The sequence below is a fragment of the Effusibacillus dendaii genome, from assembly GCF_015097055.1.
GTDB lineage: Bacteria > Bacillota > Bacilli > Tumebacillales > Effusibacillaceae > Effusibacillus > Effusibacillus dendaii.
The window spans coordinates 1,833,460-1,948,550 of record NZ_AP023366.1 but is presented as its reverse complement, the minus strand read 5'-3'; the positions used below and the strand labels follow the sequence as shown (position 1 = coordinate 1,948,550).

General features: G+C 48.5%; 123 protein-coding genes, 1 tRNA gene, 4 pseudogenes and 3 riboswitches (1 of these 131 running past the window's edge). Of the genes and pseudogenes, 100 read left to right on the top strand and 28 right to left on the bottom strand.

Annotated elements, in window-relative coordinates:
* Window positions 1-1,147 carry the 5' portion of an MFS transporter gene (locus skT53_RS10565; RefSeq protein ID WP_200756717.1) on the bottom strand. The gene continues 86 nt to the left of window position 1, outside the view, so only the first 1,147 of its 1,233 coding nucleotides appear in the window; its start codon is at window positions 1,145-1,147; the stop codon falls past the left edge of the window.
* A gap of 139 nt (window positions 1,148-1,286) precedes the next feature.
* On the opposite strand from skT53_RS10565, the gene skT53_RS10560 reads away from it, so the two are divergent.
* The 9 genes from skT53_RS10560 (at window position 1,287) to skT53_RS10520 (ending at window position 9,912) form a co-directional block, all read left to right on the top strand.
* Complete coding sequence (locus skT53_RS10560; RefSeq protein ID WP_200756715.1) at window positions 1,287-1,871, top strand: CGNR zinc finger domain-containing protein; 585 nt, start codon at window positions 1,287-1,289, stop codon at window positions 1,869-1,871.
* A gap of 232 nt (window positions 1,872-2,103) precedes the next feature.
* A complete protein-coding gene (locus skT53_RS10555; RefSeq protein WP_200756713.1) occupies window positions 2,104-2,334 on the top strand; it encodes an N-acetyltransferase in 231 nt (76 codons plus the stop codon).
* Window positions 2,335-2,376: 42 nt separating this feature from the next.
* Entirely contained in the window at window positions 2,377-2,973 is a 597-nt protein-coding gene (locus tag skT53_RS10550) for an LOG family protein (protein ID WP_200756712.1), read from the top strand.
* A gap of 571 nt (window positions 2,974-3,544) precedes the next feature.
* Window positions 3,545-4,879 carry a purine/pyrimidine permease gene (locus tag skT53_RS10545; RefSeq protein WP_200756710.1) on the top strand — a complete coding sequence of 445 codons (1,335 nt, stop codon included), beginning with the start codon at window positions 3,545-3,547 and terminating at the stop codon, window positions 4,877-4,879.
* A gap of 196 nt (window positions 4,880-5,075) precedes the next feature.
* Window positions 5,076-5,546, top strand: coding sequence for a hypothetical protein (locus skT53_RS10540; protein WP_200756708.1), 471 nt, complete (start codon window positions 5,076-5,078; stop codon window positions 5,544-5,546).
* A 92-nt stretch (window positions 5,547-5,638) separates the two neighbouring features.
* Window positions 5,639-6,613 carry a DMT family transporter gene (locus tag skT53_RS10535; RefSeq protein WP_200756705.1) on the top strand — a complete coding sequence of 325 codons (975 nt, stop codon included), beginning with the start codon at window positions 5,639-5,641 and terminating at the stop codon, window positions 6,611-6,613.
* A 48-nt stretch (window positions 6,614-6,661) separates the two neighbouring features.
* Window positions 6,662-7,630 carry a COX15/CtaA family protein gene (locus skT53_RS10530; protein WP_200756703.1) on the top strand — a complete coding sequence of 323 codons (969 nt, stop codon included), beginning with the start codon at window positions 6,662-6,664 and terminating at the stop codon, window positions 7,628-7,630.
* Window positions 7,631-7,895: 265 nt separating this feature from the next.
* Window positions 7,896-8,915: a cation diffusion facilitator family transporter gene (locus tag skT53_RS10525; protein ID WP_200756701.1), complete on the top strand. Its 1,020-nt coding sequence runs from the start codon at window positions 7,896-7,898 to the stop codon at window positions 8,913-8,915.
* 19 nt (window positions 8,916-8,934) lie between these two features.
* Window positions 8,935-9,912, top strand: a complete 978-nt coding sequence (locus skT53_RS10520) for a quinone oxidoreductase family protein (protein ID WP_200756699.1) — start codon at window positions 8,935-8,937, stop codon at window positions 9,910-9,912.
* A 34-nt stretch (window positions 9,913-9,946) separates the two neighbouring features.
* On the opposite strand, the gene skT53_RS10515 is transcribed toward skT53_RS10520, so the two are convergent.
* Window positions 9,947-11,119, bottom strand: coding sequence for an acyltransferase (locus tag skT53_RS10515; RefSeq protein WP_200756697.1), 1,173 nt, complete (start codon window positions 11,117-11,119; stop codon window positions 9,947-9,949).
* A 170-nt stretch (window positions 11,120-11,289) separates the two neighbouring features.
* Between skT53_RS10515 and skT53_RS10510 the strand changes: the two genes are divergently transcribed.
* The 25 genes and pseudogenes from skT53_RS10510 to skT53_RS10395 all read left to right on the top strand — a co-directional run bounded on the left by skT53_RS10510 (window position 11,290) and on the right by skT53_RS10395 (window position 34,791).
* The gene (locus skT53_RS10510) at window positions 11,290-11,721 is read left to right on the top strand and encodes a hypothetical protein (RefSeq protein ID WP_200756695.1); all 432 of its coding nucleotides are present in this window, start codon (window positions 11,290-11,292) and stop codon (window positions 11,719-11,721) included.
* Between the two features lie 213 nt (window positions 11,722-11,934).
* The gene (locus skT53_RS10505; protein WP_200756693.1) at window positions 11,935-12,378 is read left to right on the top strand and encodes an RrF2 family transcriptional regulator; all 444 of its coding nucleotides are present in this window, start codon (window positions 11,935-11,937) and stop codon (window positions 12,376-12,378) included.
* 32 nt (window positions 12,379-12,410) lie between these two features.
* Entirely contained in the window at window positions 12,411-13,169 is a 759-nt protein-coding gene (gene sufC / locus skT53_RS10500; RefSeq protein ID WP_200756690.1) for a Fe-S cluster assembly ATPase SufC, read from the top strand.
* A 3-nt stretch (window positions 13,170-13,172) separates the two neighbouring features.
* Entirely contained in the window at window positions 13,173-14,468 is a 1,296-nt protein-coding gene (sufD, locus tag skT53_RS10495) for a Fe-S cluster assembly protein SufD (protein WP_200756688.1), read from the top strand.
* Between the two features lie 2 nt (window positions 14,469-14,470).
* Window positions 14,471-15,703 carry a SufS family cysteine desulfurase gene (locus tag skT53_RS10490; protein WP_200756686.1) on the top strand — a complete coding sequence of 411 codons (1,233 nt, stop codon included), beginning with the start codon at window positions 14,471-14,473 and terminating at the stop codon, window positions 15,701-15,703.
* On the top strand, window positions 15,690-16,139 hold the full coding sequence (sufU, locus tag skT53_RS10485; RefSeq protein ID WP_200756684.1) for a Fe-S cluster assembly sulfur transfer protein SufU: 450 nt from the start codon (window positions 15,690-15,692) through the stop codon (window positions 16,137-16,139). The genes skT53_RS10490 and sufU overlap by 14 nt, the downstream gene beginning before the upstream one ends.
* Window positions 16,123-17,550, top strand: coding sequence for a Fe-S cluster assembly protein SufB (gene sufB / locus skT53_RS10480; protein ID WP_200756682.1), 1,428 nt, complete (start codon window positions 16,123-16,125; stop codon window positions 17,548-17,550). The genes sufU and sufB overlap by 17 nt, the downstream gene beginning before the upstream one ends.
* A gap of 253 nt (window positions 17,551-17,803) precedes the next feature.
* Window positions 17,804-18,052, top strand: a complete 249-nt coding sequence (locus skT53_RS18550; RefSeq protein ID WP_226375182.1) for a type II toxin-antitoxin system HicB family antitoxin — start codon at window positions 17,804-17,806, stop codon at window positions 18,050-18,052.
* A complete protein-coding gene (locus tag skT53_RS18545) occupies window positions 18,053-18,217 on the top strand; it encodes a hypothetical protein (RefSeq protein ID WP_226375181.1) in 165 nt (54 codons plus the stop codon).
* A 498-nt stretch (window positions 18,218-18,715) separates the two neighbouring features.
* Window positions 18,716-18,799, top strand: a riboswitch (cyclic di-GMP riboswitch).
* Between the two features lie 12 nt (window positions 18,800-18,811).
* Window positions 18,812-19,816 carry an HD domain-containing protein gene (locus skT53_RS10470; RefSeq protein ID WP_200756680.1) on the top strand — a complete coding sequence of 335 codons (1,005 nt, stop codon included), beginning with the start codon at window positions 18,812-18,814 and terminating at the stop codon, window positions 19,814-19,816.
* Between the two features lie 45 nt (window positions 19,817-19,861).
* On the top strand, window positions 19,862-20,491 hold the full coding sequence (locus skT53_RS10465) for an IS607 family transposase (protein ID WP_200756678.1): 630 nt from the start codon (window positions 19,862-19,864) through the stop codon (window positions 20,489-20,491).
* Window positions 20,475-20,654, top strand: a complete 180-nt coding sequence (locus skT53_RS10460) for a helix-turn-helix domain-containing protein (protein WP_200756676.1) — start codon at window positions 20,475-20,477, stop codon at window positions 20,652-20,654. Before skT53_RS10465 ends, skT53_RS10460 begins: the two co-directional genes overlap by 17 nt.
* A gap of 200 nt (window positions 20,655-20,854) precedes the next feature.
* Entirely contained in the window at window positions 20,855-21,652 is a 798-nt protein-coding gene (gene lgt / locus skT53_RS10455) for a prolipoprotein diacylglyceryl transferase (protein WP_200760947.1), read from the top strand.
* A 30-nt stretch (window positions 21,653-21,682) separates the two neighbouring features.
* Window positions 21,683-22,282 (top strand): annotated as a pseudogene (locus skT53_RS19185) (radical SAM protein); the annotation flags it as partial.
* A gap of 522 nt (window positions 22,283-22,804) precedes the next feature.
* Entirely contained in the window at window positions 22,805-23,509 is a 705-nt protein-coding gene (locus skT53_RS10445; protein ID WP_200756672.1) for a TerC family protein, read from the top strand.
* A gap of 131 nt (window positions 23,510-23,640) precedes the next feature.
* Entirely contained in the window at window positions 23,641-24,972 is a 1,332-nt protein-coding gene (locus tag skT53_RS10440; RefSeq protein WP_200756670.1) for a cytochrome ubiquinol oxidase subunit I, read from the top strand.
* Window positions 24,973-24,988: 16 nt separating this feature from the next.
* Entirely contained in the window at window positions 24,989-25,999 is a 1,011-nt protein-coding gene (locus tag skT53_RS10435) for a cytochrome d ubiquinol oxidase subunit II (protein ID WP_200756668.1), read from the top strand.
* A 39-nt stretch (window positions 26,000-26,038) separates the two neighbouring features.
* Window positions 26,039-26,419 (top strand): VOC family protein, encoded by a 381-nt coding sequence (locus skT53_RS10430; RefSeq protein ID WP_200756666.1) that lies wholly within the window; start codon window positions 26,039-26,041, stop codon window positions 26,417-26,419.
* A gap of 1 nt (window position 26,420) precedes the next feature.
* Entirely contained in the window at window positions 26,421-26,873 is a 453-nt protein-coding gene (locus skT53_RS10425) for a VOC family protein (RefSeq protein WP_200756664.1), read from the top strand.
* Window position 26,874: 1 nt separating this feature from the next.
* Complete coding sequence (locus skT53_RS10420) at window positions 26,875-27,066, top strand: hypothetical protein (protein ID WP_200756662.1); 192 nt, start codon at window positions 26,875-26,877, stop codon at window positions 27,064-27,066.
* A gap of 31 nt (window positions 27,067-27,097) precedes the next feature.
* Window positions 27,098-27,814, top strand: a complete 717-nt coding sequence (locus skT53_RS10415) for an iron-containing redox enzyme family protein (protein ID WP_200756660.1) — start codon at window positions 27,098-27,100, stop codon at window positions 27,812-27,814.
* 164 nt (window positions 27,815-27,978) lie between these two features.
* Window positions 27,979-29,883 (top strand): diguanylate cyclase, encoded by a 1,905-nt coding sequence (locus skT53_RS10410; RefSeq protein ID WP_200756658.1) that lies wholly within the window; start codon window positions 27,979-27,981, stop codon window positions 29,881-29,883.
* A gap of 247 nt (window positions 29,884-30,130) precedes the next feature.
* Entirely contained in the window at window positions 30,131-33,940 is a 3,810-nt protein-coding gene (locus skT53_RS10405; RefSeq protein ID WP_200756656.1) for a dynamin family protein, read from the top strand.
* A gap of 106 nt (window positions 33,941-34,046) precedes the next feature.
* A complete protein-coding gene (locus tag skT53_RS10400; protein WP_200756654.1) occupies window positions 34,047-34,250 on the top strand; it encodes a nitrilase-related carbon-nitrogen hydrolase in 204 nt (67 codons plus the stop codon).
* Window positions 34,251-34,410: 160 nt separating this feature from the next.
* A complete protein-coding gene (locus skT53_RS10395; protein ID WP_200756652.1) occupies window positions 34,411-34,791 on the top strand; it encodes a hypothetical protein in 381 nt (126 codons plus the stop codon).
* Window positions 34,792-34,883: 92 nt separating this feature from the next.
* Here skT53_RS10395 and skT53_RS10390 read toward each other — a convergent pair whose 3' ends face one another.
* Complete coding sequence (locus tag skT53_RS10390; RefSeq protein WP_200756650.1) at window positions 34,884-35,723, bottom strand: polysaccharide deacetylase family protein; 840 nt, start codon at window positions 35,721-35,723, stop codon at window positions 34,884-34,886.
* A gap of 69 nt (window positions 35,724-35,792) precedes the next feature.
* Complete coding sequence (locus skT53_RS10385) at window positions 35,793-36,182, bottom strand: globin domain-containing protein (protein ID WP_200756648.1); 390 nt, start codon at window positions 36,180-36,182, stop codon at window positions 35,793-35,795.
* Window positions 36,183-36,435: 253 nt separating this feature from the next.
* Here skT53_RS10385 and pepF point away from each other — a divergent pair, with 253 nt between their 5' ends.
* From pepF to skT53_RS10320, 13 genes are all read left to right on the top strand, one after another.
* The gene (pepF, locus tag skT53_RS10380) at window positions 36,436-38,259 is read left to right on the top strand and encodes an oligoendopeptidase F (protein WP_200756646.1); all 1,824 of its coding nucleotides are present in this window, start codon (window positions 36,436-36,438) and stop codon (window positions 38,257-38,259) included.
* Window positions 38,260-38,560: 301 nt separating this feature from the next.
* Entirely contained in the window at window positions 38,561-38,662 is a 102-nt protein-coding gene (locus skT53_RS19180; RefSeq protein WP_404828853.1) for a DUF5317 family protein, read from the top strand.
* Window positions 38,643-38,873 (top strand): DUF5317 family protein, encoded by a 231-nt coding sequence (locus skT53_RS19175; RefSeq protein ID WP_404828852.1) that lies wholly within the window; start codon window positions 38,643-38,645, stop codon window positions 38,871-38,873. The genes skT53_RS19180 and skT53_RS19175 overlap by 20 nt, the downstream gene beginning before the upstream one ends.
* A gap of 294 nt (window positions 38,874-39,167) precedes the next feature.
* On the top strand, window positions 39,168-39,323 hold the full coding sequence (locus skT53_RS10365) for a hypothetical protein (RefSeq protein ID WP_200756640.1): 156 nt from the start codon (window positions 39,168-39,170) through the stop codon (window positions 39,321-39,323).
* A 14-nt stretch (window positions 39,324-39,337) separates the two neighbouring features.
* Window positions 39,338-40,036 carry a bifunctional diguanylate cyclase/phosphohydrolase gene (locus skT53_RS10360; protein WP_200756638.1) on the top strand — a complete coding sequence of 233 codons (699 nt, stop codon included), beginning with the start codon at window positions 39,338-39,340 and terminating at the stop codon, window positions 40,034-40,036.
* A 126-nt stretch (window positions 40,037-40,162) separates the two neighbouring features.
* Window positions 40,163-40,786, top strand: a complete 624-nt coding sequence (gene trmB, locus skT53_RS10355; RefSeq protein ID WP_200756630.1) for a tRNA (guanosine(46)-N7)-methyltransferase TrmB — start codon at window positions 40,163-40,165, stop codon at window positions 40,784-40,786.
* A gap of 36 nt (window positions 40,787-40,822) precedes the next feature.
* Complete coding sequence (locus skT53_RS10350) at window positions 40,823-41,080, top strand: DUF6154 family protein (protein WP_200756629.1); 258 nt, start codon at window positions 40,823-40,825, stop codon at window positions 41,078-41,080.
* A gap of 40 nt (window positions 41,081-41,120) precedes the next feature.
* Window positions 41,121-41,450 (top strand): chaperone CsaA, encoded by a 330-nt coding sequence (csaA, locus tag skT53_RS10345; protein WP_200756627.1) that lies wholly within the window; start codon window positions 41,121-41,123, stop codon window positions 41,448-41,450.
* A 62-nt stretch (window positions 41,451-41,512) separates the two neighbouring features.
* Window positions 41,513-42,382, top strand: coding sequence for a DMT family transporter (locus skT53_RS10340; RefSeq protein ID WP_200756625.1), 870 nt, complete (start codon window positions 41,513-41,515; stop codon window positions 42,380-42,382).
* A gap of 6 nt (window positions 42,383-42,388) precedes the next feature.
* A complete protein-coding gene (locus tag skT53_RS10335) occupies window positions 42,389-42,934 on the top strand; it encodes a hypothetical protein (protein ID WP_200756623.1) in 546 nt (181 codons plus the stop codon).
* A 98-nt stretch (window positions 42,935-43,032) separates the two neighbouring features.
* Window positions 43,033-44,094: an HD-GYP domain-containing protein gene (locus skT53_RS10330; RefSeq protein WP_200756622.1), complete on the top strand. Its 1,062-nt coding sequence runs from the start codon at window positions 43,033-43,035 to the stop codon at window positions 44,092-44,094.
* Window positions 44,095-44,181: 87 nt separating this feature from the next.
* Entirely contained in the window at window positions 44,182-44,790 is a 609-nt protein-coding gene (locus skT53_RS10325; RefSeq protein ID WP_200756620.1) for a GNAT family N-acetyltransferase, read from the top strand.
* A gap of 296 nt (window positions 44,791-45,086) precedes the next feature.
* Window positions 45,087-45,608 (top strand): hypothetical protein, encoded by a 522-nt coding sequence (locus skT53_RS10320; RefSeq protein WP_200756619.1) that lies wholly within the window; start codon window positions 45,087-45,089, stop codon window positions 45,606-45,608.
* A gap of 139 nt (window positions 45,609-45,747) precedes the next feature.
* Here skT53_RS10320 and skT53_RS10315 read toward each other — a convergent pair whose 3' ends face one another.
* The 3 genes from skT53_RS10315 to bacA form a co-directional block, all read right to left on the bottom strand.
* Window positions 45,748-46,158, bottom strand: a complete 411-nt coding sequence (locus tag skT53_RS10315; RefSeq protein WP_226375180.1) for a DNA-binding protein — start codon at window positions 46,156-46,158, stop codon at window positions 45,748-45,750.
* A 9-nt stretch (window positions 46,159-46,167) separates the two neighbouring features.
* Window positions 46,168-46,551, bottom strand: coding sequence for a helix-turn-helix domain-containing protein (locus skT53_RS10310; RefSeq protein WP_200756618.1), 384 nt, complete (start codon window positions 46,549-46,551; stop codon window positions 46,168-46,170).
* Between the two features lie 297 nt (window positions 46,552-46,848).
* Entirely contained in the window at window positions 46,849-47,643 is a 795-nt protein-coding gene (bacA, locus tag skT53_RS10305; protein WP_200756617.1) for an undecaprenyl-diphosphate phosphatase, read from the bottom strand.
* Window positions 47,644-47,831: 188 nt separating this feature from the next.
* Window positions 47,832-47,914, top strand: a riboswitch (cyclic di-GMP riboswitch).
* Window positions 47,915-47,963: 49 nt separating this feature from the next.
* On the opposite strand from bacA, the gene skT53_RS10300 reads away from it, so the two are divergent.
* The 3 genes from skT53_RS10300 (at window position 47,964) to skT53_RS10290 (ending at window position 51,714) form a co-directional block, all read left to right on the top strand.
* Window positions 47,964-48,725 (top strand): EAL domain-containing protein, encoded by a 762-nt coding sequence (locus skT53_RS10300; RefSeq protein WP_226375179.1) that lies wholly within the window; start codon window positions 47,964-47,966, stop codon window positions 48,723-48,725.
* A 93-nt stretch (window positions 48,726-48,818) separates the two neighbouring features.
* Window positions 48,819-50,354 (top strand): fumarate hydratase, encoded by a 1,536-nt coding sequence (locus tag skT53_RS10295; protein WP_200756614.1) that lies wholly within the window; start codon window positions 48,819-48,821, stop codon window positions 50,352-50,354.
* 91 nt (window positions 50,355-50,445) lie between these two features.
* The gene (locus skT53_RS10290) at window positions 50,446-51,714 is read left to right on the top strand and encodes a DUF4097 family beta strand repeat-containing protein (RefSeq protein WP_200756612.1); all 1,269 of its coding nucleotides are present in this window, start codon (window positions 50,446-50,448) and stop codon (window positions 51,712-51,714) included.
* A gap of 41 nt (window positions 51,715-51,755) precedes the next feature.
* On the opposite strand, the gene skT53_RS10285 is transcribed toward skT53_RS10290, so the two are convergent.
* From skT53_RS10285 to skT53_RS18865, 3 genes and pseudogenes are all read right to left on the bottom strand, one after another.
* Window positions 51,756-52,007: a hypothetical protein gene (locus skT53_RS10285; RefSeq protein WP_200756610.1), complete on the bottom strand. Its 252-nt coding sequence runs from the start codon at window positions 52,005-52,007 to the stop codon at window positions 51,756-51,758.
* 47 nt (window positions 52,008-52,054) lie between these two features.
* The gene (locus tag skT53_RS10280) at window positions 52,055-52,396 is read right to left on the bottom strand and encodes a Fic family protein (protein ID WP_404828963.1); all 342 of its coding nucleotides are present in this window, start codon (window positions 52,394-52,396) and stop codon (window positions 52,055-52,057) included.
* Window positions 52,397-52,405: 9 nt separating this feature from the next.
* Window positions 52,406-52,555, bottom strand: a pseudogene (locus tag skT53_RS18865) (Fic/DOC family N-terminal domain-containing protein); the annotation flags it as partial.
* A gap of 154 nt (window positions 52,556-52,709) precedes the next feature.
* On the opposite strand from skT53_RS18865, the gene skT53_RS10275 reads away from it, so the two are divergent.
* From skT53_RS10275 to skT53_RS10240, 8 genes and pseudogenes are all read left to right on the top strand, one after another.
* Window positions 52,710-52,922 (top strand): hypothetical protein, encoded by a 213-nt coding sequence (locus skT53_RS10275; RefSeq protein WP_200756606.1) that lies wholly within the window; start codon window positions 52,710-52,712, stop codon window positions 52,920-52,922.
* 198 nt (window positions 52,923-53,120) lie between these two features.
* The gene (locus skT53_RS10270) at window positions 53,121-54,236 is read left to right on the top strand and encodes an aminopeptidase (protein ID WP_200756604.1); all 1,116 of its coding nucleotides are present in this window, start codon (window positions 53,121-53,123) and stop codon (window positions 54,234-54,236) included.
* A 29-nt stretch (window positions 54,237-54,265) separates the two neighbouring features.
* Window positions 54,266-54,877: pseudogene (locus skT53_RS10265) on the top strand (aminotransferase class III-fold pyridoxal phosphate-dependent enzyme); the annotation flags it as partial.
* A gap of 111 nt (window positions 54,878-54,988) precedes the next feature.
* Window positions 54,989-55,492, top strand: a complete 504-nt coding sequence (locus skT53_RS10260) for a hypothetical protein (RefSeq protein WP_200756602.1) — start codon at window positions 54,989-54,991, stop codon at window positions 55,490-55,492.
* Window positions 55,493-55,561: 69 nt separating this feature from the next.
* Window positions 55,562-56,641 (top strand): A/G-specific adenine glycosylase, encoded by a 1,080-nt coding sequence (gene mutY, locus skT53_RS10255; protein WP_200756600.1) that lies wholly within the window; start codon window positions 55,562-55,564, stop codon window positions 56,639-56,641.
* Between the two features lie 137 nt (window positions 56,642-56,778).
* Entirely contained in the window at window positions 56,779-56,952 is a 174-nt protein-coding gene (locus skT53_RS10250; RefSeq protein WP_200756598.1) for a hypothetical protein, read from the top strand.
* A 15-nt stretch (window positions 56,953-56,967) separates the two neighbouring features.
* Window positions 56,968-57,606, top strand: coding sequence for a Bax inhibitor-1/YccA family protein (locus tag skT53_RS10245; RefSeq protein WP_200756595.1), 639 nt, complete (start codon window positions 56,968-56,970; stop codon window positions 57,604-57,606).
* A 14-nt stretch (window positions 57,607-57,620) separates the two neighbouring features.
* A complete protein-coding gene (locus tag skT53_RS10240; RefSeq protein ID WP_200756593.1) occupies window positions 57,621-58,313 on the top strand; it encodes a FadR/GntR family transcriptional regulator in 693 nt (230 codons plus the stop codon).
* On the opposite strand, the gene skT53_RS10235 is transcribed toward skT53_RS10240, so the two are convergent.
* Window positions 58,308-59,327 (bottom strand): glycosyltransferase, encoded by a 1,020-nt coding sequence (locus skT53_RS10235; RefSeq protein ID WP_200756591.1) that lies wholly within the window; start codon window positions 59,325-59,327, stop codon window positions 58,308-58,310. The two genes, skT53_RS10240 and skT53_RS10235, sit on opposite strands and share 6 nt — an antisense overlap.
* Before the next feature lie 85 nt (window positions 59,328-59,412).
* Between skT53_RS10235 and skT53_RS10230 the strand changes: the two genes are divergently transcribed.
* Window positions 59,413-59,592 carry a DUF5325 family protein gene (locus skT53_RS10230; RefSeq protein WP_200756589.1) on the top strand — a complete coding sequence of 60 codons (180 nt, stop codon included), beginning with the start codon at window positions 59,413-59,415 and terminating at the stop codon, window positions 59,590-59,592.
* Window positions 59,593-59,876: 284 nt separating this feature from the next.
* Here skT53_RS10230 and skT53_RS10225 read toward each other — a convergent pair whose 3' ends face one another.
* From skT53_RS10225 to skT53_RS10210, 4 genes are all read right to left on the bottom strand, one after another.
* Complete coding sequence (locus skT53_RS10225; RefSeq protein ID WP_200756587.1) at window positions 59,877-60,062, bottom strand: cytosolic protein; 186 nt, start codon at window positions 60,060-60,062, stop codon at window positions 59,877-59,879.
* Window positions 60,063-60,141: 79 nt separating this feature from the next.
* Window positions 60,142-60,912: an enoyl-ACP reductase FabI gene (gene fabI, locus skT53_RS10220; RefSeq protein WP_200756585.1), complete on the bottom strand. Its 771-nt coding sequence runs from the start codon at window positions 60,910-60,912 to the stop codon at window positions 60,142-60,144.
* Between the two features lie 599 nt (window positions 60,913-61,511).
* Window positions 61,512-61,832: a GNAT family N-acetyltransferase gene (locus skT53_RS10215; RefSeq protein ID WP_200756583.1), complete on the bottom strand. Its 321-nt coding sequence runs from the start codon at window positions 61,830-61,832 to the stop codon at window positions 61,512-61,514.
* Window positions 61,833-62,031: 199 nt separating this feature from the next.
* Window positions 62,032-62,916 (bottom strand): metallophosphoesterase, encoded by an 885-nt coding sequence (locus tag skT53_RS10210; RefSeq protein ID WP_200756581.1) that lies wholly within the window; start codon window positions 62,914-62,916, stop codon window positions 62,032-62,034.
* A gap of 107 nt (window positions 62,917-63,023) precedes the next feature.
* On the opposite strand from skT53_RS10210, the gene skT53_RS10205 reads away from it, so the two are divergent.
* Together skT53_RS10205 and fabL are read left to right on the top strand one after the other, a co-directional pair.
* Window positions 63,024-63,500 carry a DUF402 domain-containing protein gene (locus skT53_RS10205; RefSeq protein ID WP_226375178.1) on the top strand — a complete coding sequence of 159 codons (477 nt, stop codon included), beginning with the start codon at window positions 63,024-63,026 and terminating at the stop codon, window positions 63,498-63,500.
* 33 nt (window positions 63,501-63,533) lie between these two features.
* Window positions 63,534-64,295, top strand: coding sequence for an enoyl-[acyl-carrier-protein] reductase FabL (gene fabL / locus skT53_RS10200; protein WP_200756577.1), 762 nt, complete (start codon window positions 63,534-63,536; stop codon window positions 64,293-64,295).
* Window positions 64,296-64,364: 69 nt separating this feature from the next.
* Here fabL and skT53_RS10195 read toward each other — a convergent pair whose 3' ends face one another.
* The gene (locus tag skT53_RS10195) at window positions 64,365-64,916 is read right to left on the bottom strand and encodes an RsfA family transcriptional regulator (RefSeq protein WP_200756576.1); all 552 of its coding nucleotides are present in this window, start codon (window positions 64,914-64,916) and stop codon (window positions 64,365-64,367) included.
* Window positions 64,917-65,064: 148 nt separating this feature from the next.
* On the opposite strand from skT53_RS10195, the gene skT53_RS10190 reads away from it, so the two are divergent.
* Complete coding sequence (locus skT53_RS10190; protein WP_200756575.1) at window positions 65,065-65,322, top strand: alpha/beta-type small acid-soluble spore protein; 258 nt, start codon at window positions 65,065-65,067, stop codon at window positions 65,320-65,322.
* Between the two features lie 123 nt (window positions 65,323-65,445).
* On the opposite strand, the gene lepB is transcribed toward skT53_RS10190, so the two are convergent.
* On the bottom strand, window positions 65,446-65,997 hold the full coding sequence (gene lepB / locus skT53_RS10185; protein WP_200756573.1) for a signal peptidase I: 552 nt from the start codon (window positions 65,995-65,997) through the stop codon (window positions 65,446-65,448).
* 137 nt (window positions 65,998-66,134) lie between these two features.
* Here lepB and skT53_RS10180 point away from each other — a divergent pair, with 137 nt between their 5' ends.
* The 5 genes from skT53_RS10180 (at window position 66,135) to bioB (ending at window position 71,373) form a co-directional block, all read left to right on the top strand.
* On the top strand, window positions 66,135-66,941 hold the full coding sequence (locus tag skT53_RS10180; RefSeq protein ID WP_200756571.1) for a Cof-type HAD-IIB family hydrolase: 807 nt from the start codon (window positions 66,135-66,137) through the stop codon (window positions 66,939-66,941).
* A gap of 119 nt (window positions 66,942-67,060) precedes the next feature.
* Window positions 67,061-68,401, top strand: a complete 1,341-nt coding sequence (gene bioA / locus skT53_RS10175) for an adenosylmethionine--8-amino-7-oxononanoate transaminase (RefSeq protein WP_200756568.1) — start codon at window positions 67,061-67,063, stop codon at window positions 68,399-68,401.
* 1 nt (window position 68,402) lies between these two features.
* A complete protein-coding gene (gene bioF, locus skT53_RS10170; protein WP_200756566.1) occupies window positions 68,403-69,596 on the top strand; it encodes an 8-amino-7-oxononanoate synthase in 1,194 nt (397 codons plus the stop codon).
* 51 nt (window positions 69,597-69,647) lie between these two features.
* A complete protein-coding gene (bioD, locus tag skT53_RS10165; RefSeq protein ID WP_226375177.1) occupies window positions 69,648-70,352 on the top strand; it encodes a dethiobiotin synthase in 705 nt (234 codons plus the stop codon).
* 19 nt (window positions 70,353-70,371) lie between these two features.
* Window positions 70,372-71,373: a biotin synthase BioB gene (gene bioB / locus skT53_RS10160; RefSeq protein WP_200756562.1), complete on the top strand. Its 1,002-nt coding sequence runs from the start codon at window positions 70,372-70,374 to the stop codon at window positions 71,371-71,373.
* A 48-nt stretch (window positions 71,374-71,421) separates the two neighbouring features.
* Here the strand turns inward: bioB and skT53_RS10155 are convergent, their stop codons facing one another.
* The gene (locus skT53_RS10155) at window positions 71,422-71,754 is read right to left on the bottom strand and encodes a cupin domain-containing protein (RefSeq protein ID WP_200756560.1); all 333 of its coding nucleotides are present in this window, start codon (window positions 71,752-71,754) and stop codon (window positions 71,422-71,424) included.
* 73 nt (window positions 71,755-71,827) lie between these two features.
* Here skT53_RS10155 and skT53_RS10150 point away from each other — a divergent pair, with 73 nt between their 5' ends.
* The 9 genes from skT53_RS10150 to aroF all read left to right on the top strand — a co-directional run bounded on the left by skT53_RS10150 (window position 71,828) and on the right by aroF (window position 81,256).
* Window positions 71,828-72,385 carry a mismatch-specific DNA-glycosylase gene (locus tag skT53_RS10150; RefSeq protein WP_200756558.1) on the top strand — a complete coding sequence of 186 codons (558 nt, stop codon included), beginning with the start codon at window positions 71,828-71,830 and terminating at the stop codon, window positions 72,383-72,385.
* 95 nt (window positions 72,386-72,480) lie between these two features.
* The gene (locus tag skT53_RS10145) at window positions 72,481-73,719 is read left to right on the top strand and encodes a glycosyltransferase (RefSeq protein WP_200756556.1); all 1,239 of its coding nucleotides are present in this window, start codon (window positions 72,481-72,483) and stop codon (window positions 73,717-73,719) included.
* Between the two features lie 17 nt (window positions 73,720-73,736).
* Window positions 73,737-74,390 carry a YktB family protein gene (locus skT53_RS10140; protein ID WP_200756554.1) on the top strand — a complete coding sequence of 218 codons (654 nt, stop codon included), beginning with the start codon at window positions 73,737-73,739 and terminating at the stop codon, window positions 74,388-74,390.
* Window positions 74,387-74,968: an HD domain-containing protein gene (locus skT53_RS10135; RefSeq protein ID WP_200756552.1), complete on the top strand. Its 582-nt coding sequence runs from the start codon at window positions 74,387-74,389 to the stop codon at window positions 74,966-74,968. The genes skT53_RS10140 and skT53_RS10135 overlap by 4 nt, the downstream gene beginning before the upstream one ends.
* A gap of 144 nt (window positions 74,969-75,112) precedes the next feature.
* Window positions 75,113-75,213, top strand: a riboswitch (cyclic di-GMP riboswitch).
* Window positions 75,214-75,274: 61 nt separating this feature from the next.
* Window positions 75,275-76,156, top strand: a complete 882-nt coding sequence (locus tag skT53_RS10130) for a tetratricopeptide repeat protein (RefSeq protein ID WP_200756550.1) — start codon at window positions 75,275-75,277, stop codon at window positions 76,154-76,156.
* A 184-nt stretch (window positions 76,157-76,340) separates the two neighbouring features.
* Window positions 76,341-77,927, top strand: coding sequence for a long-chain-fatty-acid--CoA ligase (locus skT53_RS10125; protein WP_200756548.1), 1,587 nt, complete (start codon window positions 76,341-76,343; stop codon window positions 77,925-77,927).
* Window positions 77,928-78,009: 82 nt separating this feature from the next.
* Window positions 78,010-79,431 carry a bifunctional metallophosphatase/5'-nucleotidase gene (locus skT53_RS10120; protein ID WP_200756546.1) on the top strand — a complete coding sequence of 474 codons (1,422 nt, stop codon included), beginning with the start codon at window positions 78,010-78,012 and terminating at the stop codon, window positions 79,429-79,431.
* Window positions 79,432-79,570: 139 nt separating this feature from the next.
* On the top strand, window positions 79,571-79,873 hold the full coding sequence (locus skT53_RS10115) for a DUF2614 family zinc ribbon-containing protein (protein ID WP_200756544.1): 303 nt from the start codon (window positions 79,571-79,573) through the stop codon (window positions 79,871-79,873).
* 366 nt (window positions 79,874-80,239) lie between these two features.
* Complete coding sequence (aroF, locus tag skT53_RS10110) at window positions 80,240-81,256, top strand: 3-deoxy-7-phosphoheptulonate synthase (protein WP_200756542.1); 1,017 nt, start codon at window positions 80,240-80,242, stop codon at window positions 81,254-81,256.
* Window positions 81,257-81,704: 448 nt separating this feature from the next.
* Here the strand turns inward: aroF and skT53_RS10105 are convergent, their stop codons facing one another.
* Window positions 81,705-82,043 carry a DUF2935 domain-containing protein gene (locus tag skT53_RS10105; protein WP_200756540.1) on the bottom strand — a complete coding sequence of 113 codons (339 nt, stop codon included), beginning with the start codon at window positions 82,041-82,043 and terminating at the stop codon, window positions 81,705-81,707.
* 143 nt (window positions 82,044-82,186) lie between these two features.
* Between skT53_RS10105 and skT53_RS10100 the strand changes: the two genes are divergently transcribed.
* Genes skT53_RS10100 through skT53_RS10085 form a run of 4 tightly spaced genes read left to right on the top strand, consistent with a single transcriptional unit; the run spans window position 82,187 to window position 86,728 of the window.
* Complete coding sequence (locus skT53_RS10100) at window positions 82,187-84,148, top strand: spore germination protein (RefSeq protein WP_200756538.1); 1,962 nt, start codon at window positions 82,187-82,189, stop codon at window positions 84,146-84,148.
* A complete protein-coding gene (locus skT53_RS10095) occupies window positions 84,141-85,262 on the top strand; it encodes a GerAB/ArcD/ProY family transporter (RefSeq protein WP_200756536.1) in 1,122 nt (373 codons plus the stop codon). The genes skT53_RS10100 and skT53_RS10095 overlap by 8 nt, the downstream gene beginning before the upstream one ends.
* The gene (locus skT53_RS10090) at window positions 85,234-86,535 is read left to right on the top strand and encodes a Ger(x)C family spore germination protein (protein WP_200756534.1); all 1,302 of its coding nucleotides are present in this window, start codon (window positions 85,234-85,236) and stop codon (window positions 86,533-86,535) included. Before skT53_RS10095 ends, skT53_RS10090 begins: the two co-directional genes overlap by 29 nt.
* Window positions 86,536-86,548: 13 nt before the next feature.
* Entirely contained in the window at window positions 86,549-86,728 is a 180-nt protein-coding gene (locus skT53_RS10085; RefSeq protein ID WP_200756532.1) for a hypothetical protein, read from the top strand.
* Between the two features lie 84 nt (window positions 86,729-86,812).
* Here skT53_RS10085 and skT53_RS10080 read toward each other — a convergent pair whose 3' ends face one another.
* On the bottom strand, window positions 86,813-87,505 hold the full coding sequence (locus tag skT53_RS10080; RefSeq protein ID WP_200756530.1) for a YhcN/YlaJ family sporulation lipoprotein: 693 nt from the start codon (window positions 87,503-87,505) through the stop codon (window positions 86,813-86,815).
* A gap of 181 nt (window positions 87,506-87,686) precedes the next feature.
* Here skT53_RS10080 and rnhA point away from each other — a divergent pair, with 181 nt between their 5' ends.
* From rnhA to queG, 3 genes are read left to right on the top strand one after another with little or no spacing between them, the layout of a single operon-like run.
* Complete coding sequence (gene rnhA, locus skT53_RS10075) at window positions 87,687-88,118, top strand: ribonuclease HI (RefSeq protein WP_200756528.1); 432 nt, start codon at window positions 87,687-87,689, stop codon at window positions 88,116-88,118.
* 48 nt (window positions 88,119-88,166) lie between these two features.
* Complete coding sequence (locus tag skT53_RS10070) at window positions 88,167-89,294, top strand: glycosyltransferase (protein ID WP_200756525.1); 1,128 nt, start codon at window positions 88,167-88,169, stop codon at window positions 89,292-89,294.
* A gap of 39 nt (window positions 89,295-89,333) precedes the next feature.
* Window positions 89,334-90,482 carry a tRNA epoxyqueuosine(34) reductase QueG gene (gene queG, locus skT53_RS10065; protein WP_200756523.1) on the top strand — a complete coding sequence of 383 codons (1,149 nt, stop codon included), beginning with the start codon at window positions 89,334-89,336 and terminating at the stop codon, window positions 90,480-90,482.
* 13 nt (window positions 90,483-90,495) lie between these two features.
* Here queG and skT53_RS10060 read toward each other — a convergent pair whose 3' ends face one another.
* A complete protein-coding gene (locus skT53_RS10060; RefSeq protein ID WP_200756521.1) occupies window positions 90,496-91,782 on the bottom strand; it encodes a CotS family spore coat protein in 1,287 nt (428 codons plus the stop codon).
* A 124-nt stretch (window positions 91,783-91,906) separates the two neighbouring features.
* On the opposite strand from skT53_RS10060, the gene skT53_RS10055 reads away from it, so the two are divergent.
* A complete protein-coding gene (locus skT53_RS10055; protein ID WP_200756519.1) occupies window positions 91,907-93,121 on the top strand; it encodes a M14 family metallopeptidase in 1,215 nt (404 codons plus the stop codon).
* A gap of 360 nt (window positions 93,122-93,481) precedes the next feature.
* Here the strand turns inward: skT53_RS10055 and skT53_RS10050 are convergent, their stop codons facing one another.
* The 4 genes from skT53_RS10050 to skT53_RS10040 form a co-directional block, all read right to left on the bottom strand.
* Window positions 93,482-94,558: an isocitrate/isopropylmalate family dehydrogenase gene (locus tag skT53_RS10050; RefSeq protein WP_200756512.1), complete on the bottom strand. Its 1,077-nt coding sequence runs from the start codon at window positions 94,556-94,558 to the stop codon at window positions 93,482-93,484.
* A 41-nt stretch (window positions 94,559-94,599) separates the two neighbouring features.
* Window positions 94,600-95,214, bottom strand: a complete 615-nt coding sequence (locus tag skT53_RS10045) for an aconitase family protein (RefSeq protein WP_226375176.1) — start codon at window positions 95,212-95,214, stop codon at window positions 94,600-94,602.
* Window positions 95,130-95,519: a hypothetical protein gene (locus skT53_RS18540; RefSeq protein ID WP_226375175.1), complete on the bottom strand. Its 390-nt coding sequence runs from the start codon at window positions 95,517-95,519 to the stop codon at window positions 95,130-95,132. Before skT53_RS18540 ends, skT53_RS10045 begins: the two co-directional genes overlap by 85 nt.
* Before the next feature lie 84 nt (window positions 95,520-95,603).
* Window positions 95,604-96,353, bottom strand: a complete 750-nt coding sequence (locus tag skT53_RS10040) for an IclR family transcriptional regulator (RefSeq protein ID WP_200756510.1) — start codon at window positions 96,351-96,353, stop codon at window positions 95,604-95,606.
* A gap of 164 nt (window positions 96,354-96,517) precedes the next feature.
* Between skT53_RS10040 and skT53_RS10035 the strand changes: the two genes are divergently transcribed.
* The 3 genes and pseudogenes from skT53_RS10035 (at window position 96,518) to trmL (ending at window position 98,787) form a co-directional block, all read left to right on the top strand.
* Window positions 96,518-97,462, top strand: coding sequence for an amidase domain-containing protein (locus tag skT53_RS10035; protein ID WP_226375174.1), 945 nt, complete (start codon window positions 96,518-96,520; stop codon window positions 97,460-97,462).
* 99 nt (window positions 97,463-97,561) lie between these two features.
* On the top strand, window positions 97,562-98,011 hold the full coding sequence (locus skT53_RS10030; protein ID WP_200756505.1) for a cupin domain-containing protein: 450 nt from the start codon (window positions 97,562-97,564) through the stop codon (window positions 98,009-98,011).
* Between the two features lie 316 nt (window positions 98,012-98,327).
* Window positions 98,328-98,787: pseudogene (gene trmL / locus skT53_RS10025) on the top strand (tRNA (uridine(34)/cytosine(34)/5-carboxymethylaminomethyluridine(34)-2'-O)-methyltransferase TrmL).
* A gap of 63 nt (window positions 98,788-98,850) precedes the next feature.
* On the opposite strand, the gene skT53_RS10020 reads toward trmL, so the two are convergent.
* Window positions 98,851-99,420, bottom strand: coding sequence for a cytochrome P450 (locus skT53_RS10020; protein ID WP_200756503.1), 570 nt, complete (start codon window positions 99,418-99,420; stop codon window positions 98,851-98,853).
* Window positions 99,421-99,667: 247 nt separating this feature from the next.
* Between skT53_RS10020 and skT53_RS10015 the strand changes: the two genes are divergently transcribed.
* The 8 genes from skT53_RS10015 to skT53_RS09980 all read left to right on the top strand — a co-directional run bounded on the left by skT53_RS10015 (window position 99,668) and on the right by skT53_RS09980 (window position 108,125).
* Complete coding sequence (locus skT53_RS10015; RefSeq protein WP_200756495.1) at window positions 99,668-100,396, top strand: HAD family hydrolase; 729 nt, start codon at window positions 99,668-99,670, stop codon at window positions 100,394-100,396.
* 1 nt (window position 100,397) lies between these two features.
* Window positions 100,398-100,892, top strand: coding sequence for a metallophosphoesterase family protein (locus skT53_RS10010; RefSeq protein ID WP_200756493.1), 495 nt, complete (start codon window positions 100,398-100,400; stop codon window positions 100,890-100,892).
* Between the two features lie 66 nt (window positions 100,893-100,958).
* Window positions 100,959-102,248 (top strand): tetratricopeptide repeat protein, encoded by a 1,290-nt coding sequence (locus skT53_RS10005; protein ID WP_200756491.1) that lies wholly within the window; start codon window positions 100,959-100,961, stop codon window positions 102,246-102,248.
* A gap of 402 nt (window positions 102,249-102,650) precedes the next feature.
* A complete protein-coding gene (locus skT53_RS10000; RefSeq protein WP_200756489.1) occupies window positions 102,651-104,549 on the top strand; it encodes a PrkA family serine protein kinase in 1,899 nt (632 codons plus the stop codon).
* 97 nt (window positions 104,550-104,646) lie between these two features.
* Window positions 104,647-105,804, top strand: coding sequence for a sporulation protein YhbH (yhbH, locus tag skT53_RS09995; RefSeq protein WP_200756487.1), 1,158 nt, complete (start codon window positions 104,647-104,649; stop codon window positions 105,802-105,804).
* A 26-nt stretch (window positions 105,805-105,830) separates the two neighbouring features.
* A complete protein-coding gene (locus skT53_RS09990; protein ID WP_200756485.1) occupies window positions 105,831-107,249 on the top strand; it encodes a SpoVR family protein in 1,419 nt (472 codons plus the stop codon).
* 148 nt (window positions 107,250-107,397) lie between these two features.
* Window positions 107,398-107,742 (top strand): nucleotidyltransferase family protein, encoded by a 345-nt coding sequence (locus skT53_RS09985; protein WP_200756483.1) that lies wholly within the window; start codon window positions 107,398-107,400, stop codon window positions 107,740-107,742.
* Window positions 107,718-108,125: an HI0074 family nucleotidyltransferase substrate-binding subunit gene (locus skT53_RS09980; RefSeq protein ID WP_200756481.1), complete on the top strand. Its 408-nt coding sequence runs from the start codon at window positions 107,718-107,720 to the stop codon at window positions 108,123-108,125. The genes skT53_RS09985 and skT53_RS09980 overlap by 25 nt, the downstream gene beginning before the upstream one ends.
* Before the next feature lie 1,001 nt (window positions 108,126-109,126).
* Here skT53_RS09980 and skT53_RS09975 read toward each other — a convergent pair.
* Window positions 109,127-109,201 (bottom strand) — tRNA-Arg (locus skT53_RS09975).
* Between the two features lie 233 nt (window positions 109,202-109,434).
* On the opposite strand from skT53_RS09975, the gene thiD reads away from it, so the two are divergent.
* Window positions 109,435-110,235, top strand: coding sequence for a bifunctional hydroxymethylpyrimidine kinase/phosphomethylpyrimidine kinase (gene thiD / locus skT53_RS09970; protein WP_200756479.1), 801 nt, complete (start codon window positions 109,435-109,437; stop codon window positions 110,233-110,235).
* A gap of 79 nt (window positions 110,236-110,314) precedes the next feature.
* Here thiD and skT53_RS09965 read toward each other — a convergent pair whose 3' ends face one another.
* Window positions 110,315-111,115, bottom strand: coding sequence for a pyrroline-5-carboxylate reductase dimerization domain-containing protein (locus skT53_RS09965; protein ID WP_200756477.1), 801 nt, complete (start codon window positions 111,113-111,115; stop codon window positions 110,315-110,317).
* A gap of 99 nt (window positions 111,116-111,214) precedes the next feature.
* On the opposite strand from skT53_RS09965, the gene skT53_RS09960 reads away from it, so the two are divergent.
* The 4 genes from skT53_RS09960 (at window position 111,215) to gap (ending at window position 115,004) form a co-directional block, all read left to right on the top strand.
* Window positions 111,215-111,412 (top strand): YetF domain-containing protein, encoded by a 198-nt coding sequence (locus tag skT53_RS09960; protein WP_404828849.1) that lies wholly within the window; start codon window positions 111,215-111,217, stop codon window positions 111,410-111,412.
* Window positions 111,413-111,518: 106 nt separating this feature from the next.
* Entirely contained in the window at window positions 111,519-112,850 is a 1,332-nt protein-coding gene (gene rpoN, locus skT53_RS09955; protein ID WP_200756473.1) for an RNA polymerase factor sigma-54, read from the top strand.
* A gap of 88 nt (window positions 112,851-112,938) precedes the next feature.
* A complete protein-coding gene (locus skT53_RS09950) occupies window positions 112,939-113,979 on the top strand; it encodes a sugar-binding transcriptional regulator (RefSeq protein WP_200756471.1) in 1,041 nt (346 codons plus the stop codon).
* 14 nt (window positions 113,980-113,993) lie between these two features.
* Entirely contained in the window at window positions 113,994-115,004 is a 1,011-nt protein-coding gene (gene gap / locus skT53_RS09945) for a type I glyceraldehyde-3-phosphate dehydrogenase (RefSeq protein WP_200756469.1), read from the top strand.
* The last annotated feature ends 87 nt before the right edge of the window (window positions 115,005-115,091 follow it).

Sequence of the window (115,091 nt, the reverse complement as noted above, 5' to 3'; positions counted from 1 at the left end):
TTGCACCGGTCCAAAAGGGCAGAGTATAGCTCCCCGTAACTGCCCGGAGATATCCTCCCAGAAAAACGCCAACGGCTGCAAAAATCTGATGAAGCAACCACGTCGAACCTAGAATACTCCCCAGTGCGTTTGCACCAAATCGATCGCTGATAATTCCAGTGACAAGAGGAATGATAGGCATTGAAGAAATTCCATAGAGAATCGCAAATACATAGAGTTGCCAAATATTCGTGGACACAGCCAACCACGCAAGCGCTGCAGCACGGATCGTGTACAGCCATATTAGCAATGTTCTCTTTCCATAAGTTTTGGAAAATTGGCCTGTGATCCACATAGATACTGCGCTGGCGGCAGCAGAAATTCCAAGAAGCCGTCCGCCAAGTGCAAGCCCACCCCCCAGATCCGCGGCGAATTTAGGCAGATGGATGGTGACCATATACAGCGAGTATCCACAAGTAACAAACGCTAAACTGGCTAACCAGAATTCACGGCTGCGAATGGCCTCTGACAGCGGTGCGCTTCTGAGGGGCGTAACCGTTGAGGCGGGGTCCCCATCCGGTGTCTGACCAATCAATTGCGGTCTGTTTTTTGTTCCCAGGAGGACCGCCGGAACAATGATCAGCAACATGATTAACCCGAGTACAACAAATGCAATCCGAAAGTTGCTGTATGCGACCAGAATGCCGGTCAGGGGCAAGAGCAATAATTGTCCAATATTCATGCCCATTGAACTTCTGGCTAACATGATGGCACGCTTTTGCACATACCAACGGGAGACCAGGACCGAGTTGGCCATCGATCCGCACCCCGCAAATCCAACAGCTGTAAGAATGCCGTAATACACAAAAAACTGCCAGATTTGTGTGATCGTCGAACAGAGCAAGAATGCAACACCCATGAGTGCGGCACTCCCCGCAATGACCGGTTTCGGACCAAACCGGTCTATCATGCGGCCTATTATGGGCTGAAAAATTCCCCACGTCAGCATATTCAAGGAAACGGCGAGACTTAGAGTAGTCAAACTCCAGTCATACGTCTCATGGAGAGGAGAAAAAAATTGGCCAGCAGACAAATTTAGCCCGAATGCACCGACAAGGGTGAGGAAAGTTACAAAAACAATACGGGGGCCTAGAAAAGGTGTGTTCATAATATCTCTCCTTAACTAACCTCTTAATGTTGATTATTATGGTTAGTATAATAAGCGGTTTTAATTAACCTGTCAATCATATACTATGGAGTTAGTTTACTGTGCGAAATTATGTTTTGAACATACAGGAGGAAGCAAAATGTCTGATCGTGAGGAGTTTCCACTTATTTCCGGATACCTTTCAGTTGATCTGGTAAACACTGAGATTGTACGACGGGGTGTGCGCCATGATTTGCTGGAGTCTGAAGCGGATCTCATGTACTGGATTGAAACAATGCAAGAAAGAGGTGCTTTGTTCACCCAGCAGTTCGGTTGTGATGTAAACCGGTTGTCGTCGGTGGCTTTAGATTCGGTACGAGATTTACGCGTCTTTTTGAGAAAAGGATTTGAAAGAATCGCCGATGGGGGCCAAGTGGCGGAGGAATGGCAATTTCACTTGGAGCAGCGAATAGCGAAGGCGCCATTTTCGTACAAGATGATCTTGGAAAAACTGATTCCCATTCCAATCGGTCATCCGGCCGATGCACTAGTGTCCCTTATAGCGTTTGATGCATTGCGTTTACTGTCGACAGGAGATTTACTGACCCTTCACCACTGTGGAAACCCCGATTGTGTTTTATTATTTATGGACGCCAGCGGTCGGCGTAAATGGTGCTCAATGAAAATTTGCGGAAACCGAGTTAAAGTGGCCCGTCATCAAACAAGAAGAAGTGGAGGCAAGTGATAAAAGCACATACATTTCGCATTTTAACCGGCATATTCGTAACCGTTATCCGTATAGAAGGATAAAAGGATGGGAGATACGGACAAGGAGCATTTTCCCGGGCAGGGAGAAGTCTTCGGAAGCAGGGAATGACCCTTCCTGCTTCTTTCGTTTGTTGACGTATGCACATAACATCTGTTTACAATAAAACTTGGTGCCGTCTTCTCACCAATAAGATCAGGAGAGAATATGAATGAGCGATGTGAATACCTTACAGGTAAAAAAAGCTGCTATTTTAAACGATTTATTTGTTGCACCGGTTATGAGAGGGCAAAAAGTGGGAGAAAGACTGTTTCCAAACATGTTTGTCCTATATACGAAGCATGATTTTGCTTATATGACCTGGGAAACGGCTAAGGATAACCTGGTGCTCAATCGTTGTATGAGAAGATGGGGGACAACGCTCCAATTGGCTGCAGTATGAAATAAGTTAGGAATTATATCTTCAGAATGGGAGGGCTGGAAAATGAAACGGATTTGTGTGTTTGCAGGTTCGAACTTGGGTACCCACCCGGATTACAGACAGAGCGCTGTCCGACTAGGGGAGGAGATTGTCAAAAACGGCCTGGAATTGGTCTATGGAGGTTCAAAAGTTGGCCTCATGGGGGAAGTAGCAAACAAGGTGCTTGAACATGGGGGCAGGGTGATCGGAGTCATGCCCACCGGGTTGTTTCGTGGGGAACTGGTGCATACCGATTTGTCCGAACTGATTGAAGTGAAAGATATGCACGAAAGAAAGGCGGTTATGGGCAAGCTGGCCGATGCGTATATCGCATTGCCTGGAGGACTCGGTACTTTTGAGGAACTGTTCGAAGCAGCAAGCTGGTCCCAGCTTGGGATTCATCAAAAACCGATCGGTGTTTTGAATATTGCTGACTATTACACGCCTCTTATCGGGATGATCGAACACGCTGTAAATGCCGGTTTTGTCAAAGACGTACATAAACAGCTTTTGATTGCGGCTTCTGATGCAGGTACACTCATCCAGAAATTAAAACAGTACCGACCTCCCACTCTGGGAAACAAATGGAACCAGCTTTCGGAAAGTGATAGCAAAGTATGAACGAAAATAAAGAAAGGACTGTGAATGTCAGCAAAATCCGCAGTGCAATCTAACAGAGGCGGGCCACCTGCAAAGACAATTCATTCGAGACGATGGAGAATCACTATCTATGAGAACACATCCTCCTTCCTTTGAAGATATTGATAGGATGCAAAGACAACTCAGTATGTTGAGATTGGAGTATTGGATTCACATGTCGTCTTTTCGTTTTAGACTGTGGGATTCCCTATATGGTCCTGCCCTGGGGGTCGCGGCTGTTTTGCGTGGATGCCATTCTCCCTGTTTTTATATGTTGGTGTACCAATACGTTACTCGCTGGAAAACGTACATTTGGGTAAGTGCGGTAATGGGCGCCGTGTTTGCTTTTCTGGCGGAACCTCTACTGGTGGCCCTCGGAATTTATATCCATTTGTTTGGAAACACATTTATTCCTTTCCGATTTATGTTGCCATGTTTCTGCTATTTAAATGGTTCGTTGATAAATTGAATCAGCTATCCGGCAGAATCTCAGAGGAACATGTAGAATAGGGAGTGGAAGTCGGACATTTTTTGAAAGGACGGGGAAAATGGGATGTCTTCTCTGCTTTATCGGTTGGATCAAAAACCGCCGCTTTGGATGACGGTTGTAAGTGCCGTACAGTGGTTTATGATTACGTTGACCAGTTCGCTGGTTGTACCATTGGTGATCAGCCAAGCGTTTGGCCTTGATCAAGCACAAACGGCACAGTTTATGCAGCTGACTTTTTTTCTGGTAGGGATCGTTTCCCTTTTGCAAGTTTGGTTTGGGCACCGCTATCCGATTATGGAGGGGCCGGCCGGCATGTGGTGGGGCATTTTTCTGATCGTCGTGAATATTGGAATGGCCTCAGGGTTAAGCGCAGTTCAGGTCGGGCAAAGTTTGGAAGCAGGTTTAATGTGTATTGGAATGATTCTTTTCCTTTTAGGGCTGTTCGGTCTGGTGAATTATTTGCGAAACCTGTTTACCCCGCTTGTTTCAGGCTGTTTTATGCTGATTCTGCCGTTTTCCATGAGCGGTACATTCGTTCAGGGGATGCTGGGGGTTGGCCAATCGGGCAAAATTCAAGCGGGTACAGCTCTGGTCGCGTTACTGGTGTTGGCGCTGACGATTTGGCTGAGCCAGTCACGCTGGAAATGGTTTCGAACGTTTTCCATTTTGATTGCGCTTTTGACCGGATGGCTGATTTATATTCTGTTAGGTTGGGCTGCCCCTGTGCAAAAAGCGGACAGCTGGTTTACCGTTCCTCATCTGCTGTTTTGGGGAACCCCGCGTTTAGATTGGGGAATTGTGTTTATCTCCATCTTGACAGGCTTGATTTTGATTAGCAATTTGATCACCAGCATTTCGGTGACTGCCAAAGCGGCAGGCGAAGAGCCGACCAAACGGTCTTTGAACAGAGGTGGGCAAATGACCGGTGTGGCCCATTTTTTATCGGGGATGGGAGGGGTCGTGGGTCTTGTTCCCTTGTCGATTGCGGCAGGTGTGATTGAAATGACCGGGATGGCCGCCCGGCTGCCGTTTGTGATCGCCTCATTTTTGATGATTTCGCTGGGCTTTTTTCCGTTTATTGGGCTGCTGTTTGCGGCAATCCCGGTGCCTGTGGGATATGCCGTGTTGTTCGTGACGTTTACCCAGTTGGTCGGATTCGGTCTGCGCGATTTGCAAACGGTGCAAATGGAGCCTCGCAATGTAATGACCATCGGATTGAGTCTGATGTTTGGAATTGGCGTCATGTTTTTGCCAAAAACTGCATTGCAGGGCATCAATCCCGTTTTGGCAGATCTTCTGGGCAATGGGCTGATTGTAGGAGTGATCGCAGGTATAGTGCTGGAACAGATAGTGTTCCGCCGAAGACCGGAAGCAGGCGATTCGCAGCAGTCGGCGTAACCCTCGCAAGGGTCAGATTTTAGCGTGTACAAACGGGACTTCCGCTTACTTGGAGGAATCCCGTTTTCTGTATAGACGCCAACATGAATGGCCTGAAACAGGAAATACTACGTATTAATATTGGCTCAAACATAGAAAGGTGAATCGAGATGAGCGGGTGCTCGGATGTAAGACAGGTTTTTGGTGACGTAATGAGATGAGTACAGACAGGAAAATCGGCGTTTTGCTGTGGAGCATCGCTCTGCCAGGATTTGGCCAGTTGCGGAATGGCAAGTATGTGAAAGGAATTGTATTTATTATTTTAGAGTTTATTATTAATTGGAAAGCCAACTTGAATCAGATCATTCTCGAAAGTTTTCATGGTGAGATTGAATCTGCTATTGCGCTTGCAGATTATCAGTGGCTGCTGTTCTATCCCTGCGTATATATGTTTGCGATCTGGGATGCGTACTCCGATGCAGGTCCTCCCCATTCTCCTTTTTCCTATCTTCCTTTTGTCTTGGCCGCCTATATCGGTACACTAGGTGTGATTTATGCTCCCACTTTAAAAATTCTGGGTGTCCTGTGGGGGCCAGTCTGGCTTCCCCTCTTTTTCCTTTTCGTCGGTGTTGTGATTGGTCTCGTGTTTCGTAAATTACTGTTAAAACGCCAGATGTCGCACCTATAACAAAGAACAAGAGGAAAGCCGCGATGCTCACGTTGGGAAAGTCAGTTCAGGGAAACGAACATGAGGTATAATGATAAACTGAGGTGGATTCATTGCGTCCTATTTTTCTAGGTGTTTTGGCATCTTTCTTTTTCGCTTTTACATTTGTCCTGAACCGGGCGATGTCGTTGTCAGGCGGAAGCTGGATTTGGAGCGCTTCGCTTCGGTATATTTTTATGGTTCCGTTGCTCTTGCTCCTTGTGATAGGCAGAAATAATTTACGCCCTCTTTTACAAGAAATGCGAAATCAGCCAGGAAAATGGCTTTTATGGAGCTTTGTTGGATTTGGCTTATTCTATGCGCCCTTATGTTTTGCGGCTGAATTTTCACCAGGTTGGCTGATCGCCGGAACGTGGCAGATTACCATTATTTCCGGTTCCCTGCTTGTACCGTTTTTTTCAGAGACGATTAAAACACCAGATGGTTCTGTAAAAATTAGAGGGAAAGTGCCGGTTAAAGGTCTTGTCATGTCATTCATTATTCTTGTTGGCATAGCTCTTATGCAGGTGGAACAGGCAAACCATTTTTCTTCCAAAAATTTGTGGTTAGGCGTTATACCTGTCATTATCGCTTCATTTGCGTATCCGCTCGGCAACCGTAAAATGATGGACATATGCGAGGGCCGCTTAGACACTTACCAGCGTGTATTGGGCATGACGCTGGCGAGTCTGCCATTCTGGTTTCTGCTTTCCCTCTATGGTTTATTTACTGTCGGCGCACCAAGCAAAGAACAAACGATTCAAGCGGTGTTGGTTGCAGTTTGTTCCGGGGTGATTGCGACGGTCCTCTTTTTTCGGGCCACCGACATGGTCAGGGGCAATATGCAAAAGTTGGCTTCCGTAGAAGCGACACAGTCTTTGGAAGTGCTGTTTGCTGCTGCGGGAGAAGTCATCATGTTGGCTAGTCCACTTCCGTCCGCGTTGTCCTGGTTGGGGATGTTTCTTGTGATTACAGGCATGATTTTGCATAGTTATATTTCACATAAAAAACAGTCTATGAACAATCAACAAGCGGGCGCTTCATTTTGATATAATAAATTAGACATTCGAGATACAACGGGAGAGGTACGGGATTGCATGAAAAGGGCTCTGAAAATATTTTCTGTCTTGACGACCATCGGGATGTTTTTGGTATTAATGGCGGGCACGCTTGTAACCAATACGGGATCGCAAGACGGTTGCGGCAATACCTGGCCGCTCTGTCACGGTGAATTTCGACCGATGGCCACATTGGCTTCCATGATTGAATACAGCCATCGTGCGATTACGGGAATTGTAGGTATTATGGTTGGGATTCTGGCCGTTTGGATGTGGCGGACGTATCGGCAACGGCGGGATGTCAAATGGCTGAGCTTTTTGAGCATCTTTTTTATTTTTGTGCAAGCGGTGTTAGGAGCGGCGGCTGTAATCTGGAAACAGTCGGAAGCCGTTCTAGCGCTGCACTTCGGAATCTCGTTGATCGCATTTGCCAGCGTATTGTTGCTTTGTGTCATTACATTTGAGGGGAACCATTCGATACGCGGGGCGTCTTACAGGATCTCAAAAGGGTACCGGAATTTCATCTGGGGGATTTTTGTTTATGTGTATGGACTCATCTATTTAGGGGCGTACGTAAGGCGTGTCAATGCAGGGATGGCGATCGAGACCTGGCCATTGAACAACGGACGGGTGATCCCCGATCATCTGGTTGGCGAGGTAGCAGTCAGTTTCACGCATCGATTGGCAGCGCTTGTAGGCCTCCTGCTGTTTGTGACATTGTTGATTGTAACGAAGCGGAGGTACCCGGAGCGCCGTGATTTTGTAATCGGAAGTGTTCTGTGCGTGATTACTCTTATTTTACAAATTTTTAGCGGCGGATATCTGGTGCTCTCAAAGTTGAGCGTTGATTCGTTAATGCTTCATAACACGTTTGTTTCCTTGTTTTTCGCCAGTTTGAGCTATCTCTGCTACCAAGTGGCTACGCAGACGAGGCCGGGCGGCAGCGCTTCTTTCTTGATGGACAGGGATTTAGCTTTATCTTATCGACATGAGAGGAAGGCCGACTAAAAGCGCGACGTCCTTGTCGGTCGACGAAAGCGCAACGTCGGCATAGCGCATCCATGCGCAAGACAATGAGGTTTGCCAAAGCCTTTGGCTTGATGAACCAAGTTTTCTTTACCGAAGGAATTGGGTTCGCATATTCGGCAAGCAATGTGTAACAGATCATGTTGCAAACAATCGGCGTGCTGCGTAAGTATAAGGGATCCGTCTTTCTGTAAGCTGATTTGAACGGATTTCGATCGGGAATTTTTGAAATTGAGGGTGAATGGCGATGCCGCATCATGAACACGCACATCATCATGACCACGACCATCATGGCCGCTTTCATGATCACGACCATGGCCATGATCATAGCCATGGCCACAAACATGACCATGACCATTTCCATGCAGGCGGACATGTGCATGTCGCCCACGATAAGCTGAAGCGAGGGATTTTTCTAGGATTTGTCATATTGGCGGTAGAAGTGATCGGCGGGATTTGGGCAAACAGTCTGGCGCTGTTGACCGATGCGGCACACATGCTGACCGACGTGATGTCTTTGATCGTGGCCTATTTTGCTATGCGTGCGGCAACGGCGCCCCCTTCCAAAAACATGACATACGGCCGCCATCGAATCACGATTTTGGCGGCGCTATTTAACGCGATTACTCTCATCGTGATCGTTTTTTATGTGGGTTTTGAAGGATATCAGCGTCTGTTGCATCCGCAGCCGGTGGAAGGAGCGATATTATTCGTGACGGCTGTAATTGGGGTGGTTGTCAATCTTTACATCGGACTGGGTCTGCGGGATGAATCGGACAATATCAATATCAGAAGCGCGATGCTGCATGTAATGGGGGATGCGGCCGCCTCTGCCGGTGTGATCGTGGCAGGAATTATCATGTATTTTACGGGCTGGTACATCCTCGATCCGATTTTAAGTTTCGTAATCGCGTTGATTGTAGCGATTGGCGCATGTCGTGTTTTGAGAGAAACATACATCGTGTTGATGGAGGGGACTCCACGCGAAATCGATTTTGACGAAGTGGTGGAAACGATTCAGTCTGTCCCCGGTATCAAAGAGGTTCACGACCTGCATATATGGTGTTTGACATCCAACCGCAATGCAATGAGCGGACATCTTGTCGTAGACGGAGAGCTGACTATACGGAACAGCCAACAGATGATTCGCCAACTGGAGAAAGTGGTGCTTGAAAAGTTCCGGATCGGTCACGTTACGATACAGTTTGAAGATGATCAGCATCCACATGAAGATATGTTTGCGATCGACCGAGAGTGGAAGCATTAATCATGGAGGGGGAAGCAGGATGAAAGCGGTGCGGTTTCACCGGAACGGCGGATCGGAAGTGCTGCAGTACGAGGAAGTGGAAAGGCCAACGCCCGATTCGGGAGAAGTTTTGATTGAAGTGAAGGCGTGCGGAGTAAACTATGCAGATATTTCCAGGCGGTACGGACGGTATGTGCTGCCCACTCCGTTGCCGTTCACTCCGGGTCTTGAAGTGGCAGGGATTGTAAAAGAGGTAGGGCCTAGCGTCGACGAAAAATGGGTCGGACAGCCTGTTGCCACGTTGCTGCATGGAGGCGGAGGCTATGCGGAATACGCGATTGCCGATGCCAACGGACTGATTCCGGTGCCTGCAGGATTGGATTTTTCCAAAGCGGTTGCCCTCCCATTGCAAGGGTTGACTGCTTATCACGTACTGACCACGTCCGGTCACCTGAAGCAGGGAGAAACGGTGCTGGTGCATGCCGCAGCAGGTGGCGTAGGGTTGCTGTCCGTTCAGTTAGCGAAAAAATTTGGCGCCTCCAAAGTGATCGGAACGGCCAGCACAGCCGAAAAACGGGAACTGGCGAAACAGTCGGGTGCCGAAGTAACAATCGATTATACAAAAGAAGACTGGCCGCAACAGGTATTGGATGTCACCAACGGTAAAGGTGTCGATATCATTCTTGAAATGGTCGGCGGTGAAATGATCCAGCAAAATCTGAAATGCCTGGCTGATTATGGACGCATGGTAGTGTTTGGAGCAGCGAGCGGGCAGCGGGGGACGCTGGTTCCCAATCAACTGATGGCCAAAAACCAAACGGTTACCGGATTTTTCCTCAGCAAGCTGATGGAAGACCCGAACCGTTATCAGCCAAGTATGGCCGAATTGCTGAAGTGGGCCACAAGCGGCGAATTGAATGTGCAAATTGGCGGTGTCTATCCGCTGGCAGAAGCGGCAAATGTGCAGGATCTGATGGAAGGTCGCCAAACAACCGGCAAACTGGTACTGGTTCCTTAATACGAAATGTTGCGGGGGCCGCTGCGTAAGCGGATCAGACTGAACCGGTTGTCGTATGTGAAGAAGCGGGCAATGGGGAAGCCGGCTTCTTCTTTTTTGTCGTTCCAACCAGCAGATGGCCAAACGGCAGTTTGCTAAGCGCGAAAGTCAGCAACCACGACAGCAGAACACAACCGACAAACGTGAGTAGCAGTCCGAACAAATGATTCTGAATCGGCAACCGAACGATGAAGCCGCCGATCATTTGAAGAACAAGAGCGTGTATCAGATAGGCACCATAAGAATATTTACCAATTGACTCGGTAAGATGGCTCAGCCAATTTTCCCGCTGCGACATTTGAACACTCAGCACATAAACAAGCGCAATCGAGCTGACGGAGAACCAAAACATCGACGGTCGGAGAGAGGTGGCGATGTTTGCATTCAATTTCAATTTATTTGACAGGTTGATGCTGTTTGCCAGCATAGATGTCACCCAGGCAAACAGAATCAGAAAAATAGGGATATTCCAGTAATGTATTCGTTTGATCCAATCCCGCCAACGGGAAACAGACAATCCGGCGACCGCCCCTAACAGGAAGTAGAAAAACCAGAGCAGGAAGTTGCGATCCCGGTACTTATCCAAAAGTGCGTGTAAAATCGGGTTGTCAAAGCGGATCAAGCCTCTCGGAATTGCATAAAGGGAAGCCCACAGAACGGCAAGGTACAGTATTCCACTGACAAGCAACAGCCAGATTTGCCTGCGGATTGTCCGAAACCACAACATCAACCGCTGAAACAGAGGATATAACAAATAGAATTGAAAAATCATAACGACAAACCACAAATGGTAAAATGCAGTGCCCGTTATCCATTGGTGAGTGAATTCCCTGATTGGCGAAACGTGAAATGGGTTGTCGGGCGGAAACGAAACCGCGTATAGGACTGACCAGATCAGATATGGAATCAGGATTTCCTTGATGCGCTTCCAGATGAATGAAGGATAACGAACCCCTTCGTTGTAGTTGTAAAAAAGAACAAGTCCGGTAATAAACACGAATGTCGGCACAGCAAATTTTACCAACTCCAAAAAAACAGCGAGGATCACTGATTCTCCGAGGCTGATCGTCACCTGATTGTAGACACCGATAACATGCTGCATAGCGACCGCACAAAAAGCGATGCCCCGTAGATACTGAATTTCTGATATCCGGTCTTTTCCGCTCATAAGATCCTCTTTTATTTTGTGAATTGGATTAAAACCTTTCAATTATCATCATAATGCGGTGTCGCACAAAATTCAAATACGATGGCAATTGCAGATGTCGTAATTACTCTTTTTTTGCTATACTAACATACGGAATACGTCTTACGTCATTTACTGGGAGTGACCTACACATGTCGTCTTTTACGATATTTAACTGGACCTGGCATATGGTGGCGTTGATCGGGGCCCTGCTTTTTTGTTTGCCTACGTTTTGGCTCATGAGATTGGCACGCAAATTTGATACACATAAGCCGATTCAGGCATCTGATGTAAAATCGGTCCGGCTGTTTGAAAACGGCGAATGGCGGGATGCGAATCCAACCGAAATCGGACAGATTGTAAATTGGTTTAACGCTTCCGCTTTTGTGCAAAAAAGAATGCAGGAAAATCCCGATACAAACCGTAACGGAGTTGCGATCTTGTTGAACTCAGAAGAAGAAATTCTGATTGTTCCAAGAGATGGGGACTTTGATGTTACACGGCGTCGGACGGCTGATACTTCGGTTACATACTGGGCGCGCAATAAGGAATTCAGCAGTTTTCTGGAGAAGTGTTCAATCTGACTTATAGCCGGTGCCGTTTGGGGCAATATAATTTCTGTGTTGCTTTTTTGTAAAACATCTTGCGGTTCCGTTTTATTTGGAATATAATGTGTTGAGAATATTATCATTCTAAGTCAGGGCGATTCGCAAAACCTGGCTTCTTTCTTAGAAGTATTCCTGACTAAAACAATCAGGAATTTATTCACTGAAGATTTTGGAGGAGGTGGATAGGATTTGAAACTATCTGCCCGTGGCCATTATGGGTTGATCGCCATGGCCTATTTGGCGCAACGAGAAAATGAGGGGCCGATACCAATCAAAACGATTGCGACTGCCGAGCAGGTTCCGGAACAATTCCTGGAACAGATTCTGTTCTCGATGCGAAAGGCCGGACTGGTCAGCAGCGTACGCGGACCGCGCGGTGGTTACACCTTATCCCGGTCGTCTGCTGATATAACGGCAGGAGAAGTTATCAGGGCGTTGGAAGGGCCGATTGCTCCCGTAGAGTGTCTGGAAGCGGATGCGGAAGAATGTTGCAGCAAAACTGACAACTGTTCAACCAAGTTTGTTTGGGAAAAACTACGGGATACAATGGTTTCCGTGCTTGATAATATTACGCTTCAGGAAATCGCCCAAAGGGGCGACAAGCTGATAGTGAATTTGGAACAGACAAAATAAATCACATTACGTTTAAGTGGGGGTATTGAAACATGGCAGAACTCGTCATTAAAGACCTGCACGCGAATGTAGCAGGCAAAGAAGTGTTGAAAGGTTTTAATTTAACCATAAAAGGAAATGAAGTGCACGCCATAATGGGTCCGAACGGAACAGGGAAGACCACTTTGTCAATGACGCTTTCCGGTCATCCGCGTTATGAAGTGACTCAGGGCGAAGTGACCCTCGATGGTAAAAACCTGCTGGAACTGGGAGTGGACGAACGGGCGCGTGCCGGATTGTTCCTTGCTTTCCAATATCCGGCTGAAATTCCCGGCGTTCCGTTGAAAAACTTCCTGCGTCAATCATATAACGCAGTGAAGGGCACCGAAATGGAAGTGTTTGAATTTTATTCCATCATGCAAGAAAAAATGCAAATGATGAAAATGGATATGTCATTTGCCAACCGGAACCTGAATGAAGGTTTCTCCGGTGGTGAAAAGAAACGAAACGAGATTCTTCAGATGGCGCTGCTTGAGCCAAAAATTGCGATTCTGGACGAAACGGACTCCGGCCTCGACATAGACGCTTTGAAAATTGTTGCAGACGGTGTGAACAGCCTGCGCGGACCCGAACTCGGTGTACTCGTCATCACCCACTACCATCGTTTGCTTGAATACATCAAACCGGACTTTGTACATGTCATGTTGGATGGACGGATTGTCCGTTCCGGCGGCCCTGAACTGGCTCTTGAGCTGGAGGAAAAGGGGTACGATTGGATTAGGAGCGAAGTGTCTGTCGGTGGGGAGGTATAAACCATGTCGAAAGTCATTAGTTCTGCCATTTCACCTGCCGTAACAACGCTTGAAAATCGTTTCAATGAACCCAAGTGGGCAAAACAGATCCGTACGGAGGCGCTTGCAGCGTACGAATCGATGGATCTTCCGAAAGAAGATGAAGGATGGCGCAATCTTCGCCTGAAAGAAGTGCCGCTTGATTCATTGGTACCGCTTGCCGATCAAAAAGAAACGCCGGATTCCGTGCGCAGCCGAATCAGTCCTGATGCGGCCGGTGTGCTGGTTCATTACAACAGCGATGTAACGGAAACTAAACTGAATCCCGATCTGGCATCTAAAGGAGTGATTCTCACCAGCCTGCAGGAGGCCATTGCCAAGCATCCGGATAAAGTTGAGAAATATTTTGGTCAACTGTACAACACAAAAGAAAGTAAATTTGCGGCCCTTCATTACGCGTTGCGAACAGGCGGGGCGTTCCTGTACGTGCCTAAAAACGTGGTCATTGAGACGCCGATTCAACTGTTTACTTATGGGGATCAACCGAATGTCGGGATTTTTAATCATACGCTGATCGTTGCCGAATCGTTCTCCCAATTTACCGTTCTGGAGTACTCCGCTTCCGATCTTGGCGGTTCGAATGCGATCCATAGCGGGGCTGTTGAGATTTTTGCAGCAGATGGAGCAAAAGTATCGTATGTAATATTGCAGAATTTTGACCAGGGCATATACAGTTTCTATCCGCGCCGCGCCAAAATCGGACGCGATGCGGAAGTGAACTGGGCGGCCGCCGAATTGGGGGGTAAAATTGCCCGTTCCGAAAATACGTCCTACGTTGACGGAGAAGGAGCGCAATCAAACGCGGTTGTCGTGTTCTTCGGTTCTGATGAACAATCGCTGGACGTTTCTGCACAGATGATTCATACAGGCCGCAACAGCTTTTCTGATATTCTTGCCAAAGGCGTCATGGGCGACAAAGGAAAAACGATCTGGCGCGGGCTTGGTTATATCAAACCGGGTGCGAAAGGTTCCTCCACCTTCCAACGGGAGAACAGCCTGATTCTGTCTGACGGGGCAAAAGGGGATGCGATTCCCGGTCTCCTGATCGAAGAAACGGACGTAGCGGGCGCCGGCCATGCGGCGACTGTTGGACGGATCGATGAGACACAATTGTTTTATCTGCAAAGCCGGGGGATCTCGCTTAAACAGGCGCAAAAAATGATTGTCGAAGGTTTCTTCGGTTCCGTCATTGAACTCATTCCGGTGGAATCGGTGCGTAAAGAGGTACAGTCCCTCGTGGATCGAAAGTTGGGGTGGTAACCTTGTTCAACGTACAGGAAATTAAAAAGGATTTTGCCGCTTTGCAGCAGCAAGTCAATGGAAAGTCATTAGTTTATCTGGATTCGGCAGCCAGTTCGCAAATTCCGAAGCAAGTTGCGGAAGCGATGTCACAATATTATGCGACGAGCCATTCCAATGTGCATCGCGGCGTGCATACATTGGGAGAACGGGCAACCAGCGCTTACGAAGGCGCAAGGGAAAAAGTAGCACGTTTTCTGAATGCGCCGAAGGTTGAAAATATCGTATTCACGCGGGGAACGACCGAGTCAATCAATTTGGTTGCTTACGCGTACGGGCTTCACAAACTGCAAGCAGGTGACGGAATTGTAGTGACCCTGTTGGAACACCATTCCAATCTGGTGCCTTGGCAGCAGATCGCCAAGATCAAAGGCGCCAAGCTCTACATGGTGGAACTGACAGAAGAAGGTCATCTCAATCTGGAGCAGTACCGTTCTTTTCTGAAACAGGGGAATATTAAAATTGTGGCGGTTACCCAAGCGTCCAATGTGCTGGGAACGGTCACGCCTACGAAACAGATCGTTCAGGAAGCGCATGCGGCAGGTGCGGTGGTGGTGGTCGATGCGGCGCAAAGCGCTCCGCATATGGCAATCGATGTGCAGGATCTGGACGCCGATTTTCTGGCCGCATCGGGGCACAAAATGCTCGGTCCGACGGGGATTGGATTTTTGTATGGAAAAAGCGAACTGTTGGACGACATGGAGCCTTTTCAAATGGGCGGCAGCATGATTGGCCTGGTGGATTATTATGAGTCAAATTGGGCGGAAGTGCCGGCCAAATTTGAAGCGGGAACGCCAAACATCGTAGGTGCAGTCGGACTGGCTGCGGCGATTGATTATCTGAACGCACTCGGTATGGAAAATGTGCATCAGCATGAACAGCAATTGCTTGCCTATGCATGGGACCGGTTAAGCCAGGTGGAAGGAATTGAACTTTATGGTCCGCGTCAACCGCGTACCGGGTTGATCGCTTTTAATATTGACGACACGCATCCGCATGATGTATCGACAGTACTGGATGCGGAAGGCGTCGCTGTCAGAGCGGGGCATCACTGCGCGCAGCCGCTGCACAAATGGCTGCACACGGCGGCTACCAACCGGGCCAGTTTTTATATCTATAACGATGAACAGGACATCGATCGTTTAGTGGCGGCTCTGCAAAAAGTAAAGGAGATGTTCGGATATGTCACTCGATAGTCTCTATCAGGACGTGATCCTCGATCATTACAAGCGTCCCCGAAACGTCGGTAAAATTGAAAATTATGACGTTGGCATGGAATTGGCAAATCCGACTTGCGGTGACGTGATCGGGGTGCATTTGAAAGTTGACGAAACAGGCAAGGTGGAAGATGCGAAATTTCATGGACACGGCTGTTCCATCAGTCAATCGAGCGCTTCCATGCTGACCGTTAAGCTAAAAGGAAAAACGATTGCAGAAGCGCGCCAACTGATCGACCGCTTTTACGATATGATGAAAGGCGTGGAAGGGGATTACAGCGGCCTGGGGGAACTGCAGGCTTTGCAGGGTGTCTCCAAATACCCGGTGCGGATCAAATGTGCGACGCTCGCTTGGAAAGCGTTAGAACAAGGCTTGGATAAAAAGGAGGGTGTCGAAAATGGCCAAAGCAAATGAGGAAATCGTAAACAAAAACGCAGCGTCTGAAATTGTCAGTGATTATAAATATGGCTTCTCAGACCCGGAAAACTATGTGTATAAATCGGGAAAAGGGCTCACGCGTGAAATGGTCCAGATGATTTCCGAAATGAAAAACGAGCCTGGTTGGATGACCGACTTCCGTCTGAAAAGCTATGACATTTTTGCCAAAATGCCGATGCCGTGGTGGACGAAAGATCTGGATGAACTCGATTTTGATGATATCCACTATTACGTTCGACCCACCGACAAAGCGGTACAAAGCTGGGATGATGTACCCGATACCGTGAAACAAACGTTCGACAAACTGGGAATTCCGGAAGCGGAACGCAGCTTTTTGGCCGGTGTGACCGCACAGTACGAATCGGAAGTCGTATACCACAGCATGCGCAAAGACCTGGAAGATCTTGGCGTGATTTTCACCGATATGGATACGGCGGTCAGAGAGCATCCGGAGATTGTGAAAAAGTATTTCAGCACGGTGATTCCTCCTTCTGACAACAAGTTTGCGGCGTTGAACTCGGCTGTCTGGTCAGGCGGATCGTTTATCTGGGTGCCGAAAGGAGTTCATGTCGAAATTCCGCTGCAGGCCTATTTCCGGATCAACACGAAAAATGCGGGACAGTTTGAACGGACGTTGATCATTGGGGAAGAAGGATCGTTCGTCCACTATGTGGAAGGCTGCTCCGCACCTAAATATTCGAGTGATTCGCTGCATTCCGCAGTGGTGGAAATTGTTTGTCTCGATAATTCACGAGTCCGCTATACGACGATTCAGAACTGGTCGCCAAACGTGTACAATCTGGTGACCAAGCGGGCAGTGGCTCACAAAAATGCAGTTATGGAATGGGTGGACGGCAACATCGGTTCCAAGCTGACCATGAAATATCCGGCTGTTATTCTGCGGGGGGAAGGGGCTCGCGCGGAAATTACCTCGATTGCATTCGCAGGTAAAGATCAGCATCAGGATGCCGGAACGAAAGTGTTCCATCTGGCTCCCAATACGTCGAGTACGATTATTTCCAAATCGATTTCCAAAGCGGGGGGCAAAACGACTTACCGCGGTTGGGTAAAAGTGGCTGAAAACGCACACGGTTCCAAGCTGAACGTAAAATGTGATGCGTTGATGTTTGACGAAGGTTCCACTTCCGATACGATTCCGTTCATGGAAATCAACAACGACAATGTGGCGATTGAACATGAAGCGACCGTATCCAAAGTGTCGGAAGATATGCTGTTCTATCTGATGAGCCGCGGGTTGTCGGAAGAGCAAGCGACAGGCTTGATCGTATCCGGCTTCATCGAACCGTTCTCGAAAGAACTGCCGATGGAATATGCGGTCGAATTAAACCGTCTGATTGAACTGGAAATGGAAGGATCGGTCGGTTAAGCTTTAATTCATGAGGTTTTCAGGGCATGAAACTACGGCTTGCCCGTTTTTTGCCCGTTTTGGATAAAATGCTCATAAAGCGCTAAAGCATCATTTTCAATCTTTGTAGTAACGTGCAAATACGTGTCTGCAGTGACTTTCACACTTGAGTGTCCAAGTCGCTCGGACACGTATTTTATATTTACGCCCGCTTCAAGAATATTCAAACAAGCGGGGCTGCCAATAAGGCAGCTCCCGCAAAGGAGGGACAAATGTGAAGGACCGTTATATCTATCCAGCTATATTTGATTACGCTGAAGATGGAATCTCTATCGAGTTTCCTGACTTACCCGGCTGCTTGCCTTGCGCACAAAACGATGAGGAGGCATTGCATAACGCGAAAGAAGCGATGGCGCTACATCTTTATGGAATGGAGCAGGATGGTGACGAGATACCGGAACCAACTCCCATTTCCAAGCTGCGTCCACAGGCTAATCAGGCCGTGGTGTTAGTGGAAGTATAGATGCCGCCATTCCGCGATGAGATGGAAGAAAAAGCGGTTAAGAAGACACTGACCATACCCAAATGGCTGGACGACCTAGCGCAGGACCACAAAGTTAATTTCTCACATGTACTGCAAGACGCTTTGAAAAAGTATCTTGGAGTGAATCAAAGAAAAGCAGAGTGAGCGAGGCCCAATCGGGCCTCAAAGCTTGTCTGTTTTTTGTCCGGTTTTACGTATGAATTAGTATGAAAAGTGAATGCCGTTAAAACCTTGATATAACGAGGTTTTCACTTAACCGTGAAATGCGCTGAAACCGTTCTTTAATCGAACTGGAAATGGAAGGATCGGTCGGTTAAACTTTTATTCATCATGGATGCTTACAAAAACGTCATTTTTGGAGTTGAGCTTTTGTAAACGGTGATGGCGATGAAGATGATTTAGAATTTTCACAACCGGTGGTGGAAGAAGCTGATAACGACAGCGCTACAACAAATACAAACGAACGACTTCTATTTTTCATTAGTACCACTTCTTTCTTAATAATAGAGAGAATACATCGCAAATTTAGCAAAGTGTAAATTCGTTTGGATGAAACAGAGTGGTCTAAGAAAATATTTGTCGAAAAAACATTTTACATAGAAATTATGGTATTATCAAGAAACCAGAAAACAAATTACAGTCCTCGATCAATCGCAAAATTGTTGAAAAGCAATTACGCAAAGCCGCAGTTCAAAGGAATTATGCCATAGTGGCTGGGCTATCGAAGGGGAGGTAATTATGAGGAAAAAAGTGGACAAAGAAAAGCTGCTAAGCCATATCCTCAGTTCAATGGAAGAATTGCTTATTTTAGTCGATTATAATCTATGTGTCGAATATATGAATGAAGCGGCCGAACGGATTTTGAATGTTCAAGGTGTCGCCTATAAAGGAAAACATATTTTTAATGACCTGAGACTTTGGGATATCCCTACAGAGAACAGCAAGGTACAGGAAGTTTTAGTTACAGGAGTAGCTCAAATAGGGGTAGTTCGCACAATAACCGATGGGAAGCAAATATTACTCAATATCACCCCATTGATTGATAATGGAAAGCTGACAGACATACTCATAACAGGCCAGGATATTACAGAAACCATGGAAATGCAACAAGAGCTTGACATGGCATTTGCCTTGACATTACCTAATAGTAAAGTCGAATATAAGCTCAAATCAACGGTGGAATATCAGGATACTTATGACCCGCAAACGAAGAAGATTACAATTACAGGTATTATTCACGATGGTGGCTACCGTCATGTTGTAAACTGTCTTAAAATACTTGCGAGCTTACATGAGCAAGGGATTACCAAGCTAATCGGAATCGATAAAGATTTATTGGTACAAGCGCTGATTTTCCATGATTTGGGTAAATCACAACCTGTTTTGAAAATCGGGGATGTCGTCGATCCAAGAGAGGTTTTTGAGGATGGAAAATTGCATGCTTTTCGTGGGGCTGAGATAGCCAAACACTATTATGGTTTAAACGATGATATAGTGGAAATCATTCGTTATCATCATCACAGCGAGAACGAGCTCACCGAATCATTTAGTTGGCGGCTGAGTCCCATGTTCCGCCTGTTTCAGCTGATAGATGGATTATCGGCAGCAATGACAAGAGGTTCCGTAAAGCCTGGATTGTCTGTTAGGGATTCGGTTATTACAGTCACAGAAAATAACAATCGCCCGCAATACAATGGGACGTGGCAAATTGACCTGTATACTGGAAAAAGAATAAGGGTTTGAACTGTAAACATTGATTCTGCCTAAAACTGACTGTATACTATCAATATGGACAGATTAATAACGATAGGCGAAGCTTCAAAGGTGTTGGGAGTATCGATTACAACACTCCGGCGATGGGAAAAAGAAGGCCGTTTGCAACCGGATGAAATTACCCCCGGCGGCCATCGGCGATACGATCTTGTGAAACTGCGGCCTGAATTGTTCCGGCTTCAGCGTAGCGACAGAACAACCGTGGCCTATGCCAGAGTATCAAGCCACGATCAGAAAGAGGATTTGGAGCGACAGAAACAAGTCCTTGAAATGTACTGCGCTTCGCAAGGGTGGACGTTTGAAGTGGTTTCTGACCTTGGATCGGGAATGAACTACCACAAAAAAGGTTTGAAACGCCTCTTACACGCCATCTTGCAGGACGAAGTAGGCAGACTGGTCATCACACACAAAGATCGCCTCCTTCGTTTTGGTGCGGAGCTGGTCTTCGCCATTTGTGAGGCGAAAGAGGTGGAAGTGGTGATTCTCAACCAGGGCGAAGACACTACGTTTGAAGAAGATCTCGCCAAGGATGTTTTGGAGATTATCACGGTGTTTTCTGCACGGCTCTACGGTTCGCGTTTACGCAAGAACCAGAAGCTCATAGAAGGGATGAAGCGGGTGGTTGAGGATGCTGAGAAGCCATAAGATTGCGCTTCAACCGAATAACAAGCAGTCCACCTACTTCGCAAAAGCGTGTGGTGTGGCTCGCTTTGCCTTCAATTGGGGCTTGGCAGAATGGAAGCGACAGTATGAAGCAGGTGAAAAGCTTTTGAAACGGTTGCGCCGTCTGTCCCGCTCTCTAGCGTGAAGGTAACACATGTGTATGATAATGTGAAAACCGGGGATCAGATGGAAGGTTCGGTCGGTTAATCGGTGCGCGTTCGTAATGCAAAAACAATGGAGGCCTGTGAATATCCCGATGTTCACAGGCTTTTTGCGTGGGTGGCAGTATGTGTCCGATGAGGATGTTTTAGAAAAATGTGGTACAATGGCGGCGAGGTGATAAGGGTGATTGATCCGGTTGCTTTTCACATCGGCCCCATTCCCGTTCATTGGTATGGGATTCTGATGACGAGCGCATTTGTGATGGGAACTTTGCTGGCGCAATATCATGCCAAAAAAATCGGCCTGGACCCGGAACATATTTTGAACATGGTCATGTATATTATACCGTTGGCGATTGTATTTGCCCGGCTGTACTATGTGATCTTCGAGTGGCACAATTATCGCAACAATTTGCTTGACGTATTCGCTGTCTGGCACGGCGGTTTGGCCATTCATGGCGGATTAATCGGCGGATTCCTGGGGGGGCTGTATTATGTGCGAAAACAGAAGCTGCCGATTCTGTTAATGGGAGATATTTTGTTTCCAAGTGTGATCCTGGGCCAAGCGATTGGCCGATGGGGAAATTTTATCAATCAGGAGGCGCATGGAGGTCCTGTTTCGGCTGCGTTTATGCAGCATTTCCCCGCATTTATCCGCGATCAGATGCTGATCGAAGGGGTGTACTACCAGCCCACATTTCTGTATGAATCGATCTGGGACATGCTGGTGTTCGTGATTTTACTGGTTATGCTGCGGAGGTTCAAGAAGTTTGACGGACAGGTCCTTTTTTCGTATCTGATTCTTTATTCAATCGGCCGGTTCTTTGTGGAAGGGTTGCGAACGGACAGCCTGATGCTGGGTCCGTTGCGCGTCGCGCAGGTCGTCAGCCTGTTGTTGATGGCAATGGGAGTGGTCCTTTTGCTGTGGGCGGCAAGACAGAAACGTCGGAAAGGGATTAGTCAGCAGCCTGCCGAACCTTAAAATACAGGAGGGTGCGAATGAGTTTTCCCGCATCTAAACGAATTCAACATTTCCACAACACTTGTGGTCACGTTAAAAAGAGGGCTGAACGACCATGAGGTGGGGAGGATCATTCAATACGGCCCTGCACAGCGCGCCGTAAGGGGAGTCACATTTCAACCGATTCAGGCGGAAGATATCATCCCCGTTCCCTGTCATCCGGATGGTTTGGCGATGGGGTATGCGTTAAAAACGGGAGGCCGTGTCACCCCGTTAACCGGCCTGATCGATCCGCAGATTCGGTTGGAAGGCGGCCGCAACACGATCGTATTTGAACAGGATGAGACGCTTAAGGAAAAAATATTCGATCTGTTCTCCACCAGCCATTCACCCGATTCCTCCGCCATCTCCCCTGAAAAATCTGCTGTGCTGCCTGCCGATGGTACAAGTGCCTGACGCAATCGGTTACGACAATGTGTTTTGGGTGGTGATTATGCAGTTTCTTGATGCGTACAATTTGGATGTTCGCTCCGTAAAAAATCATGCGTCCATATTGTTCACCCGGATGGACGAATCATCCCGTTTGATACCTATAACCTGTTTTATCGGGGTGAGAAAGAACAGACATTGATTCAACTGCGAAACCAATAGAGTTCAGAAGCCGTAGAAGGTCATGGCAACAGAAGTTCAAGAGTAATAGAGTTGCGAGTCGGGAGGCTTGCTGATGGAAAACCAGGAGAATCCGAAACGCGGAAATTGGGCGCAGGGACTGTTGACAGGAGCAGGACTTGTACTGTTGTTAAGTTCTGAGTTGAAAGTCTCCGATTTCCGCACTTGACAATCCGACCTGTCCGATAGTATCCTGTAAACAACAAAAGCATATCCTCCAAAGGGGAGTAGCTAATCACGACAAAGTCGTCATTTCGAGACGCTGACGGTTGGATGCGCGGATGCGAATGCGATCCGGGTGTACCCGTTAACCTCTCCGGCTTTGTTGGCAGCGAAACGAAAGTTTCTGTTTGCGGGTAGTCTGCATACCGCGTACCAGAATCGTTGTTAGCAAGACCTTTGCCTTAGGGTGAAGGTCTTTTCCTGTTTTTTGGCGGCCTTTACCTGTGTGGTGAGGGGCGCTTTTTGTTTTACGGAAAACAAATGCAGAAGGGGAGAGACAAAATGGAATTTTTCTCAGTTGAATTTTGGGTGGCGCTGATGTCGATTGTGCTGATTGACTTGGTCTTGGCAGGCGACAATGCGATTTTGATTGGACTGTCCGCCCGCAATTTGGCAAAAGAACAGCAGAAGAAAGCGATCCTCTGGGGAACGGTCGGGGCGGTCGTGATCCGCGCGGTATCGACGTTGGCAGTCGTATGGCTGCTGAAAATACCCGGACTTCTTCTGATTGGAGGCATCGCGCTGCTGCTGATCGCTTACAAACTGCTTGTGGAGAAGAAGAGACACGATCAACAGGCAGCCAGTCAAAATTTATGGTCGGCGATTCGCACCATCATCATCGCAGACGCATTGATGGGGCTGGATAACGTATTGGCGGTTGCCGGCGCCGCTCACGGATCGTTTCTGTTGATTTTGATTGGACTGTTAATCAGCATCCCGATCATGGTTTGGGGCAGCACACTGATTGTCAAATGGGTGGAACGATACCGCGCGATTGTCTATATCGGTTCCGGGACGATTGCTTGGACAGCCGCCAAAATGATGATGGAAGAGTCTTTTGTCAAACCGTATTTTGCAAACCCGTTCCTGCATTGGGGGGGTGCAGTCGCTGTAGCTTGCGGAGTGCTGCTGGCAGGCGTATTGAAAAACCAGAAACACCAGAAACAGCCGACGGCAGGAAACACTCACTCGGCGAATACATTGTAATCGTCAGGGCGATTCAAAGTTTTGTCGCAAAGATGCCAACAAAACGTCAAAACTACAGGGAAATACGGCGCTTGCACGATGTCATTTTGTATTATTATAAATACACATTCACACAAAGAAGGTGAGCCATCATGCAAGATACGTTGTTGTGGAGCCGTATATTGACGAGTTTGACATTGGGGTTTCACATCATCTTTGCGACGATCGGCGTGGGTGTGCCGGTCATGATTATGATCGCCGAATGGTTGGGTATCCGGCGCAACGACCCGCATTACATGCTGTTGGCCAGACGGTGGTCGAGAGGGTTTACCGTGACGGTCGCGGTGGGAGTAGTGACCGGTACCTGTATCGGGCTGCAGCTGTCTCTTTTGTGGCCAAGTTTTATGCAGATCGCCGGACAGGTGATTGCGCTTCCTTTGTTCATGGAAACGTTCGCTTTTTTCTTTGAAGCGATCTTTCTCGGCATTTACCTGTATACATGGGACCGGTTCAAAAACCGGTGGCTGCATTGGGCGTTCATTATACCTGTTGTCATTGGGTCGTCTGCTTCCGCGTTTTTCATCACAACCGTCAACGCATTTATGAATGCGCCGCAAGGATTTACGCTGGAAAACGGCGTAATTACACATATTGAACCGCTGAAGGCGATGTTTAACCCGGCAACGCCGACAAAAGTGTCGCACGTGCTGTCATCCGCCTTTATGACGTCGGCTGCTATATTGGCGGCTGTTACCGCCTGGTTGATTCTGCGGGGACGCCGCACCGAGTATTACAAGAAAGCGCTTCGCCTGACCGTCCTCTGGACATTTGTTTTTGGCGTGGGGACCGCTCTGATTGGCGACCTGTCAGGTAAATACCTGGCCGAATACCAACCGGAAAAATTGGCGGCTGCAGAATGGCATTTTGAGACAAAAGAGCATGCCGATCTGCTGGTTGGCGGCGTGTTGGATGAAAAAAACCAGCAGGTGAAAGGTGCGCTGCCGCTGCCCGGCATGCTCAGTTTCTTGGCGCACAGCGATTTTAACGCCAAAGTGACAGGGCTCAACGAGTTTCCGAAAGACGTATGGCCGCCGCTTTTCGTCCATTACCTGTTTGATTTGATGGTGGGCGTAGGGGTGTATGCGGTGGCTATCAGTCTGCTGTTCCTCGTCATCCGAATTTGGAACAAAAGCCAGGAATGGAATTCCTGGCTGCTGCGTTTGATCGTACTGGGAGGACCGCTTTCCGTGATAGGAATTGAGCTTGGCTGGATGTTTGCGGAAATCGGTCGACAACCCTGGATTTTGCGAGGGTATATGCGTACGAGTCAAGGCGTCACGACATCCAGTGATGTGGGCGCCATGCTGATTTTGTTTGCGTTGCTTTACCTGGTGTTAGGTGTGGTTTGCATCTATGTCCTGTTACGGATGACGAAGAAAAATCCACCCGAAGCGGAAATGCAAAAACGGGGCATAACGCTCTAGAAAAGGCGGTGTGCATATGTCAATCGAATTGCTTGGAATTACAATTCTATGGCTGTTTTTGCTTGGTTACGTGATCGTAGCGTCAATCGATTTTGGCGCCGGGTTCTTTGCCCTTTACGGCAAATGGACCGGTACGGGTGAGATTGTCAATCAGGTGATCCAGCGGTACCTGTCGCCGGTGTGGGAAGTGACGAACGTATTTTTGATCTTTTTCGTGGTAGGGATTGTCGGTTTTTTCCCTGATACGGCTTACTACTACGGAACCGCATTGCTGGTGCCTGCCAGCATTGCGCTGGTGCTGTTGGCAATTCGCGGTTCGTTTTACGCCTTTGACCATTACGGCAAGACCAATACGGTGTTTCTGTTTCTCTACGGATTCACGGGGCTTTTGATACCCGCGTCGCTGGCCACTGTATTGACCATATCGATCGGCGGGTTTGTTGAGAAACAAGGGAACAATGTGGTACTTTTAATGGGCAAACTGTTTGCCAGCCCTTATTCCTGGTCGGTTGTGTTTTTGGCGTTGGTCAGCGTTCTGTTTATCAGTGCCAGTTTTTTAACCTATTATGCGAACCGGGCGCAGGACAAACAGGCGGAAGAGCTGCTGCGGACATGGGCGGTATTCTGGAGCTTCCCGACGATTTTTGCCAGTTTCCTGGTGTTTCTCTCGCTTCGCAACCATAATCTGGAGTTTTTTAACAATATGCTGGATGTCAGTTGGCTGTTTATCCTGTCGTTCGCGTTTTTTCTCTGTGCCGTTAGCCTGCTCATCCGGAAAAAATCGTACGGGCTGGCGTTTATATTCGTCATGCTGCAGTTTGCCAGCGCATTCTTCGGATATGGAATTGGACATATGCCCTATTTGCTGTATCCGTATGTTACAATTTATTCAGGTGTCAACAATCCGATTATGGCAGAGGCGCTTGTATGGGCGTTTGTCGGAGGATTGTGTCTGCTGGTGCCGTCTCTCTACCTGCTGATGCGTCTTTTCCTGTTTAATGCCGGATATGTACAGGGCAGAAAGTAACCAAGCGGATACCACGAGCAACTGACAGGGGGAAGCGGGATGGCCGGTTTCTTCAAACGAATCGATACCGTTTTATTGCGTGTCAAGAATATAAAAAAAGCGTGCCGTTGGTATCAAGAAGTGTTAGGATTGGAAGCGGCTTATATCGGGGAGGACGACCACCGTATCGCCGTTTTCAAAATCGGCGAGGGGGAGACGCCCCTTACCTTGTACGAATTGCACTCGGATGAAGTAATGCCAGCCAGACGGTTTTCGACCACATATCCGATTCTGTTTGCTGAAAATCCGGAAACGTTATATGAAACTTTGAAAAATAAGGGAGTCGAGGTAGAAGAGCTGGAGGACGACGGAAGGGTCACCTACTTCGGCTTTCGCGACCCGGACGGAAATCGGTTGGAAGTTTGTTACTGGAGGTCTTAGTGTGCTTGTAAAACCGCTTCATATCAACCTGGTTGCGTACGACCTCGATGTCATGCTTGATTTTTATCGGAATGTACTGGGGTTTGAAGTGATCGTCCAGTCGGAAATCGCGAATGAGGCCTATTGCAGGGGAGCCGGTTTACCGGATGCGTCTGTCAAAATGGCCCGTTTGCGGCTGCCTGGGTCCGATTTTGGGGTGGAAATGGTGCAATACAACGATTTAACAGCCGGGAAAATAGGCTCGTCCCGCCCGAATCAGGCTGGCTACCGGCATATGGCCTTTCAGGTGCAGAATTTGGAACAGTCTTATCAGGAATTGATGAGTCAAGGAGCCTCATTCGTTTCTCCGCCTTTGACAGATGGACGTTCCGCATCGGAGCAGGCCACCCGTTTTTGTTTTTTGCGCGACCCGGAAGGAAACTATATTGAATTGATGCAGGTAAAGGATGAGTAATATGACAGGATCTGACTATGTTTTGACGTATCAGCTGCACGATGGCGCGGAAGTGGCCGCTTCTTTTGGCGATATAAACGACCGTGACGGCTGTGATATTTCATTGGGGATGTACCAAATCAATCTGGGGCCGATTACGCAAGAAGTCTGGGAGCGGATCGTCGCCAAATTTAAGGGGAAACTGCTGGCTTGAATTTTGTGACGGGCAACAGGGGAGGAGAAGGATGGAAGAACAGAGTTTTACTACATACGAAGAAGTGGAACAGGCGATTTGGAAGCTGGTGCAAGAGCGAATCTTCAACGGACGTCTGATGATCGCGTTGGAAAAGGGAGAACTGACTGAGCCGCAAATTCGCCAGTTTGCACTGCAATACAGCTATTACAGCCGTAATTTCCCGCGTGTGTTGGGGGCGGCCATTGCCGCCATGGAGCCGCTGGATAAATGGTGGGTACCAATCGCTGACAATCTGTGGGATGAGGGGGGGCGCGGCAATCCAAAAGCGTACCATTCCCGGCTGTTTCGAACATTTCTTGAATCGGTGGCGCCCGACGTTCCGATAAACGACGAGCATGTACCGCAAATTCCCGTTTATCCTGCACCGAAAAAAGCGGTGGATACGTTTATCGGTTTTTTGCGAAATGCCACACCGCTACAGGCTATGGCGGCAATCGGACTTGGATCGGAACTGTTCGCGGGCCAGGTGATGGGGCGCATAGGGGAGGCGCTGCAACATCCGAATTACAACCAAAACCGCAAAATCAATGTAACATTCTGGTCGCTTCACGCTGATACGCATGAACCTAGACATTACCAATTGTGCAAAGATGTGTTAATCGAACATCGTGAACCGGCTGACTTGGCTGTCATGTATCAGGCAGGTGCGGCGATGGCGCTTTCGGAGGCGCAATTTTATGAAGACATCTACGATTCGATGCAGTAAAAACAAGAGTCTCTGGACCTCAGTTCAGGGATTTTCTGTATTTTTGGCGATTTAACAGACAATTAAAAATTATGCATTGTTTTGGAAAAATTTGATATAATGAAAGTCGCGCCACACATTTTGCACCACAGAATCGTTTACTTTACAGCAGAAGGGACTGCACAGTGTTGAAACAGTTGGAATTGCGAATTACGAACTTTCTGTTTCACATATGTACACGAGTCGATCAGGTGGAATCTCTGATAAAAAAGATCATGAGATTCGGCGTCTTTGCGTTGGATGCAAAAGGAGCTTGTTTCTTTATGTTTGACACGAAAACATCGCAGCCGACTAATTTGTTAACGTATAGACGGAAACAAACAATCGTTCCTTTTGCCGGACAAGAACTGCTGTCACTTGTAAACTCATGGAACAAACCCTGGATTCTGCATGAGGGCAACCTGTTGATTCCGTTTCATGTGGACGGAACCGTACACGCGGTGCTCTGTTTTCTGGAGATTCGCCAAGAGGGCCATCTAAACAGCCGGTCGGCTGACAGAATTGTGAAAAGTTTATGCGACTATTACACGCTTGCGCAGACGATGCGGGAACGAGCCGTCTATAACAAGATTTTACGCGATATAACGATTATCATGACGCAATTTTATAATTCAGAAGAGATTGTCAGTCACATGATGCAGAAGGTGTTTCAGGCGACAGGCGGTTTTTGTCATGTGATGCTGCTCGACCGGCAGGAGCAAGCGCTGCTGCCCACCTACGAATATCATTCACCGAATCGAAAACGAAAGATTACGATGCCCAAATTGACGATGCAGGAAGATCTTATTTGGGAAGCAATCGGCCAAGGCAAAGCCGCTTTTGTTGAGAATGCCGACCAGTTGCCGTTGGTGAATAAGAAATTCTGTCACAAAAACGGTATTCAAAGGTATCTGCTGCTCCCGTTAACCATTCAGGAACAGCCGATCGGACTGTTGGTCGTTACTTTTGCGGAGGCCAAAGCGTTCCGTCAGATTGAAATCGAATTTTTTCGTCAACTATCCTATCAATTGAGTCATGTTGTAACCGCTGTCAGAACGAAAAAAGAGACATTGGAAGGCAAGTATTTGCAGGACAGGCTGATTGAAATGATGCGGGATATGACGAGCCGCACCCGGTTGCGGGACGTGCTGAACGATATGGTAGCGAAAACCTACCATCTGTTGGAAGAAAAAGTGGCTGTGTCCGTCTGGTTGGTCAACGAGAATAAGGATCGCATCCGCCTGTCGCTTGCGAAAGGCAATGAGATGATGCTCCTATTCAAAAAAGGGGTCGACTTTTCCCTTGAAGAACTGGGGAATGCTGCCATTTTGCAGGACCGCCTTTTGGAGGTAAGAGAGGAATCGAAGATCGGCCGATTTTTCAAGACGTTTGGCACCGTACGGTCGCTCGCCTCTCCCTTAATGGCTGGCAAAAATCTGGTCGGCATTCTATTCCTGCATGCCTCGGAAGATCACGAATGGTCGACTGGCGAACAAATTACGTTGTCGACGATTGGAACTCATGCGGGGCCGATCGTCAGCAATGTACAGTACATTCAGATGCTGGAAAAAGAGTCCAAGCTGGATGGACTCACGAAACTGTTTAATCGTCAATATTTTGAGAAAACGTTTGAAGAATACAGTGATCGTCATAGAATCCAGAAAAAGCCTTTTTCTGTCTTGATGATCGATCTGGACAATTTTAAACAGATCAATGACCGCTATGGACATACGATCGGCGACCGCGTCATGCGGGATGTGGCCGAAATCATGCAAACGGCCATTCGTGGAATGGATAAAATATTTCGGTATGGGGGAGAAGAGTTTTGCATTATTTTACCCTGGACACCGAAAAAACAGGCGGAGCAGGTGGCGGAGCGGATTCGGGAAACGGTCGAAAGGGCGGATATTAAACCGAATGTGACAGTCTCAATCGGATTGGCCAGCTTTTTGGAAAACTCCAACGATCCGAAACAGGTGTTGGAGATGGCCGATCACGCTCTATACGAGGCGAAAAGCAAAGGAAAAAACTGCGTGATTTCAGCACGGTAATCGACTCATCACCTCCGAAAAACACTGCGCCAGGAGACAGGGTTGCCGTTAAACGGCAACCCTGTCTCCTTCGCCGCTAGCTTTTACAGCGTGCAGGACCGTACGTGCAGCGTAAACGAAAGAAGATGTTTTTTGCCATCGCCCGCTTCACGTTGCACCTGTTCGCGAGTTGCGGTGCCCGTGTTCCGCTTTTATGATAAAATCTATCATCATACAAATGATTTCTAGATTGGGAGAAAACACACAGATGCAGACGACAGATTTAAGCAAGCTGGAAAACGCGTTTCAACAGGCGGGCGATGAACGAAGTGCCCGAAAACTGAGACAGTTGATCGATAAATTGGAACACGGTACATTTGTGATTGCGTTTTGCGGTCATTTTTCGGCAGGCAAATCGAGTATGATTAACCGATTGGTTGGCAGTCAGGTGCTGCCGTCCAGTCCAATCCCGACCAGTGCCAATGTGGTGACAATTGAAAATGGGGCGTCGCGGGTGGATGTTACCGGACGGGACGGATCTGTTTTTACAATGCCGGTATCCGATCTGGAGCGGTTGCAAGAATACGCGATAGATGGCGAAGCGATTGAAACGATTCGCATTCAGCACCCAACCGATTTTTTGCCGGAAGGGGTACAGGTGATGGATACACCGGGCATCGATTCAACAGATGATGCCCATAAAGTGGCGACCGAAAGCGCGCTTCATTTAGCAGACATCGTGCTGTATGTCATGGATTACAATCACGTGCAATCCGAAGTCAATTTCGGCTTTACCAAAACGTTGAAAGACCGGGGCAAAGCGGTCTGGTTGGTGGTCAATCAGATCGACAAACATAACGAGTTTGAATTGCCGTTTGCGGAGTACCAGCAAAGTGTGAAAGATTCGTTTGCCGCGTGGGGCATTGAACCGGATGGGATTTTCTACACTTCACTGAAGGAAAATGATCATCCGCAGAACCAGTTTGCGTTGCTGCAAGGTGGAATTGGAAATTTACTGGACAACCGTGACATTTTGATGAAATACAGCGTGATGCAGTCGGCCATCCATGTAATTGATGAGCATTTGGAACTGTATACGGCTCGCCATAACGGGGAGCGCAACCGTTTGATCGAGATTTTGGACAACATGGAGGAATATCAGCCGGGTGATACTGCAGTGCTGACCGTCTCGTTGCGGCAGAAGGCAGCCCGTTTGCAGGAAGAAATCCGCCAGTCGCAAGGCACAGCCGAACAGTTAAAAGAAGAGATGGAGCGGGATTTGTATTCGCTTATTGAAAACGCCATCCTGATCCCGTTTCAAACGACAGAGTTGTGCGGGCGTTACATTGAAAGCAGGCGTCCGGGATTTCGGGTTGGATTTTTGTTTTCAGGCGGCAAAACGGAACAGGAGCGGGAACGGCGGCTTAAGGAACTGTATGATGATTTTACAGGAAAAGTGAACGCCAATCTGGATTGGCATTTTAAAGATTTGTTAGTGAAGGTGCCCGAGCGGTTTGGCATTCGTGATGAGTCGTACGCAAACAGCGTCTACGCCCTAAAAATCGAACTGACGCCCGACATGCTGGCCGGATGGGTAAAAGAGGGTGCTCTTGCATCCCAGGAATATATGTACCAGTATGCGAAAGACATTTCAGCCGAAGTGAAAAGCATGTATCGGCGAACGGTTGCCGATTTTGTTCGGAAGGCGGTCAGCTTGGCAGAACAGGAATCGTCGAATGACGGTCAGGTGCAGCAAGCCGAATTGGCGGAAGTGAACCGCTATTTGCAGGCGGCAGAAGGATTGGAACGGCTGCAGCAGCAGGAACAGGCATATCGGAACGAACTGATCGGTATGTTAGGGGGAGAGCAGACAGACGGTTGGCAGCAGGTGGCAGAGCTTTATGCGGCAGAAGAACTGGTCACGGTAGGAATTGTTGAAGAGAAAGCAGCCGCTGCGGGGACGAGTGAAACAGTTGTTCCGCCAGCTGTTGCCGGGGTACAGGAATTGCGACCTGGCCATGCAGCGATGGATAATCCTTCGGTACCCGGAATTGTGGAATCTGAACAGAACCGTCAGACGTTCAAAGCGGCGCTGGTTCATATGGCGGACAAGCTCAAGACGGTAGTGGAAATGGTGCAGCCGATTCCCGGGTTTCATACGATGGCGGGCCAGTTGACAGAACGGGCGGACCGTCTGCGCCAAAACCTGTTTACCGTCGCTTTGTTTGGCGCTTTTTCAGCCGGAAAATCGTCGTTTGCCAATGCGATGATCGGGGAACTGCTTCTGCCGGTATCTCCCAATCCGACGACAGCCACGATCAATAAAATTCTGCCGCCGACAGCCGAATGGCCGCACGGGCATGTCCGTGTCAAACTGAAATCGGTTGCCGATATGGTGACAGACCTGAAAGCTTCACTGCAAATCTTTGGCCGGCAGGCAGACCAGGCAGAACCGGACGGATTCTTTGTTGAAGTGGAAAGAATCAGTGCGGAGCTTGATCCGGAAGCGGTGCCGCCGAATGCCAAGCCCCATTTTTCGTTCCTGAAAGCGTTCGCGAAAGGGATTGCGAATGTAAAGGACCGTCTGGGGCAGGAACTGCGTGTCGATCTGGTAGAATTCAAACAGTATGTGGCGCAGGAAGAGAAAGCCTGTTTTGTCGAGTGGATCGAGTTGTATTTTGATTGTGAACTGACGCGGCAGGGAATTATGTTGATCGATACGCCGGGCGCCGATTCGATCAATGCCCGTCATACCCGTGTTGCTTTCGATACGATCAAAAATGCGGATGCCGTTCTGTTTGTAACCTATTATAACCACGCATTCTCCAATGCGGACCGCGAATTCCTGATCCAGTTGGGGCGTGTCAAGGATACATTTGAGATGGACAAAATGTTCTTCCTGGTCAATGCGGCCGATTTGGCAGACGACGAGGAAGAATTGGCCGGTGTGGTCGCGCATGTGCGGAAAAATTTGTTATCATGCGGCATCTCACAACCACGTATCTATTCCGTGTCGAGCCAGATGGCGCTGTTGGCCCGTTTGCAGGAAAAAGGGCTACTGCCGTCGACTGCAGATCGCGTGTACCGTAAGTTAACGAAGACGGCGGAAAGTGAGCCGCTGCCAAGTACAGCGGATGCGGTTGGATTGTCCGGCATTGCCCAATTCGAGCGTGATTTTATCACGTTTACAATTGAGGAGTTGACAGAGGTCGCCATCCAGTCGGCACAGGCGGAAATTCGCCGCGCCTTGTCAAGTTTGCAAGAACTGATTGAAACCGCTATGGCAGATGAGTCGGTCCGCAATGAAAAACGAACCCTGCTGGAACGTTCTCTGCAAACGGCCAAACAGGCTGTGGCAGCGGTAGAAAGCGACTCGGAACAACGTTCGATTGAAAAAGAAACGGACGAATTGATTTACTATGTAAAGCAGCGGATGTTTCTTCGGTTTTCCGAAGCGTTTAATGAATCGTTCAGTTCGTCGGTACTGCGGGACGATGCAGGTAACATAAAAAAAATATTAATTAGCTGCATGGACGAACTGATCCGTTTCCTCGCGTTTAATGCGGGCCAGGAGATGCGCGCCACCGCGCTGCGGGTGGAAAGACAAGTAAATCACGCCGCCGGGCGAATGTTTGAAAAAATGGATGAAGCCGTTCGAATCCATCTGCCCGGTTGTCAGTTGAATCCGTATGAGAAACTGTCATGGCCAGTTCCCGAGTTTGAGGAAGAATTGCCAGGCGCAACTGTGGAGCGGTTTGCAGGTGCATTGTCACTCTATAAGAACGCGAAGGATTTTTTTGAACGGAACAGCAAAGTGAAAATGCGGGATGAGTTGGAAAAGTTAATGCAGGAGCCAGTCGATCGCTATTTGTCGGCAGCAACCGACTTGCTGAAACAAACATACGGAGAACGGTTTGTTCAGGTGGTAGAAAGGTTAAAGCAGGCAGTCCAAAACGAGGCAGATGAGTATGCAAACGGTCTGTTTGCAGCCCTTTCGATGAAGTTGGACATGGCTGCCCTGCGGCAGACGGAACATCGAATTGCCAAGTTACAAGTGTCACATTCACAAATCGATTAACTTTCTGAAAATTTGAAGGGTGTTTGTAACCTTAGATCGAATGAATCACTGGGAATGATGATTGTCTTCGGTTGAAAAACTATGCAACTCGTGGAGATGATGGCGAATGTTTTATAGTAGTTTTCCCGAAATAAAAGTGGCCGCGATACAGTTGCAACCAGTGATAGGGGATGTAAGCGCCAATTTGTCGCCTTGCGAAAAGCTGGCAGACGAAGCTGCGGCGAAAGGTGCACAGTGGATTATCCTGCCCGAGTTTTACAACGGGCATGGGCTTCGACGAACGAATCGTAAATGCGGTATTGCCTCCTGATGGTGAAGCAACGAGTTTGTTGGTTAATCTGGCAAAACGACATCACGTAATTGTTGGAGGGTCTTTTCTATGTCGCGATAAGGATGAACATGTTCGCAACGCATTCTTCCTCGCTTCTCCGGACGGATTCTTGGGGCGGCATAATAAGGATTGACCAACCATGTGGGAAAACTGTTTTTATGTAGGCGGAGATGATGACGGTATAATTGATGTACCTGACATGGACATGACGGTGGGTTCTGCATTATGCTGGGAATTCATGCGCTCCCAAACGGCACGCAGACTGCGTGAGAAGGTGGATCTGGTAGTCGGCGCTCCCGTTGTCCATGCCTCGCATTGTGGGTCTATTGAATGCGCCATGCCCTGGTTGCCGGTACGCTATCGTGGCTACTACGAAGCGGGAGCGATGATTGTAGACGCGGAAGGACGCATATTAGCCTCCCGAAATCGTCATGAGGGGACCGGTATCGTCGTAGCGTATGTGGTCCCCGGTAGGCGCCCGGCAAATCCGTGCTGTACCCGATCATTTTTGGCTGCATAAGCGAGGACTTATTCCGGCATTTGCATGGACGTATCAACGCTGGCATGGTCGTCGCTGGTACCTGAAACATATGGCGGGTATGTAAACGCTTATTAAGGCATGTCAGGCAATGTTGGTATCGGCAAACTCTGCTTTTCCAATAGTGTTTGCACCGTTACAAATTCATACCCTTCTGCCTGCAGTTGATCGATCATCTGAGGTAATGCTTTCAGGGCGCCATCCAGTTTACCTCGGCGGCTCAGTGAATGCAGCAGAATGATGGCGCCTGGCGACACCTGTTTGTGGACATTGGAGAGAATTTGTTGATCGGAAAGCCCACGCCAATCTTCCGTATCGACTGACCAGTCGACCACCCGGAACCCCAGCTGATGAAGCAGGCCGACATTGGCGGCTGTCAAATCTCCATAGGGAGGGCGGTAGATATCCGGTCGCAGGCCGGTAATACTCTCTATGGTGTCTTCCGCTTTCGTCAGTTCCTGCACAATCCGATCATCGGTCAATTTGGGGATTCTTGCATGGCCCCAACCGTGGTTCCCCAAGGAATGCCCTTCTTTCACAATCCGCTTTAACACAGAGGGATGGCGTTTGGCCGTCATGCCCACAACGAAAAAAGTGGCTTTCACATGTTTTTGGTGAAGAATTTCTAAAATCTTCGGAGTGTAGTAATTGTCGGGTCCGTCGTCAAATGTGAGAGCCACACGTTTTAAAGAGGAGTCGCCTTTGTAAAAAACTACGCCAGGAAACTGATTTTGCAGATTCCGCATTTTCGTTTGGTGTTGCATGGCAGGTTTCGATAGAGGTTGATTCGTCAACTGCTTATTGTTAAAAAACGGGGACGAATCGAGTGGGGAAGAAAAACCCCCGGACGGCATACATGCGGTGAAAAGAAACAGGAATCCGGTCGTCAGGAATGTCGTTCGCTTGAATTGCATTTTTGACCTCCGATTGTAGTCTGCATACGTTTCGGTAGTATACGGATTCCCTTTTTTACTTATTCCCCGTCAATCATTATTTGTATTGACCATATGATGTGCCGTTTGGACAAGCCGCTGCCAGATAAACTCGCGGATATCGCCTTTCAGTTGAATATCATCCATTGCGCTTTGCATGCAGGACAACCAGGCTTCCGCCCGTTTTGGAGTAACGGGAAACTTCAGGTGGCGAGCACGCAGCATCGGATGTCCGAATTCTTGACTGTATAAAGAAGGACCCCCAAGAAATTGGGTCAAAAACAAGTATTGTTTGCGTTCCGTTTCTGCCCAGTCACCGGGAAAAATCGGAGCCAGATCGGGATGTTTTCTCACCCGTGCGTAAAACGCTTTGACCAATTTTCGAATGGTTGCTGCACCGCCGATTTCTTCATACGGGGTGACGTTTGGATCGAGGTTCATAACGGGCATCCTCCTGATATTAACTATGCATAACTTAATTTCAACACAGTCTGATTTGCAATGCAACCGGTAGAATCGCAATACCGTTCTAAAAAGGCTCCTGTTCCGCATATAATAAACGCCAACAAGTGTCAGGCACAACTAGGCTTCGCCTGCGCATTGGCTTGGCGAAAGCCAAGTTTTCTTTATGTTATAATGAGGAACGATTGGGACATAATTCAAAAATTGAAACCAAGAGGAGGTTATCATACATATGGCAAACACACCTGCCACCCACAAACTCCCGAAACGAAGCGAACTGCCGGATGAAATGAAATGGAATTTGGAAGATTTGTATCCTTCTATCGCGGAATGGGAAAAAGATTTTCAAGAAATTAAAAAAAAGGTGGAGAAACTCCCCGCATTCGCCGGAAAATTGGGGGAATCGGCCAGTGTTCTGTTGGAGTGTCTGAAGACAGAAGATACAATCAGTGAGAAAATGGGCCGTCTATACGCATATGCCCGCATGCACCGGGATGAGGACAACGGGAACGCGGAGTATCAAGCGTTGACAGATCGGGCTGCCACACTTAGCGTCCAGGCGTCGAGCGCTTCTTCTTTCATCACCCCGGAGATATTGAACATTCCGGCCGATAAACTGGAATCGTTTATCAAACAGGAATCGGGGTTGGAATTGTACCGGTTTGCATTGGAAGAAGTGATGCGAACGAAAGAGCATGTGCTAAGTCCGGCGGAAGAGCAGATTTTGGCGGAAGTGGGCGAGTTGGCGCAGGGACCAGGGACTATTTTCAGCATGTTAAACAATGCGGATATCAAGTTTCCGGTCATCAAAGATGAGAACGGCCAAGAGGTGGAATTGACGAAAGGCCGGTACAGCCAGTTTTTGGAGAGCCAGGACAGGCGGGTCCGGAAAGATGCGTTTGAAGCGATGTACGCTACGTACGGAAAGCAGAAGAATACGCTGGCAGCCATTCTCCAGGCGAATATTAAAAAAGACGTTTTTTACGCTAAAGTTCGAAAATACCCTTCCGCCCGCGCAATGGCGATGGATGCGGACAACATCCCGGTTTCTGTATATGACAATTTGATCGATACGATACATAAGTTTCTCCCGGAAATGTACCGGTATGTTCAACTTCGCAAGAAACTGCTTGGCTTAGACGATCTGCATATGTACGATTTGTATGTGCCGATGGTCAAGGATGCGGAATTTAACATCACCTATGAGGAAGCGAAACGGACAGTGGCGGAAGGATTGGCTCCGCTTGGCGAGGAGTACGGCAAAATCCTGCAGGAAGGATTTAACTCAGGATGGATCGACGTACACGAAAATGAAGGGAAAACAAGCGGCGCGTATTCATGGGGAGCCTATGGAACCCATCCGTTTGTACTGTTGAACTGGCAGGATAACCTGAATAACATGTTTACGCTTGCGCATGAGATGGGGCATGCGATGCACTCCTATTTTACCAACCGGACACAACCATTCGTCTATTCGGATTATACGATCTTTGTGGCGGAAGTGGCTTCCACCTGCAATGAGGCGTTAGTGTTGCAGCATTTGTTAAAAACGACAGACGATCCACGCAAACGGATGTATCTGATCAACCATGACTTGGAGTCGTTCCGGACCACTGTTTTCCGGCAAACCATGTTCGCTGAGTTTGAGAAAATTACGCATGAAAAGGTGGAAGCGGGTGAACCGCTTACACCAGAGTCTTTGTCTCAGATTTACTATGACCTGAACGTTAAATACTACGGAACGGATATCACAGTGGACCGGGATATCGAGTTGGAATGGGCGCGCATTCCACATTTCTATTCGGCGTTTTATGTGTATAAATATGCGACCGGCTTTTCGGCGGCGACAGCATTGTCCCGGCAGATTTTGCAGGAAGGGCAGCCTGCGGTTGAGCGCTATCTCAATTTCTTAAAAAGCGGAAGCTCCGATTATTCGGTCAATCTGCTGAAAAAAGCAGGCGTGGATATGACATCGCCAAAGCCGGTAGAAGATGCGCTGAACGTGTTCAAACAGCGGATTGATGAGATGGAGCAGTTGGCCGATCAGATAAAATAGGTGTCGGTGCAATCGACAAAACGGCACGGTTCAGTGTCGAAATGAATCGAAAGAATAGTATTTGTGCAAAAAGGGTCTCCTTATGAAGGAGGCTCTTTTCGTTTCTTTCCGAATTCGTCGGGATTCTACAAAAAGTGTAAAAATTATTTTGCATCTTACAGAGTTCGACAGTTTTTTCAGATTCGGCCAACTGCGTTATGGCTTATAGTACTGGCATTTTTGCTGCAATATGGTATTATGTTGGTAAACAATAGGTTAGCTTGGTTAGGCATTTTAATGAGTTATGCAACATTGATGTCCTTTGCCTTTTTTGAACCGGTTTTACAGCGGATTTCCATTCATCATCGCAGGTATTGCCATGAATTTTATCGTAATGGCGGTGAATGGGGGGAATGCCTGTTGACGTTGAATTGGGCAAACATATTGCAATGTCAACCCAGACGCATCTTAACTTTTTGGGGGATATTTTTTACTTGCATGCCCCATACCCGCATGAAACACTTGTAAGTTTAGGGGACATTGTCTTAAATGTAGGGGGATTTATTTTTATCCAAAAGATGATGGTAAAGAGGAGACCTCCCATTAAAGGGAGTGTCATGGATGGTACAGCGTAAGTATCCATTAACGAATTTATTTGTTTTGGTTTGCTCTCTTACTTTTGCCTATTTATTCTATTTGAATTTCCATATGCTAAGCAGGCATGAATGGGTGGTAATTGTCACGTTGGTTGGCATTGCCGCCCTTTTTGAAATTCGTTTCCTGGAAATGCCTTCGGGTGGACAATTTTCCCTGATATCTTCGCTCTTATTCACTGCGGGGGTGCTCTATGGGAGTTTGACCGTCTTTTTTATCTTGCTTTTTTGGCGCTGATCTTAATCATTAACCGGCCTGTCAGATGGTATAAAGGATTGTTCAATTGTGTGCAGTATGGAATCAGCGCCTATTTTGCGTTGCAATCGTATCAGGTAACGGGCGGCGTTATAGGGGATTTTCAGCTGGAAAGTTTATTTGCGTATCTCTCGTACGCGATCGTATATTTTTGTGTAATTCCTGTTTATGTTTAACCTATGTGTTTCTGATGGATCGGAAACAACTAAAAGGCTATTTTAGTTCTTATACAGACGGAAAGAATTTGCTTGTCTATTTTACGTTGATGACATTCGGGCTTTTAATGTCAACCGTTTTGCAGTATGAAGGGTTGGCGGGTGTCATCCTGTTTGCGATACTTCTGTGGTGTATGGGCATCACCTACCACCAGTACTACGACATGTACAACCACTTCCGGTCATTGGCTGTCAAAGATGAATTGACAGGCCTTTATAATCATCGGTATTTTCAGGAGCGGTTACAGGAACTGGTGGATAAGGGGAAGACGCTTTCTCTTCTGTTGCTTGATCTTGACTATTTTAAAATGTATAACGACATGTTCGGGCATCCGGAGGGGATTAAAGAATTGACTCCTTGTCTGTCGATGATTCGGTCTCACCATGAACGGTATGACGGAAAAGGGTATCCGGACGGATTGGCCGGAACAGATATCCCGCTGTGGGCAAGAATTTTGACTGTTGTCGACAGTTTTGATGCGATGACCACCAATCGGCCCTATCAGAAAACCAAAACGATGGCGGAAGCGATTGAAGAGTTGCGCCGTTGTTCAGGAACTCAATTTGATCCTCAATTGGTGGAACCTTTCATCGAAGTGATAAAAGAATTCCAGATTCAATCAGAAAAACAGGAAGCCGTTTTTGAAGTACACACTCCTTACTTTGAAAGATAAATTGATTTTGGCTCTTGCGTTTCCGCAAGGGTTTTCCTATTTTATAGGATAAGGGTTGTTTGGGAAAGATTTGCATATGGCTGGTGAAACAGATGAGAATACGGGGTAAAGAAAAAAAAACGGGCGTTGTATGAGCAGGTACTGCATGAATTTGTGCAAAATCCTGCAGAGTACCGGGGGCAATGGAGAGAGAAAATGTTCGGCAACGACGCTCCGTTGCATATCGAATTGGGAACCGGACGCGGGCGTTTTATTACGACCATGGCGGCGATGCATCCGCAGATCAACTATATTGGGATCGAACTGTTTCCGGAAGTGATTGTACGGGTGTATCAGAAAAAACAGCAACTGCAGGTGACAAATTTAGCGTTAATCTGCATGGACGCAGCGAATATACTGGAAGTGTTCGAGGATCAGGAAGTCGACCGGATTTATTTGAATTTTAGCGACCCTTGGCCAAAGACAAAACAAGCTGACAAACGGCTGACTGCAAGGCCCTTTCTTGATAAATACCGTCAGATTTTAAAACGGGACGGAGAGATTCATTTTAAAACGGACAACAGAGATTTGTTCGATTTCTCATTGGAAATGATGGAGGCAGCGGGATGGCAGCTGAAAAACGTCACCTATGATTTATGTAACAGCGATTTTGAAGGAAATGTGATGACGGAGTACGAGGAAAAGTTTTCGCAGCGGGGTGTTCCAATTTGCCGTTTGGAAGCGACACCGCCGACCGAAGTGGAGAGATAGCTTGCAATTTATGATAAGAAGGACGGGGTGTCGCTGATGAAATTTGTGGACCAACTTTATGAGCTCTATAAGAACCAACTGACTGGCGACGAAGAGGATGTGCTGATTATTGTATCGGGTATCCTGTCCGACCTGAATCGGGAAGAAATGGTAAAATTGATTGAGGACATGGAGCAAGAGGAAATTTTCCAGATGCTTGGGACGTACATGGTGGAGAAATTACGGGTAAAGTTGGTAGAAAAAGGGGCGGGCGTGCCGATGGAGGCCGCTCCTCCCGATGGTCATCTTCACTGATCTGTGCGCGAGCCTGCCTGGAAACGGTGTGGAGGTTGCAATGGCAACGATTGATGATTTCGTAAAATTGGATATTCGAATCGGTACGGTCATCGCGGCGGAGCATTTTCCGGAAGCCCGGGTGCCAGCCATCAAACTGCAGATTGACTTCGGGGAACTGGGTGTGAAACGATCAAGCGCTCAAATTACCAGACGGTATCGACCAGAAACATTGGTTGGCAGGCAAGTGGCAGCGGTTGTCAATTTTCCGCCGCGAAAGATAGCCGGTTTTTCTTCCGAAGTGTTGGTGTTGGGCGGCATTCCGGGAGAAGGAGATGTCGTTTTGTTGAAACCGGATGAGTCGGTTCCCAATGGGACGCCAATTGGCTGATCCTGCCGTTTTTGTTGCCGTTGATGTTGGATCAGATTATCGTATGAGACTGGGAGAGTGGAATGAATCGTCTAATCGGGAGCATCTGTCTGACAGGTGCAGCCGCCATTTGGGGCGGAATGTATGTGGTGAGCAAATACGTGCTCCATTTTATAAATCCGTTGACACTTGTCGTGATGCGATTTGCTATTGGCGCAGCCGTTCTTGGAATGGTGCTGCTCGCCGTACGGGGCGGTTGTATTGCCCGGAAAGATTGGCGTAAAGTTGCGATTTATGGACTGGTCGGGTACACCATTTCAATCAGCGCCCAGTTTATTGGCACACAACTTTCGTCTGCCCATTCAGGGGCGGTCATAACGTCTGCTTCTCCGGCATTTATCGCACTGTTTGCTTTTGGGATGCTGAAAGAACGTTTGACGATTCGCAAAATCGTCGCTTTGCTGATTGCTACAGCCGGTGTGTTGGTAATCATGGGCACCGACCAATCCGGCGGCGAAAGTACGCTGATCGGCAATCTGTTTCTGTTGACGGCGGCCGTTTCCTGGGCGCTCTATTCCGTATTGGGAAAATTCTTGACCGAACAGTATCCGGCGCTTGCCGTTACATTCTGGTCTTCCTTGTTCGGGATTCTGTTCACGCTTCCATTGGCCGGGTGGGAAACAGTGGTAAAAGGTTTTGTTATGCCGAACGACCCGCTTGTATGGTGGGGAGTCCTCTATCTGGGAGCGGTTTCCACCGCCTTGGCGTTTTTTCTTTGGACCAAAGGATTTGAACTGATGGATGCGGGCACAGCTGGATTGTTCTTTTTTGTGCAGCCGATTTTTGGTGCAATATTGGGGTGGCTGGTGTTGGGGGAACAGTTGACGGTTCCTTTTTTTATCGGCAGCAGCCTGATTATAGGCAGTGTATTGTTGGCTATGAAAGGGGAGTGAAACAGGGTGTTTGATCCGACCGTTTTTGACAATCTGAAAGTGGTGATGGAGGGCGGTCTGTACGATTTGGAACGTCAGGGCCGCTTGCAGATTGTCGGCAGGCAGGATCTGCTTGATTTGGCAACGATGAGCCGGACGTTTTCACTCACGTTTCAATTGACAGAGGATGATGAATCGCAGGCAACAGTGGCACTGTCCAGCAGTTTGACTGATTTTGCGGTTGAGTTGGCAAGGCTTCGGTTAGTGGAACCGTCACCACCCGGATGCAAGCTGCAGATTCGCTATCAGTTTGAAAATTGGACAGGGGCCGCCTCCCGTTCTGAATACATTGCCGGGCTGTTGCGACAGTGGTGGACTGACGAAATTGCGGTGGAGCACCTGGTTCAGTCGGTCTACCGGGATGTTGACACCGAACATCAGATGCAAAGCCGCTACATGATCGTACTCACATTCGACCGGAAAATTGATGAAGACAATATGGCGGACATGCAGCCTTTGCTGGAAAGCGCTCTCGCATCATTGCAGGAGTTAACCGGTTATATCAAACCATGATGCGGAACGGAAAACTCTATGCGGAAAAAGGACAAGCCGCAGGGTTTGACGAATGTAACCGATAAGGCGTCAACATGGGAAGGGGAGCAGGAAGATTCATGCGCTATGTTTCAATTGACAGTGTAGAGCCGGGACATATTTTGGCTCGCAGTATTTATACAAGTGACGGAATGGCACTCTTGAATGTGGGAGTTCAGTTAACGGTCGGAATGCTGTCTACGCTTCGCCGATTGGGTGTTACCCATTTGTACATACAAGATGAACGATTTGCGGATGTGGAAATGGAAGATGTGGTATCGGAACAGACCAGACGTGAAGCACTGGCCTCTTTTTCGATGGCGGTACAGTGTGTACAAGCGGGCAAGTCGCTTTCTTCCAAGGCAATCACCGATGCAACATCCAGCATGATTGATGAAATTATGCGCAACCAGAAAGTGCTGATCAATTTAAACGATATTCGAACGAAAGATAACGAGCAGTTTTTGCATGCCTTGCAGGTTTGCACATTGTCGACCGTAATCGGCGTAAATCTCGGATTGCCACGCGCGCAGCTGCAGGAACTTGCGATTGGATCTCTCCTGCACGATATTGGTAAATGTGAAGTTCCAGAAAAAGAAAAGAAACAGGAGGATGCGGAGCTCTCAGGCGACACGAATGACGACAAACAACACACCTGGCGAGGTTACAAGCGTCTCCGTAAAATCAAGGAATTCAGCATTACGATTCCGCATGTGGCGTTGCAGCATCATGAGCATGTTGACGGTACGGGATATCCCCGTCAACTGTCAGGCGAAGATATCCACCGCTATGGAAAAATCGTGGCTGTCGCCAATTTTTTTGATAACTTGGTAGCGGGTCAGGGGATTGACGGAAAACGAATGATGCCGCACGAGGCGACTGAATATCTGATGGGGTTTGCCGGAAAACGGTTCGACTTGGAAACCGTCATTGGATTTCTCAGATGTATCGCCATCTATCCAAATGGAACTTCGGTCAAACTAAGCACCGGTCAGGTGGGAGTGGTGGTAGGCCAGCACACAGGACTTCCGGCACGGCCAATTGTGCGCGTTTTTACGAAAGATTCGGATGACCATGAGGTTAAGGAACTGGATTTGGCGAAAGAAACGACCCTATTTATCACGCATGTGCTACAGGGGTAAACGATCGGTTTTCGGTATAAAGATCGTGTCAAATGCCTACGTTGCCGCATATAGAATGACAAGAGAGGAACTTAAGGGGGATGGATTATGCGGACTGTAAGTTTGGAAAGCGGCAAAACGATCACTGTTCGTGCTTGGCAGGAACAGGATATACCGAAGCTGTATCGATTGATGGAAGAAGTGGGCAAGGAAGGGCAAGTCATGCTGGGGTCCCGGCTGCCTTTTACGGTGGAACAGCTTTACATGCAATACTATCACGCTGCTCCCAAAAACCATCTCACACTGGTTGCCGCTACAGAAGACAACGAAATTTGCGGCTGGTTGCGTTGTGATCGTTCGATCGTTCCCTGGATGGAACATAATGCGACGATCTGGATGGGAATTGCACCTGAACACCGGGGGCAAAGAGTTGGCGAAAATTTAATCAGGGAAGCGTTCACTTGGGCGGCTCAGCAGGGAATTGAAAGAGTCGAATTGGGCGTTCGCGGTTCAAATACTCCTGCGTTGTCCTTATATCAGAAAATGGGTTTTGCGGAGGAAGGCAGAAAAGTTCGCGCCATCAAACTGGATGAGGGATATGACGATGACATCTGGATGGGCGTATTTTTAACGAAAGATGGAACGCCGCGCAAACTCAAAACGACTGTCAAATCAAAACAGCGTCCGAGTAAGTCCAGAATGCGAAAATCGCTGTAAGATACTGGAACTTCAGTTGTCACATTGTGTCGAAGGAAAGAAGGTTTTATCGATTCAGTTAGTTATAGCTTTACCTGACAATGAAATCAAAACCTTGCCTCTTGCGGAGAAACGCTTGTTCTTGCACAAGTTTTTTCTGTCGGGGCAAGGTTTTTTTATTCTTGTAGGCTGACTCGGCTTTTAAACATAAAAATTATAAAAATATTAAAAAAATAGGTCTTGAATCATGCGAAAATATTGTTGTATGATGAAATTCACTAAACAGAATTGAACTGTGGTATGGAAGGACTGAGGGGATGAACAGCAACAGCACGGCAGGAGGGTACCAGATTGAAGTAAAGACTACTTGGTTTCGGTTTGAGTTATCACAACTTCGACAACTGATTGTGGAATGGGATCGGGAAATCGGTTGCCAAGTGGAGGAAAACCAGCAAGAAATCCTGCTTACATTCGGAACCTCGCCTGAGATCCAGTTGCTCTTGAAGGGGCGCAAGAAACGGAAGTTTGTTGATTTTTACAGCGGGCAAGTGTTCGGAACCACGATGGACGAAGAAATGTTGGCCGATTTCCTTGATTGGTTGTGCAATGTGCAAAGCAGGGCGTCCGATATGATCGGTTTGTTGGTTCGCAAAGAAGGGGATGACACTCGTCCTTTATTCATCAAAAATGGTCAATTGTATGATGAAGCGCGGATGATTGAACTGTTGTGGGATCATTTTTCGACGAGCCGGATTCGTGAATCCAAACGATTTGAAGACATGTACCACTTTTTTCGAGATGTCCCGAAATACAGTCGAAACAAGCATACAGTGAAATAAGCGATTCTCCAGGCTATTTTGGTCGATAGGAATTTATAAATTTTTCCCTATCGACATAAGGGCAAGAGGATCCCACCAAAGTGCTTGCACTTTGGTGGGTGGAACTTTGCTTCCGCCTGCGCCAAAGGCTCGGCGAAAGCTAAGTTTTCTTTATAACAGAGCGGCTTCTGTAAGAAATCCGTTTCTCTTGAATCATCTGTGTCAACAATGGCTCTGGTACACGGTACGTATCCCCAAACTTCAGAGCGGGAATTTCCCCTTTGGCGGCCTTCCGCAGCACAGTCGAATATACCATCGGTCCCAATGCTTTTGTCAGCCGATCCTGCGTTTCATAGAGCGTCAGAAACGGGGTGTCGAGACCCACTTCAAAAGGCTCGGCGGTTGTTCGATGCAGGGCAACGACTTCCGATAGTGCATAACGGTTTAACTTCTTGACTGCAGGTTGCAGCCGGGCATCCTGGTGCAGCATTCCGAGCAGCGCGGAATAATCCATTCTGAACAATCTGGAAAGCTGTTCAATCGTACAGTACAGCGGAGTCATCGCGATCATCCCCCAGTTCTAAGACAAATCTTGTTCGAGTATGTCCAGCGGAATATAGTAGGTGCCGCCTAAATTGTAAGCTTTAATCTGTTGGTTGTGAATCCACCTTTTGAGCGTGCGCTGTTCAATTGAGATGCCAAACTTCTTCAGGATTTGCAGAGCACCTTGAATTTTTGTGAAATAAGTACGGATCTCCCGTTTCGTTTGATAGAATTGTTCCCATTCCGGAATGGTGAAATCCCAACAGCGATGTTCTTTCAGGTAGTTTTCAAAATCCTCGGCCAACACGAAAATCCGACCGTTATCGTTTGTGAACGGGAATTGCTGCGTCCGCATTTTTTGGCGCAGCGCCACTTCCGTAATACCTAAAATGACAGCCAATTCGGCTACAGTATAGATCAAGCGCAATCGGCTCCTTCATATCCATTCGAATGTAGAACCATATTTTTGTCCTTATGTTACAGTATACAGAATGACAATAGATTGAGCCAGAAGTGAAAGAAAAATATATTGCATATACAACTATATTATGGTATTATAAAAACAAACCTTCGTAAGAATTCCCCCGATTAATTTGCGAAGGTGGCAAGATCCCACTCCGTTTTTGCCGCAGCAAAAATGAAAAAAGCCCCGTATGCGCCACATAAATGCCCCCCGGCGCATGCGGGGCTTTCCCCTGCAGAAAAGCCTGACGAATCATTAAATAAAGAAAATCCAGAAAAGGGCGGCCAACACAAACCGGTAATAGGCGAAACCGGTCAGCCGGACTTTGGAAACAAGTTTCAAAAACGAAAACACAGCAAGCAAGGCGACTATAAAAGAGACGACAAAACCAACGGCAAAGAACGTAAGATCATCGGCGGACAATGTTTTATAACTTTTTAAAAGGTCAAGTCCGCTTGCTGCAATCATCATCGGCACCGCTATAATAAAGGAAAATTCGGAAGCGGTTTTCCGGTTGGTGCCTACCAGCAGACCGCCCGCGATGGTAGCGCCGGAACGAGAGAAACCAGGCCAGAGAGCCAATGCTTGAAAAAGACCAATGCGGAACGCTTGTCCGTAAGTGAGTTGATCAAGTTCAGTAGCAAACTTTGATTTCCTGGACTTCTCAGCCATAATCATCAAAATGCCGCCAAGCACCAATCCAATCAGTACGGTGTAAGGGGAGAACAGATGCTGTTTGATGAACTTGTTAAGAATAAGTCCCAAAATTCCGGCTGGCAGCATGGCCACAAAAATGTGCAGCAAATTGAGCGACTCCGTGTTGGTAAAGTTTAGGTTTCTGGGTTCAAATAAACTCAAAAAACGTCTCCAATAAATGACCACTACCGCAAGAATGGCGCCCAGTTGAATAAAAATTTCAAACGTACTGGCTTTGTCCCCTTGAAAATGCAGCAAGTCGCCGGCGAGAATTAAATGTCCGGTTGAAGAAACAGGCAGAAATTCGGTGAGACCTTCGATAAATCCAAGTATTACGGCAGTTAGCAGATGCATGGCTATAATCCTTTCTCATCCTTATTTTATTTAGTTTATTTTACATTCGATTGTTACAAATACGCAAATTAAAATAAAGTCAGCTAAAAAAGTTGAAACTTGTTGCATTTTGTCATTTTCCAAAATGTAACTGATTTATATTGAAAATCAAATTTTTATCATATAAAATAAAAACACAAAAATGAATGTCTTTTGGGGAAGCGATGAACGGTCACTTGTAGTTGGGCACTTGAGGGATCGGGAGCCAGTAGTGCAACCGGCCAATTCATGAGAATGAACTGGCTTTTTTATTTGTAAAGCCGCTGCAGACGAGGTGCGACATGCAACAGGAACCAATACCAAAAGACTTAAAGCCTGTAATACTTTTTAATATTTTATATCACGAGACTCTTGAGTTGGCTGTGCAACCGATTGTCGATTTACGTACGGGCCGCGTTGAAGCAGTTGAAATTTTAAGCCGCTCGCCTGGTGGAGTTCTCTTGCCTGACGAGATGTTCCGGTTGGCTCGCCAACACGGTGTTCTGGAGCATCTTACACTTTTGTCCTGTAAAAAGTTGACCGAACATATACATAAGCTGACACCGTTTGTGCAGAAGGGGCTCTTTTTTAATATCGAGGCGGACGTAAACTGTCATACGATGCGGCGAGCGGTTGAAATGTTAAACAGCGTGGCACAGACCCCCGTCGTATTTGAGATTACCGAACATATGCCATCCGTTTTTTTATGGAAGCCGTTCTTAGAGGAGCAGGGCATTTCTCTAGCGATGGATGATCTTGGAAAAGGGAATTCCAACATGGTAGAGTTGCTTAACTTAAAGCCGCATTACGTGAAAATTTGCACGGAAATCGTATTCGATCTTCATAAATCCGGTGTCAAAGCGATTATGATCGAACAGTTCAAACGAATTGGGGATTCCCTGAACCTGCAAATCATCGCAGAAGGAATAGAATCGTTAGAAGATTTAAAGAAATTGCGGGAAATGGGAATTGAATATGGTCAAGGCTATTATTTTTCAAAACCCAGCCTGATCGAGCAAATTCCGATGGACGAATGGAAGGCTGGCTTTCAGTCGCGTTTTTAAAAAGTGAAAATTTTAGCTAGTGAAAAAAAGGTGCCTGCGGGGACCTTTTTCTTTATAATAGGAATAGCGATAAAAAAGGGAGAGGAAACCATTATGAACAGCCAACAATTTCAAAACAGTATGTTGAAATTGATTATTGAGACATCAACCAATCTGCCAGCCGATGTGCGTAAACAGATAGCAGCCGCAAGGGTGAAGGAAGAAATGGGGACCCGTTCGGCCATCGCATTGGGGACGATAGCTGAAAACATTATCATGGCGGCAGAATCGGAAGGCCCCATTTGTCAGGATACGGGGATGCCTACGTTTCATATTCACTGTCCGGTAGGAGCCAACCAGATCGAGATGAAGAAAGGGATCCTCGCGGCAATTGTGGAAGCTACCAAACTGGGTAAACTGCGTCCCAATTCAGTAGACTCGCTGACCGGTAAGAACTCGGGGGATAACCTGGGGCCGGGCACGCCTGTCATCCATTTTGAACAATGGGAGAAGGACTATATTGATGTCCGCTTAATTCTGAAAGGAGGCGGCTGCGAAAACAAGAACATTCAATATTCGCTGCCGTGCGAATTGGAAGGATTGGGCAAAGCGGGCCGTGACCTGGACGGGATCCGAAAATGCATCCTGCATGCCGTTTATCAGGCGCAAGGACAGGGATGTTCCGCCGGGTTTATTGGAGTTGGAATTGGCGGCGATCGTACCAGCGGATATACGCTTGCGAAAGAGCAACTTTTCCGGCGGGTCGATGATGTAAACCCGAACGAACAACTTCGGCAACTGGAAGAATATATCATGGAAAACGCCAACAAGCTGTCGATCGGAACCATGGGATTTGGCGGAAACGTATCGCTCTTGGGTTGTAAAATCGGTGTAATGAACAGGTTGCCGGCTTCTTTTTATGTGTCGGTCGCTTATAACTGCTGGGCGTACCGCCGGCAGGGAGTGAAAATCAACCCGGCTACCGGTGTAATTGAAGATTGGATTTATACAGGCGACAGTGTGGACCTCGGTCAGGTTCAGGAAACGGCTGTTGCTGGCGATAATCGGCAGGTCGTTTTGCAGGCGCCCATTACGGAAGAACAGATTCGCAGTCTGAAAGTCGGCGATGTGGTTGTGATTAACGGGGCGATGCATACGGGTCGGGATGCCTTCCACAAGTACATGATGGATCACGATTGTCCCGTTGATCTGAACGGAGGAGTGCTCTATCACTGTGGGCCTGTGATGCTGAAAGACGAAACAGGCAAGTGGCACGTAAAAGCGGCCGGTCCTACAACATCCAGCCGGGAAGAGCCATATCAAGCGGATATTATCAAAAAATTTGGCATCCGGGCAGTGATTGGGAAGGGCGGTATGGGAGCCAAAACGCTGGCCGGGTTGAAAGAGCATGGGGCTGTGTATTTGAATGCGATTGGTGGAGCGGCTCAATATTACGCGCAGTGCGTAAAAGATGTAGACGGTGTTGATTTTCTTGACGAATTTGGAATTCCCGAAGCCATGTGGCATTTGCAGGTAGAAGGATTTACCGCGATTGTTACAATGGATTCACACGGCAACTCGCTGCATGCGGATGTGGAACAAGAGTCGTTGAAGAAGCTGTCCGATTTTAAAGAACCGGTATTCGCATAATTGCAGGCGCCGACCGACTTCAGTCGGCTTCCTGTTATTTCACTGCCGCTGCTAGCTTTATTGCGCTGTGGCAACGACTGGGGTTGTGGCAATGCGAAAAGTAGGAACTCTGACAAGCGCCCTGACATTACTGGTGCTGGGAGGATTGCTGCTGTTTGATCAGTTGTCGGACAAGCAGATCATATTTAAAGTCCTCTCGTATTGGCCGGTAATCGTGTTCGCGTTGGGAGCCGAACTCTTGTGGAGTTTATATGCGGTCAAAAAACTGAAGATCAATGAAGAAATACGGGTTGACGCACGCAGCATTGCACTGCTGTGCCTGGTTGGCGTTTTTTCGCTGGTTGTCTATTCGCAGCAAAGCATCCAGGGATTGGTGCAATCCAGCATTGTCAATTTGCGGGACGCCTTGTCGGAAAAGAGGATCAGTCTGCCGGATATGAAATTTGACGCAAAATCGGTCAAACGGATGGAAATATTCAACCGGGTGGGTACCATTGATCTTCGTCCCTCCGATTCGCAGACGATCCAGTTGAAAACAAAAGTGCGGGTGCAAAACCTGCAGAGCGATCAAGCCAATCAAGAGGCGCAATCGCTGACCCCTCTGATATCGCAGGGGGAAACTTTGCGGGTTGAAATTGACCCGGCCTGGTCCGCTTCTTCCAAGATCACGGGAGTGGATCTGGAGCTGTTGGTTCCTGACAACATTGACGTACAGTTATTGACCGATACGGGCAACGTTACCGTTTTGAATCATGTCGGCAATGTGGTGGTAAGTTCACAGTCCGGCAAGGTGGATTTACAGGATATTAAGGGCACCGCGACAGTGGATGATGGCAACGGTCAAATTAAAGCGGCTTCCATTTTGGGAGATGTGGAAATTAAAACAAAAGCGGGCAGCCTGGATGTTCATGATATTAAGGGGAATGTCCAATTGGACAACGCATTTGGTCAAATCAAGGCGGGAAAGATTGATGGCGATCTTAATATAACCAGCCGAAATGGCATAATCGACCTGGATACGGTAGCTGGAAACGTGGAAGCTCAGATTGAAAATGGTCCGATTCATGCTGCCAATCTGCAAAAAGCTGTCACACTAAACTCCAGCAGTGGAGGCATTACGCTGGAAAGTATAGTGGGCGGAACCTGGGTTTTGAACTCGCAGCGCGGAAATGTGATGGTGCGCATTCCAAAAGATTCAGATGTGGAGTTTATAGGGGAATCAAGCAGCGGAACCATTAAGGGACCGATGCAGTCCAATAAGCCGAACGAATCCAAAGTTAGCGAAAAACTGGGCAGGGGAACGTACCAACTTTTAATTCGTACGGAAACAGGTTCGATTACGGTGAATCCGAATTTGTAAAGAAGGGTGCCGAAGGTTCTGCACCCTCTTTTGTGTGCTGATTATCGAATGGCGTCCATCACTTCGGTTGCCATTTGACTCAAGTCGGTGTTGTTGCCGTTGTTGCCCTGAGTCATGTTTTTGGCCGCTTGTCCCATCGAATTGTTGCGCCGCATCATTTCCCAGGCTGCAATACCTACACCGGCTCCAATTATCATAGCGGTCGTAATGCTTATGCCTCTGTCCCTGTCCCGACCACGGGCAGACATCATCCGGTTGGCCGTCGGAATCATGTTGGTCACAGTTTCCCACATAAACAACACCTCCTGAATCTATTGTGTGCGATTTGGTGTCCAGCATGTCAGGAAATTACTGCTGATTCGATTCTTCCGTTTCCATCGAGAAAAGGATGGATTGTCTCGAACTGTGCATGAATAATAGCCACGCGGGTCAACTCACCTAGATCATCTTTTGGATCGTTAATGTGTGTTTCAAGATTGTCCATATACTTGTTAACCAGTTGAGGTTCCGGAGGTATAAAAGATGCAGTTTCTATTGTACACCCCTCTGGTCCGATAAAATTCTGTATCTTTCGATATTCGCCGGGGGAACGGTTACTGCCGCGAACGTAGTTTGACAAGAGTGTCTCATGTAACAGTTTGAAAAGCCTTGTGGAGATCGGTAACATTCTTAGAGAATCCATCCCACCACGCAATGCTTGATAGTAATTAAGCACTTCCTGAATGTCTTTATTATTTTTTCGAGTCTGAGCTTCCACTTCTAACACTTCGTCGAGCGTAACTTGTGTGCCCTCAATTTTTGTTGATTGTAAAGCTTCATGAAGCATCACGGGATTCAGGAGAAGTTCAGAATGTACCTTGGAATTTGCTCAAAAATAAAAAGCCGCTGGACGGATGTAGCGGTAGTCTTGACATCTGGTTTTTAGAGGGGGTTGAATCCGGAAAAAGGGGGACAATTTACTTAGGTAAAAGCATTATCAAAGGAGGGTTTTACTTATGGTCGATCAAAACGGTCAAAACAGGGAGCAAGCGAGTCAATCGATTTTCGAAGAACAGCGGCAGGAGCTTCTTCAATACAAGGATCAACTGTCAAAGAGCATGCGGCCGGAAGAGGCGGAAGCAAACGGCAACCATCTGGCCGCTACAGTCAATCAGATCATGGATGGCAATCTACAGCCGGAAGAAGGTCCGGACGAAGGAACCTACTAAGCGGTTGACATCAAATCGAGTTGACAAAATTCCCCTCTTTGCCAAGACAATGAGTAGTAAACACCGACTGACTGGACTACAATAAAAGAGACATGGGTACAAAAATTAAGGACCCCCCGCTAAAACGTTGACATCCTTGTCAACAACGCGGGATAGATCGTCCGTGATCTAGGTCACGCTATCAAGGAGGGGACGCTTATGCTGGATCCGAGAATGACTCGACTGGCTGATGTGCTGGTAAACTATTCAACTCACGTGCAAAAAGGGGAAAACGTTTTGGTGGAGGCGTTCGGCATCGAACCGCCGCTCATTAATGAAATTGTCAAAGCGATACATAAAGCAGGCGGTCATCCGTTTGTCAATTTGCGGGATAATGCGGTCATCCGCAGAATGTTGATGGAAGCATCCGAGGAACAGATTCAGACATGGGCTGATTTTGACAAATACCAAATGTCAAAAATGCAGGCCTACATTGGAGTTCGTGGCGGACAGAACATATCTGAAATGTCCGACGTTCCGGACGATAAAATGCGCCTTTACTCATCGCTTTATCAACACCCGGTGCATAGTCAACTGCGCGTCAAAAAGACAAAGTGGGTGGTGCTTCGCTACCCCAGTCCGTCAATGGCTCAATTGGCGGGGATGAGTACGGAAGAGTTTGAAAACTTTTATTTTGATGTGTGTACGGCCGATTACGCGAAAATGTCGAAAGCGATGGACCCGTTGAAAGAACTGATGGACCGCACAGATCGTGTAAAACTTGTGGCACCCGGTACCGAGCTGACGTTTTCGATAAAAGGAATCGGATCCGTCAAATGTGACGGCGAATTTAATATTCCGGACGGGGAAGTGTTTACAGCGCCTGTTCGTGATTCGGTAAACGGGATCATTGCGTACAATACGCCCACACCGTACCAGGGATTCACTTTCGAAAATGTGCGGCTGGAGTTTAAGAACGGCAAGATTGTCAACGCGACCGCTAATGATACGGAACGTATAAATAAAATTTTGGATACGGATGAAGGAGCCCGATATATTGGGGAATTTGCCATCGGATTCAACCCCTATATCCTGCATCCCATGAAAGATATTCTGTTTGACGAGAAAATCGCAGGCAGCTTCCATTTCACCCCTGGCCAATGTTATGACGAAGCTCCCAATGGCAACGAGTCGGCCATCCACTGGGATATGGTGCTGATTCAAAGGCCTGAATACGGCGGGGGAGAAATCTGGTTTGACGACAAGCTGATTCGCAAGGATGGTTTATTCGTGTTGCCGGAGTTGGAAGGACTGAATCCGAATCATTTGAAATAATTCGGCTATCTGCTGTGGGGTATAGAAGAAAGGGGGAAGCGGGGATACGGATACCGCCTGACGGGTACCTGAAACAGGCTTCTGAACTTTGCCGACAGCACAATGTACTGTTTGTCGCAGATGAAATTCAGACCGGATTGGGCCGTACCGGCAAACCGTTCGCATGCGATTGGGAAGATGTAAAGCCCGATGTCTATATTTTAGGGAAAGCGCTCGGTGGCGGCGTGATTCCGGTTTCAGCCGTTTGCGCGGATGAACCGATACTTGACGTTTTTGAACCGGGATCACACGGCTCTACATTTGGGGGAAACCCGCTTGCTTGCGCTGTAGCAAACGCTTCTATCGAGGTCTTGTTGGAGGAGGTTTTGATCGAAAATTCTCTTACGCTTGGCGACTATTTTATCGAACAACTCCGTTTGATCAAAAATCCAGCGATTAAGGAGGTGCGGGGCAAAGGTCTTTTTATCGGTGTGGAACTTGATCAGGCAGCTCGACCATATTGTGAACGGCTGATGGAGAAAGGGCTGCTGTGCAAAGAAACACATCAATATACAATTCGTTTCGCGCCTCCGTTGACGATCCAAAAAGAGGAGCTCGATTGGGCTTTAGAACGGATACGGCAGATTTTAGGGGGTTTTTAGCGGCTTATTAAAAACTCGTTCCTGGTATTTGGGCGGATGCCCAGGGCAAATGTCCCGGTCCTGCATATAGTGAAAGAAAAACAGGGTGAGCACCCCTGAGGAGGGGACCAAATGGACAGATATTTTTTTCTGTATCAACTCCCATTATCAGCTGAACCGTTGGAACAGACTGAGCGGTTTGCGGAAGGTCTAGAAAAAAATTTGGCAGGAAGTGATATGGAATCTGGAGTTCCCTATCGGGCAGAGGCATCGACTATACCGGGCACAGGGGCGATAGAAGCACCTGCTCCAGGCATGATGACTGCGTCTGCGCCGAGCATGATGACCGCTCCTATTCCGAGTATGACGGCTGCACCTTCTCCAGGCATGATGGCTGCGCCTGTGCCGGGTATGACGGCTGCGCCTTCTCCGAGCATGATGACTGCGCCCGTATCGGGCACGGGTCTTGGGCAGGGTAAGCGAGCATCTGTATCCAAGCCGGCAAATACACAGACTCAGAATCGATCCATTTTACATGGTGTGAGCCAAGCGGCCGGATTCCCTTTTGTGGGGAATCTGCGTCCCGTCTGGACCAACATCGTACCGCTGCCGGGCATGCGATATGGACTTTGGTAGGTGTATTTCCGAAAGTCTAGGCAAGCTCTTTTCCCACCCTTATAATGGAGGGGAAAGGGGCATTTTTGTATGGCCGGAATCAACCATTTGGAAGCAAACGAAGTCGCAAAACGTCTATTAACCTGGTATGTTCAAAATAAAAGAGATTTGCCATGGAGAAGAACCAAAGACCCTTACCAGATTTGGGTATCGGAAGTGATGCTGCAGCAAACGCGGGTGGAAAGCGTTATTCCTTATTGGAACCGCTTTATGGAACGGTTTCCCACGGTGGAATCACTGGCTGTTGCACCGGAGGAAGAGGTTCTCAAAATGTGGGAAGGGCTCGGCTATTATTCACGGGCACGCAATCTGCAGGCGGCAGTTCGCGAGGTGAACGAAAAATACGGCGGACGGGTGCCCGACTCTCTGCCGGATATGTGTTCCCTGCCGGGGGTCGGTCCTTATACATCAGGCGCCGTTCTATCGATCGCCTATAATGTATCGGTACCGGCTGTGGACGGCAATGTGTTTCGCGTGCTGTCGCGTATTTTTCTGATTGAGGATGATGTTTCAAAACCGGCTGCCCGCAAAAAATTCGAGGGTATTGCCGAATTTCTGATTCCCCCGGGGGAAGCGAGCGATTTTAATCAGGCGTTAATGGAATTTGGCGCGCGTATCTGTATACCCAAACACCCCCGTTGTGAAACCTGTCCGGTACAATCTCTATGCCGTGGGTACCGGGAGGGTGTGCAGGATCGTTTGCCTGTCAAAGGGAAAAAAAAGCCTCCCCGTCCTTTGGACATTGCGACGGCCATTGTGTGGCAGCGAGATCGGGTGCTTATCACCCGGCGCCCACCAGAGGGACTGCTAGCAGGTATGTGGGAGTTTCCGAGTTGCGATGTATCAGACGGAAATCGCCATGAGGCAGAATTGACCCGATTTTTTCAGGGGAAATGGGATGTAGGGTTACAGGTGAAATCCCATTTTGCCAATTTGCAGCATACGTTCAGCCATCTTCATTGGAACGTGCAGGCATACACTTGCGAGGCGGAAGCGGAAAAGATTCCGGAAACGGACTCTGTTAAATGGGTCACCACCCGCGAACTTACTCAGTTTGCGATGCCGGTCGTTCACCAGAAGCTGGCAAAATCGTTGGACGGATTGTTATAATAAAGCAGGGGGGTGAAAGTTTGATTACCATTTCCGATATCGCTGTTCAGAAGATTCAGGAGTTCAAAAAAGAACAAAATCAGGAAAATTTGAGCGTTCGGGTCAGGATGATGCCCGGCTGAGGTGGGCCGAAATATGTGCTGACTCTGGACGAGTTGCAACAAAATGATAAAACGTGGGAAGCCAACGGATTGCAGTTTGTGCTCGACCCGTTTGCCGCATCCCAAATCAAGCAACTACGCATCGATTATAACGAAGCGGAAGATGAATTTTCTGTAGTCAATCCAGATGGTCCTCAATCATCCTGTTAAGAAGGAGCGGGGAATATGAATCCAAGTTATGCTGGTTCACGTGTCACGATGGGAGATATTTTTCCGGCGCTGTTTTTTAGTCTGCTGTTTGCCACGGTAGGTTTATTTGCCGGCAGTTATGTGCCAAGGCCGCTTTTTCTGCCGTTAATGATCGTTGAATTGATCATGATCGTCGCCGCCTCGTTTATTCGCCGTCGGCGGGTAGGTTATGGATTCCTGTACGCGTTTACGTTTATTTCCGGTATGACGCTGTATCCGGCTATTGCCTATTATGTCAGTTCGCTCGGTGCGAATGTGGTGCTGCAGGCGTTTGGTGTAACAGTTGTGGCGTATGGGGCAGCCGCTCTGTATGCGACTATTACCAAAGCCGATTTTGGATTCCTGGGCGGTTTCCTGTTTATCGGTTTGATCGCGCTGTTGGCGATGGGAGTGCTCGGTTTGTTCTTCCCCATGTCGCATACCGTAAATTGGGTGTACACGCTGCTTGGAGTCTTGATCTTCATCGGATACACGTTGTTTGACGTCTCGCGAATTGTCCATTACGGAATCGATCGGGATGAAGTGCCGAGGGCGGTGCTGAGTCTGTATTTGAACTTCGTCAACCTGTTCTTGTTTATCTTGCGTCTGTTTGGTTTGAATCTGAAACGCGACTGACGGAGCAGGCGGATATGAGCGGATCAAACGGTAAATCGTATCAGAAAATTGCGGCGGAAATTGAACGCCTCATTTTGGAAGGATATTTGAATCCCGGGGACAAACTGCCATCCATGAAGGAACTGGCGAAACAGTTTGGTGTGAGTCGACCGACCGTCAGGGAGGCGCTGTCATCCCTGCAGGCCAAACAGCTGCTGGAACTGCGTCAGGGGGATGGCACGTTTGTCTGCGAAGCCAAATTGGACCGACATCTGTACGCTCCCCTTCAGGCTGCATTGCTGATCGGACGCGGTGATCTAAAGAGTTTGCATGAAGTTCGCACGATTCTGGAGGTCGGCGCGAGCCGTTGGGCAGCATTGAACCGGACGGGAGAAGCATATGAGGAAATTGCGGCTGCTTTGATGGAGATGGAATGGGCCGTGACAGACATGGATATTGTCAACGCCGATATTCGGTTCCACCAAGCAATTGCAAATGCAACAGGAAACACCGTCATTCAAAATCTGATGAATACTCTGACCGCAGCGCTGCTTGATGTGATTCGCGTAACACTGCCGCAACTGTCCTATCGGGAAGTGGCAGAGTATTACCGGGAATGGGCGACGGCCATTCGAGAGGGACACCCTGAACAGGCGTCCCGCATGGCTGAAAAATATTTGCAAAAATTCGCGGAGGTCATTGAAAAACCGATCTTTTCCGGTTTATAAGCAACATTCCTTGCAGAGGACCTGCTCATATACATGCCGAAACGTTTCCATTTCACGTTCAACCGAATATTGTTCCTGAACCCATTGTCGGCCGGCGGCAGCGATTGTTTCCCGCAGGTCGGCATTTTCAATGTAAAGAGACCCTTTGTCAACAAATTCATCCTCATTGGCAAACAGAAAACCGTTTTGTCCGTCCTTGATCAGATCAATGTTTCCCGGCACTTTCGAAGCGAGCACCGGTTTGCCGAGCGACATCGCTTCCAACAACGCATGCGACAGTCCTTCTGATCGGGACGTATTTAATACTACGTCTGAAGCCAAAATCAGATCCGGCATGTCGGTATGTTCTACTTCCCCCAAATAGTGGGCCCAATCGACCGCGTCCATTTTGTTTTTGAATTCGGCGGTCAATGCCGGGTCCATCTCCGGCCCGGCCACTACAAAGCGGACATTCGGGAATCGCTTATGCAAACGGCTGATTGGCTGGTAAGCGGACAATGGATTTTTGACAGGGCGGATGCCTGCAGGCAGCATGAATATAAAACTGTTGTCGTCTAAACCGAAGTCTGCTCTTGATTTTCCACGCGGCTTGGGCAGGTCAACGCCGAGGTTGATCACCAATGATTTGCATTTGGCATCAGGTACCAAGTTCAAAAGTTCTTGCCGGGAAGACTCCGTTAGTGAAATAATGCGGCTGGCGTATTGGACTACTCCGTAAGTTTCTTTTCGAGTCTCTTCTTTGGTCATGTACTCGTTTATGTCTGTTCCTGTAATCGTTAAAACCATAGGTTTTCCGGTTTCCTTCAAAACGGGCAGTACAAAACGGCCGGTACGGAACGCGTTAAACGCATGAACAATGTCCGCATCCCGGTAATCCTGCGGCTCCACCTTGTCAAGCGGTTTGATCAAAATCTGAATGCCGTGACGGGCCAGCCCTCGCTTGATTCGATTCGAATACGTGATATTTCCGCCGGATTTGGGTTGGTCCGGGGGCAATACGATCAATATTTTCATTCTGTTTTCCTTCTTTCATCTATTGTTGCCGCCAGACAAACGGGAATGGTATGATGGCTTCATCAAGTACGGAGGATGGTATTTTATGCCGCGAAATGTTAAAATTGCTTATTTTATCCTGACATTGTTGGTAATGGGAAGTTTCGCTATGGTTGGTATTTTTATTTCGGAACGACTGTATGGGTACGCAGGCCTGTTCCTGGTTTTGGCTATTTTGTTGGCAGGCGGCGGTTTTTCCATGAAAAAGCGTTTTATGAAGCAGTGAATGCGCTGTGTCAAAAATTGTGCTTCAATCGTTACCGTTTGTCAACAGTAAAAAAAGTTATCCCTAAAAAGTAGGCAGGCGCTATCCGGACTGATCCGGTTAACGCCTGTCGATTTTGCCACGCTTTTTCCAAAAAGTGTTTAATCGAACAAGATGCCGGAGGGACGATCATATTCGCCACCGTACATAGCACGACTTGGCATCGTAGATGGCTAAGCGTGACTTGTGCCCTTTGGGTACATAGCACGACTTGGCATCGTAGATGGCTAAGCGTGACTTGTGCCCTATAGGTACGAAGGAATTCTGCGGTTGTTCAACTCACTGTCGATTCTTCGGAGCAGTTCGGTCCCGCCAGTATCGACATAATCTTCCAGTGCATGGAACGAGTTTTTGAAATAAGCCAATTCCTCCATCGTCCAACTAGATAAGGGAAGGTTCTGTAATTCTTCCAGACTTCGTCCTACGTACAACCCTGCCACCTCCGTGTGTTTTACACTACTAGATTGGGACAGGGCCGGGTGGTTTATACGTAGGTGCACCGGTTTAATTTTACATCCCGAGAATATTGTAGCCTGCGTCTACGTGCAGAATTTCTCCGGTAATGCCGGAAGCCAGATTGGAAAGCAGGAAGAGCGCTGTGTTGCCTACCTCTTCTTGTGTAACGCCTCGGCGGAGCGGCGCTCTTTCCGTTACGACTTTTAACATGGAGGTAAAATCGCGTACGCCTCTGGCTGCCAGTGTCATGATCGGGCCAGCGGAGATCGCATTAACCCGGATGTTGTCAGGGCCCAAATCGGCGGCCAAATATTTCATGCAGCTGTCGAGCGCCGCTTTTGCCACACCCATCATGTTGTACCCCTGGATGACCCTTTCACCGCCCAAATAGGTCATGGTAACGATGGAACCGCCTTCTTTCATCAGTCTGCGTGCCCGCTGCGTGACAGCGACCAGGGAATAGGCGGAAATGTCTTGTGCCAGCGCATAACCGTTGCGCGATGTATCGACGAATTTTCCTTCCAAATCTTCTTTTTGCGCAAATGCAAGGGAGTGAACCAGACCGTGCAGTGTACCGACCTCCTTCTCGAGGGTGTCAAACACTTGATCGATCTCTTCGTCTTTTGTTACGTCGCAAGGCAGTACGATCGCGTTCGGAATATCTTTGACCAATTCCTTGATGCGCCGTTCTACCCGTTCCCCCTGGTAGGTAAAAGCGAGTCTCGCTCCCGCGTTATGTAAGGATTGTGTGATTCCCCACGCTATGCTTCGTTCGTTTGCGACCCCCATAATCAGGATCGTTTTGCCGTTTAACAGATTTTGCATACATGAACTCCTTTCGGACACCCATTTTCCATACGGATACTATTTTACCAAAAGTTGATGTCGAGTACGACTGCAAAACTGCGGTGAGCCATTTGCGTACGAAATTGACAATCAGGATGGGTTTGTTTCATTTTTGGTTTAATATTAATTTCAGGGGAGTGATGCGAAATGTTAAGGAAACGAAAAATAGTTATTCCTATAGTAGCATTGGGTCTTTTTGCAAGTTCAATTTCAGCTATTTCTCTATATAACCACTCAGCAGGCGCCAAACAAGATGTTCCTGTAATTTAATGTATCCGGCGACGTAACAGAGGGATTTCCCGCAATTTCAAAATTAAAAAATACTTCTGATGTTATTGCTGAGGTACAAGTTGAAAACAGTTCCTCTTTTAAGTATAAGAATGTGGTCTTTACGCTATCCGCTGCAAAAGTTTCAAAAATCTATCATAGGAGCGTATCAAGGGAAATTTATTCTTGATAGCTCTGAGAATTTGAAAGTACCCAATGATGTTTGTTGCGAGAAAAACCCGGGTTCCCAATACTCTAGAGGGATTCCGGGTTTCAATAGCATTAAAGTAAATGGTTGCCGTAATGATTGACTAAAACGTCTTTTCCAAAAAAACCAGGCTCAGATCATTTCCGATTATCTGGTTTTTAAAAACCTGATAGCCTAATCTTTTGTAAAAGCGAATATTTTTTTCGCTTTTACTGCCGGTGAACAGTTCGTACCTGGCAGTCGCGCTAATTTTTTCAATTTCTGCCATCAACGATGCACCAATACCTCTGCCCTGATATTCCGGGTGCACCATCAACTTCCCGATAAAGCAGGTTCCATCTTTTACATAGGTCCTAACCGAACCTATAATGGTGGACGCATACACTTCCCATGTTGCCCAGCCCAATAAAACCGATTTTTTCATTCATGCTATCTATACCTCCTCTGAATATTGCCTGCCCTGGCCATCACATAGCTGGCGCTTCATCCCTCTGTTTCGTTATAAGAAGTATTATACAGTAGGGGAACCATAAAGTTTATGTGTATGAAAAAAGAGGATATATGCGCATAATGCAACATTATATCCCCTAGCAATAGCTCAATTTAAGATTATCAGATCTGTCTTAGTACCCGCCATCTAAAGCAGGCGCAAACGTCTCACTTGTTTTTGCAGCAGCGGGAGCGACGTCTGGCCGACCGGTTCGCAATGTGTGAAGTGTGATTTCCGGTCGCGAACGAAGCCGGACGTTTAGTCCGCTTTGGCCGAGTCCTTCCGAAATGTAAATCGTTTTTCCGTTGACACGGTGCATCCCCTTGAGGATGTCATGCTTCGGCAGTTCACCAAAACCCATTACGCGGTGCAGATAGGGGATTAAATTAAACTGTCCGCCGTGGAAATGTCCTGACAGAATATAGTCAGCCGGATGCGATTCATTCATCGCCAGAATCGTATTCGGATCATGCGCCAATACTAGATGGATTCCTTCTGATGGAACATTTTGGTAAGATTTTGGAATATCGCTTTTTCCCAGGCAATGATCATCGATCCCGATGACGGTGAGCGGGGCGCCTTCCGTTTCAATCGTTTCCGACTCGTTGCAAAGCACGCGGCAGCCGATTTTTTCAAGCGCCGCTTGCAATTCGCAAATCCGTTCGCCCAGATAATGGTCGTGGTTGCCAAAAACCACATAGGTGCCATATTTAGGGTTTACTGTTACCACTCTTTTTAGATACTCCACGCATTTTTCGATGTTGTGATAGCGATCCAAGTAATCGCCTGTCAACACGATCAGGTCAGGCTTTGTGGCAAGCGCCAGATTACGCAGACGCTGCGGTGAGATTGACTGTCGTTCCATATGCAGATCGGATAATTGCAGAATTCGCAGCGGGCCAAAACCGCTTTTGTGTGGAATGGTGTGTTCGACTTCTCGCAAAACCATTCGAAATGTGTTGAAATAAGAGTAGACAAGCATCAAAAGTATAAGTCCGCCAACAATCAACCAAACCAATTCAGACACCTCCGTATCGAAAAATAGTCAGCTATTCACTAGTTTAAGAGATGTGGAGGGGAAAATCATCAGCCAGAATATGGGATTTGAAGCGGTTAGACAGGAGAGTGAAGCGCTTGCAAGTTGTTACGCTTCAAGCATGTAAACATAATGGACAGAAACATCGCAGTTGGCAGCAGGCAGTCATCCAGTCGACGAATCCGTTATGGCTGCGAATTCCACCCGCAACACCGGTGCAAAATCTGGACGGTTCGGTATGGTCAAGCGATTATGAAGTGGACGCTTATTTTCATCCGACCGATTGGTATAATGTATTTGTCCTGAAAAAATCGGATGGCGTGGAGTGGTACTGCAACGTGGCGGCACCGCCAACGGTTGACATGGAAAAGAGACAGGTTACATTTATCGATTACGAGCTCGATGTCTATGTGTATGCAGACCGGTCTTATAAGGTATTGGATCGCGATGAATTTGAGGAAAACGCCTTGAAAATGAGATATTCTGAGGAAGTCAGAGCAAAGGCGGAAGCTGGCTTGTCCGCCCTGCTCCGTGCTATTGAGGAACAAAACCATCCGTTTGCCTGATCGCAGGAAAAATACATAGGGAGGCTATAAAAGATGTCATCGCTTAAAGGAAAAATCGCACTGGTAACAGGCGGCAGCCGGGGAATCGGCAAAACGATCGCGCTTTCTTTGGCGGAACAGGGGTGTGACGTAATCATCAATTTTTTCCGGAATCGTAAACCGGCGGAAGAAACGGCGGAACAAATCCGGGCAAAAGGCGTCCGTTGTCATGTGATTAAGGCGAATGTCGGGGAACCGGACAAAATCGGATCGATGTTTGAAGAAGTGGACAGGGAATTCGGCGGTTTAGACATTCTGGTATCGAACGCAGCGTCAGGGGTGCTGGTTCCTGCGCTTGAAATCAAGGAAAGCCATTGGGATTGGACGATGGATATTAATGCCAAAGCGCTTTTGTTCTGTGCCCAGCATGCAGTTCCTTTGATGGAAAAAAGGGGCGGCGGCAAAATCGTCTCTATCTCCAGCCTCGGTTCGATTCGGGTACTGGATAACTATACCACAGTGGGAGTTTCGAAAGCGGCGCTGGAAGCGTTAACCCGTTATTTGGCAGTCGAATTGGCCGCAAAAAATATTGCAGTCAATGCGGTATCTGGTGGAGCGGTCGATACGGATGCGCTGACCCATTTTCCAAACCGGGATCAAATCCTGGAAGCAGCTCGCAAGCGGACGCCCGCCGGGCGGATTGTGGAACCGCAGGATCTGGCCAACGCGGTACTCTTCTTATGTTCGGATCAATCGCAAATGATTCGCGGACAAACGATTATTGTGGACGGCGGCATGACTTTGCTGGGGAAGTAACGAAAGCAGCCCTCTTTTGCCGACGATAATTTGAACGTTCGTTAGTAAAAAGGGGCTGCCCTGTTATTTTCATTTTCCTTCCGATTCCAGCAGTTTGCGTGCACGCTCCATAATGGCCAACAGAGTTTTGGAGTCTTCCGACAATGGTTCCCCGTTGTGAAGTGAAGATTCACGTTCCCGCAGCATCCGGTTTTCATATTGCAACTGTTCGATATCTTGCTGCAATAAGGTGATACGATCCTGCAAATCACGATTTCGTTCCTGCAATTCCATATACATCCGTTCATGATGTTTCAAGGCGCGAATAATTCCTTCAATGGAGGAATCCTCCAGATCGGGAACCCATGCACGGCGGCGGGAGAAATGTCCTCGCAGGGAGATGTGATTTTTTTTCTCCTGCTTGGCTAGTTTAATTTCCTCCCCAAAATTCCGGCGAACTACACCGTTCCATCTGTATCCGCAAGCTGCAGGCGTTCGGCCTAACAGGTTGGCGGCTTCGACGAAGGCGTTAAGCTGTGTGCTTCCTTCCCGAATATGTCGCAACACAATGTCTGCCAATTTCTGGTCGTCGTCAGATGTCCATGCATCGGATCGCGTTGTCCAACGCTCTACTGTCTCCAAACCAAGATCCCTCCAAAAAAGCCATTTATACTATCTTTATGTCCGTATTCTGGAAGATTGATACATTATTTTTTCCACGCATTACAACGGATTGTGGAGGGTATCCGGCGACACACTATCCTATACCAAACAGAAAGGAGTGTTCGAAATGGCACGCAGGAATCTTCTCGTCGTAAGAGCAGCGAACCAGGCATTGAATCAAATGCGGTATGAAGTGGCGGAAGAGTTGGGAATCAGTACTCCGGCTGACGATTATTGGGGGACGATGACCACCCGTGATACGGGCGCCATTGGAGGACACATTACCCGGAAGTTGGTAGCTTTTGCTCAACAGCAATTGGTGGGTCTAAATCCACAGTCGGCTGCCGTACAGGCAAATACAGAGGAGACGGTTATAACTGAATAATTTATAATCGGCCTTCTTAAAAGGGCACAGGTTTTTGTGTTTTGAACATTAAAAAGTCCCCTTGTTTTCTACATTCACGTAGAGACAAGGGGACTTTTCAGCTGGGTCCGTCCGATCAGGATTTTATTTGATCACCATTTTTCCTAAAACGTGGTCAAGCGGTATAGAACCGATCATACGACTGTCCTTGCTGTAATTGCGATTATCCCCCATGACAAAAATATGGTCGGCGGGAACCGTGATTTTTTGATTTGTGGAATAGTTCATCGTTTCTTTCAGATAAGGTTCGTTCAGCGCCGTTCCGTTTCGATACACTTTATGATCCCTGAATTCCAGAACGTCGCCGGGCTTTCCAATCACTCTTTTCACCCAGGTGTCATGGTCTGTGTGCCCGGTTACCAGGTTGAAAAACGGGCTCTCCACTATATCATCTTTTACGGTGCGGGTGCGGTCTATCCGACTGTCAATAATTACAATGTCGCCGTAATCGGGTTCTGATTTCAACGTATGGGGGAGCTTGGAAATAAAGATATATTCGTTATTTTGCAGGGTAGGCTCCATGGAACTTCCCAGAACCTTAGTAGGCTGGAATACAAATGCGCTGATCAATACGGATAACGCCACAGCCGTTGCAAGGGTTCCGATCCAGCTGATTGTCTCTTTTAGCGATTTCATAGTCCACCTCTTTTTCTTTTCACTTTCACATTATAGTAACTCGCATTTATTTCAACAACATTAAAGCGGGTGCTTGACTCCCATGATTTTGAAAGGTACATTGTTGGAAATTCAACCGACCGAAGGAGCATGCAAGGATGACAAGGCGGCGTTTAATTGCCATCGATCTGGATGGAACGATGTTGACAAACGAAAAAAAGATTCTGGACAGTACCAAAACGATCCTGAAAAAAGTGACCGATCTGGGACACGAAGTGGTGATTGCGACCGGTCGTCCGCCCCGCAGCAGCCGTCCGTATCACGAGGAATTAGGGTTAACCAGCCTGATGATCAATTTTAACGGCGCGCTGATTCACAACCCGTTTACCCGCAAAAGTGAGTTTCATTTTCCGATGGATCGCCAGATTGCGCTGGAAATTCTGCACCAGTGTCAGGTTTTTGAAGTGGAAAATGTGTTGGTGGAAGTGGAGGATCGTTATTATGCGAAAAAAGTGGATGCGCTTCTCCGTTTTTTTGGAGACGGAACGCCGCCAACAGGATTGGGGGAGATTGAAACGTTTTTGATCGACCACCCGACCAGTATGATGGTCCACTCCAGCGAAGAAGTGATTACCGCTCTGCGTGCGAGGATAAACAAACAGTTCCACGGGATGGTGGCACACCGGTATTGGAGTGCCGAGCCTTTTCATGTGATTGAAATCACCAAGGCGGGCATTTCAAAAGCGACAGGGTTAATGACATTGGCATCTGTTCTTGGATTTGAACGTCAGGACGTCATTGCGTTTGGGGATGAAGGAAATGACCTGGAGATGATCAAATGGGCGGGGGTCGGCGTTGCCATGGGGAATGCCAACCCGATTTTGAAAGAGGTGGCCGATCAGATTGCAGACACGAATGAAAATGACGGGATCGCCAGGATGTTAGAAAAATTGCTGCTTTTGTAAATCGGGGCAACTGAGAAAGTGGCAAATTTTTCTTGCGACAGGAAACATACCGGTGATATGATCAAATTGTTAACCATATATAATAATATGGTTAACAATTACCGGCTGGAGGGAAGTCAATGGAGTATTCGTATGAAACATTGGCCGAGAAGGACAAGCGGTATGTCTGGCATCCGTTTACACAGATGAAGGAGTACGGAGAAGAGGATCCGGTCATTATCGTGAGTGGCTCCGGCAGAAAGCTGCGCGATGTGAAAGGGAACGAATATTGGGATGGGGTTTCGTCCATCTGGTTGAATGTACATGGGCACCGGGTGGCTGAATTGGATCAGGCGATTGAACAGCAGTTGAAACAGATTGCCCATTCCACGCTGCTTGGAATGTCGAATGTGCCGGCTATTTTGCTGGCGGAACAGCTGGTCGAGATCAGCCCGCCAGGATTAAACAAAGTGTTTTATTCGGATAATGGCGCGACTTCCGTTGAAATTGCCGTCAAGATGGCGTTTCAATACTGGCAGCATAGAGGCAAGCCAGCGAAAACAAAATTTGTCACGATGCAGGAAGCGTACCACGGAGACACGATTGGGGCGGTGTCGGTCGGCGCGATAGATCTTTATCACAAAGCTTACTCATCGCTGCTGTTTGGCGCTTTTAAAGCGCCGTATCCTTACCGGTATCGGAGTCCGCACGGGGAACGCTGTGCGGAAATGTGTCTCGCCGAGACAGAGGCGATTTTGCAAAAACATGCGGAGCAAATTGCCGCACTGATCGTTGAGCCTGTCGTTCAGGGGGCAAGTGGAATCATTGTCATGCCAAAAGGGTATATGCGATCGCTGCGGGAGCTTTGTGACCGTTACAATGTGCTGTTGATTGCGGATGAAGTGGCGGTCGGTTTTGGCCGGACGGGAAAAATGTTTGCCTGCGAACATGATGGGGTTACACCTGATTTGATGACGGTCGCAAAAGGCATTACCGGCGGCTATCTGCCGTTAGCCGCTACGTTGGCTACCGATCAGATTTACGATGCGTTCCTGGGCGATTACAAGCAAACGTTTTTCCACGGTCATTCCTACACCGGAAACCAGTTGGCATGCGCCGTTGCATTGGCCAATCTCAGGCTTTTTAAAGAACAGGATTTGGTCTGCCAAACGGCCGAAAAAGCAAAGTATGTCAGCAAGCGGTTGGCAGCGCTCCATCAGCGCCTCCATGTGGGGGATGTCCGTCAGGCGGGACTTATGATCGGCATTGAACTGGTCAAAGACAAAGCCAGCAAACAGGAATTTCCGTCGGAAGAACGAATGGGTGCGCAGGTCTGCCGCCGCAGCAGAGGACTCGGCATGCTGCTTCGCCCGCTTGGCAATGTAGTGGTGTTTATGCCGCCGCTTTCCTCCACTTACGAGGAACTGGAAGACATGCTGCGAATTCTGGAGCAGGCGATTGCAGATGTAACGGAGGGCTGATATGGAGACGATACAGGCCGAACGTTATGCGGAACAATTGAGTGCGGAATTGAACGAGATACAGAGGAAAGGGTTGTATCGCCAACTGAGGCGAATGGACAGCGCATCGTCTCGAACGGTTACGGTGGAGGGCAAACCGCTTCTGATGTTTGCGTCCAACAACTACCTGGGTTTGAGCGATGATCCTCGTATGATTGAAGCATCCGTCATTGCCCTGCGTACATTTGGCACAGGGAGTTCCGGTTCCCGCTTAACGACAGGAAATTTTATATTGCATGAGCAGTTGGAAAAGCAAATTGCAGGTTTTAAAAATCAGCAGGCCGCGATCGTGTTCAACACTGGATACATGGCAAATCTGGCTGCATTGACGGCGCTTGCTGGTGAATCTGACATCATTTTCTCAGACGAATGGAACCATGCGAGCATCATTGATGGCTGCCGCCTGTCGCGAGCCCAAACGGTCGTGTACCGGCATGCCGATATGGCGGATCTGCAATCGAAACTTGCCAACAGCAGCCGTTATCGGCGCCGATTGATTGTGACAGACGGGGTTTTCTCAATGGATGGCGATATTGCGCCGCTTCCGGAAATTGTTCGCCTGGCGGAACAGTTTGATGCGTGGGTGATGGTGGATGATGCGCATGCAACCGGTGTATTAGGCGAAAGGGGAAGCGGGACAGCGGATTATTTCGGCCTTTCGAAGCAGGTAATGATTCAAATGGGAACACTCTCCAAATCGATTGCAGCGGAAGGCGGTTATATCGCCGGTTCAGCCGAGTTAATTGACTTGCTGCGCAACCGGGCGCGGCCGTTTATTTATTCCACCGCCCTGCCGCCTGCCGTAATCGCGGCCGCTTCGTGCGCATTGCGAATTATTGAATCGGAGCCGGAACGACGTGTACATCTCTGTCGACTGGCAACCCGGGTCCGGAGTGGGTTAGAGGAGCTCGGCTGTCGTGTAATGAAGGGAAACACACCGATTATTCCGGTTCTGATCGGAGACGCAGAAACTGCGGTTCGGATGGCGGGTGAATTGGAACGTGAGGGTGTGTTTGCTCCCGCGATTCGCCCGCCGACAGTTCCATCAGGCTCATCCCGCATTCGTTTGACTGTGATGGCTTCTCACACTGATGCGGATGTGGATTGTCTGCTGCATGCATTTGCAGCGGCAGGAAGGCGGGTGGGTCTGTTGTGATGAGAGGGGCGGTTAGGAACAGCAGCGAGTTGAAAAAGGGGGCGGATGATCGTGGCGGACGGAATATTTGTAACGGCAACAGACACTGAGGTGGGGAAAACGGTTGCTGCGGGAGGGATTGCAGGCGCCTTGCGGCTTTCGGGCATTGATGCGGGTGTTTACAAACCGCTGCAGAGCGGCCATCTGGCAAACGACCCGAATGGCGATGCAGGCCGTTTGAAGAGGCTGGCAGGTGTCGATGACCCGCGGGAGGAAATTTGCCCGTACTCGTTTTCCGAACCGATTGCCCCGTTGTTGGCGGCTGAGCGGGCAGGCCGAACGGTTACGCTGCAGGATGTTCTTGACGGCTATCGCCGTATTCGTGAAAAACATTCTTTTGTCGTTGTCGAAGGGGCTGGCGGGCTGGCTGTTCCTTACATTGAGGGGATGATGGTGGCGGATGTGGCCGCTGCATTCGGGCTGCCGTTGCTGGTAGTGGCCCGCCCGAATCTGGGTACGGTCAACCATACCGTGTTAACGGTTGAATATGCGAGGAAAAAAGGACTTCGGGTGCTCGGCGTGGTGATTTCCGGATATGGAAAACAGCCGACCGGGACGGCGGAAGAGATGAATCCGAAATTGATCGAACAGTGGGGGCAGGTTCCTGTGCTGGGCAAATTACCTTGGCTGGGGGAAACATACGATACGCATGATGTGCGAACAGCGGTCGCCACACATCTGGATTTGGAAGCTGTCGCATCGCTGGCACGCACCTAAAATACAAGGGGGAGTTAGAATGACGCAAACGGTTGCAGCAAAAACGGATTGGAAAGCACTTGCGAACCGCGTATTAGATGGAGAGCCGGTAACCAAAGAAGAGGCGCTTGCGATTGTGCAGGCGGATGATCAGGAAATTCTTGAAATTCTGCAAGGGGCCTATGTGCTTCGGCATCACTACTACGGGAAAAAAGTGAAGCTGAATATGATCATTAACGCAAAAAGCGGTTTGTGCCCGGAAGATTGCGGCTACTGCTCGCAATCGGTCGTGTCGGAAGCGCCAATCGACAAATACGCGTGGCTTACAAAGGAAAGTATATTGGACGGCGCGCAGGAAGCGATTCGCCGGCAAGCGGGCACATACTGCATTGTCGCATCGGGCCGTCGTCCGACGGACAAAGAGATCGATCACGTGATTGAAGCGGTGAAAGAAATTCGGGCAACGACCGACTTGAAAATTTGCTGCTGCCTGGGATTTCTTAATCAAGAACATGCAGAGAAACTGGCTGCCGCCGGTGTTCATCGATACAATCACAATTTAAATACAAGCGCTGAAAATTACGCTAACATTACCTCGACACATACATACGAAGACCGTGTAGATACGGTCCAGAAGGTGAAAGAGTCGGGGATTTCTCCCTGTTCCGGCGCGATTTTTGGCATGAAAGAAAGCGACCAGGAGGCGGTTGAGGTGGCGTTTTCCCTGCGGGAACTGGATGCCGATTCGATCCCGGTCAATTTTCTGAATCCGATTGACGGAACCCCGCTTCAAGGAGTGCGTGAGTTGAATCCGCGCAAGTGTTTGAAACTGCTTGCCATGATGCGGTTCGTCAATCCTTCCAAGGAAATCCGGATTGCGGGAGGCCGGGAAGTGAATCTTCGTCATCTGCAGGTGATGGGACTTTATGCGGCCAATTCGATTTTTGTCGGCGATTATTTAACCACAGCCGGACAGGAGCCGGTGGCCGACTGGCAAATGATTGAGGATCTCGGTTTTGAAATTGAAAAGTGCGCATTGTAAAATATGCATGAAACAAGATACCCCTCGGAAATCCGGGGGGTATCGGCATTATTGATGCGCTGGGTGCTGAACACCTGTGCAGATCAGATCGCTTGACTGATTGTTGACGATTTTGAAGGACACGCCTTTCGGGATGTACATGATCGAACCGGACTCTACATCAATCGTTTCTTCTTGCCCGTTGTTCAAATAAAATTGTCCTTCTCCCTGCAATACGACATAAACCTGGTCGCCGCCTGCAGTCGATTGGTACCCCATCGATTGGCCCGGTTTAAAATAATAGGTATTCGTGGTGAGGTCGTGACCTGTAAAGTTGTTCACTTTGGAGACAGAGCGGTCGTCAAAAACCGCATGTTGAAAAACAGTTTCTGCTTTGGACATAAGATCACCTCGTTAAATGTGGGGAATCAGCAGCGCATGATTATCGATAGGTTTTGCAGGGACAGGCAAAGCTATGCGGGATGTGAACAAAAGACACAGAGCGGGGTGGCGTTGTTGTGAGGCCGATTCCGGATCATATCAGAGAGGGCTGCTGATTTTGTTTGTCGGGTACAATCCAAGCCTGCGGTCGAGCGAGACGGGACATCATTATGCCAACCCGAGAAACCGGTTTTATACGGTACTTTATCAGGCCGGTTTAACGCCGCGCAAATATCGGGCGGAAGAGGATGCCTGTCTGTATGAACTCGGTTACGGGTTTACCAATATTGTCGCACGGCCGACTCGAGCGGCGGAAGAAATTACAAAGCGGGAATATGAGGAAGGGCGCCAAACGCTTCGGGAAAAAATAACTCGTTACAAGCCGAAAGTGGTTTGCTTCGTCGGGAAGGGAGTATACCTCCAATATACGGGCTTGAAAAAGGCCGCTTGGGGCGTGCAGTCACCCTCGCAAGTAGAAGGAGTCATTGATTTTGTAGCCCCCTCTACCAGCGGATTGGTTCGTATGAAATTGGCTGACGTGGTGGCAATTTTTACAGATTTGAAGGAACTGGCTTACTCGATCCCGAAGTAAAGAAAAATTATCGCAAATTCGCGAAACCTGTCTTGGAAATAGATCGAATTTCAGGCCCCAATGTGCACAATCAAATGGGAATCGAGGAGAAAGTGATGGATCGAATTTTGGTAATTTCTTATTTCGCGCCCCCCGTGTTGTCTGCCGAATCAATCCTGGTCGGGAAACTGCTGCCTGAGCTGGCCAAGCGGTACCAGATCGATTTGGTGGCGGTGGGCGACGATCCCGATTTTCGCAAAGACGAGACAATGGGCCAATGGATGGATGTCGAGAACCTGACGGTGCACCGTTACCACAATCCGAAACCGGTCAACAAAATCGTGCGGCGGCTCTACCAGAAAGGTTCTTCCATGTTTCAGGATATGAACGACAGATGGCTGCGTCAGGTGCTGCTTCATTACAAGCCGCAAGGGCCGTTTCAATTGATTTATTCACGTTCGATGCCGGGCATCAGTCATCTGGTGGCTTACGAGTTTAAACAGAGGCTCGGGATTCCCTGGGTAGCGCAGTTCAGTGATCCGTGGGCGCACAATCCTTACAACCGATATCCGCTGCCTGTCATGCACCAGGTGGAAGAGCGCAATGAAGCAAAAGTGATTCGGGCGGCTGACCGTTTTGTGTTTCCGACGGACGAGATTCGCCGATTGGTGGCATCTTCCTATCCGGATGAAGATGTGACAGACCGGTCGATTGTACTGCCGCATTGCTTCGATGAACGGCTGTACGGGCCATCGGAAGGGGAATCACCGGCTGCCGGCTCTCACGATAACCGAATCGTATTGTCCTATATCGGCGACTTTTACGGATTGCGTTCACCGGAACCGATCCTGAAAGCGCTGGCTTTGTTAAACGAACAGCATCCGCAGACAGCGGCGAAAATTCATTTGCAGATCGTCGGCAACGTGGAATCGACATTTGTTCCCCTGCTTTCCAAATACGGAGACATGTTGAAAACCACAATCGAACGAACCGGCCAAGTCTCTTATCTGGAAAGTCTGCAGAAGATGAAACAGAGCGATATTTTACTGCTGATCGACGCGCCAAGCGATGAAAATATATTTCTGCCTTCCAAGCTGATTGATTATTTTGGCGCCAGAAAACCGATTCTGGGAATAACGGCGGAAAAAGGAACAACGGCAAACCTTTTGCGGGAACAGTCTTTCCCAGTCATTGACCCGCGCGATCCTGAGCGGATTGCAGCGGAACTTTTGGCGATGGCGGAACGATTGGATCTGTTTCAGCAGAAGGCGGAAACGAACGATCTGCGGATGTTTGAAGTAAAGACGGTGGCAGATCAGCTAAGCAAACTGTTTGAACAGTTGGGACAAGAGTAAGAGGAGTGGTGAGAACGATGTTTACCGGGTGGAAAGAAGCGGATTTTGAAGTGTTTCAGGTGGAAGGACTGGAGCTGCGGATGGCGGCCTTGAAAGAGCGTGTCCGGCCCAAGTTTGAATCGATTGGAAAGGTTTTGGCGCCTGATTTGTCGGCGTGGTACGGGGAAGAATTTTTTGTCCATGTGGCCAAACATGCCAGACGGAAAACCAATCCACCAAACGATTCCTGGGTAAGCTTTGCAACCAATCCGCGCGGTTACAAAATGCTGCCCCATTTTCAGATTGGATTGTGGGCTACCCATGCGTTTGTACAGTTTGCGATCATTTACGAGTGTGTCAGCAAAAAACAGTTTGCTGAAAAACTGGCCGCGAACTGGCCTGATATCAAGCGGCAGATTCCCAATCAGATGTTATGGTACGATGACCATATTCATCCCGATCCGGTGCCGCATACCCAAATGGAAGACAAAATCGGGCAATTTACCAAGCGATTGCTGGAAAATAAAAACGGCGAACTGTTGGTGGGCATTGACATCCCGAAACAAGAGGCGGTTCGCATGTCAGGCGAAATGTTTCTGGACAAAGCTCGAGAAGCCTTGTATCAATTGGCGCCGCTGTACAGGTTGTCGTTGGCCGGCAGACAAGAAGCAATGGAGGCAAGGAAACGATGAGATTGAATCGGGAACAGGCATGGTCGCTTTTAAATGAATACACCAAGAGTCAGAGCTTGATCAAACATGCGCTGGCGGTGGAAACGTCCGTCAAAGCGTATGCTGAAAAATTTGGTGAAGATGCGGAAAAATGGGCTATTGTCGGCTTGCTGCATGATTTCGATTATGAGCAATATCCAACTCCGCAAGAGCATCCCTACAAAGGATGCGAAATACTCAAGCAACTCGGATATCCGGAGGATGTGATTCATGCGATCCTTTCCCATGCGGAATACACGGGAGTGAAACGGGAATCTCTGTTGGACAAGACATTGTTTGCCTGCGACGAATTATCGGGATTTGTCACGGCGGTAGCTTTGGTTCGGCCGAGCAAAAGCATTTTTGACGTGGATGTCAAGGCGGTCAAGAAAAAACTGAAAGACAAAGCGTTTGCAAAAGGCGTGTCACGCGATGATGTATACAAAGGGGCGGAAGAATTGGGAATCAGTCTCGATGAGCATATTCAGTTTGTGATTGATGCATTAAAAGACAGAGCGGATGATTTGGGGCTGCGCGGTGAGCCGGTTGCTTCTTCCTGAGCAGGAGTTCGAGCTGGGATTGGGAGTTTCGAGTGCAGAAAGCCCGCTTTAGGTGGGACTTTTGTCGCATTTTTTATAGTGTAGAAGGAAATTCGGAGCGTTTTGTTTAAGATATTTTAAAAATGTGATTTTTTTGAACGACACTGATGTTAAGGGCAAAATCATCGAAAGGTGATGACGCAAAGCTGCGGGTCTAAGAAAAGTTGCAGTCGTTCTGCGCTTTTTATGACAGCCGGGCCGCCGCAGTGGCAGCACATTCCCTTGTCTGCCTCTGAGGCAGACATTTTTGTTTGGGGAGTGTGAAACATGAACTTGCATTTGCTTCCTAAAGATTGGCAATCGGTGCGTGAAAAGGAACACCCGTTTGATTCTTGTTTCACGGAAATGCTGGATGAGTTGGGGCGTGAAGATGGGTCGCTGTTAAATACGCTTGTTCTTTTTGAATCGATGAAACAACAGGTGGTGGAACTGGCAGAAATTAGAATCCATCGGCTGTTGGAGCGGGATGGGAGTACTTTTGTCGATGAAGATAAGTGGCACATTTATGATATTTCATTACTGCAGCTGAAACTAAAATTTTTAGCATCTGAATCAACGGTTGAGACAGATGGCTTTTTGTTCCTGTTTCTGAGCATGACCTATTACCGGTTGGGATATCTGGAAGAAGCAAAGGACTCAGCGATTTTGGCAAGAAAACATTATAACGGCACCGAAGACGATAGAGGACTGGTTTTCATCGATTATCTTCTGGCGGTATGCTGTGCGGAAATGGAACAGTGGGAAGAAGCGCAGGATTGGTGTCTGATGGCCCTGTATGGAGGGGCAGACGATACACACACGCTTTTTTCTTGTATATGGCAGTTATATGGACTGACTTTTCAACGTCAGAGTAAAACGGAGCAGGCTGTGGCTGCCTACCTGATGGCTTATGAATCTTGGCGAAAACAGGGAGTTGACGCCAAGCAGGTACAGACGGCGTTGTCCCTTTCCCTGGTGTTGTCACAGCAAAAAGATTGGATGGGCGCCATTCATTATTTAAAGAAAGTTTTTCCTGTATGCTGTGAACCCCATATGTGGCAACTTAAACTTGAGGTTTTGCATATGTTGAAACATTTGTTTGCGAAAACGGGACAAACAGGGCCATTGCTGGCGTGTGAGCAACAGATCGAGCGTCTGGCATATAAATAGAGATATTTTTCAGCTTCGGGTCCGCTTACATAGCGGACTCCTTTTTACAATCTTACTCTCCCACTCAAGTAGTAATGTATTGTGGTTTTAGTGAAAGATTGCTAAACTAGTGAATAGTCATTCATAAATGAATATTCATTCATTTATGCTCGTTATTTTGATCAGGGGATACAGGAGGGTTATCATGAGTACGAGAGGGACATCATCCACTTTTGAGGAAACTGGCATGGCGGATTTGACAGTGCCGCTTATGCTGGCACAGACCAGCGAGCGGTATCCGGATCGGAAAGCGATCTACTTTCACGGAACAGAAATTGATTATAAAACATTGTTTTTTACGGTGGACCGGTTTGCGGCAGCCCTTGCCGAGGCCGGAATCGGTGAAGGGGACCGGGTGGCGATTATGCTGCCGAATTGTCCGCATTATGTGATTGCCTATTACGGAATTCTGCGTGCGGGTGCCGTTGTGGTTCAGATTAGTCCCATGTCGGTGCCGCGCGAAGTGGAACATTATGTTCAGGATTCGGGTGCAAAAGCGATTGTGGTGTTTGCTCCCTTGCTGCCTGTCGTTATGAACTCGTCTGTGGCAGATGATTTGGTGAAAAAAATTGTGGTCGAATTGCCTCCGGTCGGAACGTCTTATGAAGGAGGAGCCGTCAATTTTGAATCGTTTGTGAAAAGCGCTGCAGGACCCGTTCCGCAGCCGAATACAGTGTCGGACGATGTGGCGGTTTTGCAATACACGGGCGGAACTACAGGACGTGCGAAAGGGGCTATGCTGACCCATCGAAACGTAGTGGCGAATGCTTTACAGTCATCCTTGCTTATGGTTTCGGAGGACGTGGAGCAGGAACGGATTCTCAGCGTAATCCCTCTTTTCCACGTATATGCCATGACCACCACGATGAACATGGGGATTTTGACGGGATCCCAGTTGATTATGCTGCCGCGTTTTGAAATTGAAGAGGTGTTGAACACCATCAAGCAAACGAAACCCACCCTGTTCCCTGGTGTGCCGACGATGTATATAGCCATCAATGCTCATCCGAAGGCGCAAGAATACGGAGTGGATTCGATTCGTGTCTGCATCAGCGGCTCGGCTCCGCTCCCGGTAGAAGTCATTAAAGAATTTGAAGTGAAAACCAAAGGCACAGTGATTGAAGGGTACGGTCTGTCAGAAGCGTCGCCCGTTACCCATTTTAATCCAATTGAGAAACGGAAAGCCGGTTCGATTGGCAAACCGATTCCGTTTACCGAAGCCAAAATCGTCGATCTGCATGACGGGGTTACCGAACTGAAACCTGGGGAAGAAGGCGAACTGGTGGTTCGCGGTCCGCAGGTGATGAAAGGATATTGGAATCTGCCGCAGGAAACAGCCGAAACGTTGAAAAACGGCTGGCTTCACACGGGGGATATTGCCAAAATGGACGACGAAGGGTACTACTACATCATTGACAGGAAGAAAGATTTAATCCTGGCCAGCGGTTTTAATGTATATCCGCGTGATGTGGAAGAGGTGCTGTATCAACATCCGAATGTACTGGAAGCGGTTGTCGTTGGTGTTCCCGATCCGTATCGAGGAGAGACGGTGAAAGCGTTTGTAGTTCCCAAACCGGGTACGCAATTGACGGAGGAAGAGATGAACCATTTCTGCCGGGAACGGTTGGCCGCATACAAAGTACCCCGGCTCTATGAATTCCGCAGTGAACTGCCGAAAACCGCGGTAGGTAAAATCCTGAGACGGACGCTGCGAGATGAGTCGCAAAAATAAACAAATTCGAAAAACCTCGATATTCCATCGGGGTTTTTTTATATAATAAAAAAAAAGAGCTTGTTGGGGAAGAAGGTGGAGAATGGATCTGCATCTGATTCACACCAATGATGTGCACAGTCATTTGGATGCGTATATCACGCTTGCCACTCAGATCAGGCAATTGCGAAACCATTTGTCGGCCAGAAACGAGACGGTTTTTTTGTTTGACATAGGCGATCATGCAGACCGAATGGCCCCTGAAACGGATGCGACGATGGGGCTTGTGAACGCTTCCCTGTTACGGGTCATGAATTATGATGCATGGGTGTTCGGAAACAATGAAGGGTTGATCATCCCAAGCGTCTACTGGGAAGCACTCTGCCGTCAGTCCGCTACGCCGGTGCTGAACGGCAATCTGCGTAAGTTGGAGGATGGGGCTGCCTATCCGTTTTTTCAAGACAGTTTGTTGTTGGAACGAAACGGCGTGAAAATCGGGATCTTCGGACTTACCGCACCGTATAACGAGTACTATCATATCGAGGGAACGAATGCACTCGATCCGTTCGAACAAATTCCGCGGTTGGCCGGGGGGCTGCGCAGGCAGGGGGCGGACGTGGTGGTGCTGCTGTCTCATCTTGGCTTGTCTGTCGACCGCAATATCGCGTCCCATAATCCGGATGTGGATATGATCATCGGATCGCATACGCATCATTTGCTGGAACAGCCGGAAAAAATAGGCGATGTGTGGATTGCGCAGGCGGGCAAATTTGCGAATTATTTCGGTCATTTAGTGCTCGATTATGATATGGACAAAAGATGTTTGCGAAACGTAGTGGGGTGTGTGGTAGCCCGTGATGACTCGCTTGAACCGGATGCCGATCTGCGCGCTATTCTGGAAGAGTGGCGCCGCCGCGCAGACCGTATTTTGGAGGAAGTGGTCGCGGTGGTTCCGGAGAAGCTCTATCACCATTTTCACCATGAGTCGGAATTGGGCAACCTGGTGGTCGATGAGATGCGGAAATTGTCCGGCGCGGAATTGGCTTTTCTGAATACGGGTGTGTTTCATTTCGGGTTGGAATCGGGAAATTTGACTCGCAAAACACTGCTTGCCTGCTGTCCTTCTCCCATCAATCCGGTTGTGATTGATCTGTACGGATGGCAGATTCGCGATGTGTTGGAAAAGGCTCTGAGAAAGGAATACACGCACCGCCGAGGGTTCGGCTTTGGCTTTCGCGGCAATGAAGTGGGTTCCCTGGCCGTTTCCGGTTTGAAAATTTGGTACGGTGAAGATGACCGATTGTTGAGCATCGAAGCGGCAGGTGAACCGCTTAATGACAACCGAATTTACCGGATCGTGACAGGGGATTATCTGGTGTTTTCAGGCGTCTATGAGGAGATTGCGCGAGGGACCAAAATTCGTGTCGAACCTGTTTTCTTGCGTGAAGTGATGGAAAAAGCGCTTGCCAATCCGGATCATCTCCGTCAAGCGAAAATCAAGCGCTGGCTGAGGGGAGGGGCCTGAGTTGGCAAACAGAGTGGGACTCCAAAACTGATCGTGGAGGGGTATACCCCGCAAAACGGGTCAATTCAATAGGCAGTGGACAATTTGCCGGGAATCCAGTAGGATAAAACAAACAGATACGAAATAAGGGTGACATGCAATGAAATTGATTCGCTTGCGCAATTGGGCGCTGGGGCTGATCTTTGCTGCGTTTATTCTGATGTATATCGGCGTGTTTATCCACGCGATTTTGCCGGTCATGTTTGTCATCGGACTGATCATGATCGCCGTCAGCAGCGGCATTTATTTCCGGTTAGGGACGATTTCCATGCAGATCCCCCAGGTGGAATGCCCGCATTGCGGGAAAACGACAAAAGTGCTTGGCCGACAGGACGGATGTGCCTATTGCCGGAATCCGATCGCGCTTGATGAAAACGGCGAGTTGATCCTGCCGGCTGAATAATCGGAAAACTCCATATTGACTCCGTAAAAAAATTGGTGATATACTTCCTGTAATATCTCGCATATAATGCGTAACAGTTGGAATACAAAGTTTGCAAGGAACGAATGCCAGTAGGTTTGCCGTCGTTCAGCGATCAGAGACCTGGTGGGTGGTGTGAACCAGGGAAGCGGCAGATTGAATTACAGTTCGGGAGCAAACCGGGAATCCTTTCCCTTATCAGGTGTGCAAGCGGATCGTCGTACGGTGTAACCGGGCGCGTTCAAGTAGGGTGGTACCGCGGACACGGAAAGTTCGCCCCTTCAATTTTGAAGGGGCGTTTTTATTTTCTTTCACAAAAATTTTACTGACCAATAGAGGTGAAAACGAATGGTAATTGTGATGAATAAACAAGCGACTGACCAAGACATACAATCATTGAAGCAGGCGATTGAGGAACTGGGCATGCAGGTTCATATCTCAAAGGGTGAAGAACGGACGATTGTCGGATTAATCGGCAATAAACGGAATGTAGAAGGGTTTCCGTTCACCAGTTTTTCCGGAGTGGAATCGGTGGTCCATGTCACCCACCCGTTTAAACTGGCCAGCCTCGATTTTCATCCGGACCCGACAGTTATTGATGTAGGCGGCGTAAAAATTGGCGGTGGAAATTTTGTGGTAATGGCCGGCCCCTGTTCGGTTGAATCGCGCGAACAACTGATGGAAAGCGCTCTGGCTGTGAAGGAAACGGGTGCGCAAATTCTGCGCGGCGGCGCATTCAAACCCCGGACATCGCCTTATGCGTTTAACGGTTTGGGAGAAGAAGGCCTGAAAATATTGGCGGAAGCGCGTGAAGTGACAGGTTTGAAGATCGTCACCGAATTAATGGATCTGGAAAATCTGGAACTTGTAGCCCAATACACCGACATCATTCAGATTGGCGCCCGCAATATGCAAAACTTTTCTTTACTGCGGGAATTGGGCAGGGTCGACAAGCCGGTCATGCTGAAACGGGGCTTGTCCGCTACCATCGAAGAGTGGTTGATGGCGGCTGAGTATGTACTCAGTGGAGGCAATCAAAATGTGATTCTCTGCGAACGGGGAATCCGCACGTTTGAAACGGCAACCCGTAATACGCTGGATTTAAATGCAGTTCCGGTCGTAAGAAGGCTTTCGCATCTGCCGGTAATTGTCGATCCGAGCCACGGAACAGGCGTGTCCGCCTACGTTCCGGCGATGAGTAAAGCGGGTGTCGCGGTCGGCTCCGATGGACTGATGATTGAAATGCATCCGAATCCGGCAAAAGCGCTGTCGGACGGCGCGCAATCGCTTACGATTCCGCAGTTCAGTCAATTGATGCGGGAGATTAAAGTATTGGCGAACGCTGTGGGGCTGCAAATGGCGTAAGGATGCATGTGGCCGGAAGTGGACGTGCAAGACCGCATTTCGCGGACAGATGCGAAAAAGCGGCTTTCCTGTCGGGAAGTCGAAACCGACTTTTCGACGAAGTATCACATACGCCGTGTCTCACTTGTCTCAAAGCGAAGTCGGTTTCTTCTCCCCGCTGTAAAAGCTAGCAACGAAAGGAGACCGGGTTGCCGTTAAACGGCTTGCATGCATGGCTCTCTTTCCGTGTAGATCGAAAACGAACTGTTTCGGAACAAGTGATTCACTGCGTATGTGATACACCGTTCCGGGTTCGGTTTCAGTCACACGGAATGAGAGCCGTTTATGCATGTGGCGTGCAGACGGCAACCCTTTTCCCCCCTCTACCCTTCACGTGTTGCCTCTTCGACGCGCGGCGCTGTGGGATCTCCGTCCGGAAACGCCACATCTGATACTTGCGCCAGTTTGATTAAGTAGTAGTATTCTTCCCTTGCCAACCGAATGTGATTTCGCCTGTCAGGTGCCTGCGCAACAGATGCAGTTTGAATTCGCGGATTTGCTGGGAGTATTGGTAGGCTTGCTGATGCACATAAAGCAGCTCTGGATTGGTCAAATTGGCCCGTACCTGTTCCAACAACTGATCAAACACGTAGATGAAGTAAGAAGCCCATTGAATTTCTTCCGTTTCGATCGGCGACAATCCGTTTAGCATGAACCGATGATCGCCAAGCACCTGCAGCCAGAACCGCTGCTCGAACAGAGCCGCTTCCCGGTAGCCCGCATGGCGGTTGTTTTGTCCCTTATTCACTCATAACGTATGAGCAAACGCCCAAATGAGTGCGGGTCGCGGAACGCGGTTACCGCCAGAGTGAACCATTGCTAAGCCAAATCATGTATGGTCAGGCAATGGTTGGGAAACATAGGGACAAATTAGATTTGCAGGAGGTACGTATGTCATTTTGGTCAAAAATCGGTCGCCTCTTTACAGTGGATGATTCGATTATGGACGAGGACTTCTCTTTGGTTCCCCATGATCAAGGAGGTGGAAACACGAACGGGGACGAGCGGAAACAGGACACAAATGACCATGGAGCAGGAAATATAGACGGCAGGGAACAGGAAAAGGATGGGGAAAACCACGAAGAAGAGAAAGAAAAAGACATTGAAACGGATGAAAAAAAAGCAAAGGCAAAAACGGTCAAGCCCAAAAAAATGATTCCTGATAAGGAGACAGGAGCGATCAAACTCCACTCCCAATCAGAAAAAAATGAAAATGAAAAGCAAGAAGATAAACAAAAAAAAGCAGCTCAGGAAATCAAAGATAAGCCCATTCCAGAGAAAGTATCGGAGCAGCTGTACATAAATCGCGCATGGGTGGAAAAGATTTTTCACATGCCGACAAATGCGGATGTGATTATCCGTGATTTTACCATTCCACTTTCCAATCCAATAAAAGCGTTTGCCGTGTTTATAGAAGGAATATCCAGTAAAGAAACAATCAATTCATTTATATTGGAACCGTTAATGTTGTTGGCTGAACTTCGATCGGAAAGTATGGAAGAAGGCGCTCTGAAGACAGTGAAGGAAAAACTTCTTCCCGGAAATCAAGTGATGGAATATGAATTATGGGAAGATGTTAAGAAAAATATTTTATCCGGTTCTACGGCGCTATTCCTCGAAGGGGCCAAGAAAGTGCTGATTATTGAATCAAAAGGTTGGGAGCAGCGGGGTGTCGGGGAAACCCAAACGGAAACAGTGGTTCGGGGGCCACACGATGCTTTCACCGAGAACTTGCGTGCAAATACGGGATTGGTGCGTTCCCGCTTGCGTACGGAAAGTTTAATTACGGAAATGATGCAAGTTGGAGAACTGGCGCCGACTGACGTAGCAGTCATGTATGTCGATGGTATCACCAATCCAAAGCTTGTCCAGGAAGTTAAAAGGAGAATTAAGGGAATTAAGGTTGATTTTCTTCAAGACAGCGGACAATTGGAACAATTCATCGAAGATCCGCCGAAAGGATTTATACCGCGAATGATGGCGACCGAACGGCCGGACAGGGTGGCCGCCTCGTTGGCGGAAGGTTTTGTTGTTGTGTTTGTCGGTCAAAGTCCGTACGGTTTGATTCTCCCAACGTTCCTTTGGTCGCTTCTCCATACGGCGGAGGATGCCTATCTGCGCTTTCCGTTCGGCTCTTTTATCCGCTTAATCCGGTTTGTTTCCTTCTTAATGGCGCTTTTGCTGCCGGCTATGTACATCGCGGTAACCAATTACCATCCGGAAATGATTCCCACCGACCTGATGTTGGCGATCGCGGCGGCACGGGAGCTCGTCCCTTTTCCGGTGGTACTTGAAGTGTTGCTGATGGAACTATCCTTGGAATTGATTCGAGAAGCGGGGATTCGGATTCCGAATGTGATTGGGCCGACAATCGGAATAGTGGGCGCGTTGATTCTGGGACAGGCTGCGGTTCAGGCCGGCATTATTTCTCCCTTGCTGGTGATAGTTGTTGCCCTAACGGCACTGGCCTCCTTCACAATGCCTAACTATAATTTTTCATTTGCCGTCCGCACACTGCGTTTTGTATTCATTTTGGTTGCGGCTATTTGGGGATTCTACGGAATTACGTTGGGGGTTATGGCGCTGCTGATGAATTGGGCCACTATTAAGTCGTTCGGTATTCCCATGCTTTCAGTCGTTGCGCCATTTAAACCGTCTTCACCTGATGTGATTTTGCGTGGACCGATTTTTAAACAAGAAAACCGCCCTTCCGCCTTGCGTCCTCAGGATTCAAGAAGACAGCGTCATTTTACCCGGCGTTGGGATCCGACAACGCACGATTCTGAGGAGGCCCGACGGCAATTGGAAAAGGATAACTCATTACTGGATCAAGGTGGTGATCAACGTGATTAAGACAGGGCATCTGGGACGGTATGAGTTGCTCGCTCTCGTTGTGATCTTGGCGATAGCAGATATTTTTCTTAACTTCCCCCAACAATTGGTTCGGATGGGCGGCTCTGCAGGATGGATGATCCCGCTTGTGTCGATGGGAATTTGTCTGATTGTATGGATGCTTATTGGCCCCGTTCTGGCACGGCAAAGGACAGGCAATCTTCTATTTCTTGCCCGAAGCAGATTTGGCCGGTGGGGTACAGGAGCCGCCTCTTTACTGGTGGCACTGTTTCTGGTGTTGGACACTGCCAACACGGTCCGAATGTTTACGGAGACGGTTATTACAGAGATTCTGCCAAGGTCCCCGATATCATTTGTAATAGCTCCTTTAATGGTTGTTCTTGTCTATTATGCGTATACGGGCATTGAAGGACTGTCCCGGGTGGCATTGGTTCTTACTCCCTGGCTTCTGATCGCAATCACCTTGTTGCTGGCGTTTAACGGGAACTGGATGAATCTGGATTATATATTGCCTCTATGGGGCCGTGGTGTACCGGCTCTTTTGTTTAGCGGGGGCATCGTTACTGGAATTTTTACAAATATCCTATTGCTGGCCATTTTTGCATCCTTGCTGCGTAATCCGGCTGATTCATTAAAAATCGGCTTTTGGAGCATTTTGATAGTTGGATTGGTTTATTCAATCGTGACATTGGTGTTCCTTCTTGTGTTTCCCTCCGAAGCGGCTGTACGGGTACCGATTCCGCTGTATCAGTTGGGACGGTTGATTTATGTCGGGCGTTTTTTCCAACGCTTGGAGGCAGGATTTGCTTTTTTCTGGATAGCCGCAGCTGTCATTAAAATAGCGGTAAGCTTATGGACCAGCAGTTATTTGATAGCGTCGGTATTCAGGATGCCGGTCAACAGGCCGCTTGTTTTTCCGATCGCTTTGATTGTATATTCACTGTCTTTTGTTCCACAGAGTTTTACAGAGACGCTGGAATTAAATATGAATTACCGTTTGCGTTGGGGATGGATCATAGTGATCGGGCTTCCCATGTTGCTATTGTTATGGATGCGTGATCGAACAAGGAAGGAGGGGAAGGGTGATGAGTCGGATTCGCCGCAAACTTCTTAGTTTGGTGCTCGTTGTTGTTGTGACGCTTCCCGTCACGGGCTGTTATGATCGTGTTGAATTGGAAGGGATGGCGTTCGTTGTGTCGCTGGGATTAGATAAAGGGCCCGACAATACGATCGACGTGACTGCAAGAATTGCCGTTCCCAGGAAACTGGCTGTCGGTCCCGGTGGCGGCGGCGGTGGTGGCGGTGGCGGCAAGGACGAAGCGGTAAGCGGTGCCAAGCCTGTTACAGTCAGAGCCCACTCCATTGCGGAAGCATTGAATCTGTTGAATACAACCGTCGAACGGAGAATTTCTTTGATTCACCTGGCGAATATCGCTATAGGCGAAGCTTTGGCGAGGGAAGGCATTGTCCCGGTGCTTCGGCCATTGGTCCGTTATCGGGAGTTTCGGCGAACGACAACAGTCTTTATAATACCTGGCAACGTAAGGGAAGCTTACGAAATGAACAAACCGATTCTCGAACAGTCAGTCACCCGATTCACAGAATCAGTTGACGATGTTGGCCGCCATACCGGATTGTTTGCCAGCAAAAAACTGCACGAGATCCTGGTCGCATTGGAAACGGTCAATGAAGATCCGATTGCATCGGTCTTCGCGGTAAATCAAATGGTAAAGAAACAAACAAAAGCATCTTCTGAGCAAGAAGCAGTTTCAATGAAACAAGAAGCGACAGAGTCAAACCTGTCGTTCGAGCCGGGGAAAGTGGTACGAATGGGAGGGAACCCGGCAGAATTTGTTGGCACGGCCATTTTTCAAAAAGACCGTCTGGTGACGTATCTGGATGGAATTGATACCCGGATGTTGTTGATTATCCGCGGAGAACTTCTGCGCACACAAATGGATTTTCCCGATCCTATAGACAAAGGAAAATATGTAGGATTGGAATTAAAGCATGCAAGGACTCCTGTCATCCATGTGGATCTCAAATCCAATCCTGTGCGGGTGACAATTCGCCAAAGACTGGAGGGCGAACTGACTGGGGTTCAGAGTGCAATCGATTATACCAGGGAGGATAACATGAACCTGCTTGAAAGATCGGTCAGGGAGCGGCTGGAAAGAAGACAAGAAACATTGATCAAGCAAATCTTTCATGAATATCAGGCGGATCCGTTCGGGGTGTTCAAACGAACACGAGGACAATTTGCGACCGACGAAGAATTGCACAAATTTAATTTACGTGAAAAATTGAAGGATGCCGAGGTAAATGTGAGTGTGGATCTCCAGATCAGGCGTGTGGGGCTGGTATTAACGCCAATCCAAGAGAAGTAGAAAGGGGCATGTTATGAAGTGGCTTAGCCTGATTGCCCAAATGATCGTTCCGGTGGTAATTGTGATCTATACTGTCAACTTCGGACGCTGGATGGCATTAAAAAAGATCAGATCAGGCGCGTTCGGCGCATACCTAATTGCGGCCACCGCGTTCGGTCTGACGGTTTGGGTTTTGCTCAAAAACAACTTATAAATTTTTGGGGTGTCTGATTGTCGATGATTGAAAAAGATTGCAAAAATAAAAAAAGAGGGAGGGCAGGTCATCCCCTCCCACTTTCTAAGGTTTTGCAGCAGGAAAGATCCGCTTAATCGTCTGGTTAAAATCGTTTGCAAACTGCTGCATCGAACCCCCGTCTTGGATATAACGGGCATACCCTTGAAGCTGGTTTACATCTTCAAACTTGCCTGTAATATGAACGCGGTTCACGTTCGGGGCCATCGATCTTACTTTTTGCTCAATCTGGCGAATCAGTTCCGGATCGACGTTGTTTGTGGCACTCCCTACAAGATTTGCTGTATTGGTTCTGGGGGATTGATTGGTGTTGGGGATCGGTTGCCCTGACTGTGTAACCCCGCTTTGATTCAGATTGGATGTCTGCCCGTTTATCTGGTTGGGAACTCCTTTACCTGACAGCGGCGATTTATTAGGTACGCCGTTACTGTCATAGTAACTTCCAAACGGCTGCTTCATATAGGCATCCGGATGTTTTTCGTCTCCGATCACATGTGCTCCCACATACGCTTCACCGTTCTTAATCAAAACGGCCGCCCCTTGCAACCCCGGAATTTTATTCAATTCATCGGCAATTCGGTAATCCGCTTTGATTCCTTCTGAAATCATTTCGGGTGGTTCCTTCTGCTGTATGTTGCCTTGACGGGGATTGGCGTTTTTACTTGTCTGACAGGCAGAAAGTGTAGCGGCAAATGTGAAACCCAAAACTACTGCGAGTATATAAGTGCGAGGACGCATACTGGGACTCCTTTCCTCTCGATCGATAGGATACCACTAGCATGGTCATGCAATCGGCAAATTATGTATGGACATGCCGGGAAGGATAACATATGGAATCGCAACAGGAGGTGTCACCGCATGCTGGTATACTGTCAGTGTGGTATACTCGAAAAAACACCTGATGAAAGGGAGAAGCCCAATGAAAGAGGTAACCATTTATACGGACGGGGCTTGTTCCGGCAATCCGGGACCGGGCGGTTGGGCTGCCGTTTTGCTCTACGGGGATGTTACGAAAGAGATTTCCGGGGGAGAAGCGGTTACGACAAATAACAAGATGGAGCTGACCGCTGCCGTAGAAGCGTTGAAGATTTTGAAAGAACCGTGTCGGGTGAATCTGCATAGCGACTCCGCTTATCTGATTAATTGCTTTAAAGAAAAATGGTATGTGGGTTGGGAAAAAAACGGCTGGGTCAACTCGAAAAAAGAACCGGTTGCGAACAAGGAACTTTGGCAGGAACTGCTTCGACTCTACCGTACTCACGATGTCCACTGGGTAAAAGTGAAAGGGCATGCGGGCGTTCATTGGAATGAACGCTGCGATGAATTGGCTCGCGCCGCCATGCCGAAATAGGGCGACGGTTTTATAAACGAATGGAAATGAAACAAACGGGGTGTCTTGGTGAATCTTGTATTGTTGGGGATTTATCCCTGGAATTATTCACAATTGAGCGATACGGTCCGTTCCATGACGAGTGCGATGCAAGCACAAGACGTGAATCGGATTTTTCTAAATCCGTACGCGGAACAGCGGTCATTCTCATTTGACTGGCGATCACGTGAAGCGGACGGGATACAGATATGGAATCCGCCTTACAGTTTTATACCTACTCGTTATGGGCTGCACCGTTTTCGTGAAAAACTGTCTGCCGCCAAGATTGCATCTGCCATGACGCGGTTTTTGGCAAGCGATTGGCGGGAACAGACCGTGTTGTACGTTACGGCTTCCACATTGGAGCAGTCGTACGAGTATGTGAAAATCCTGCAGCCCAAACGGCTCGTGTTTGACATATTGGACGATAATTTGGGGTTCCCCGGTATTCCGGAGCAAAAACTTCGTGAGCTGAAGCGAATGTTTCTGGAGATTGCCGAACAGGCGGAACGGATCACAGCTGTCTCCCGGTACCTGGTGGAACAGACAAGCGATTGGACGGGGAAACAGGTCGAGTATCTGCCAAACGGAGTTGATATTGATCTGTTTCGGCGTGGGTCTGCAGAGGAACCGGCTGATATCCATGAGATTTTGCATCCCCGTCTGACTTTTCTAGGGGCAATCACCAGTTGGATTGATCTCGCCCTGTTGCGGGAAACGGCATACAAATTACCTGATGCGCAGCTTGTAATGATCGGACCGGTGTTCGATTCGGCGGATGCAAACATGCTGGCAGAACTGCGGAGCATGCCGAACGTGCATTTTCTGGGAGCGAAACCTGTCCAGCAAGTGCCTGCTTATCTGCATGCGTCTGATGTGCTGCTGCTGCCTCGTACAAACGATCCGTATTCGTTGGCCTGCGATCCGATCAAACTGTATGAATATCTGGCTACGGGCAAACCGATCGTGTCCACGGATCATCCAAGCGTGAGACGATTTTCAGAAGTGGTGGAAACAGGGACTGACAGCGAACAATTTATAGCGGGCATTCAAAAATCACTCCGTCGCGATGCTGCCATTGCCGAAAAACAGGCCCGCCTGATCGAAAGTTTGTCGTGGCAAGCGAGGGCGGAACGTTTGTTGAAACTGCTGTCTTGACCTGTTTGCCGGGAAGCGCTTACAGGAGGAGGGGGGCCGATGACAACATCAATTGAATCTCCGGCAGCAACGTCTCAATGGGAATTAACGAGGCAGGATATGGAACAGATTCGGGAACAGTTAGGCATTGATCTGCTTGGGGTAACGACCGCAGAACCGTTTCCCGACGTGCTGCGAACGCTGCAAATGTACCGGGAAAAAGGATATGAATCCGGTTTTGAACATCCGGTCCTGGAAGAGCGGATTGATCCGGCTGCGGCGCTCCCAAACGCAAAATCGATCATCTCGATTGCGATGGCATACCATACAGAACAGCACAAAACGCTGCGCCGACCGAAAGGAATCCGTGGAGCTATGTCCAAATATGTGTGGGGACTTGATTACCATCATGTGCTGCGGGATAAGCTGAATGATCTCGCATCTGAAATCGAACGGCGGATCGGACGCAAGATCGATTTTCATTCTTCTGTTGATACCGGTCCGTTAGTGGACCGTTCCGTTGCCCAACGGGCAGGACTTGGATGGTTTGGCAAACATTGTTCCATCATTACCGAAAAGTTCGGTTCCTGGGTGTTTCTGGGTCAACTTGTAACAGATGTACGAATTGAACCATCTCCCCCCGGCCCGACTTCGCTTTGCGGCGATTGTGATCTGTGCATGCGGGCTTGTCCGACTGGCGCGTTGGTCGATCCTTTCACAACAGACTCCAGCCGCTGTTTGTCCTATATCACACAGATGAAGGGGTTTGTGCCGGAAGAATTCCGTTCCAAGTTCGGCACGCGAATTTGGGGATGTGATACCTGTCAGGCCGTGTGTCCGGCGAATAAAGAAAAACAGGCCGCGGTGCACGAATCATTTTTGCCGGAGCAGGATCTGTCATTCCCCGATTTGTTGGAGATTTTAAACCTCAGCAACCGGGAATTCAAACGGATCTACGGAAAAACGGCTGCCGCCTGGCGAGGATTGACCGTTGTAAAACGAAACGCCATCATTGCGCTAGGCAATATACGGGATGTTCGTGCAGTTCCGAAGCTGATCGAACTGCTTGCCGACAACCGTCCGGAAATCCGGGGAACGGCCGCCTGGGCGCTTGGCCGAATTGGCGGAGAGGATGCAAGAAAAGCCGTTCAAGCGGCCCGTGAAACGGAAACGGACGAGCAGGTTCGCCGCGAAATGGATTGGGTATAGCTGCGGAACGTCCCTAAGGACCTTTGTGGCGCTCGACATGAGCAGCAAAATCCTCCAGAAAGGATTGTCTGTCCGCTTCCTGTTCCTGCAGCTGTTCCAATGCGGCCAATGTATAGGGGGACGATTTCCGCAGGTAATGGTTCCGGCAGTTCCGCCACACCGAATGGGGAAACGTGAGGATCGACTGCAGGATGGTGTACTCCGCATGACGCAGAGGTTCTACCTGGTTTACCTGCACCAAGGAGATCAGGGCGAATTCCCGTTGCCAGCGGTTTGCCTGCAGACTGCGCCGCATCATATGACCAATGTCCAGCATGCGGGGAGCGTAGGAAAGACGGTCAAAGTCAATCAGACAGATCTGATTTTGCGGGGTAAAAATCAGGTTTGTCGGTGTGATGTCAAGATGGGCAAGTCCCGGGTCCTCCTCCTCCTGTTTCAGAAAATGTACCACGCGGGGATCGTTCAACAGCTTGACCGCCTGCAGGGCCTGTTTTTTGTAGGCGGGAAGATAACGCAACACGAACCGGTCTACATCGTCCGGTTTTCGTTTTTCTTTCGCTTTCGTTAGGAATTGGTCCAATTGTTGGGTGCGGGTCTGCAGAAGATGCTTCAAAATAATCGATTCCGGTTGGTAAGAGACTGACACAAACCCGCGCGCGGCCCGGTGGAATTCCGCGATTGTCAATGCAGATTCGGCGACATGGCGCACCGATGAAAAATCGGCCGTCTGTCCTTCAATCCATTGCGTCACGTAGTAGGTCTGATCCCCCAGCAGCGTGAAAAAAAATCCATTTGTGTTCGGAATCATGCGGGAAACACGGTGAAACCCGTTTTGGGCGACATGCTGCAAGGCGTGCGCGATAAACCGGATTTGTTTTTGCGGCAGTCTCGTTTTTTTAAGCGCCACCGGCCCTGTGGACGTATTCAGGAGGATGACAGACCCATGTGGTACGACCGATTCCACGGAAAACGCGTATTGTTTTAACACATTTGGATCATACCCGTATTTTTGCAGAAGGGGAGCAGGGTCTTCCTTCTGAACGCCCGCTTCCCGTCCCTCCCCGTAATCCTCGTCATTCTCCTCTGGTTGTTGTTGCGGCTGTTGTTGCGACTCGTCTTGGGGTTGTGGCTGGTCTTGGGGTTGTGGCTGATGCTGCGGTTGGTACTGCCTACTTTTTGTCTCCCGATTCAGATTTTGATTCAGGTTATGAAAAAAATGGGGAGGGGTAACCAACTCGCCCCAGAGATTTTTAAAAAAGGGAGAAACGCGCCGTGTCAAGGCTGATAATTTTTTCTTCATGAATATCACCTCACATGCCCACAAGTCTTGCTATACGATATGAAAGATAGGCAAAAATGGGATGGGCACCATCCCAACCTCACATGAATAGGCTAGCATCGATAATGCTCTGAGGAGGATCGATATGCAGCCGCCTAACACATTCCAATATGTTGTGAAACCAGGGGACACGCTTTATCGGATTGCCTACCGGTTTAGCATTCGGATGGAAACGTTGCTGGCCGCCAATCCCCAGCTTGGCAATCCGTCGATATTGGTGCCCGGTCAAATTTTATACGTTCCGCGCCGCAGTTGGCAGTTGTATGTGATTCAACCGGGTGATACATTGTACAAAATTGGCCGTAAATTTGGGGTAACGGTGGCGCAATTGCAAAGCGTCAACCCCGGAATCGATCCGAACCGGCTGCAGATCGGAGAGGTCATCAATATTCCAGATACGTTGCCGGCCACGATTGTAGTCCCTCGGGAAGATTATGGCTATGATGAGATGATGGCCGATTTGCAAACTCTGCAAAGTCGGTTTTCATTTGTCAATCAGGAAATGATCGGGGAATCGGTACTGGGACGCCCAATTCCGGTTGTGAATATGGGAAGCGGGCGGAAACAGGTTTTTTATAGTGGATCGTTTCATGCAAACGAATGGATGACAACGATCCTTCTGATGAGGTTTATCGAAGAATATGCAAAAGCGTATGAACTGAAGCGAACGATCGGCCGTTTCCACATACCGACTCTTTTTGCGGAAACTTCGCTTTGGATTGTGCCGATGGTCAATCCGGATGGAGTGGAATTGGTGCAGGAAGGGATTACACCGGACAACCCGTATTTTGAGGAAGTGTTGACAATAAACGGCGGCAGCCGCGATTTCAGCCAGTGGAAAGCGAATATTCGGGGCGTTGACCTGAATGACCAGTTCCCTGCCCATTGGCAGGAAGAAGTGGCCCGACGGGCCGTCGATGGTCCTGCCCCTCGTAATTATCCGGGTGTATGTCCCTTATTTGAACCGGAATCGAAAGCAATGGCCGATTTTACAAGTCTGCATGATTTCCGCCTGGTGATCGCCTTCCATTCGCAGGGAGAGGAAATTTTTGGGGGATACCGTGAAATGGAGCCGCCGGAATCGGAAGAGATTGCCCGTATTTTTACGGAAGCGAGCGGGTATAGAACGATCCGGTATGTAGACAGTGACGCCGGATTTAAAGACTGGTTTATCCAGCAGTGGCGTCGCCCCGGATTTACGGTGGAAGTCGGGCGGGGAACAAATCCGCTACCGATCAGCCAGTTTTGGGATATTTGGGGCAAAACGATTGGGATTCTGCTGGCCGGTTTGGCTGTGTAGATTCGCAGCTTGCTCCTTGCGATTTCCGAAAGCGGATGTGCAGGCACCTCATCTCTCGGACAGATGCGAAAGGCTGCTTTCCTGTCGGTAAGTCGAAACCGACTTTTCGACAGGAAAGCATCGCATCCGAGTCCGCGAAAGCGTCACCCGCACGTCCACTCCGGGCCAGGGCAGCAAAGCATCTCGTTCGGTGCACAGTGCGTACGGTCCTGCACTCCGTAAGAAGCAGCAGCGAAAGAGATGGGGTTGCCGTCGAACGGCTCGCATGCATGGCTCTCGTACCGTGTAGATCGAAATCGGACCGTTTCGGAACAAGTGATTCGCGGCGTAAGTGATACTCGCAATGGGGCGCCGTCGTTTTTACGACAGCGTACTCCACACTTCAAGTTTGGTTTTTATCCGTTGAATCACTTCATCCGTAAACTCGCGCGTACCGGCGGAACCACCCAGGTCGGCCGTGCGAATCCCGCCGACAATCGCTTCCAAAGTTGCTTCATAGATGGCCCGGGACGCAAGGTCTGCTTCCGGCAGGTGGAAGAAAGAAAGCAGAGCGGCTCCCGCCATAATCATGGCCATCGGGTTGGCCACGTTTTTGCCAAACAACGAGGGGGCCGTACCGTGCGGCGCTTCTGCCATTACCGTACGGGGATTGTATTGTTCATCAAATGCAATCAACAGAGATTCAGCCCCTGCAATCGAACCAAACATCTGCAGCACCAGATCGGACAGGCAGTCACCATCCCGGTTTAACGCCGGAATCACCAGCGGTTCTCCGGAGGAATTGAGCAGCAGCGCATAAGTGGCGTCGATTAACTGCGGATCATACCGCACGTCTTTGTTTTTCTCGGCTGCCCGGTCCATTTCCTCTTTCAGCATTCCTTCGTAAACCGGGGAGACGGTGTATTTCGGTCCACCGAACACTTTCGCCTTCATTTTTCGTGCTTGAATAAAGGAAAATTCGGCCACCCCCCGGCAAACACGACGGCTGATTTTTTCCGTGCGAAATGCGACTTCGTCAAGCCCTTCGCCTTCCCGCCACTCTTTTGCTCCGTACGCATCGTCAACTGCCATGCGGACTACGGAAATGGGGGCGTGAATGCCAGGCAGCGGATTGACACCTGGAATTCTCCGGCCTGTCCGAATAATCACGGTTCCGTCAATTCCTTTCCGCAAAATGGCGTTAGGAGACCCTACATCGCCTGACGTTTCAGGTGTAATGGTAGCCGCCTTGATACCAAAACCGTATTCCTTCATGGCGGCCGCCGCTTCTGTAACTACCTGATTTTTCGTTTTGCGGCGGTTTTCCAAAGACAGGTCAAATCGCTTGAATTCGATTGGCAATCCGATCACCGACGGATCGAGTACGCGCAGCGCTTCTTCCAGTAATTCCTGACCGGTTTGGTCGCCTTCCATCACAACAACAGTTTTCTTCTCCACTATCCTTCACCTCTGTATGGACCTCCGCCGTAAAAACCGTTTTAGCCGGCCTGCTGTTTCGTATAGTTCAGCAAACCGCCGGCGACAAGTATCTCTGACTGGCGTTTCGTGAGGTCATGTTTGACTGTAACTTGTGTGCCTTTTGTAACATTTTGAACGGTGATCGAATTCCCGCCCAGAATCTGATCCCGCAGGTTCTCTATTTTTAGTTCATCTCCCTGATCGATTGCGTCAAAATCGGATTCGTTCGCAAACGTCAGCGGAATAATTCCAAAGTTCACCAGATTGGCGCGGTGAATACGGGCGAACGATTTGGCAATAACCGCTTTTACACCCAAATACATGGGAGCCAGTGCGGCATGTTCACGGGATGAGCCCTGTCCATAATTGGCGCCGCCGACGCCACCCTTCACTGTCATACGGCGAAGCACTTCGAGAATGATATCTTTCGCCGCCACCCAAGGCTGCAGAGTGCGTTTCCGTTCGACTTTGACAACTTTTGGCATGGCGAGATAAAAGGGGCTGCCCGCCATAGCTACTGCTACATCAAGACCACCTGCACCGATCGCAATCATACCCATACCGCCGGAAGTGGGTGTGTGGGAATCGAAGCCGAGCAGCGTTTTGCCCGGTTCGGCAAACCGTTCCAGATGCACCTGATGACAATTCCCGTTGCCAGGTCTTGAAAAATAGACGCCTGCTTAGCCGCAATCGTCTGCAGAAAACGGTGGTCGTCCGCATTTTCAAACCCCGATTGGAGCATGTTGTGGTCGACATAGCTGACTGACAACTCCGTTTTCACTTTCGGTACTCCCATTGCTTCAAACTGCAGGTAGGCCATTGTCCCGGTCGCGTCCTGTGTCAATGTTTGGTCGATCCGGATGGCGATTTCTTTACCGGCTTCCATCTCACCTGAGACAAGATGAGCTCCCGGTATTTTTTGCGTTAGATTTTTGCCCAAGGGAATTCCTTCTCTACTGACAGAAAGTGACTCCTGTACTGTAGAGTTCCAAACGGACACGGATTGCATGCGCAGTCATCGCTGTCAACGGGCGAGCATCTTGCTGATCAATTGGGCAGTGCGTTGGGCAGCCGGAATGAAACGGTTGACCGCCTTATCTGTAAATCGGTCGACTGGACCGGAAATGGAGAGAGCCGCTACGATTTGTTTGTCGCGTCCAAAAATCGGGACGGCGACAGCGGCCGCTCCTGTCTCCCGCTCCTCAATCGAAATGGCATATCCCTTTTCTCTCGTTTGTTGCAGCGCCTCTTTGAATGGCCGTTTTGGCAGATCTTTTGGCCAACTTGGGTCATTCATAACTTCATCCAACAAGTGGGAGTCAAGCCAGGCCAGCAACACTTTGCCTGATGCACCGACATGAAGCGGCAATCGTTGACCGATGTTGGCGACCCGCCGAACCGGCTGGTTGCTTTCAACCGCTTGCGTACGTATCCGCTCATTCCCGACACGGATATAGAGCGAGATGGTTTCCCCCACTTCGTCGCGGAGCTGCGTCATTTCCGGCAATACGATTGAGGAGAGGTCATCCGATTGGTACACGTTGCTGACCAGTTCCAGCACACTCCAGCCGAGGCGGTATTTTTCAGTTTGCGGATGGCGCCGGATAAATCCTCTACTTTCCAAAGAAGTGAGCAGGCGATGCACCGTGCTTTTGTGAAGGTTGACCTTTTTTGCAATATCGCTGAGTCCCAGTTCCATCTCCATGCCGGAGAAGCACAGCAGAATATCAAGTGCCCGTTCAACAGACCTTACCGTTCCTTTTTCCTGTTCCATAAGACACCCACCGCCGCCGGAAAGTATTTGTTTCATTATACGAAACGACGTTTCATACAATAGTATACCATATTGCGGAAAAATGATAAATATGACAGATGGCGCCTGACACTCCTGCTGGGCGCCCTGCATATGTTGTGGTATCGCGAAGGGAGTGTTCCTCATTGACACAAGAGTGGCGGCGAGTGATCCGGCAGTTTTTTGACGCCAAAAATCGTGCTTGGCTTTCAAAGGACGGGGGAGAAATGGAAAAACTGACAAATCGTGACGATGTGGTGCGGATTTTTCTGGATGATGTGCGCGCCCTGCATCGTTCCGCAGAGGAGCGGGGGATCACGTACCGAAAAAGCCGCACCAATCTGCAGCTCACCCATGCGGCACCCATCCCGAACGGTAAATTGCAGGTAGACCTGCTTGAATATTTGACCTGGTTTTATACGGATGGCGACGATTTGAAACATCAAGCAAGAATGCAGCCCATTCAGTTGATTTTGTCAGAAACGGAAGGCGGGTGGAAGATTGAGCGCGTCAACCGAATTGGCGAAAGAGAAGAACGGAACCTCGTGAAAGGGGAATTGAATTTTCGTCCGTCCAGTATTGTAGAGGGAAATCGCAAAAGAAGTTACGATCGGCGAAAAGCTCAGCAGTATGCGGAGTTATGGTGGGATGGTTTCAATCCGCAATACAAAAAGTTTGACGTGGACTGTACCAATTATATTTCACAGTGTCTGTATGCAGGCGGTATGCCAATGGAGTTCAGCAACCGCAAAGATCGGGGCTGGTGGTACCGCAATCAGGGCGGCACAGTGAGTTGGAGCCACAGTTGGGCGGTTGCCCATGCGTTGCGCTGGTATTTGGAGAGTTCCGGTCGCGCGACTGCGGTAGGGGATGCGAAACTGCTGACGATCGGGGATGTAATCTGTTATGACTGGGATGGGGACGGCAGGTGGCAGCACAATACGATCGTAGTCGCTTTTGACCGAAACGGAATGCCGCTCGTCAATGCACATACGGTAGCCAGCCAGCATCGCTTCTGGGATTACAAAGACAGCTACGCCTGGACGGAGAGAACTCAATACCGGCTTTTTCATATTCAGGATACGTTTTGAATTCAAGATACATTCGGAATATTTACACGACAGGAGGGATATGGTAATTTCAAAAGAGACCTATCGGTCTTAAATTTCATCTGGCGGGAGGGTTTTCTTATGGAAAATTTGAACATTGAGGTCAAACGGGGTAAGCATTATACGCTTGCAGAAGCGGGCAATTGGTCAGATCTGGACCAGTATACGTACGGACCCAAACAGTTTCCGGGAAAATTGTTTTTGAAAGATGTGCTGGAATTGACTGGTATGGAAGTGTCAATGAACAAATTGCCGGCAGGCAAGAAAGTGCCTTTTTATCATGCGCATAAGGAAAATGAGGAGCTCTATATATTTGTGAAGGGACAGGGGCAGTTTCAGGTGGATGACGAGGTAATGGATGTCCGCGAGGGTACGGTGATCCGGGTAAGCACGCCAGGAGTTCGCACATGGCGCAACAACTCGCAGGAAGATTTGTATTTTATTGTGATTCAGGCAAAGGAGAACAGCCTTACGCAGTGTACCGTGGAAGACGGAATCGTGCCTGACCGTAAGGTGGAGTGGCCAGACTAAAACAGATAAGCATCCAAAAAAAGTCACGGGAGCCGGGTCAGCCGCCTGCTGTTACATAGTCTTTCGGACTGATTCCTGACCGATCACAATCAGAACGGTGCTGACAAGCAAAACCAGGTGGACCGGTAAGATGTCCGTTTTCCTGCGCATGAAAACTCTCCTGTTCATTTAATATATTATTGTGCGTTGATAGATTTGGAAAGCGGCGAATCGCCGGAAATATCGGAAAGTCAGGAGCGGGCTTGCATCCGTCCCTGACTTCCGGTATTGTTTCAGAAAGAAACATAAGATTACATAAAAGGAAGTCTGTTACTCTATGCATATTGTACTTGTAGAACCGGAAATTCCAGCCAACACGGGTAATATTTCGCGGACATGCGCTGTAACGGGAACGACGCTGCATCTGGTTCGTCCACTCGGATTCTCAACGGATGATCGGTACCTGAAACGGGCGGGGTTGGATTATTGGCATCTGCTTGACCTGCATTATCATGACAGCTTTGCGGAACTGCAGAAGAAGTACCCGCAGGGGCGTTTTTTTTTTCGCGTCCACGAAAGGGGTCAAGCGGTATACCGACTTTACATACAAAGCGGATGACTTTTTTGTGTTCGGAAAAGAGACAAAAGGGCTGCCCAACGAACTGATTGCGGCTAATCTCGATACGTGCATCCGGATTCCGCAAGTGTCGGACGCGCGTTCTTTGAACCTGTCAAACGCAGTGGCGATTGTGATCTATGAGGCGCTGCGGCAGCAGGGATTTCCGGGTTTGGGTTGAGACCGGACGATCGGGCTGATGACGATCCGGGCTGATGACGATCGGCAGATTGTTGGCGGCAGATTACCGATTCCGCTGCAACCAGACCATTTGTAAACCTCCTTTGATCCTCTTGGCGCTGTGCCGAATGCATTGTTCGACTGATGCACCGATACGTTCCGCTTCCGTCTGAAGATCCATATCTAACATGGTCTTGCAGATGATTCGCAGCGTAAGCAGCGTTATATCATGGGATATGTTGCGTGTTTGCTTGTCCTGCCAATCATTCAACATGCTGTTTGCCAGATCGATGACAGTTTTCGTATAGGATTCGATATTGGACCGAACAAAAGCGGGCATCATGATGCGCTTTTGTTTGTCGTGCAACTGTCCCTCGGAGGTTAGCAGTCCTTCGCCGGCAGTTTGCTTGAGAACGGCAGAGGAACGTCCTTTGACAAAACTTTTTTCCTTGGTCACGAGGATTTCTTTCACCACGTCGGGGTGATGTACGATAAAAGAGGGACGGTTGCGGCTGGGATAGAGAGATACTACATCCGCCACCTTGCGTGAAGCCAGTATGAACCCGAGTGGATTCCGTTGGAACCACAGATAATTTTGCAGCCGACTTCCGGGCATCAGTTCAAACTTGACCATGGGAACCTCCCTGCCTGTGGTCTAGTGCCTGGATCAGAGACTGGATTGTACGTTAGTATCTTTATATCAAATGAAACGCAAGTCCACAATTTAATTGAATATTAATCTGCGAGCAAAACCCATCACAACCCAACACCTCGCTGCAGAATCAATAACGGCTGAAATCCGCTTGGTTGAATCCACTTCCCGCTTTCGGTAAGCTAGAGAAAGATGTCGAAAGGCTTTCAGATGGGAAGGGGAAATCGTGATGATCAACACGCTTTTGTTCGATTTGGACGGCACGCTGCTGCCGATGGATCAGGAGAAATTTACGAAGGGCTATTTTAAATATTTGATTCCGCATGTGATGCATCTGCTCGACCGGGAAAAAGTGGTCGGGCAGCTTTGGGCTTCTACCGAAAAAATGGTACGGAGTGACGATCCTGACAAAACGAATGAAGAAGTATTTAAGGAACACTTTCTGTCTGAAACAGGGCTTCGGGAAGCGGACATTTGGCCGATTTTTCTCGACTTTTATGCAGGCGAATTTGGCGAGTTGAGCCATTTGACCGATCCGAATCCCCTGTCGCGAACAGTCGTGCAGACGGCGGTGGAGAAAGGATATGAGGTGGCGCTGGCTACCAATCCACTGTTCCCACGTTCCGCGATTGAAGCCCGGATGCGTTGGGCCGGTGTGGCGGATATGCCGTTCAAGCTGGTAACGACGATGGAGGAGATGCATTTTTGTAAACCGAATCCGAACTATTATCGGGAAATCCTCCAAAAAATCGATAAACAGCCAAGCGAATGCATGATGATTGGAAACGACGGATATGAAGATATGGTTGCCGCCAAACTCGGCATGCGAACCTATTTGGTCACCGACTGTCTGATCGAAGAAAATCTGGTTCCGGAATGGATTCACCAGCAGGGCAGTATGCACGAACTGTTGACTTTTATCGAATCGCTGCCCGAGTTGAACGCTTTCAACGAGTAGAATGGCGACGATCGGGGTTTTGTCAGATACGCATTTGCCAAAAAAAGGTCCGCAGTTGCCTGGGATTGTACTCGATAAGCTGCAGGGCGTCGATCTGATCCTGCATGCTGGCGATTTGACGACTGTCTCTGTGCTGCAATCCCTGACCCAAATCGCCCCTGTGCAAGCGGTAGCCGGTAATGTGGATCCGCCAGAGTTGGCCGCACAACTTGGCTGGACGAGAATTGTCAATGTTGCTGGAAACCGGATCGGTCTCACGCACGGACATTTGGGTCACGGCAAATCGACTCCGGAACGGGCCTGGAACACGTTTGCGGGGCAGCGGACAGACATTATCATCTTCGGCCACAGCCATATTTCGCATGAAGAGTGGCGGGATGGGGTGCTGCTGCTGAATCCGGGATCGCCGACCGATAAACGGCGGCAGCCGAATTTTTCATTCTGCCTGTTACATATAAGTCAACAGATTGAGATCGAGTGGGTGTTTTTTGTATAAAAGCTGTTAACCCCGTTAATACTGGCTGAATATAAAAGCCATTTATTCAGGAAAGCGGGGATAGGGATGACGAAAACACTGGGACAAAAAATTCGGGAACTGCGTATGCAGAAAGGGATGACACAGGGCGATCTGGGCGGCGGACGAGTAACTCCAAGCATGATCTCGCAAATTGAAGCGGATAAGGCAAACCCGTCACATCGGCTGTTGAAATGGATTGCCGATCGGCTGGAAACTCCGATTGAATTTTTCTTGACCGACATGCAGCTGCAAAGCGAGAAAATCAGTTCATTCCGGTTTGCCAAGGCACTGATCGAAGCGGGGGAGCCAGGTCAGGCAGTTGTCCTTTTGGAGCCGCTGGCAGACGGTCAGTCGCTGCCGATGTATCAACAAGAGATTCAGCAGGATCTTGCCACCTGCTACCGGAGTACCGGGCAACTGGACAAGGCAGCCAAACAGCTGGAGGAGATTTTTTCAGGCTTGTTGGTGAAACGGGATTTGCAGGCGATGGTGCAAGTGTTGTTTGAAATGGGAAGCATCGAAAAAGAGCGCAACCAGTTATCGGTAGCCGTATATCACTGGAATCGGGCCAATCAACTTTACGAAGAGATGGACAGCCCTGATCCGTTTCAATGGGGGAAATTGCTGCGGGAACTGGCGGAACTGCATACGATTATGGGCGATCTTGAATCGGCTCGCGCTGTTTACGAACAGGCGATGACGGTTCTTTCCGGCACGGAAGACCTGCGCGGAATCGCCGATATGTACCTGAAGCTAAGCCGTATATACAGGGACAAAGGTTCTTATGAAGAAGCTGCCCGCTATGCGGAACATGCGTTAAGCATTCATAAAGGTTTCAACAATCTGAAAACGGCCGTGCAAATTAAAGAAATGTGCGCCATGCTGAAGGCGGAACAGGGATTCCCGAAAGAAGCGGTCACGATTCTTACCGAATGTTTAAGTGAATATGAAAAATACGGTTTTGCGGACCGCCTGGGATCGGTGCATGGCTCGTTGTCGATTATCTATTTACGGATGCGCCAGTTGGATCTGGCGAAATCGCATTGCCAGACTGCGATTGCACTGGCAAACGATGATGCGGAACGGGCAGCGCTTTACCGGACATGGGCTGAAACAGCGAAGGAAGAAGGAAATTTGCAAGAGGCAAAAGACTTCGCGCAAAAATCGGTGCAATTTTTCAATCGGGTCGGTATGTCCCGTGAATTGATGATGTCGTATTCGCTGCTTGGCAATTTGTGCAAAGCATCAGGAGATTTGTCAGGCGCTTTGCAGGCGTTTGAAGAAATGCAAGGCGCGTTGCAATCGAACCTGAAACACCGGGGTATTGTGTTATAAACCTAGGTCCACAGGCATAATGGCCTGTGGGTCTTTTTTTGTAGTCACAGGCGATGTCCAGATCATGCAGGTGAAAAATATCCGCAAGAAACAGCCTTTACCGAAAAATAAGGGAAGGCTGTTTCTGTTCATATTCTGCAATCTTCAGAAAATGGGCGGCGACAAGGAAACGGACAAGCGAGGCTTGCATACAAATAGTTATACGAACGGTTAGCCTCTAATATATTGAACAAAGACGAAAAGCCGGGAGTCGTAGGCGAGAGCAGCAATTTAATGTCTGTGTGCAATGAATCTTGGCATATCTCGCCTCGGCGGCACCCCCTAAGGGGGCAAAGTCGCACCGCAGCAGTCAACTGCCGGGTCGCGCTATCTAGCCGCCGGGTCTCGCTAAGGGGGAGTAGAATGGATATTCTGAATCGACTTCAAGCGTACAGGACTCAGGAACAACAGCTCGCCTGGCAGGGCACTTTTGTCGACTATCTTGAACTGGTTCGCAAAAACCCCAAAATTGCCGAAACCGCACATTCCCGCATCTATCATATGATTGAGGCGGCGGGGATTGATACAGATGAGAATGGAAGAAAACATTACCGATTTTTTGAAAAAGAAATTTTTGGACTTGAGGAACCGCTAGAACGCCTGGTGGAAGAATATTTTCATTCGGCTGCTCGCCGACTCGATGTCCGAAAGCGGATTTTGCTCCTGATGGGGCCTGTTAGCGGCGGTAAATCAACAATTGTCACGATGCTGAAAAAAGGTTTGGAGCAATATACCAGAACCGCAGAAGGGGCTGTTTATGCGATCAAAGACTGCCCGATGCACGAGGAGCCGCTGCACCTGATCCCGCAGGAATTGCGACCTGAAATTGAAAAGGAGCTCGGTATCCGGATTGAAGGAAACTTGTGCCCGGCCTGTCGAATGCGGCTGCAGAACGATTATAACAACCGTGTGGAAGATGTGCCGGTGGAGCGGGTTGTATTTTCCGAGGACGATCGGGTAGGAATTGGTACATTCTCGCCATCGGATCCAAAATCGCAGGATATTGCCGATTTGACGGGGAGCATTGATTTTTCAACGATCTCTGTTTACGGATCCGAATCGGACCCGCGTGCGTACCGGTTTGACGGCGAATTGAACAAAGCGAACCGGGGCTTGATGGAATTTCAGGAAATGCTGAAGTGTGACGAGAAGTTTCTCTGGCATCTGCTGTCCCTGACGCAGGAAGGGAATTTTAAAGCGGGTCGGTTTGCGCTCATTTCGGCCGATGAAATGATCATCGCCCACACGAATGAAACAGAATACAAATCGTTTATTTCAAACAAGAAAAACGAAGCGTTGCAGTCCCGCATGATCGTCATGCATATCCCTTACAATCTTAAAGTATCGGACGAAGTCAAAATTTATGAAAAGTTAGTTAAGCAAAGCGATCTGCAAAATATCCACATCGCGCCGCACACGTTGCGCACCGCCTCGATTTTTTCGGTTCTGACGCGATTGAAGGAATCGAAAAAGCAGGGAATGGATCCGGTCAAAAAAATGTACCTGTACGACGGCAGTGAAGTGGAAGGATTTAAAGAAAAAGATGTACAGGAACTGAAGGCGGAGTCGCCCGATGAAGGAATGAGCGGCATCGATCCTCGTTATGTCATCAACCGGCTGTCGAGTGCCTTGATTCGCCGCGATACGACCTGCATCAATGCATTGGACGTACTGCGGGCGATCAAGGATGGGCTTGATCAGCATGCGTCGATCACCAAAGAGGAAAAGGAAAAGCTTTTGAACTTCATCTCATTGGCCCGTAAAGAGTATGACGAAGAAGCCAAAAAAGAAGTGCAGAAAGCGTTCGTATATTCGTATGAAGAGTCGGCCAAGACGCTTTTGGAAAACTATCTCGATAATGTGGAGGCATACTGTAACTGGCAGCGCATCAAGGATCCCATTACAGGGGAAGAAATCGATCCGGATGAAAAGCTGATGCGCTCGATTGAAGAGCAGATCGGTATTTCGGAAAATGCGAAAAAGGCGTTTCGGGAGGAGATTTTGATCCGGATCTCGACTTATGCGCGGCGCGGCAAGCGATTTGATTACAATTCGCATGAACGGCTGCGGGAAGCGATTGAACGGAAACTGTTCGCCGATTTGAAGGACGTGGTAAAAATCACCACCTCGACAAAAACGCCGGATGCCACACAGCTAAAGAAAATCAATGAAGTCACCAAGCGTTTGATCGATGAACATGGGTATTGCTCCGTATGTGCAAATGAACTGCTGCGATATACCGGCAGTTTGTTAAATCGATGAGTTGTGAGGCAGATCGGATTTCCGGTCTGCCTTTGTACACAGGACTGAATTTTTAGAGATGCACTGCGCATCCAAGGTTTTAAAGGAGGTTACACGCATGATCCGGCCAACTTTTATTCTGTCACGGGAAGACTGGTCGCTTCACCGGAAAGGGCAGCAGGATCAGCAGCGGCACCAAGAAAAAGTGCGAGAAGCGATTAAGAAAAACCTGGCCGACCTGATTAGTGAAGAAAGCATTATCATGTCGGACGGAAAGCAGATTTTGAAGGTGCCGATCCGTTCATTGGATGAATACAGGTTCCGATACAACTACAACAAACAGCCGCACGCGGGACAGGGGGACGGCAACTCGCAGGAAGGCGACGTGCTGGGGCGCGATGGCGATCCGAGGCAAGCCGCTCCGGGACAAGGCGAAGGCGCTGGTGACCTGCCGGGAATCGACTATTATGAAGCAGAAGTGACATTGGAAGAGCTGGAAAAAATGCTGTTTCAGGATTTGGAACTGCCCAATCTGAAACAAAAAACGCACGATCAAATCACCGTTCCCGACATTCGTTTCAACGATATACGGAAGAAAGGCATTATGAGCAACATCGACAAGAAACGGACGATCATGGAGACATTGAAGCGCAACGCTCTCAACGGGGCCCCCGGTATCCATGGCATCAGCCCGGAAGATCTGCGGTACAAAACATGGGAAGAAGTACGGGTTCCAAACAGCAATGCAGTCGTGCTCGCCATGATGGATACCTCCGGCTCAATGGGCACATTTGAGAAATATATCGCCCGTACCTTCTTTTTCTGGATGACACGGTTTCTTCGCACGAAATATGAACATGTCGATATTCAGTTTATCGCTCACCATACGGAAGCCAAACTCGTTACGGAAGACGAGTTTTTTACAAAAGGGGAAAGCGGCGGCACGATCTGTTCCTCCGCCTATCAACTGGCGCTCGATCTGGTCCAAACGAAATATCCGCCTGATCGGTATAATGTATACCCGTTCCATTTTTCGGATGGAGACAATTTGACGTCCGACAACGAAAAATGTGTGCGTCTGATCCGTGAACTTGCATCTCTCTGCAACATTTTCGGCTATGGGGAAGTGAATCAGTATAACCGGTCCAGCACGCTGATGAGCTCCTATAAACATATCCAGGATCCTAAATTCAAATCGATTCTAATTCGCGAAAAGAATGATGTATACAAAGCGCTGACTACATTTTTCAAAAGGGATTCGCAATCCGCGTCGTAAGTGTTCAGGCAGAAGGGGGAGCGTAAATGACAAACGAAGAGATCAAACTGCTTGAAAAGTCGATTGAGCAGATGACCGATCTCGCTCGGTCGTTCGGACTCGATTTTTACGAGATGCGGTATGAAATTTGTCCGGCAGACATCATTTACACGTTTGGCGCTTACGGCATGCCCACCCGCTACTCGCATTGGAGTTTTGGAAAAGCGTTTCACAGAATGAAAATGCAGTACGATTTTGGGCTCAGCCGGATTTATGAACTGGTTATCAATTCGGATCCCTGTTATGCGTTTCTGTTGGATGGCAACACGCTGCTGCAAAATAAACTGGTCTCCGCCCACGTGTTGGCGCACTGCGATTTTTTCAAAAACAATGCGCGGTTTTCCCACACCTCCCGCTATATGGTGGAGAGCATGGCAGCGGCGGCCGACCGCATCCATTCCTATGAAATGCAGTACGGCAAGCTGGCGGTGGAAGATGTATTGGATGCGGCGATGGCGATTCAGGAGCATATCGATCCTTCTTATGCCGCGAGGAAACGGCCGCGTAACGAGGCGATCGAGGAAAATACGCAGATCGAACCCGTGTCCCCATACGATGACTTGTGGGAACTGGATGAACCGAAATCAAATGATCAAAATCAGGAACCGGTTGTCGAATATCCGAAAATCCCGCCCCGCCCAGAAAAAGATTTGATTCTTTTCCTGATGAATCACAGCAAGGTGCTGACTGATTGGCAGCGCGACGTGTTATCCATCGTACGGGATGAAATGCTTTACTTCTGGCCGCAGTTGGAAACAAAAATTATGAACGAGGGTTGGGCTACCTACTGGCACCTGCGGATCATGCGGGAGATGGATTTGACGGACGACGAATCAATCGATTTTGCACAGATGAATGCAGGTGTGATCCTGCCGTCGCGGACCAGCATTAACCCGTACCATGTAGGTTTAAAAATGTGGGAAGACATTGAAAAAAGGTGGAACAATCCGACAGAGGAAGAGCGCAAACGATGGGGCCGCAAACCGGACAAAGGACGCGAAAAAATGTTTGAAGTGCGGGAAACCGAATCGGACATGTCGTTTTTGCGCAACTATCTGACCAAGGAATTGGTGGAGGAGCTCGATTTGTACCTCTATCAAAAAGTCGGAAACGAGTGGCGAATCGTCGAAAAGAACTGGGAGAAAATCCGCGACCAGCTGTGCGCGGCCCGCGTCAACGGCGGATTTCCGGTGCTGCTGGTAGAAGACGGCGACTATCTGCATAACGGCGAACTCTATCTCAAGCATCAATTTGAAGGACTTGAACTGGATGTCAAATATACGGAAAAAACGTTGCCGCACGTATACCGCCTGTGGGGCCGTACGGTGCATCTCGAAACGGTCATCGAGAACCGGCCCGTACTGTTTACGTATGACGGGAAAAAGGCGCACCGGAAGTTTTTGTGAAAATTGATAAAAACCAAGAGAGCGGAATCATCCGTTCTCTTTTTACTTTAGTAAGAACCAAATCAAAAAGAACTTGAGAAAAAATGGAACCCATGTAGAATGGAGGTAACTAACAACTTCGGGAACAATTACGGGGGAGGGAGCGGAAATGGACTTGCCACAGAAGGAACAGCCGGACGGTTTATCCAGTCGCAACGCCGTCTTGTCAAAGGTTCGGCAAATTATTGGGAAACAACTTCGGGGGGTACCGGCCAAGGTGTATCTGTACGGGTCGTGGGCAAGAAGAGAGGAACGTCCCACATCTGATATAGATCTTGCGCTTTGGTCCGAAGAACCATTGCCAATCGGAACCTTGCCAACACTGCGGTTCTTGTTGGAAGAAGCACCAATTCCTTATCCCGTGGAAGTGGTTGATTTGCGCGAAGCGGATGAGGCGTTTGTTCAGCAGGTAATGAAGGAGGGAATTGAATGGAACGATTGGAACAACGCTTGAATGTTTCATACCGGGCATTAGAAACTCTGAACGAAGTCCTCTCTTTACCAAGCCCTTCACGCATAGAAAGGGACGCTTCCATCCAACGTTTTGAATATACGTTTGAGGCAGTCTGGAAAACAGGCAAACAATATCTTTTTGATTATGAGGGATTAGACATCGGTTCGCCGAAAGGAGTCATACGGGCCAGTTTTTCTGTGGGTCTGTTCAATGAAGAAGAGACCGCAATGGGGCTTGAACTGGTAGATGACCGGAATCTGTCGGTACATACATATAACGAAGCGCTTGCCGAAATGATATTTGGCAGATTGCCGCAATATGCGGTTCTGATGAAAAAATGGTTGGACGAAATCAAACAAAGAATGGAAGGTAATCATCCGTAATTCAATCCAAACGGAGGGCCTCACAAAGCGGCCCGTTTACCTACAAATCGGCCGACAAGATGCGTCTTTACTCGATGCTTTCTGATCGTTTCAAAGGGAGTAATGATATATTTCATGAGCAGGATAGAAAATAGAACCGCAGCGATTGTAGCCATGATCCCCAACATGTGGAAATGCAGAGACCTGAATAAAGACAAAATCATCCAGTGCGAGATGTATACCGGATAAGATAATTCTCCAATGAAACTATCCAATTTGTTTCTTTTTGAAAAGCTGAATAGTACAGGTATGAAGAGGATTAACGCCATAAAATAAATTAATGGATACACGCAAATACATACACGAAAAATCAGGGTTAGTGGGTTCATCCATGAACTTTTTTCCAAAAAAGATTTGAATTTGCAATACATCTTATAGGATAAAGCTCCAGACAAAAAGAATGCCGTTTCAAAAGGGAAAAACCTGTAGTTCCAAGGCGAGCGACCAAGCTTGTGGTACAAGCAAAAAAGTCCATTGCAGGCTAACGACATGCATAAAAAAATTTTGACAGCAATGTATAATTCAAAAGTAGATAAAGCTATAAAACTAATGGAAGAACATATAGAAGAAATTAAACTTTATACGGTTGCTGATTATTCATAGCTGTTTTGCTGGTATAGGGTCTGTTTCTGTTGAATGCATTACCACACCTCTCTACAAAGTAACCGGTATTCAACTGGTGTCATCTTATTCTTCTTTAACGGATTCTTTCGGGTGCACTCTTTATTCAATCACATGCCTTCCCGCGCTTTTCTTCTAACCTGGGACAGCATTCAACTTAAATTCTTTTGTATATGTTTCCCAGTTTCCCCATAGATATATCCCCTTCAGGTAGACAGTAAAGGTCTTTCCTTGTTACTGTCTACCTGAAGGGGATATATCAACTAATCCAATGGTTTTTACTTTATATGGCTGTTTTTCTTGAATAACCGATTTTGCTTCTCTGAAAGTAGGAATAACAGTGGTGCACCCGAAGAGAATCGAACTCCTACCTCAGGCTCCGGAGGCCTGCGTCCTATCCATTGGACCACGGGTGCAATTAAAGTTGATGTTTCTATTTGCACGGCGATATACGACCGACCGTGCGCAACGCTATGCTATAAGCGACGTTTTTTATCATACAGGATCGGAACAGTTTTTGCAACCGGGAAATTCAGGATTTCATCCGTTGACCGGATTTTCACTCCGCTTTACAATGTATCAGACAACTATTAATAGGGCGAGGCAATAAATCTACCATACAGGTTTGAAATAAGGAGGGATTTTTCGGATGACAATCGCGCGTGCATTAACAATCGCCGGTTCCGACAGTGGAGGCGGGGCAGGCATTCAGGCGGATTTGAAGACGTTTACCGTTTTGAATGTGTATGGAATGTCAGCGCTGACTGCGATCACGGCGCAGAATACATTAGGTGTACATGGGATTTATAATCTTCCAATGGAAGCGGTTGAAAAACAGATTGATGCTGTCATAACCGACATTGGAGTGGATGCGGTTAAGACGGGTATGCTGTCGCAAGCTTCCATTATCGAGTTAGTATCCGCCAAGGTGAAACAGTATCGGCTGTCCAATCTGGTGGTCGACCCGGTCATGGTGGCCAAAGGCGGAGCCCGTTTGTTGGAACAGTCTGCACAGGATGCGCTGATTACACATCTGCTGCCGTTAGCTGCCGTTGTAACTCCAAATATTCCGGAAGCGGAAGTGTTGACCGGCATGACGATCCGAAACGTAAAGGAGATGCGGGAGGCGGCCAACCGGATTCGCGAATTTGGACCGCAGACGGTGGTGGTGAAAGGCGGTCATTTAAGCGGAGAAGCGGTAGATGTGATCTATGACGGCAGCACATTCCGTGAGCTGCAGGGCGCCCGTGTTGACACAAGGAACACGCACGGAACGGGTTGTACGTTTTCGGCTGCGATCACTGCTGAACTGGCGAAAGGAGCAAAGGTGACAGACGCCATTGCAGTGGCGAAACAATTTATTACCTGTGCCATCGAAGACTCGCTGGAATTGGGCGGCGGACACGGACCGACCAACCATTGGGCATACGGCAAAAGGCGGCAGATTTAATGATCACTGCAAACGTTAAACCCTCTGTACGCGAATACGCGAAGCAGAGGGTTTTCATTCAATTTGCCAGCAATTGATTCTAGTTCTGCTGGGCATGGTGATTTTGTCTCTCTTTCGTGGCGATAAAAATACGGTCAAATACACCATCCAACAACGGTTCCATCGCCTCAATTCCGGCTGCAGTTACGCCTCCCGGAACGCAAATGCGAGAGATAATTTCAGCAAAATCGTATTTTTCCTCAACCAACAGTTTCCCCGTTCCATAGACCATATACCGGATAAATTCTTCCGCTTGCTTCTGACCAATCTGGCCCTGCCGAACGGCAGCGTTGGCAAACGACTGAAGAAAGTAGGCAATAAAGGCGGGCCCGCAACTTGTTAAATCGGAACTGATTCGAATATCGGATTCGCTGATCTGCATCGGGTGGGAGATTTGTTGGCAAATCGCTTCAAATTGCTCTCGGTCGTCAGAGGTTATCCGCGAACCGTACATGGTGAGAATTACGCCTGACAACGCTTCCTGCGTGAGGGAAGGAATGATTTTAATCACTTTGCAGGGAGTGAGTGACTCAAGTTTGGACAACGTCCATACGGAATTGATGGAGACAAGAATTTGCTCAGGCGTCAGATGCGGCAGGATTTGATCGATCACATGCTGAATATCCCCTTGCTTGACACATAAGAAAATCAAATCGCTCGACTGAGCTAATGCAGGCAGACTGTCGATTTTTTTGACTGATGGATTCTGGTATATGAGTTGATCCAACTTGGCGGCTGTCCGGTTGAACGCCACGATTTCCGTTTGGGGCAAATTGACCCTGGCAAATGCCCGTATCAACATGCCTCCCATGCTTCCGGTACCGACAAATCCCAAACGCAAGCGGCTCTCCTCCCTCTCTTTCAATCTAATCCAGTGTATTCTGAAATTTTTGGGGGAATGACTACAAAATAAAGAAAACATGTACATAACGTAAAGGGGATGCGAGATCTTATGGCAACCCAAATGACCTATCTGATTCGGAAAGGAAGAATCGAACACGAAAATCTGATCCGCATCGGACGAACGGAACCCTGGATACGCGAACGCCTGCAAGATTTAGAGGTGTATGACATCCGGCAGGTTCGTTATGCGTTGCTGGATGAGAACGGGACGCTGCATGTGCAGGTGCGCGTGTAGGATGAATTTCTGGCAGGTGTAACCTAGTGACGAATTTGTGAACATCAGGTAAGATATCTGTAAGGGGTGAAGAGATCCTATCCGGAGGAGCAGGGGGGACGCTCACATGCAAATGGGATATGGTCTATGGCAGGAACAAACGCAAAAACTTGTAATGACGCCCGAATTGCGGCAGGCAATCACAGTTTTGCAGTTTTCGTCAGAAGAGTTGGCGGGCTATTTGGAGGCAGAAGCGGTTCAGAATCCGGTAATGGAATTGGAGCTTCCGGATTGGCTTGCCGCTTCGCGCGAACATGCTCTCCATAAACCGATCGGAGCGCAGCGGGAGACAAACCCGCTTCCTGTTGAATCGGTTTTGAGGTCCCATCAATCATTGGAAGACCATCTGAACAGACAATTACAATTATTGAAACTTTCTGAACGGGAACTGCGGCTTGCTTCTTTTATAGTTGGCAGTCTGGATTCAAACGGATATCTGACGATGCAGATCGATGAAATCTCCCACATCTGCCGGTGTGATGCTGAGGAAGTGGAAGCAGCCCTGCAGATTGTGCAATCGCTTGAACCTACGGGTGTAGGAGCCCGTTCATTGAGCGAATGTTTATGGCTGCAAGCGTTGGAAATCAAGAATGTTCCCGAACCCGTTTTTCAAATAATTGAAAATCACCTTCCTGATGTGGCGCAAGGGCGTACATCACGGATTGCAGCGGTGCTTGGCATTACACTGCAGGAAACGCAAAGAGCGATCGATCTGATCCGTTCGTTGGATCCAAAGCCGGGGCGTTGGTATACGACTGAATCAGCCGCATTTGTCGTACCGGATGTGATTGTTGAGCGTGTGGCAGGCGATTATGTGGTCATCGTCAACGATCGATCCACACCCAGGCTACATATCAGTGATTTCTACCGGACACTTCTTCAGCAGCAGGATGGGTCGGTACCCTCCGAAACGAGAGATTATATAGTCAGCAAATTGAACTCCGCATTGTGGTTGCTGAAAAGCATGGAACAGCGGCGGCAAACTTTATATAAAGTAACGGAAGCGATTATTTCTCTGCAAATGGATTTTTTTGATGGTGGCGTGGCCAAATTGAAACCGCTTACTTTGCGTGATGTGGCAGAGCGGGTTGGGATTCACGAATCGACCGTATCGCGGGCGATTGCGGGCAAGTATGTGCAAACGCCGCAAGGGGTGTATGAGCTAAAATACTTTTTTGACTCGGGAGTTACTACTTCTGCAGGTGAGGGAGCGGCTGCGGAAAGCGTCAAATCACTGATTAAATCTTTGGTTGACAAAGAGGACCGCAAGGAACCTCTAAGTGACCAGAAAATCTGCGAGATTCTGAAGGAAAAAGGGATTCGCATTTCGCGCCGAACCGTTGCGAAATACCGCGAAGAGATAGGGATTGTTTCATCTATGCAGCGAAAACGGTATTGACCGTTTACTCACTGCTTTTTTTTGATATAATAGGGACATAAAATATACATGAGGGACATATAACGTCCCGGTTAGCGGAGATGGTTCTATGAAAGAATTGATTCGGATACAGCAGAAACTGGTGCCGGAACTGATCCACAACATGCAAAAAAGGTACCGGATTTTGCAAAAAATTAACCTTATGCAGCCGATCGGCCGTCGCAGTCTGGCTCAACAAATGGAAACGACCGAACGGATTTTGCGGGGCGAGGTCGAGTTTTTAAAAGAGCAGGGGCTTATCGAGACGGAATTTGTGGGAATGAGAGTAACGGACGCCGGGTTGCAGATTTTGCATTATTTAAACGACGTGATTCGGGAGATCGACGGGTTAAAAGAGTTAGAAGCGCGGGTCGAGAAATTGCTTGGCATACCGGAAGTGATCATTGTCTCCGGAGATTCCGGACAGGATCCTTTGGTGAAGCGGGAAATGGGATATGCAGCCGGGCGTGTCATCCGGGAACGGTTTGCCGGCGGCGTTCTGGCAGTCACCGGCGGAACTACCGTGGCGACCGTGGCGGAAATGATACCTGCCAACCAATCAGGATATGCTATAGAGGTATTGCCAGCCCGTGGCGGTGTGGGAGAAAACGTGGAAGTTCAGGCAAATACAATTGCCGCTTTGTTCGCTGCCAAAATGGGCGGCACGTATCGGATGCTGCATATTCCCGATACATTGACGGAGGAAGCATACCAATTTTTTCTGGAAGACAGTTCGACGAAAGAATATTTGCAGAGCCTGCAACGGGCCCATATGCTGGTGCACGGAATCGGGCAGGCCATCACAATGGCCAAACGACGGGGCGGCTCAAAAGAACTGATTGATCTGTTGAAGCGAAAAGGGGCCAAGGGAGAAGCGCTTGGCTATTACTTTGATGAAGCGGGGCGGGTTGTCCATGCGATGCACTCCATCGGATTGCGAATGAACGATCTGCCAAACGTTCAACTCATTGTTGCGGTGGCGGGCGGTGCCGACAAAGCGGAAGCGTTATTGGCGGTGGCGCGCGGCAGCAGGCAGGATGTGCTGATCACGGATGAGGCTTGTGCCGAGGCGACCTTAAGGTATGTTGCAAAAAACAAAAGCGGGGCGTGAGGAGATGATGAACGATGACGGTTCGTGTTGGGATTAATGGTTTCGGCCGAATTGGCCGCAATGTGTTTCGGGCTGCTCTGCACAATCCGACTATCGAAGTTGTAGCGGTCAATGATTTGACTGATGCGGAAACGCTGGCCCATCTTTTGAAATACGATACGGTGCATGGAACGCTTGAGGGAGAAATTGAAGGAAGCGGAGGATCGCTTTATGTGAACGGAAAAGAAATCAAGGTTTTGGCGGAACGGGAACCGGGAAATCTGCCATGGAATAAGCTGCAGGTGGATGTCGTGGTGGAGTCGACCGGACGATTTACCGATAAAAAAAAGGCTTGTGCGCACATCACACAGGGCGGGGCGAAAAAAGTGGTCATATCGGCTCCCGCCAAGAATGAAGACCTGACAGTTGTTATGGGAGTCAATGAAAAATCATACAACCCGGAAGAACACCATGTTCTCTCCAACGCGTCGTGCACCACGAATTGTCTGGCGCCCTTTGCCAAAGTTCTGAACGAAACATTTGGCATTCGGCATGGTCTAATGACAACTATTCATTCCTATACGAACGACCAGATGATTCTCGATCTGCCGCACAAGGATCTTCGCCGCGCGCGAGGCGCGGCGCTCAACATTATTCCGACCACAACTGGCGCAGCGAAAGCGGTAGGCCTTGTGCTGCCGGAATTGAAGGGGAAATTGAACGGGTTTGCCGCCCGGGTTCCCACGCCGAATGTGTCGCTGGTAGATTTGAACGTAGAAATCAACACACAAACCACGGCAGAAGAGGTGAACGCAGCGCTGCGGTCGGCTGCGGAAGGACCGCTGAAAGGGATTTTGGGATATTCGGAGAAACCGTTGGTTTCCAGCGACTATAACGGCAACCCGCATTCCTCGGTGATTGATGCGCTGTCGACGATGGTCGTAGAAGGATCTCTGGTCAAAGTGGTTGCCTGGTATGACAATGAGTGGGGCTATTCGAACCGGGTAGTGGATCTGATTGATTATATTTACAAGCGGGGAATCTGACAAGCGAGGAATCTGATCAAAATCAAAAAGCGGGAAATCTAATCAAAATAAACGGGTGGGACTCTATACGTCCCTGGGTGACTGCAT

Coding starts and splice junctions, on each gene's coding strand:
- skT53_RS10560 (WP_200756715.1), top strand. CDS start 1,287: ATGTCTGATCGTGAGGAGTTTCCACTTATTTCCGGATACCTTTCAGTT.
- skT53_RS10555 (WP_200756713.1), top strand. CDS start 2,104: ATGAGCGATGTGAATACCTTACAGGTAAAAAAAGCTGCTATTTTAAAC.
- skT53_RS10550 (WP_200756712.1), top strand. CDS start 2,377: ATGAAACGGATTTGTGTGTTTGCAGGTTCGAACTTGGGTACCCACCCG.
- skT53_RS10545 (WP_200756710.1), top strand. CDS start 3,545: ATGTCTTCTCTGCTTTATCGGTTGGATCAAAAACCGCCGCTTTGGATG.
- skT53_RS10540 (WP_200756708.1), top strand. CDS start 5,076: ATGAGTACAGACAGGAAAATCGGCGTTTTGCTGTGGAGCATCGCTCTG.
- skT53_RS10530 (WP_200756703.1), top strand. CDS start 6,662: ATGAAAAGGGCTCTGAAAATATTTTCTGTCTTGACGACCATCGGGATG.
- skT53_RS10525 (WP_200756701.1), top strand. CDS start 7,896: ATGCCGCATCATGAACACGCACATCATCATGACCACGACCATCATGGC.
- skT53_RS10520 (WP_200756699.1), top strand. CDS start 8,935: ATGAAAGCGGTGCGGTTTCACCGGAACGGCGGATCGGAAGTGCTGCAG.
- skT53_RS10515 (WP_200756697.1), bottom strand. CDS start 11,119: ATGAGCGGAAAAGACCGGATATCAGAAATTCAGTATCTACGGGGCATC.
- skT53_RS10510 (WP_200756695.1), top strand. CDS start 11,290: ATGTCGTCTTTTACGATATTTAACTGGACCTGGCATATGGTGGCGTTG.
- sufC (WP_200756690.1), top strand. CDS start 12,411: ATGGCAGAACTCGTCATTAAAGACCTGCACGCGAATGTAGCAGGCAAA.
- sufD (WP_200756688.1), top strand. CDS start 13,173: ATGTCGAAAGTCATTAGTTCTGCCATTTCACCTGCCGTAACAACGCTT.
- sufU (WP_200756684.1), top strand. CDS start 15,690: ATGTCACTCGATAGTCTCTATCAGGACGTGATCCTCGATCATTACAAG.
- sufB (WP_200756682.1), top strand. CDS start 16,123: ATGGCCAAAGCAAATGAGGAAATCGTAAACAAAAACGCAGCGTCTGAA.
- skT53_RS18545 (WP_226375181.1), top strand. CDS start 18,053: ATGCCGCCATTCCGCGATGAGATGGAAGAAAAAGCGGTTAAGAAGACA.
- skT53_RS10470 (WP_200756680.1), top strand. CDS start 18,812: ATGAGGAAAAAAGTGGACAAAGAAAAGCTGCTAAGCCATATCCTCAGT.
- skT53_RS10465 (WP_200756678.1), top strand. CDS start 19,862: ATGGACAGATTAATAACGATAGGCGAAGCTTCAAAGGTGTTGGGAGTA.
- skT53_RS10460 (WP_200756676.1), top strand. CDS start 20,475: ATGCTGAGAAGCCATAAGATTGCGCTTCAACCGAATAACAAGCAGTCC.
- skT53_RS10445 (WP_200756672.1), top strand. CDS start 22,805: ATGGAATTTTTCTCAGTTGAATTTTGGGTGGCGCTGATGTCGATTGTG.
- skT53_RS10440 (WP_200756670.1), top strand. CDS start 23,641: ATGCAAGATACGTTGTTGTGGAGCCGTATATTGACGAGTTTGACATTG.
- skT53_RS10435 (WP_200756668.1), top strand. CDS start 24,989: ATGTCAATCGAATTGCTTGGAATTACAATTCTATGGCTGTTTTTGCTT.
- skT53_RS10430 (WP_200756666.1), top strand. CDS start 26,039: ATGGCCGGTTTCTTCAAACGAATCGATACCGTTTTATTGCGTGTCAAG.
- skT53_RS10420 (WP_200756662.1), top strand. CDS start 26,875: ATGACAGGATCTGACTATGTTTTGACGTATCAGCTGCACGATGGCGCG.
- skT53_RS10415 (WP_200756660.1), top strand. CDS start 27,098: ATGGAAGAACAGAGTTTTACTACATACGAAGAAGTGGAACAGGCGATT.
- skT53_RS10405 (WP_200756656.1), top strand. CDS start 30,131: ATGCAGACGACAGATTTAAGCAAGCTGGAAAACGCGTTTCAACAGGCG.
- skT53_RS10400 (WP_200756654.1), top strand. CDS start 34,047: ATGTTTTATAGTAGTTTTCCCGAAATAAAAGTGGCCGCGATACAGTTG.
- skT53_RS10395 (WP_200756652.1), top strand. CDS start 34,411: ATGTGGGAAAACTGTTTTTATGTAGGCGGAGATGATGACGGTATAATT.
- skT53_RS10390 (WP_200756650.1), bottom strand. CDS start 35,723: ATGCAATTCAAGCGAACGACATTCCTGACGACCGGATTCCTGTTTCTT.
- skT53_RS10385 (WP_200756648.1), bottom strand. CDS start 36,182: ATGAACCTCGATCCAAACGTCACCCCGTATGAAGAAATCGGCGGTGCA.
- pepF (WP_200756646.1), top strand. CDS start 36,436: ATGGCAAACACACCTGCCACCCACAAACTCCCGAAACGAAGCGAACTG.
- skT53_RS19175 (WP_404828852.1), top strand. CDS start 38,643: ATGGGGGGAATGCCTGTTGACGTTGAATTGGGCAAACATATTGCAATG.
- skT53_RS10360 (WP_200756638.1), top strand. CDS start 39,338: ATGGATCGGAAACAACTAAAAGGCTATTTTAGTTCTTATACAGACGGA.
- skT53_RS10350 (WP_200756629.1), top strand. CDS start 40,823: ATGAAATTTGTGGACCAACTTTATGAGCTCTATAAGAACCAACTGACT.
- csaA (WP_200756627.1), top strand. CDS start 41,121: ATGGCAACGATTGATGATTTCGTAAAATTGGATATTCGAATCGGTACG.
- skT53_RS10340 (WP_200756625.1), top strand. CDS start 41,513: ATGAATCGTCTAATCGGGAGCATCTGTCTGACAGGTGCAGCCGCCATT.
- skT53_RS10330 (WP_200756622.1), top strand. CDS start 43,033: ATGCGCTATGTTTCAATTGACAGTGTAGAGCCGGGACATATTTTGGCT.
- skT53_RS10325 (WP_200756620.1), top strand. CDS start 44,182: ATGCGGACTGTAAGTTTGGAAAGCGGCAAAACGATCACTGTTCGTGCT.
- skT53_RS10320 (WP_200756619.1), top strand. CDS start 45,087: ATGAACAGCAACAGCACGGCAGGAGGGTACCAGATTGAAGTAAAGACT.
- skT53_RS10315 (WP_226375180.1), bottom strand. CDS start 46,158: ATGATCGCGATGACTCCGCTGTACTGTACGATTGAACAGCTTTCCAGA.
- bacA (WP_200756617.1), bottom strand. CDS start 47,643: ATGCATCTGCTAACTGCCGTAATACTTGGATTTATCGAAGGTCTCACC.
- skT53_RS10300 (WP_226375179.1), top strand. CDS start 47,964: ATGCAACAGGAACCAATACCAAAAGACTTAAAGCCTGTAATACTTTTT.
- skT53_RS10295 (WP_200756614.1), top strand. CDS start 48,819: ATGAACAGCCAACAATTTCAAAACAGTATGTTGAAATTGATTATTGAG.
- skT53_RS10290 (WP_200756612.1), top strand. CDS start 50,446: ATGCGAAAAGTAGGAACTCTGACAAGCGCCCTGACATTACTGGTGCTG.
- skT53_RS10285 (WP_200756610.1), bottom strand. CDS start 52,007: ATGTGGGAAACTGTGACCAACATGATTCCGACGGCCAACCGGATGATG.
- skT53_RS10280 (WP_404828963.1), bottom strand. CDS start 52,396: ATGGATTCTCTAAGAATGTTACCGATCTCCACAAGGCTTTTCAAACTG.
- skT53_RS10275 (WP_200756606.1), top strand. CDS start 52,710: ATGGTCGATCAAAACGGTCAAAACAGGGAGCAAGCGAGTCAATCGATT.
- skT53_RS10270 (WP_200756604.1), top strand. CDS start 53,121: ATGCTGGATCCGAGAATGACTCGACTGGCTGATGTGCTGGTAAACTAT.
- skT53_RS10260 (WP_200756602.1), top strand. CDS start 54,989: ATGGACAGATATTTTTTTCTGTATCAACTCCCATTATCAGCTGAACCG.
- mutY (WP_200756600.1), top strand. CDS start 55,562: ATGGCCGGAATCAACCATTTGGAAGCAAACGAAGTCGCAAAACGTCTA.
- skT53_RS10245 (WP_200756595.1), top strand. CDS start 56,968: ATGAATCCAAGTTATGCTGGTTCACGTGTCACGATGGGAGATATTTTT.
- skT53_RS10240 (WP_200756593.1), top strand. CDS start 57,621: ATGAGCGGATCAAACGGTAAATCGTATCAGAAAATTGCGGCGGAAATT.
- skT53_RS10235 (WP_200756591.1), bottom strand. CDS start 59,327: ATGAAAATATTGATCGTATTGCCCCCGGACCAACCCAAATCCGGCGGA.
- skT53_RS10230 (WP_200756589.1), top strand. CDS start 59,413: ATGCCGCGAAATGTTAAAATTGCTTATTTTATCCTGACATTGTTGGTA.
- fabI (WP_200756585.1), bottom strand. CDS start 60,912: ATGCAAAATCTGTTAAACGGCAAAACGATCCTGATTATGGGGGTCGCA.
- skT53_RS10215 (WP_200756583.1), bottom strand. CDS start 61,832: ATGAAAAAATCGGTTTTATTGGGCTGGGCAACATGGGAAGTGTATGCG.
- fabL (WP_200756577.1), top strand. CDS start 63,534: ATGTCATCGCTTAAAGGAAAAATCGCACTGGTAACAGGCGGCAGCCGG.
- skT53_RS10190 (WP_200756575.1), top strand. CDS start 65,065: ATGGCACGCAGGAATCTTCTCGTCGTAAGAGCAGCGAACCAGGCATTG.
- lepB (WP_200756573.1), bottom strand. CDS start 65,997: ATGAAATCGCTAAAAGAGACAATCAGCTGGATCGGAACCCTTGCAACG.
- skT53_RS10180 (WP_200756571.1), top strand. CDS start 66,135: ATGACAAGGCGGCGTTTAATTGCCATCGATCTGGATGGAACGATGTTG.
- bioA (WP_200756568.1), top strand. CDS start 67,061: ATGGAGTATTCGTATGAAACATTGGCCGAGAAGGACAAGCGGTATGTC.
- bioF (WP_200756566.1), top strand. CDS start 68,403: ATGGAGACGATACAGGCCGAACGTTATGCGGAACAATTGAGTGCGGAA.
- bioB (WP_200756562.1), top strand. CDS start 70,372: ATGACGCAAACGGTTGCAGCAAAAACGGATTGGAAAGCACTTGCGAAC.
- skT53_RS10155 (WP_200756560.1), bottom strand. CDS start 71,754: ATGTCCAAAGCAGAAACTGTTTTTCAACATGCGGTTTTTGACGACCGC.
- skT53_RS10150 (WP_200756558.1), top strand. CDS start 71,828: ATGCGGGATGTGAACAAAAGACACAGAGCGGGGTGGCGTTGTTGTGAG.
- skT53_RS10145 (WP_200756556.1), top strand. CDS start 72,481: ATGGATCGAATTTTGGTAATTTCTTATTTCGCGCCCCCCGTGTTGTCT.
- skT53_RS10140 (WP_200756554.1), top strand. CDS start 73,737: ATGTTTACCGGGTGGAAAGAAGCGGATTTTGAAGTGTTTCAGGTGGAA.
- skT53_RS10135 (WP_200756552.1), top strand. CDS start 74,387: ATGAGATTGAATCGGGAACAGGCATGGTCGCTTTTAAATGAATACACC.
- skT53_RS10130 (WP_200756550.1), top strand. CDS start 75,275: ATGAACTTGCATTTGCTTCCTAAAGATTGGCAATCGGTGCGTGAAAAG.
- skT53_RS10125 (WP_200756548.1), top strand. CDS start 76,341: ATGAGTACGAGAGGGACATCATCCACTTTTGAGGAAACTGGCATGGCG.
- skT53_RS10120 (WP_200756546.1), top strand. CDS start 78,010: ATGGATCTGCATCTGATTCACACCAATGATGTGCACAGTCATTTGGAT.
- skT53_RS10115 (WP_200756544.1), top strand. CDS start 79,571: ATGAAATTGATTCGCTTGCGCAATTGGGCGCTGGGGCTGATCTTTGCT.
- aroF (WP_200756542.1), top strand. CDS start 80,240: ATGGTAATTGTGATGAATAAACAAGCGACTGACCAAGACATACAATCA.
- skT53_RS10100 (WP_200756538.1), top strand. CDS start 82,187: ATGTCATTTTGGTCAAAAATCGGTCGCCTCTTTACAGTGGATGATTCG.
- skT53_RS10090 (WP_200756534.1), top strand. CDS start 85,234: ATGAGTCGGATTCGCCGCAAACTTCTTAGTTTGGTGCTCGTTGTTGTT.
- skT53_RS10085 (WP_200756532.1), top strand. CDS start 86,549: ATGAAGTGGCTTAGCCTGATTGCCCAAATGATCGTTCCGGTGGTAATT.
- skT53_RS10080 (WP_200756530.1), bottom strand. CDS start 87,505: ATGCGTCCTCGCACTTATATACTCGCAGTAGTTTTGGGTTTCACATTT.
- rnhA (WP_200756528.1), top strand. CDS start 87,687: ATGAAAGAGGTAACCATTTATACGGACGGGGCTTGTTCCGGCAATCCG.
- queG (WP_200756523.1), top strand. CDS start 89,334: ATGACAACATCAATTGAATCTCCGGCAGCAACGTCTCAATGGGAATTA.
- skT53_RS10060 (WP_200756521.1), bottom strand. CDS start 91,782: ATGAAGAAAAAATTATCAGCCTTGACACGGCGCGTTTCTCCCTTTTTT.
- skT53_RS10055 (WP_200756519.1), top strand. CDS start 91,907: ATGCAGCCGCCTAACACATTCCAATATGTTGTGAAACCAGGGGACACG.
- skT53_RS10040 (WP_200756510.1), bottom strand. CDS start 96,353: ATGGAACAGGAAAAAGGAACGGTAAGGTCTGTTGAACGGGCACTTGAT.
- skT53_RS10030 (WP_200756505.1), top strand. CDS start 97,562: ATGGAAAATTTGAACATTGAGGTCAAACGGGGTAAGCATTATACGCTT.
- skT53_RS10020 (WP_200756503.1), bottom strand. CDS start 99,420: ATGGTCAAGTTTGAACTGATGCCCGGAAGTCGGCTGCAAAATTATCTG.
- skT53_RS10015 (WP_200756495.1), top strand. CDS start 99,668: ATGATCAACACGCTTTTGTTCGATTTGGACGGCACGCTGCTGCCGATG.
- skT53_RS10010 (WP_200756493.1), top strand. CDS start 100,398: ATGGCGACGATCGGGGTTTTGTCAGATACGCATTTGCCAAAAAAAGGT.
- skT53_RS10005 (WP_200756491.1), top strand. CDS start 100,959: ATGACGAAAACACTGGGACAAAAAATTCGGGAACTGCGTATGCAGAAA.
- skT53_RS10000 (WP_200756489.1), top strand. CDS start 102,651: ATGGATATTCTGAATCGACTTCAAGCGTACAGGACTCAGGAACAACAG.
- yhbH (WP_200756487.1), top strand. CDS start 104,647: ATGATCCGGCCAACTTTTATTCTGTCACGGGAAGACTGGTCGCTTCAC.
- skT53_RS09990 (WP_200756485.1), top strand. CDS start 105,831: ATGACAAACGAAGAGATCAAACTGCTTGAAAAGTCGATTGAGCAGATG.
- skT53_RS09985 (WP_200756483.1), top strand. CDS start 107,398: ATGGACTTGCCACAGAAGGAACAGCCGGACGGTTTATCCAGTCGCAAC.
- skT53_RS09980 (WP_200756481.1), top strand. CDS start 107,718: ATGGAACGATTGGAACAACGCTTGAATGTTTCATACCGGGCATTAGAA.
- thiD (WP_200756479.1), top strand. CDS start 109,435: ATGACAATCGCGCGTGCATTAACAATCGCCGGTTCCGACAGTGGAGGC.
- skT53_RS09960 (WP_404828849.1), top strand. CDS start 111,215: ATGCGAGATCTTATGGCAACCCAAATGACCTATCTGATTCGGAAAGGA.
- rpoN (WP_200756473.1), top strand. CDS start 111,519: ATGCAAATGGGATATGGTCTATGGCAGGAACAAACGCAAAAACTTGTA.
- skT53_RS09950 (WP_200756471.1), top strand. CDS start 112,939: ATGAAAGAATTGATTCGGATACAGCAGAAACTGGTGCCGGAACTGATC.
- gap (WP_200756469.1), top strand. CDS start 113,994: ATGACGGTTCGTGTTGGGATTAATGGTTTCGGCCGAATTGGCCGCAAT.